General features: G+C 73.7%; 93 protein-coding genes (1 of these 93 cut by a window edge). 57 read left to right on the top strand and 36 right to left on the bottom strand.

The window, feature by feature from the left end:
- Positions 1-82: 82 nt before the first annotated feature.
- Positions 83-8812 (top strand): DUF7927 domain-containing protein, encoded by an 8730-nt coding sequence (locus ACQFYA_RS20220; RefSeq protein ID WP_499127188.1) that lies wholly within the window; start codon positions 83-85, stop codon positions 8810-8812.
- Positions 8813-8819: 7 nt separating this feature from the next.
- On the opposite strand, the gene ACQFYA_RS20215 is transcribed toward ACQFYA_RS20220, so the two are convergent.
- Positions 8820-9251, bottom strand: a complete 432-nt coding sequence (locus ACQFYA_RS20215) for a hypothetical protein (protein WP_499127184.1) — start codon at positions 9249-9251, stop codon at positions 8820-8822.
- A gap of 280 nt (positions 9252-9531) precedes the next feature.
- On the opposite strand from ACQFYA_RS20215, the gene ACQFYA_RS20210 reads away from it, so the two are divergent.
- Together ACQFYA_RS20210 and ACQFYA_RS20205 are read left to right on the top strand one after the other, a co-directional pair.
- Positions 9532-17451 (top strand): DUF5979 domain-containing protein, encoded by a 7920-nt coding sequence (locus ACQFYA_RS20210; protein WP_499127178.1) that lies wholly within the window; start codon positions 9532-9534, stop codon positions 17449-17451.
- 130 nt (positions 17452-17581) lie between these two features.
- Positions 17582-17857, top strand: a complete 276-nt coding sequence (locus ACQFYA_RS20205) for a GlsB/YeaQ/YmgE family stress response membrane protein (RefSeq protein WP_499127176.1) — start codon at positions 17582-17584, stop codon at positions 17855-17857.
- 4 nt (positions 17858-17861) lie between these two features.
- Here ACQFYA_RS20205 and ACQFYA_RS20200 read toward each other — a convergent pair whose 3' ends face one another.
- Positions 17862-18281 (bottom strand): transferase, encoded by a 420-nt coding sequence (locus ACQFYA_RS20200; protein ID WP_499127173.1) that lies wholly within the window; start codon positions 18279-18281, stop codon positions 17862-17864.
- A 200-nt stretch (positions 18282-18481) separates the two neighbouring features.
- Between ACQFYA_RS20200 and ACQFYA_RS20195 the strand changes: the two genes are divergently transcribed.
- A complete protein-coding gene (locus tag ACQFYA_RS20195; protein WP_499127169.1) occupies positions 18482-19459 on the top strand; it encodes a LacI family DNA-binding transcriptional regulator in 978 nt (325 codons plus the stop codon).
- A gap of 137 nt (positions 19460-19596) precedes the next feature.
- Positions 19597-22572, top strand: coding sequence for a fibronectin type III domain-containing protein (locus ACQFYA_RS20190; protein WP_499127166.1), 2976 nt, complete (start codon positions 19597-19599; stop codon positions 22570-22572).
- 67 nt (positions 22573-22639) lie between these two features.
- Here the strand turns inward: ACQFYA_RS20190 and ACQFYA_RS20185 are convergent, their stop codons facing one another.
- The 3 genes from ACQFYA_RS20185 to ACQFYA_RS20175 are packed head-to-tail and all read right to left on the bottom strand — an operon-like array spanning position 22640 to position 28089.
- A complete protein-coding gene (locus tag ACQFYA_RS20185; protein WP_499127163.1) occupies positions 22640-24781 on the bottom strand; it encodes a hypothetical protein in 2142 nt (713 codons plus the stop codon).
- 12 nt (positions 24782-24793) lie between these two features.
- On the bottom strand, positions 24794-26794 hold the full coding sequence (locus ACQFYA_RS20180; protein ID WP_499127160.1) for a DUF6807 family protein: 2001 nt from the start codon (positions 26792-26794) through the stop codon (positions 24794-24796).
- Positions 26791-28089 carry an ABC transporter substrate-binding protein gene (locus tag ACQFYA_RS20175; protein WP_499127157.1) on the bottom strand — a complete coding sequence of 433 codons (1299 nt, stop codon included), beginning with the start codon at positions 28087-28089 and terminating at the stop codon, positions 26791-26793. Before ACQFYA_RS20175 ends, ACQFYA_RS20180 begins: the two co-directional genes overlap by 4 nt.
- 233 nt (positions 28090-28322) lie before the next feature.
- On the opposite strand from ACQFYA_RS20175, the gene ACQFYA_RS20170 reads away from it, so the two are divergent.
- From ACQFYA_RS20170 to ACQFYA_RS20150, 5 genes are all read left to right on the top strand, one after another.
- Positions 28323-29267, top strand: a complete 945-nt coding sequence (locus ACQFYA_RS20170) for a carbohydrate ABC transporter permease (RefSeq protein ID WP_499127154.1) — start codon at positions 28323-28325, stop codon at positions 29265-29267.
- Positions 29268-29403: 136 nt separating this feature from the next.
- Positions 29404-30174, top strand: a complete 771-nt coding sequence (locus tag ACQFYA_RS20165) for a carbohydrate ABC transporter permease (RefSeq protein ID WP_499127632.1) — start codon at positions 29404-29406, stop codon at positions 30172-30174.
- Between the two features lie 111 nt (positions 30175-30285).
- Positions 30286-30972 (top strand): TetR/AcrR family transcriptional regulator, encoded by a 687-nt coding sequence (locus tag ACQFYA_RS20160; RefSeq protein ID WP_499127151.1) that lies wholly within the window; start codon positions 30286-30288, stop codon positions 30970-30972.
- Positions 30965-33667: an MMPL family transporter gene (locus tag ACQFYA_RS20155; RefSeq protein WP_499127148.1), complete on the top strand. Its 2703-nt coding sequence runs from the start codon at positions 30965-30967 to the stop codon at positions 33665-33667. The genes ACQFYA_RS20160 and ACQFYA_RS20155 overlap by 8 nt, the downstream gene beginning before the upstream one ends.
- Positions 33664-34677, top strand: coding sequence for an alpha/beta hydrolase (locus tag ACQFYA_RS20150; RefSeq protein WP_499127145.1), 1014 nt, complete (start codon positions 33664-33666; stop codon positions 34675-34677). Before ACQFYA_RS20155 ends, ACQFYA_RS20150 begins: the two co-directional genes overlap by 4 nt.
- Positions 34678-34724: 47 nt before the next feature.
- Here ACQFYA_RS20150 and ACQFYA_RS20145 read toward each other — a convergent pair whose 3' ends face one another.
- Entirely contained in the window at positions 34725-36857 is a 2133-nt protein-coding gene (locus ACQFYA_RS20145; RefSeq protein ID WP_499127142.1) for a bifunctional lysylphosphatidylglycerol flippase/synthetase MprF, read from the bottom strand.
- 122 nt (positions 36858-36979) lie between these two features.
- Here ACQFYA_RS20145 and ACQFYA_RS20140 point away from each other — a divergent pair, with 122 nt between their 5' ends.
- The 3 genes from ACQFYA_RS20140 (at position 36980) to ACQFYA_RS20130 (ending at position 39769) form a co-directional block, all read left to right on the top strand.
- Positions 36980-37735 carry a GH25 family lysozyme gene (locus tag ACQFYA_RS20140; RefSeq protein WP_499127140.1) on the top strand — a complete coding sequence of 252 codons (756 nt, stop codon included), beginning with the start codon at positions 36980-36982 and terminating at the stop codon, positions 37733-37735.
- Positions 37736-37777: 42 nt separating this feature from the next.
- On the top strand, positions 37778-38188 hold the full coding sequence (locus ACQFYA_RS20135) for a nitroreductase/quinone reductase family protein (protein ID WP_499127137.1): 411 nt from the start codon (positions 37778-37780) through the stop codon (positions 38186-38188).
- A 96-nt stretch (positions 38189-38284) separates the two neighbouring features.
- Positions 38285-39769, top strand: a complete 1485-nt coding sequence (locus ACQFYA_RS20130; protein ID WP_499127134.1) for a mannitol dehydrogenase family protein — start codon at positions 38285-38287, stop codon at positions 39767-39769.
- A gap of 208 nt (positions 39770-39977) precedes the next feature.
- Here ACQFYA_RS20130 and ACQFYA_RS20125 read toward each other — a convergent pair whose 3' ends face one another.
- Together ACQFYA_RS20125 and ACQFYA_RS20120 are read right to left on the bottom strand one after the other, a co-directional pair.
- The gene (locus tag ACQFYA_RS20125; protein ID WP_499127132.1) at positions 39978-41039 is read right to left on the bottom strand and encodes a YihY/virulence factor BrkB family protein; all 1062 of its coding nucleotides are present in this window, start codon (positions 41037-41039) and stop codon (positions 39978-39980) included.
- Between the two features lie 94 nt (positions 41040-41133).
- Positions 41134-42081, bottom strand: coding sequence for a sugar-binding transcriptional regulator (locus tag ACQFYA_RS20120; protein WP_499127130.1), 948 nt, complete (start codon positions 42079-42081; stop codon positions 41134-41136).
- Between the two features lie 257 nt (positions 42082-42338).
- Between ACQFYA_RS20120 and ACQFYA_RS20115 the strand changes: the two genes are divergently transcribed.
- From ACQFYA_RS20115 to ACQFYA_RS20105, 3 genes are all read left to right on the top strand, one after another.
- Positions 42339-43772: an ABC transporter substrate-binding protein gene (locus tag ACQFYA_RS20115; protein ID WP_499127129.1), complete on the top strand. Its 1434-nt coding sequence runs from the start codon at positions 42339-42341 to the stop codon at positions 43770-43772.
- Positions 43769-44722: a carbohydrate ABC transporter permease gene (locus ACQFYA_RS20110; RefSeq protein WP_499127127.1), complete on the top strand. Its 954-nt coding sequence runs from the start codon at positions 43769-43771 to the stop codon at positions 44720-44722. The genes ACQFYA_RS20115 and ACQFYA_RS20110 overlap by 4 nt, the downstream gene beginning before the upstream one ends.
- 164 nt (positions 44723-44886) lie before the next feature.
- Positions 44887-45618 carry a carbohydrate ABC transporter permease gene (locus ACQFYA_RS20105; RefSeq protein ID WP_499127125.1) on the top strand — a complete coding sequence of 244 codons (732 nt, stop codon included), beginning with the start codon at positions 44887-44889 and terminating at the stop codon, positions 45616-45618.
- Positions 45619-45621: 3 nt separating this feature from the next.
- Here the strand turns inward: ACQFYA_RS20105 and ACQFYA_RS20100 are convergent, their stop codons facing one another.
- A complete protein-coding gene (locus tag ACQFYA_RS20100; protein WP_499127121.1) occupies positions 45622-46341 on the bottom strand; it encodes a GbsR/MarR family transcriptional regulator in 720 nt (239 codons plus the stop codon).
- Positions 46342-46572: 231 nt separating this feature from the next.
- Between ACQFYA_RS20100 and ACQFYA_RS20095 the strand changes: the two genes are divergently transcribed.
- Together ACQFYA_RS20095 and ACQFYA_RS20090 are read left to right on the top strand one after the other, a co-directional pair.
- On the top strand, positions 46573-47238 hold the full coding sequence (locus ACQFYA_RS20095) for a DUF4097 family beta strand repeat-containing protein (RefSeq protein WP_499127119.1): 666 nt from the start codon (positions 46573-46575) through the stop codon (positions 47236-47238).
- A gap of 70 nt (positions 47239-47308) precedes the next feature.
- Positions 47309-47803 carry a pyridoxamine 5'-phosphate oxidase family protein gene (locus tag ACQFYA_RS20090; protein WP_499127116.1) on the top strand — a complete coding sequence of 165 codons (495 nt, stop codon included), beginning with the start codon at positions 47309-47311 and terminating at the stop codon, positions 47801-47803.
- Between the two features lie 19 nt (positions 47804-47822).
- Here the strand turns inward: ACQFYA_RS20090 and ACQFYA_RS20085 are convergent, their stop codons facing one another.
- From ACQFYA_RS20085 to ACQFYA_RS20075, 3 genes are read right to left on the bottom strand one after another with little or no spacing between them, the layout of a single operon-like run.
- Positions 47823-48518 carry a DUF4166 domain-containing protein gene (locus tag ACQFYA_RS20085; RefSeq protein ID WP_499127114.1) on the bottom strand — a complete coding sequence of 232 codons (696 nt, stop codon included), beginning with the start codon at positions 48516-48518 and terminating at the stop codon, positions 47823-47825.
- Positions 48515-49144: an SRPBCC family protein gene (locus ACQFYA_RS20080; protein ID WP_499127112.1), complete on the bottom strand. Its 630-nt coding sequence runs from the start codon at positions 49142-49144 to the stop codon at positions 48515-48517. Before ACQFYA_RS20080 ends, ACQFYA_RS20085 begins: the two co-directional genes overlap by 4 nt.
- A complete protein-coding gene (locus ACQFYA_RS20075) occupies positions 49141-50262 on the bottom strand; it encodes an RDD family protein (RefSeq protein WP_499127109.1) in 1122 nt (373 codons plus the stop codon). Before ACQFYA_RS20075 ends, ACQFYA_RS20080 begins: the two co-directional genes overlap by 4 nt.
- A 400-nt stretch (positions 50263-50662) precedes the next feature.
- On the opposite strand from ACQFYA_RS20075, the gene ACQFYA_RS20070 reads away from it, so the two are divergent.
- From ACQFYA_RS20070 to ACQFYA_RS20020, 11 genes are all read left to right on the top strand, one after another.
- Positions 50663-51610, top strand: coding sequence for an ABC transporter permease (locus tag ACQFYA_RS20070; protein WP_499127107.1), 948 nt, complete (start codon positions 50663-50665; stop codon positions 51608-51610).
- Between the two features lies 1 nt (position 51611).
- Positions 51612-52571 (top strand): ABC transporter permease, encoded by a 960-nt coding sequence (locus ACQFYA_RS20065; protein ID WP_499127105.1) that lies wholly within the window; start codon positions 51612-51614, stop codon positions 52569-52571.
- Positions 52568-54136 (top strand): ABC transporter substrate-binding protein, encoded by a 1569-nt coding sequence (locus ACQFYA_RS20060; RefSeq protein ID WP_499127103.1) that lies wholly within the window; start codon positions 52568-52570, stop codon positions 54134-54136. Before ACQFYA_RS20065 ends, ACQFYA_RS20060 begins: the two co-directional genes overlap by 4 nt.
- Positions 54133-55164, top strand: coding sequence for an ABC transporter ATP-binding protein (locus ACQFYA_RS20055; RefSeq protein WP_499127101.1), 1032 nt, complete (start codon positions 54133-54135; stop codon positions 55162-55164). Before ACQFYA_RS20060 ends, ACQFYA_RS20055 begins: the two co-directional genes overlap by 4 nt.
- Complete coding sequence (locus ACQFYA_RS20050) at positions 55161-56192, top strand: ABC transporter ATP-binding protein (protein WP_499127099.1); 1032 nt, start codon at positions 55161-55163, stop codon at positions 56190-56192. Before ACQFYA_RS20055 ends, ACQFYA_RS20050 begins: the two co-directional genes overlap by 4 nt.
- 11 nt (positions 56193-56203) lie before the next feature.
- Complete coding sequence (locus tag ACQFYA_RS20045) at positions 56204-57928, top strand: amidohydrolase (RefSeq protein ID WP_499127096.1); 1725 nt, start codon at positions 56204-56206, stop codon at positions 57926-57928.
- A 1-nt stretch (position 57929) separates the two neighbouring features.
- Entirely contained in the window at positions 57930-58898 is a 969-nt protein-coding gene (locus ACQFYA_RS20040; RefSeq protein WP_499127095.1) for a CobW family GTP-binding protein, read from the top strand.
- Between the two features lie 121 nt (positions 58899-59019).
- Positions 59020-60375 carry an aspartate aminotransferase family protein gene (locus ACQFYA_RS20035; RefSeq protein WP_499127092.1) on the top strand — a complete coding sequence of 452 codons (1356 nt, stop codon included), beginning with the start codon at positions 59020-59022 and terminating at the stop codon, positions 60373-60375.
- Between the two features lie 26 nt (positions 60376-60401).
- Positions 60402-61157 (top strand): SDR family NAD(P)-dependent oxidoreductase, encoded by a 756-nt coding sequence (locus ACQFYA_RS20030; protein WP_499127089.1) that lies wholly within the window; start codon positions 60402-60404, stop codon positions 61155-61157.
- Between the two features lie 8 nt (positions 61158-61165).
- Positions 61166-62713, top strand: coding sequence for a MocR-like pyridoxine biosynthesis transcription factor PdxR (gene pdxR, locus ACQFYA_RS20025; protein ID WP_499127086.1), 1548 nt, complete (start codon positions 61166-61168; stop codon positions 62711-62713).
- Positions 62710-63435 carry a TSUP family transporter gene (locus tag ACQFYA_RS20020; RefSeq protein ID WP_499127084.1) on the top strand — a complete coding sequence of 242 codons (726 nt, stop codon included), beginning with the start codon at positions 62710-62712 and terminating at the stop codon, positions 63433-63435. The genes pdxR and ACQFYA_RS20020 overlap by 4 nt, the downstream gene beginning before the upstream one ends.
- Before the next feature lie 10 nt (positions 63436-63445).
- On the opposite strand, the gene ACQFYA_RS20015 is transcribed toward ACQFYA_RS20020, so the two are convergent.
- Both ACQFYA_RS20015 and ACQFYA_RS20010 read right to left on the bottom strand, forming a co-directional pair.
- A complete protein-coding gene (locus ACQFYA_RS20015) occupies positions 63446-63811 on the bottom strand; it encodes a DMT family transporter (RefSeq protein WP_499127082.1) in 366 nt (121 codons plus the stop codon).
- A gap of 1 nt (position 63812) precedes the next feature.
- Entirely contained in the window at positions 63813-64127 is a 315-nt protein-coding gene (locus tag ACQFYA_RS20010; RefSeq protein ID WP_499127080.1) for a DMT family transporter, read from the bottom strand.
- Positions 64128-64214: 87 nt separating this feature from the next.
- Between ACQFYA_RS20010 and ACQFYA_RS20005 the strand changes: the two genes are divergently transcribed.
- The 3 genes from ACQFYA_RS20005 to ACQFYA_RS19995 all read left to right on the top strand — a co-directional run bounded on the left by ACQFYA_RS20005 (position 64215) and on the right by ACQFYA_RS19995 (position 66392).
- Positions 64215-64799 carry a TetR/AcrR family transcriptional regulator gene (locus ACQFYA_RS20005; protein ID WP_499127078.1) on the top strand — a complete coding sequence of 195 codons (585 nt, stop codon included), beginning with the start codon at positions 64215-64217 and terminating at the stop codon, positions 64797-64799.
- A 64-nt stretch (positions 64800-64863) separates the two neighbouring features.
- Positions 64864-65166 (top strand): helix-turn-helix domain-containing protein, encoded by a 303-nt coding sequence (locus tag ACQFYA_RS20000; RefSeq protein ID WP_499127076.1) that lies wholly within the window; start codon positions 64864-64866, stop codon positions 65164-65166.
- Positions 65163-66392, top strand: coding sequence for a type II toxin-antitoxin system HipA family toxin (locus tag ACQFYA_RS19995; protein ID WP_499127074.1), 1230 nt, complete (start codon positions 65163-65165; stop codon positions 66390-66392). The genes ACQFYA_RS20000 and ACQFYA_RS19995 overlap by 4 nt, the downstream gene beginning before the upstream one ends.
- 3 nt (positions 66393-66395) lie before the next feature.
- Here ACQFYA_RS19995 and ACQFYA_RS19990 read toward each other — a convergent pair whose 3' ends face one another.
- Positions 66396-67361, bottom strand: a complete 966-nt coding sequence (locus tag ACQFYA_RS19990) for an ArsR/SmtB family transcription factor (protein ID WP_499127631.1) — start codon at positions 67359-67361, stop codon at positions 66396-66398.
- Between the two features lie 80 nt (positions 67362-67441).
- Between ACQFYA_RS19990 and ACQFYA_RS19985 the strand changes: the two genes are divergently transcribed.
- Genes ACQFYA_RS19985 through ACQFYA_RS19960 form a run of 6 tightly spaced genes read left to right on the top strand, consistent with a single transcriptional unit; the run spans position 67442 to position 73702 of the window.
- On the top strand, positions 67442-68776 hold the full coding sequence (locus tag ACQFYA_RS19985; RefSeq protein WP_499127072.1) for an MFS transporter: 1335 nt from the start codon (positions 67442-67444) through the stop codon (positions 68774-68776).
- A 56-nt stretch (positions 68777-68832) separates the two neighbouring features.
- Positions 68833-69465, top strand: coding sequence for a sugar O-acetyltransferase (locus ACQFYA_RS19980; protein WP_499127070.1), 633 nt, complete (start codon positions 68833-68835; stop codon positions 69463-69465).
- A 36-nt stretch (positions 69466-69501) separates the two neighbouring features.
- Entirely contained in the window at positions 69502-70491 is a 990-nt protein-coding gene (locus tag ACQFYA_RS19975; RefSeq protein ID WP_499127068.1) for a CorA family divalent cation transporter, read from the top strand.
- Positions 70492-70550: 59 nt separating this feature from the next.
- Entirely contained in the window at positions 70551-71297 is a 747-nt protein-coding gene (locus ACQFYA_RS19970) for a response regulator transcription factor (protein ID WP_499127066.1), read from the top strand.
- Between the two features lie 6 nt (positions 71298-71303).
- A complete protein-coding gene (locus tag ACQFYA_RS19965) occupies positions 71304-72695 on the top strand; it encodes a sensor histidine kinase (RefSeq protein WP_499127064.1) in 1392 nt (463 codons plus the stop codon).
- On the top strand, positions 72692-73702 hold the full coding sequence (locus tag ACQFYA_RS19960; protein WP_499127062.1) for a TAXI family TRAP transporter solute-binding subunit: 1011 nt from the start codon (positions 72692-72694) through the stop codon (positions 73700-73702). Before ACQFYA_RS19965 ends, ACQFYA_RS19960 begins: the two co-directional genes overlap by 4 nt.
- A gap of 13 nt (positions 73703-73715) precedes the next feature.
- On the opposite strand, the gene galE is transcribed toward ACQFYA_RS19960, so the two are convergent.
- Both galE and ACQFYA_RS19950 read right to left on the bottom strand, forming a co-directional pair.
- Positions 73716-74819 (bottom strand): UDP-glucose 4-epimerase GalE, encoded by a 1104-nt coding sequence (gene galE, locus ACQFYA_RS19955; protein ID WP_499127060.1) that lies wholly within the window; start codon positions 74817-74819, stop codon positions 73716-73718.
- Positions 74820-74972: 153 nt separating this feature from the next.
- On the bottom strand, positions 74973-77159 hold the full coding sequence (locus ACQFYA_RS19950) for a HelD family protein (protein WP_499127058.1): 2187 nt from the start codon (positions 77157-77159) through the stop codon (positions 74973-74975).
- 304 nt (positions 77160-77463) lie between these two features.
- Between ACQFYA_RS19950 and ACQFYA_RS19945 the strand changes: the two genes are divergently transcribed.
- Positions 77464-79500 (top strand): heavy metal translocating P-type ATPase, encoded by a 2037-nt coding sequence (locus tag ACQFYA_RS19945; RefSeq protein ID WP_499127629.1) that lies wholly within the window; start codon positions 77464-77466, stop codon positions 79498-79500.
- Between the two features lie 44 nt (positions 79501-79544).
- Here the strand turns inward: ACQFYA_RS19945 and ACQFYA_RS19940 are convergent, their stop codons facing one another.
- The 4 genes from ACQFYA_RS19940 to ACQFYA_RS19925 form a co-directional block, all read right to left on the bottom strand.
- On the bottom strand, positions 79545-82064 hold the full coding sequence (locus tag ACQFYA_RS19940; protein WP_499127056.1) for a polysaccharide lyase family protein: 2520 nt from the start codon (positions 82062-82064) through the stop codon (positions 79545-79547).
- 233 nt (positions 82065-82297) lie between these two features.
- Positions 82298-82708, bottom strand: coding sequence for a RidA family protein (locus tag ACQFYA_RS19935; RefSeq protein ID WP_499127055.1), 411 nt, complete (start codon positions 82706-82708; stop codon positions 82298-82300).
- Positions 82705-83997: an MFS transporter gene (locus ACQFYA_RS19930; protein WP_499127053.1), complete on the bottom strand. Its 1293-nt coding sequence runs from the start codon at positions 83995-83997 to the stop codon at positions 82705-82707. The genes ACQFYA_RS19935 and ACQFYA_RS19930 overlap by 4 nt, the downstream gene beginning before the upstream one ends.
- Positions 83998-84123: 126 nt before the next feature.
- Positions 84124-85677, bottom strand: a complete 1554-nt coding sequence (locus ACQFYA_RS19925; RefSeq protein ID WP_499127052.1) for an alpha-N-arabinofuranosidase — start codon at positions 85675-85677, stop codon at positions 84124-84126.
- A 74-nt stretch (positions 85678-85751) separates the two neighbouring features.
- Between ACQFYA_RS19925 and ACQFYA_RS19920 the strand changes: the two genes are divergently transcribed.
- Positions 85752-86729 (top strand): alpha/beta hydrolase, encoded by a 978-nt coding sequence (locus ACQFYA_RS19920; RefSeq protein WP_499127050.1) that lies wholly within the window; start codon positions 85752-85754, stop codon positions 86727-86729.
- Between the two features lie 266 nt (positions 86730-86995).
- Here ACQFYA_RS19920 and ACQFYA_RS19915 read toward each other — a convergent pair whose 3' ends face one another.
- The 6 genes from ACQFYA_RS19915 to ACQFYA_RS19890 form a co-directional block, all read right to left on the bottom strand.
- Positions 86996-87286, bottom strand: coding sequence for a DUF1905 domain-containing protein (locus tag ACQFYA_RS19915; protein ID WP_499127048.1), 291 nt, complete (start codon positions 87284-87286; stop codon positions 86996-86998).
- Between the two features lie 55 nt (positions 87287-87341).
- Positions 87342-88592, bottom strand: a complete 1251-nt coding sequence (locus ACQFYA_RS19910; protein ID WP_499127047.1) for an MFS transporter — start codon at positions 88590-88592, stop codon at positions 87342-87344.
- Positions 88589-89161 carry a winged helix-turn-helix domain-containing protein gene (locus ACQFYA_RS19905; protein ID WP_499127045.1) on the bottom strand — a complete coding sequence of 191 codons (573 nt, stop codon included), beginning with the start codon at positions 89159-89161 and terminating at the stop codon, positions 88589-88591. Before ACQFYA_RS19905 ends, ACQFYA_RS19910 begins: the two co-directional genes overlap by 4 nt.
- A gap of 96 nt (positions 89162-89257) precedes the next feature.
- Positions 89258-90175, bottom strand: a complete 918-nt coding sequence (locus tag ACQFYA_RS19900) for a cation diffusion facilitator family transporter (protein ID WP_499127044.1) — start codon at positions 90173-90175, stop codon at positions 89258-89260.
- Positions 90172-90546 carry an ArsR/SmtB family transcription factor gene (locus ACQFYA_RS19895; protein WP_499127042.1) on the bottom strand — a complete coding sequence of 125 codons (375 nt, stop codon included), beginning with the start codon at positions 90544-90546 and terminating at the stop codon, positions 90172-90174. The genes ACQFYA_RS19900 and ACQFYA_RS19895 overlap by 4 nt, the downstream gene beginning before the upstream one ends.
- Positions 90547-90600: 54 nt before the next feature.
- Positions 90601-91536 (bottom strand): oxidoreductase, encoded by a 936-nt coding sequence (locus ACQFYA_RS19890; RefSeq protein ID WP_499127040.1) that lies wholly within the window; start codon positions 91534-91536, stop codon positions 90601-90603.
- Between the two features lie 96 nt (positions 91537-91632).
- Between ACQFYA_RS19890 and ACQFYA_RS19885 the strand changes: the two genes are divergently transcribed.
- A complete protein-coding gene (locus ACQFYA_RS19885; RefSeq protein WP_499127038.1) occupies positions 91633-92298 on the top strand; it encodes a DNA-binding response regulator in 666 nt (221 codons plus the stop codon).
- On the opposite strand, the gene ACQFYA_RS19880 is transcribed toward ACQFYA_RS19885, so the two are convergent.
- Positions 92295-94283 carry a glycoside hydrolase family 3 protein gene (locus tag ACQFYA_RS19880; protein WP_499127036.1) on the bottom strand — a complete coding sequence of 663 codons (1989 nt, stop codon included), beginning with the start codon at positions 94281-94283 and terminating at the stop codon, positions 92295-92297. The genes ACQFYA_RS19885 and ACQFYA_RS19880 overlap by 4 nt on opposite strands.
- A 179-nt stretch (positions 94284-94462) precedes the next feature.
- Between ACQFYA_RS19880 and ACQFYA_RS19875 the strand changes: the two genes are divergently transcribed.
- From ACQFYA_RS19875 to ACQFYA_RS19825, 11 genes are all read left to right on the top strand, one after another.
- Positions 94463-95056, top strand: a complete 594-nt coding sequence (locus ACQFYA_RS19875) for a GNAT family N-acetyltransferase (RefSeq protein WP_499127034.1) — start codon at positions 94463-94465, stop codon at positions 95054-95056.
- Between the two features lie 40 nt (positions 95057-95096).
- The gene (locus tag ACQFYA_RS19870) at positions 95097-95543 is read left to right on the top strand and encodes a helix-turn-helix transcriptional regulator (protein ID WP_499127032.1); all 447 of its coding nucleotides are present in this window, start codon (positions 95097-95099) and stop codon (positions 95541-95543) included.
- Positions 95544-95557: 14 nt separating this feature from the next.
- A complete protein-coding gene (locus ACQFYA_RS19865) occupies positions 95558-95968 on the top strand; it encodes a VOC family protein (RefSeq protein WP_499127627.1) in 411 nt (136 codons plus the stop codon).
- Between the two features lie 5 nt (positions 95969-95973).
- Complete coding sequence (locus ACQFYA_RS19860) at positions 95974-96441, top strand: nitroreductase family deazaflavin-dependent oxidoreductase (RefSeq protein WP_499127030.1); 468 nt, start codon at positions 95974-95976, stop codon at positions 96439-96441.
- Positions 96442-96526: 85 nt separating this feature from the next.
- Positions 96527-96961, top strand: a complete 435-nt coding sequence (locus ACQFYA_RS19855) for a YdeI/OmpD-associated family protein (protein ID WP_499127028.1) — start codon at positions 96527-96529, stop codon at positions 96959-96961.
- A 40-nt stretch (positions 96962-97001) separates the two neighbouring features.
- Positions 97002-97643: a hypothetical protein gene (locus tag ACQFYA_RS19850; protein ID WP_499127026.1), complete on the top strand. Its 642-nt coding sequence runs from the start codon at positions 97002-97004 to the stop codon at positions 97641-97643.
- A 43-nt stretch (positions 97644-97686) separates the two neighbouring features.
- The gene (locus ACQFYA_RS19845; RefSeq protein ID WP_499127025.1) at positions 97687-100083 is read left to right on the top strand and encodes an ATP-binding cassette domain-containing protein; all 2397 of its coding nucleotides are present in this window, start codon (positions 97687-97689) and stop codon (positions 100081-100083) included.
- Entirely contained in the window at positions 100083-100856 is a 774-nt protein-coding gene (locus ACQFYA_RS19840) for an SDR family NAD(P)-dependent oxidoreductase (RefSeq protein WP_499127625.1), read from the top strand. Before ACQFYA_RS19845 ends, ACQFYA_RS19840 begins: the two co-directional genes overlap by 1 nt.
- A gap of 57 nt (positions 100857-100913) precedes the next feature.
- Positions 100914-101597: a helix-turn-helix domain-containing protein gene (locus ACQFYA_RS19835; protein ID WP_499127023.1), complete on the top strand. Its 684-nt coding sequence runs from the start codon at positions 100914-100916 to the stop codon at positions 101595-101597.
- A gap of 63 nt (positions 101598-101660) precedes the next feature.
- Positions 101661-102176 (top strand): VOC family protein, encoded by a 516-nt coding sequence (locus ACQFYA_RS19830; protein WP_499127022.1) that lies wholly within the window; start codon positions 101661-101663, stop codon positions 102174-102176.
- A gap of 79 nt (positions 102177-102255) precedes the next feature.
- Positions 102256-103047, top strand: coding sequence for an SDR family oxidoreductase (locus tag ACQFYA_RS19825; RefSeq protein WP_499127020.1), 792 nt, complete (start codon positions 102256-102258; stop codon positions 103045-103047).
- Between the two features lie 83 nt (positions 103048-103130).
- Here ACQFYA_RS19825 and ACQFYA_RS19820 read toward each other — a convergent pair whose 3' ends face one another.
- From ACQFYA_RS19820 to ACQFYA_RS19810, 3 genes are all read right to left on the bottom strand, one after another.
- A complete protein-coding gene (locus tag ACQFYA_RS19820) occupies positions 103131-104666 on the bottom strand; it encodes a hypothetical protein (protein ID WP_499127019.1) in 1536 nt (511 codons plus the stop codon).
- A complete protein-coding gene (locus ACQFYA_RS19815) occupies positions 104663-105259 on the bottom strand; it encodes a SigE family RNA polymerase sigma factor (RefSeq protein ID WP_499127018.1) in 597 nt (198 codons plus the stop codon). The genes ACQFYA_RS19820 and ACQFYA_RS19815 overlap by 4 nt, the downstream gene beginning before the upstream one ends.
- Before the next feature lie 128 nt (positions 105260-105387).
- A complete protein-coding gene (locus ACQFYA_RS19810) occupies positions 105388-105939 on the bottom strand; it encodes a GNAT family N-acetyltransferase (RefSeq protein WP_499127016.1) in 552 nt (183 codons plus the stop codon).
- Between the two features lie 95 nt (positions 105940-106034).
- On the opposite strand from ACQFYA_RS19810, the gene ACQFYA_RS19805 reads away from it, so the two are divergent.
- Positions 106035-107177, top strand: a complete 1143-nt coding sequence (locus tag ACQFYA_RS19805) for a GNAT family N-acetyltransferase (protein ID WP_499127015.1) — start codon at positions 106035-106037, stop codon at positions 107175-107177.
- 69 nt (positions 107178-107246) lie between these two features.
- On the opposite strand, the gene ACQFYA_RS19800 is transcribed toward ACQFYA_RS19805, so the two are convergent.
- The 3 genes from ACQFYA_RS19800 to ACQFYA_RS19790 form a co-directional block, all read right to left on the bottom strand.
- Positions 107247-107921 carry an MBL fold metallo-hydrolase gene (locus tag ACQFYA_RS19800; protein WP_499127013.1) on the bottom strand — a complete coding sequence of 225 codons (675 nt, stop codon included), beginning with the start codon at positions 107919-107921 and terminating at the stop codon, positions 107247-107249.
- 18 nt (positions 107922-107939) lie between these two features.
- Positions 107940-108824 (bottom strand): alpha/beta fold hydrolase, encoded by an 885-nt coding sequence (locus ACQFYA_RS19795; RefSeq protein ID WP_499127011.1) that lies wholly within the window; start codon positions 108822-108824, stop codon positions 107940-107942.
- A 72-nt stretch (positions 108825-108896) separates the two neighbouring features.
- The gene (locus ACQFYA_RS19790; RefSeq protein ID WP_499127009.1) at positions 108897-109862 is read right to left on the bottom strand and encodes an endonuclease/exonuclease/phosphatase family protein; all 966 of its coding nucleotides are present in this window, start codon (positions 109860-109862) and stop codon (positions 108897-108899) included.
- A gap of 159 nt (positions 109863-110021) precedes the next feature.
- Between ACQFYA_RS19790 and ACQFYA_RS19785 the strand changes: the two genes are divergently transcribed.
- The 3 genes from ACQFYA_RS19785 to ACQFYA_RS19775 all read left to right on the top strand — a co-directional run bounded on the left by ACQFYA_RS19785 (position 110022) and on the right by ACQFYA_RS19775 (position 113525).
- Entirely contained in the window at positions 110022-110558 is a 537-nt protein-coding gene (locus tag ACQFYA_RS19785; protein WP_499127008.1) for a hemerythrin domain-containing protein, read from the top strand.
- Between the two features lie 170 nt (positions 110559-110728).
- Complete coding sequence (locus ACQFYA_RS19780) at positions 110729-111115, top strand: DUF3817 domain-containing protein (protein ID WP_499127006.1); 387 nt, start codon at positions 110729-110731, stop codon at positions 111113-111115.
- Positions 111116-111197: 82 nt separating this feature from the next.
- Positions 111198-113525 (top strand): bifunctional metallophosphatase/5'-nucleotidase, encoded by a 2328-nt coding sequence (locus ACQFYA_RS19775; RefSeq protein ID WP_499127004.1) that lies wholly within the window; start codon positions 111198-111200, stop codon positions 113523-113525.
- Positions 113526-113554: 29 nt separating this feature from the next.
- Here the strand turns inward: ACQFYA_RS19775 and ACQFYA_RS19770 are convergent, their stop codons facing one another.
- Complete coding sequence (locus ACQFYA_RS19770; protein WP_430582329.1) at positions 113555-113926, bottom strand: winged helix-turn-helix transcriptional regulator; 372 nt, start codon at positions 113924-113926, stop codon at positions 113555-113557.
- Positions 113927-114059: 133 nt separating this feature from the next.
- Between ACQFYA_RS19770 and ACQFYA_RS19765 the strand changes: the two genes are divergently transcribed.
- Positions 114060-114428 (top strand): DoxX family protein, encoded by a 369-nt coding sequence (locus ACQFYA_RS19765; protein ID WP_430582328.1) that lies wholly within the window; start codon positions 114060-114062, stop codon positions 114426-114428.
- Positions 114429-114431: 3 nt separating this feature from the next.
- On the opposite strand, the gene ACQFYA_RS19760 is transcribed toward ACQFYA_RS19765, so the two are convergent.
- On the bottom strand, positions 114432-115343 hold the 3' portion of the coding sequence (locus ACQFYA_RS19760) for a serine/threonine-protein kinase (protein ID WP_499127001.1). The gene runs 66 nt beyond the window's last position; the window shows 912 of its 978 coding nt (coding positions 67-978); its start codon lies off the right edge, out of view; its stop codon occupies positions 114432-114434.

The following is a 115343-nucleotide window of genomic DNA, read 5'->3' as shown; positions in this document are numbered from 1 at the left end:
TGATCTCTGCCACTCTCGGAACCGGTGCCCAGGGCGGCGACGATCCGCGAACGGGCCGATTGCCAAGGTGTGGGAGGCACTGATGGTCGATCGTCGCGGGCGGTCGGGACATGACGCTCGCCGCCCGGTCGTCGCGGCGGCGATGGCGGGAGTCCTGGCGCTGGGCGGAGCGGTCGTGGCCGTCGCGACGCCCGTGACGCCCGCCCGCGAGGCGGCCGCGGCCCCGGCGAGGAGCGCACCGCTGGCTGCGGCGCCGGGGAACCCCGGGACGCCGAGCGAGCCGGAGGTCCTGTACACCGAGGACTTCGAGAACACCCCGGACGGGTCGAACACGCTGCTCAGCGACTACACGGGCGCGACCGGCGTCACCTACACCGGCGACCCGGTGTGGGTGAGCCGTCCGGGCTGCAACGGGTTCGTCGTCGACTGGACGAGCACACGCAACGCCCAGGACTGCACCGCCGTGGCCAACGCTCCGCGCTGGTTCGGGAGCATGGCCGCGATCGCCCACGCCTTGGGCGAGCACGCCGGGAACGATCCCGAGACGAACGGCGTCGCCGCGTCGTACACCACCAGCGGCGGGGCGAACGATCTCGTGCAGTTCGAGACCGTCGACCCCGTCACCCTGCCGGCGGCCGACGGCCGTTTCGTCACGTTCGCGGTCGACGCCGGGGCCCAGAATTGCAACGTCTCGGCGCCTCTGCTGCGGTTCTACCTCGTCGACTCCACGGGCGCCGAGGTCCCCGTGTCGAGCTCCGCCATCAACGTGTGCACGGACCCGCGGGGGGAGACGATCTCCGACGCTCCGCTGCCGCAGGGCGGCACCGTGGCGACGCGGGTGGGGTCGTTCGTGGCGAACGGGTCGACGCTCGTCGACGGCCCGTCCCTCGGCATCCGGATGCGCAACGAGAACGGCAGCCCGAACGGCAACGACGGTGCGTACGACGTCGTCGGCGTCCTCGACGTCACGCCCCAGCTCGACAAGTCCTTCTCGCCCGCCGTCGCGCTGGTCGGCACCACGTCGACCCTCACCCTCACGGTCACGAACACCTCCGAGCTCGCCTCGAAGGACGGGTGGGCGTTCACGGACACGCTGCCCGACGGGCTCGTCGTCGCGGACACCCCCGACCTCGACAACCAGTGCACGGCCCAGGTCGACGCGTCGGCGGGCGGGTCGACGATCGCGGTGACCGGCGGCTCGCTCGCGGAGGAGGAGGTGTCCTGCACGATCAGCGTCGACGTGACGTCCGATGCTGCCGGCAGCTACACCAACGGTCCCGACGAGATCGGCGACGTGATCGGGATGAACCCGCCCGCCGACGCGACCGTGGAGTTCGTCCCCCTCGACCTCGGCGACGCCCCCGCGAGCTACGGCACCACGCTGGCCGACGACGGCGCGCGCCACGGCCTGGTGGACTACGACGCCGCGACGAACACCGCGCCCCTGATGCTCGGCGACGCGAACACCGTGGACGCCGAGGCGGACGGCACTCCCTCGGACGCCGCGGACTCCGACGACCTCGCGGGCGTCGACGACGAGGGCGCGGTCGAGGCGCCGGTGACGGTGACCTCCGGCGAGGAGACCGCCGTCCCCGTGACGGCGACCAACGACACCGCCGAGCCGGCCACCCTCGCCGCCTGGCTCGACGCCGATCGGAGCGGCACCTTTGACGACGGCGAGCTGGTCGCCACGCCGGTGCCCGCGTCGTCCGGCACGGACACCTACAACGTGACCCTGCCGGCCGCCGCCACGGGGGAGACGTTCCTGCGCCTACGCCTGTTCGCGGGCGACGTCGCCGAGCCGTCACCGACGGGCGTCGCCGTCGGGGGCGAGGTCGAGGACCACTCGGTGGTGGCCCAGGTGGATGTCGGCCCGCCGTTCGTCTGCAACGGAGACGCCTACCTGTTCCAGAGCGTGCCGAGCGAGTCGTGGGTCGGCGACCTCGTCACGGGCGAGTTCGCCCCGGAGGCCACCGACTTCTACGACTCGCACATCAACGGCATCGGTTTCAACGAGCTCGACGGATACGTCTACGGGTGGAGCAACAGCGCCAGCCCCGGGGGGACGTCGGCGCCTGCCGGGCTGGTGCGCATCGGCGCCGGCTACACCGTCGACAACCTGGGGCTGCCGGAGGGGACGAGCTCGTCGACGCTGTTCGGCGCCGGAGACGTCGACGCCGACGGCGTCTACTGGGGGGCCAATCCGACCGGCGGCCAGGGTTCGGCATGGTCCTGGGCGGCGATCGACGTCGATCCCGACTCTCCGACCTACGCGGAGACCTTGGACACCGGCACGCTCCAGCCGCCGTCCGGGCTCAGCCTCGACAACGACTGGGCGGCCAACCCCGTCGACGGGTCCCTGTACCAGGTGGCGACGGTCGTGGGCGGCACGGCGCGACACCTCGTGCGCGTCGACTACGACGGCGCCGACCTCACGGCCACCGACCTCGGGCTGCTCTCCGCCATCGCCGGCGAGACCAACCCGTTCGGCGCGGTGTACTTCGACGCGGACGGGAACCTCTACGCCGGCAACAACACGAGCGGGGCGATCTACCGCATCGACACCGCCGCCGTGTCGGCGATCTTCTTCGCTCAGGGACCGGGCGGGGTGTCCCAGAACGACGGCGCACGCTGCGCCTCGGCCCCGATCCTCGTCGACTACGGCGATGCACCTGACGCGGAGTACGGGACATCGCTGGAGGCAGACGGTGCGCGGCACGGCATCCAGGAGTACGACGAGGCCGCCGGGACCGCGCCGCTGATGCTGGGTGCCGCGGTGGACGCCGAGGACGACGGCGCGCCGGCCGATGCAGCCGACGGCGACGACGCCGCGGACCTGGCCGACGAGGACGGCGTCGCCGACGCCATCGAGCTCACCACCGGCGTCGAGGCGACGGTCACGGTCTCGGCGACGAACGACACCGACCAGGACGCGACGCTCGCGGGGTGGGTCGACCTGGACGGCAGCGGCGCGTTCGACGTCGGCGAGCGCGTCACGGTCGACGTGCCGGCCGGGTCGGGGACGACGGACCACGAGCTGACGTTCCCCGGCGCGACCGAGCCGGGTGACGCGTACGCGCGGTTCCGGCTCTTCGCCGGGACGGTCGACGATCCGTCCCCGACGGGGGCGGTCTCGAGCGGCGAGGTGGAGGACTACCCCGTCACCGTGCAGAGCGAGCCGCTGACCTGCGACGCGCTCTACGCGCTTCGGGGCACGTCCGCGCCCTACGACGTCCTCGCGGTGGACACGGCGACGGGCGAGCTCACCGCCGAGTACGAGTTCGAGGGCACCGCGGGGACCCCCAACGCGCTCGGCATCTCGGCCGACGGCCGATACGCGTTCAGCCACTTCGAGACGACGGTCTACGTGCTCGACACGCAGACCGACACCACGCAGGCGTTCACCACCGGGCAGAGCGTGTCGGCGACCCACGGCGCGGTGGACCGGGCCACCGGCGTCTACTACTACGGCAACGTCAGCGGCACCACGGCCCAGGTGTACGGCTTCGACCCTGCCACGGGGACGGACCTGGGCCAGGTCGCCGCGATCTCGGTCCCGGGCGCACCGGGGGCCAACGGGGACTGGGCGTTCGACACCGCCGGCAACCTGTACCTGTCCGCGGGAGCGGGGACCAACAACGTCTACGTGGCATCCGGACCGTTGCCGATCACCGTGCAGCCGTCGCCGGTCGCGATCACCGCGACGCTGTTGGGCGGCGTCGCGACGTCCACCCCGATCAACGGGCTCGCGGTGGACGTCCAGGGCTACATGTACCTCAGCAGCAGCACCACGCTGTACCAGGTCAACCCCAGCTCGGGATCGATCGTCGCGCAGCCGGCGTTCTCGCCGTCCGGCGTGAGCGTGGACCTCGCGTCGTGCGCCACACCCGCGACGATCGAGGTGCAGAAGGACGTGGTGGACCGTCGCAACTCCGACGACCAGTTCACGGTGTCCGTCACGGGCGGCGGCCTGGTCGACGGGCTGGGCAACACCGGCACGACGACGGGCACCGACCTCGGCGTGCAGGACGAGGAGGGCGAGGTCGGCGGCCCGGTGCTCGGCCTGGTCGGCGAGACGTACACGGTCACGGAGACCGCGGCCGGGACCGCGGACCTCGCGAACTACACCTCCACCTGGGAGTGCGTGAACCAGATCGACGACGAGGTGATCGCGTCGGGCGAGGGCATCACCGGCGAGTTCGTCATGCCCGCCGCCAGCGGTGAGGGCATCGGCGCGGCCGTGCTGTGCACGTTCACCAACGAGGACCTGCCGCAGCCGGGCCTGACGATCACCAAGACGGCGGACCCCGGCAGCGAGGTCGCGCCCGGCGACACGGTCGACTACACGGTCACGGTGGAGAACTCCGGCGAGACGCCGTACACGGCGGACGACCCGGCGACGTTCACCGACGACCTCACCGAGGTGCTGGACGACGCGGCGTACAACGACGACGCCGCGGCCGACGTCGGCGAGGCGACGTACGACGAGCCCGAGCTGTCGTGGAGCGGTGCGCTGGAGCCCGGGGACACCGCGACCCTCACCTACTCCGTGACGGTGAACGACCCGCTCACCGGCGACGGCACGCTCACCAACGCCGTCACCGGCCCTCCGGAGTCGAACTGCGCCGACGGCACGGAAGCGGACTGCTCGCCCGTGGTGCCGGTGCGGGCGCTTCAGGTCGAGAAGAGCGTCGACGCGTCGACCGAGGTGCACCCGGGGGACTCGGTCGAGTACACGGTGACGGTGACCAACACCGGTCAGGTCGAGTACACCGACGCCGACCCGGCCGTGATCACCGACGACCTCTCCGAGGTGCTGGACGACGCCACCTGGAACGACGACGCGTCGGCCGACGTCGGCACGTCGTCGTACGCCGAGCCGGAGCTGTCGTGGTCCGGCGCGCTGGCCCCGGGCGACGTCGCGACCATCACCTACTCGGTGACGGTGAACGACCCGCTGAGCGGGGACGGCGAGCTCGTCAACGCGGTCACCGGGCCGCCGGAGTCCACCTGCGTGGACGGCACGGAGGAGGGGTGCTCCATCGTGGTGCCGGTGTTCGCCCTGCAGATCAGCAAGGCCACGGACGTGGCGAGCGTCGAGCCCGGGGGCGTCGTCACCTACACGATCACGGTGGAGAACGTCGGGCAGGTGCCCGTGACCGAGGACCAGCCGGCCGTCATCATCGACGACCTGACGGAGGTGCTGGACGACGCCACGTACAACGAGGACGCGACGGCCGACGCCGGCGACATCATCGAGTTCGGCCCCCAGCTGTGGTGGACGCCCGCGGTGGACGTGGGCCAGACGGTCACGATGACCTACAGCGTCACGGTGAACGACCCGCTGACCGGCGACGGTGTGCTGACCAACAGCGTGACGGGCCCGCTGGGCGGCAACTGCGCAGACGGTACGGAGCCCGAGTGCACCACCGACGTGCCGGTCCGCGCGCTGGAGATCGTCAAGACGGCGGACCCGGCCGACGAGGTGCTGCCGGGCGGGGTGGTGACCTACACGGTGACGGTGACCAACCTGGGCCAGTACGCGTACACCGACGACGACCCGGCGACGTTCACCGACAACCTCGCCGAGGTGCTGGACGACGCGACGTGGAACGACGACGCGACGGCCGATGTCGGCGAGACGACGTACACCGCGCCGGAGCTGTCGTGGTCCGGCGCGCTTGCACCCGGCGACGTCGCAACCGTCACATACTCGGTGAGCGTGAACGACCCGTTGACCGGCGACGGCACGCTGAACAATGCCGTGGTCGGTCCACCGGAGTCGAGCTGCGTCGACGGCGCTGGGGGTGAAGAACCGGGGGAGGGCTGCTCTTCGGTGGTGCCGGTGCGCGCGCTGCACGTGGTGAAGTCGTCCGACGGCTCGGGCGAGTCGGTTCCGGGCGACGTGGTGACGTACACGATCACGGTGGAGAACACCGGCCAGGTGCCGTACACCGACGACGACCCGGCGTCGATCACCGACGACCTGAGCGAGGTGCTGGACGACGCCACGTTCGGCGAGGTGAGCGCCGACACCGGCACGGCCTCCTTCGACGACCCGACGCTGTCGTGGTCGGGAGCGCTGGAGCCGGGCGCGACGGCGACGATCACGTACACCGTGACGGTGAACGACCCGCCGACGGGCGACGGGTCGATGACCAACGTGGCGGTCGGGCCCCCGGAGTCGAACTGCACCGACCCCGGGTCGGACGACCCGGACTGCGTGGAGCCGAACCCGGTCCGGGACCTGACGATCACGAAGAGCGCGGAGCCGTCCGGCGAGGTGCTCCCGGGCGACACCGTCGCCTACACGATCACCGTGGAGAACACCGGCCAGGTGCCCTACACGGAGGGCGAGCCGGCCACCGTCGCCGACGACCTGACGGGCGTCCTCGACGACGCGACGTGGAACGGCGACGCTGCGGCCGACGGCGGAGCGACGTCGTACGCCGAGCCGGAGCTCTCGTGGAGCGGCGCGCTGGAGCCGGGGCAGACGGCGACGATCACGTACTCGGTTCAGGTGAACGACCCGGTGTCCGGGGACGGCGTGCTGGACAACGCCGTCGTGGGGCCGGAGGAGTCGAACTGCGACGACGGCAGCGAGGATGGCTGCCACGTGCCGGTGCCGGTGCGGGCGCTGGAGATCACGAAGTCGGCGGACCCGTCGGGCGAGGTGCTGCCGGGCGGCACCGTGGAGTACACGGTGACCGTGACGAACACCGGCGGCGCGGACTACACGGACGCCGACCCGGCGACGTTCACGGACGACCTGTCCGAGGTGCTCGACGACGCGACGTACGACGACGACGCGGCGGCCGACGCCGGCGAGGTCACGTACGCGGAGCCGACGCTGTCGTGGTCGGGCGCCCTCGCGTCGGGCGACGTCGCGACGATCACGTACTCGGTGACGGTGAACGACCCGCCGACCGGCGACGGCGTGCTGGACAACGCCGTCGTGGGGCCGGAGGAGTCCAACTGCGACGACGGCAGCGAGGATGGCTGCCACGTGCCCGTGCCGGTGAAGGCGCTGGAGATCACCAAGACGGCCGACCCGTCGGGCGCGGTGGACGCCGGGGCCACGGTCACCTACACGGTGACGGTGGAGAACACGGGCGGCGCGGACTACACGGACGCCGACCCGGCGTCCGTCACGGACGACCTGACCGAGGTGCTGGACGACGCGACGTGGAACGGCGACGCGACGGCGGACGTCGGGGCGGTGTCGTACGCGGAGCCCGAGATGTCCTGGTCGGGGGCGTTGCCCGCGGGGGAGACGGCGACGATCACCTACTCGGTGACGGTGCACAACCCGGTGTCCGGGGACGGCACGCTGACCAACGCCGTCGTCGGCCCGGACGAGTCGAACTGCACGGACGGCGCCGTCGACCCGGACTGCGGCGCCGACGTCCCGGTGCGCGCGCTGCGGCTGGAGAAGACGTCGGACGCTGCCGCCGGTGCGCGGCCCGGCGACACGATCGCCTACACGGTCACGGTGACCAACACGGGCCAGGTGGCCTACACCGACGACGACCCGGCGACGTTCGACGACGACCTCACGGACGTGCTGGACGACGCGACGTACGACGACGACGCGACGGCCGACGCCGGGGCGACGTCGTACGCGGAGCCGGTCCTGTCGTGGAGCGGGCCGCTCGCGCCCGGGGAGGCGGCGACCGTCACGTACTCGGTGACGCTCGACGACCCGCCGTCGGGCGACGAGGACCTGTTCAACGTCGTCGTCGGGCCGGACGAGTCCAACTGCACCGACCCGGACCCCGACCGCGAGACTGCCGACCCGGACTGCGTCGAGCCTGACGCGGTCAAGGACCTGGAGATCGTCAAGACCGCGGACCCCGACGGCGCGGTCACCGCCGGGGACACCGTGACCTACACGATCGTGGTGACCAACACCGGCACCGCGGACTACACGGAGGACGACCCGGCGTCGTTCACGGACGTCCTGAACGACGTCGTCGACGACTCCCGGTACAACGACGACGAGACCGCCAGCGCCGGAGAGGTGTCGTACGACGACGACCTCGAGTGGCTCACCTGGTCGGGCCCCCTGCCGGCGGGGGAGTCGGCCACCGTGACCTACTCGGTGAGCGTCGAGGACTCGCCGGGCGACTACGGCACCCACGAGCTCGCGAACGTCGTGCTCGGGCCGGAGGAGTCGAACTGCCCCGTGGAGATGCCGTCCGGCGGGGGCGGGGCGTCCGTGGGCGTCTCGACCGCCGTGCCGCAGATGCCGCCGGGCTGCCAGGTGATCATCCCGATCCGCTCGTTCGCGGTGACCAAGACGGTGGACGTCGAGCAGGCGGGTCCGGGGGACGTCGTGACCTACACCGTCACGGTGACGTCGACCGGCAAGGCGCCGTACACCGACGACGTGCCCGCCGGCTTCTCCGACGACCTGAGCGACGTGCTCGACGATGCGACGCCGGACGGCTTGCCGACCGCGAGCGCGGGGGAGCTGGGATACACGGAGCCGGTGCTGCAGTGGCGCGGTCCGCTCGAGGTGGACGGGACGGTGACCGTCACCTACTCGCTGCGGGTGGACGACCCCGACGCCGGGGACGGGACGCTCACGAACGTCGTGACCGTGGCCGACGGGTCGGGCGGTCGGTGCGTCGACGACGGCGCGTGCACCACCAGCACGCCCGTCTCCCCGTCGACCTCTGCGCCGGGGGCCGGGGACGGCGTCCTGCCGCGCACCGGTGCCGGGCTGATCGGGCTCCTGCTCGCGCTCGCCGCGCTGCTCACGCTCGGCGGCGGGCTGCTCTACCGCTCTCGGCCGGGCCGGGAGGGATAGCAGCGGGTCACGAGCAGTCCAGGTCCTCCGCGACCGACGCGGTCGCGTCCACGACGGCCTGGGCCTCGTCCTGCAGGCCGGCGGCGGCCTCCGCGAGGGTGGCGTCGGAGTCGACCGCGCCGAACGCCGTGACCAAGGAGTCCCAGGCGCGGGCGACGTCGTCGGTGCGGTCGTCGGTCACGTCGGCGATGCTCTCCTGCAGCGCCTGCTGCGTCTGCGCGGCCTGGTCGCGGGCGGCCTGCACCTCCGCGACGGTCGCGTCCGGCCCGAGGACCCGCACGAGGTCCTCCACGTCCTCGGTGTAGGCGGCGAGGGCCTCGCACGGGGCCGCGGTGTCATCCCCCATCGCGTCGGTGGTGTCGGCGCCGCACCCTGCGAGCGCCAGCCCCAGGACGCCGAGGAGGGCGAGCCGGGAGGGTCGTGCGGTCGGCTGGCTCATGGTCGGCTCCTTCGTCGTGACCTGACGCTCTCACCTCGACTGTCACTCTCCCGGGCCCCGCTCGCGCGGGGGGCCCGGGACCGGACGAGTTCACCGTTCGACGCGCCGTCCCGGGTGATTTCTGACACCTTCGTAGGTGGTGCTCGCGCACACGGTCGCGCGCGGGCGGTTTGCACCGATGTGTGGAGGGGCACTGATGGTGGTAGGTCGCAAGGCAACGGGTCCGGGGGCACGACACCGGAGGCGTCGCGACGGGAGACGGTTCGGCCGCGGCTGGGCCGTGCTCGGTGTGCTCGCGCTGGGGTTCGCCGGGGCGGTCATCCCGGCGACGTCGGCGTCGGCGGCGTCCTGGCAGGTCTCGAAGGTCGAGACGAGTACCGGTCCGTACCAGCCGGGCCAGACGATCACGTGGGTCGTGACCGTCTCGTGCTCGGACCCCAACCAGGACCCGTGCGTGCCGACCACCATGACGGACCCGCTGCCGGACTACGTCGAGCTCGTCAGCGCGTCGATCCAGAGCGCCGGGACAGGCACGGTCAACCCGGAGATCGACGCCGACACGGACACCGACACGGTGACCTACACGGCCGACAGCGTGAACAACGGGCAGCAGTCGCAGATCCTCATCACGGCTCAGATCGCCGACGACATCCCGTACAGCCAGGACGGCGTGCCGATCACCAACACGGCGACGGTGGACTCGGACAACGCCGAGCCCGCGACGGGCTCCGACGACATCGTCCCCGAGATCCCGCTGAGCCTCGACTCCGAGACCACCAAGTCCATCGACCCGGAGGGCGCGATCGCGAGCCCCGGCACCCCGGCGACGGTGACCCTCGGCAGCACCAACACGTCGAACGACCCGGTGGACTCCCTGGTCATCACCGAGCCGACGGCGGGTACCGACCCGAACCCGTTCACCTACCTCGGCTTCACGGGCTGGGGCGACGTCTCCTGGCCGGCCGGTGCGACGTCCGCGGACGTGACGTTCACCTGTGCGGACGGGACCACCCCGACCGACAGCACCACGACGCCGAACACGCTGCCCGATCCGCCGGCCGACTGCGAGGTCGAGGGCTTCACGGTCGAGTTCGACGGTGACATCGAGATCGGCGCCGAGGCGTCCGTCCCGTTCGACGTCGAGCAGACCGACGCGGTCACCGACCTCACGGACACCACCACCGTGACCGACACCACCTCGTCGAACGTGATCCACGGTGACGACGAGTCCGACCCGACGGACGCCAGCGACACGTACGTCATCACGCCGCCGAACAACGCGGTGACGCCGACCAAGTCGTTCGACCCGGCCGTCGTGAGCGCGGGGTCCCCGACGACGGTCACCCTCGGCGCGACCAACGACGGCGACCCGACCACGTCGATGACGATCACGGAGCCGTCCGAGGGCACGCCGAGCCCGTTCGAGGGCGACGACCCGCTCACCTTCACCGGCTGGGGCACCGACGGTGCCGGAGCCGGCGTGGTGTGGCCGAACGACGCCGACGCCGCGAGCGTGACGTTCACGTGCGCCGACGGGACGACGACGGACCCGATCCCCGCGGAGGCGGAGGACACGCTGCCGGACCCGCCCGCCGGCTGCGAGGTCGTCGGGTTCTCGATCGAGTACACCGGAGACATCGTCACCGGGGCCGAGGCGACGATCCCGTTCACCGCGGACACGGACCCGGACCAGGCCGAGGACAACGTCCTGCACCCGAACGAGATCACGGCCACCATCCCGAACGACTCGGAGACCGCGGACGCGACGCTCGAGACGCTCACGGACCGGCTCGCGACCGAGACGACCAAGTCGATCTCGCCGTCCACGATCCCCGCGCTGCCGGGCCAGACGGTCGTCGTCGGGCTCCCCACGCAGCTGCTGCCGTTCGGCGAGGACGGGTCCACCACCAACGCGGACCAGATCGTGGTCCAGGACCCGACCGACACGGGCGCCCCGGGCGAGTTCTGGGACAACTTCACCGCGTCGTCGGTGCGGTCCACGGACGTGCCCGCCGGCACCGAGCTGACGATCAACTACTGGAACGGCACCGAGTGGGTCGAGGCGCCCGACTGCGGCAGCCCGATCGAGGGCGCCGCGACGGTGAACTGCGACCTCCCCGACGACGCCCAGGGCGTGCAGTTCGTCTACGACGACACGACGGGCGACGGGATCCCGCCCGGCGAGAGCTTCTCCCCGAACTTCGTCGCCGCGTACGACGGCCCGGAGGACCGCGACGACCCGATCGCCAACTGCGGCGCGTCGAGCGCGTCGAACGACGCCGTCGCACCCACCGACCCGGCCGAGGGCTGCGACACCGTCGACCCGTTCCCCGTGCCGGTCGGCCCCGGCGACCTCAACTTCATCGAGAAGTCGTTCCTCGCGCCCGAGGGGCAGAGCGGTGAGCCGTACAGCCTGCGCGCACGCACGCAGGACGAGATCACGGCGCAGATCACCTGGTCCACCAACGGGTTCGAGGGCGTGGACCCGATGGTGATCAGCGACGTCGCCGACCCGGTGGCCGCCGACGACCCGGCGATCGCCGGCTCGTACTACGACGCCTTCAACCTCGTCGAGATCCAGGCCGACGACCCGCTGCTCCAGTACGACCAGATCGAGAGCGTCGAGCTGTTCATCAACGGTGCCTGGGTGGAGGCCTCGGGCGACCCGTGCCCGGAGGCCTGTGACGGCACCTTCCCGGGGTACACCCTCACGGTCGACGAGCAGGAGACCGCGACCTCGGCGCGGCTCACCTACACCGAGTCGCCGGGGCGCGACCCGTTCCCGAGCGACCCGACCGTGCCGGCCGCCGGCTCGGGCGTGGCCCGCTCCACCCAGTCGGACGGCAGGCACCTCGACCTGACGTTCCAGCTCCGCGACGACCGCCGCAGCGGCGGGCCCGCACTGGGCGAGCAGCAGGGCGAGATCTACAACAACCCGGACGACCCGGGCCTCGTCACCGACACCGCGCGCGGCACGGCGACCTTCCAGGGCGTCGACCGCACGGACACCGACGACGACGACGTGCTCATCCTCGACCAGCCCATCAACGTCGGGATCACCAAGGACTGGACCGGCGGCCCGCTCTCCGTGCCGCCCGAGGGCACCCCGTACGAGGACTTCCCCTCGACCGTCGCGACCATCACCGGGTCGAACAACTCCGTGGCCCGGGTGGACGAGCTGCGGCTCGCCGAGCCGTCGTACGCCAACAACGACCTCGTCGTCGAGCCGCAGGTCGGCGCGGGCACCAACCCGTTCGACGCGTTCACCCTGACCGACATCATCGACGTCGCGCCCCCGGACGGGACGGAGACGACCACGGTCACGCTGACCACGGTGGGCGGCGGCACCACGGACTACACCGACGTCGAGGCCGAGGCGTTGACCGCCGCGCAGCTCGAGAACGTGATCGGGGTGGAGGTCACCTTCGACGGCCGGATCGCGTCGACCGAGTCGGGCAACAACCAGGGCGTCCTGGAGATGAACCTCAAGCTCCGTGAGTTCGACCGGTACACCGGCGAGCGGGTCACGGTGGACCACGACCCCAACCCGGTGCCGAACAGCGCCGGCGCCGAGGTCTCGGACCCGGGCGGCACCACTGCCCAGACCCCGCAGGCCTGGGACACCGCCGAGATGGAGCTGCGCGACGCCGAGATCACGATGGAGGAGACGAAGTCGTTCAGCCCGGGCACGATCGTCGAGCCCGGCACGGACGCCGAGGAGAACCCGACGTCGACGCTGACCATCACCGGCCAGCCGACCGGACCGTCGCGCGCCGTGGAGATGACGCTCACCGACGTGGACGGCAGCTTCTGGAACCAGTACGACCTCGTCGGCTTCGACGGGTCGACGCTCACGGCGCCGATCGACCAGGTCCAGGTGGACGCCTACACGGGCGGCACCTACGACGAGGCGAGCGACACGTTCACCGGCGGCACGTGGACCGACGGCGAGCCCTCGGGCACGTTCGCGCTGCCCGACGGCGTGGACGCCGCCGACGTCGTCGGCCTGCGGTTCACGTTCACGAGGGCCGACGGGGCGATCTGGGAGAACCCCGCGAACCCGACGCAGGCGGTGAACCTCGACGTGCAGGTGCGGGACACGTTGCGCTCCGACCCGAGCACCCCGGTGCCGAGCGACCTGGAGCTCAACGAGCCGGCGCCGGGGGAGGACGCGCCGGGTGTCGCCACCAACGACGTCACGGCCACGGTCACGGGCGCGGACCTGGTGTTCAACCCGGACGACCCGGAGAACCCGACCCCGGTGTCCAGCGAGGCCGAGGCGTCCGGGACGATCAACTACGAGCACACCGAGAACGGCGTGAAGATCGTCAAGGACTTCGACACCGACATCACCGGTGGGACGAAGCCTCCGGGCGCTCCCTTCCCGATGAACATCACGGTGACGAACGTCGGGAACCGGCCGATCTACGACCCGGTCGTGATCGACGACCCGATGCCCACCGACGACGACGGGCCGCAGCTGACGCTGGCCGACGTCGACGAGCCGTTCAGCTACGCGCTCACCGAGCCCGGCACCGCGCCCCCCGGGCAGCCCAACGGGCCGCAGATGCCCACGGACCCGGGCGACGTGACCGTGGACCAGGACGGCGACATCGCTGGCCTGACCTGGACCTTCCCCGAGGGCACCGTGCTCGAGGTGGGCCAGGTGTACACCATCACCGTGCAGGTGGAGTTCCGCACCACCCTGCCCGCCAACACGGTGGTCGAGAACACGGCCGGCGTCACCGGCGACCGGCCCTGGGACGTCTGCCAGGCCCAGTCCGGGGACGACGGGAGCACCATCGACGGGCGGATCAACGAGGAGACCGGAGCCTGCGAGGCGGACTCGGACGTGACGCCGATCCCGTCCGGCGTCCTCGCCGAGTCGAAGACCGTCAAGGCGACGAACGACGAGTACCCGCTCGGCATCATGGTCGACCCCGACCAACCGGGCAGCGTCACGCCCGAGGACTGCGAGCCGGACGCGGACGGGTTCTACTCCTACCCCTGCACGCCGATCATCCCGCCGGGCCAGAACGAGACCTGGCGGGTGCAGGTCGACAACGTCGGCAACCTGCCCATGGACAAGGTCGTGATCTACGACCGGCTGCCGACCCCGGGTGACACCGCGTCGGACCCGACCAGCGACTCGGCCCGCAACTCGCAGTGGGCGCCGCTCCTCACCAAGGAGTACCCGCCCGAGGTGGTCAACGCGCCGGTCGGCAGCACGACGGCGTTCTACTACACGCTGGTCGACGACTACTGCGCGGACGACCTGACCGACCCGCTGAACGAGCCGACCTGCTCGGACGACCCCGAGGCGGGCGGCTGGACCGAGCTCACCGCGGACACGAGCGAGGCGACCTACCGGCAGATCACCGCCTTCAAGGCGGTCATCACCATGGCGGACGGGAACCTCTTCCGGCCGGGCAGCTCGCTCGCGCTGGAGGGCACCACCACCACGCCGCCGGAGACGCCGGAGGCGGGGGACCGGTCGATCGCGTTCAACTCCGCGGCCGCATCCGGCGTCGTCGTGACCCAGGGCGGCGACCGCATCAACTCGCTGTCCACGGAGGGCGTCAAGGTCGGCGTCGCCACGGCGTCCGGCCCGCTCCAGGTGGACAAGCTGGTCACCGGCGAAGGAGCGGCGAACGCGCCGGACTCGTTCGACCTCAACGTCGAGTGCACGTCCGCGGTGGGCACCTGGGTGGAGGAGGAGCTGGATCCGATACCCATCACCGTCACGCCCGGGACACCGGTCGTGGTGCCGGACCTCCCGTACGGCGCGGAGTGCACCATCACGGAGGACGGGGACGCCGGGCAGACCGAGCTCGTCGTCGGCACGGTGACGATCGACAGCGAGGACCCGGACGACCCGACGACCATCACGGCGATCAACCGGTACGACCTGTCGAGCATCGTCATCGACAAGGAGGTCGTCAGCGACGCCGTGGACCAGGACGGCAACCCGGTCGAGTTCGGGCCGTTCGACGGCACCGTGGAGTGCACGTTCCTCGGTGAGGACGTGTACGCCGAGGGCTTCGGTCCGGACGACCCGATGACGTTCCAGCTCGAGGACGGCGAGTCCGTCGAGTTCGAGGGGCTGCCCGTGGGTGCGGAGTGCACCGTCACGGAGACCGGTGCGGGCAACGCGTCGTCCACCACGATCACCGTCGACCAGGGCCTGCCCGGACACCCGGTGACGACGGACGGTCCGTCCACCGACCTCACGCTGGTCGGTGACGTGGTCGGCCTGCCGACCAACGACGTGACGCTGACCAACACCTACGACGTCGGCGCGATCGACCTGCAGAAGGTGGTCGACGGGGAGGGGGCGGACCAGTACGGCACCGGTCCGTTCGACATCGACGTGGTGTGCACGTTCGACGACGGCGACGGCACCGGACCCCAGACGGTCTACGACAGCACGGTGGTGCTGGGCGGCGCCGGGCCGCTCGACGCGGAGATCGCCAACCTGCCCGCAGGGGCGGAGTGCACCATCACCGAGACGGACGACGGCGACGCCACCGGCTCGGTCGTCGTCCCGGACACGGTGACCGTCGGTGCCGGGGAGACCGCCGAGGTGGTCATCACGAACACGTTCGACGTCGGCTCGATCGAGGTGAACAAGGACCTCGCCGGGCTCGGGGCGCTCTACGGGCCCGGGCCGTTCGACGTGGAGCTCATGTGCACCTACGGGGAGGACGAGAACGGCAACCCGGTGGACATCGCCATCCCGGGCGGCGCGGAGCGCGAGATCGACGGCGGCTCGACCGTCACGTACGACGGCCTGCCCGTCGGCGCCGAGTGCGCGCTCAACGAGACCGACGACTTCGGTGCGTCGTCCACCACCATCTCCGTCGACGGCGGCGACCCGGTGCCCGGCACCGAGGTGAACGGCATCGTCGTCCCGCCGGCGCAGGAGGACGGCTCGCCGACCACCATCACGGTGGACGTCACGAACACGTTCGACACGGCTCCGCTGGTGGTCCAGAAGACTGTGGACGGCGACGGCGCGGCCTTCGCCCCGGACATGCCGGACCTGCCCGAGCCGCCGGAGTCGATCGAGGACGTTCCGGACTACGTTGCGGCCGTTCAGGAGGCCTACGGCGACCTGCCGTACGCGGTCACCCTGGAGTGCACCAACCCCGAGACGGGTCCGGTCGGGACGATCCCCGGCGGCGCGGACCGGCGGTTCGGCCCCGGCGTCCCCGCGGTCTACTTCGGGCTGCAGGACGAGGACTCGTGCACCGTCACGGAGACGGACGCCGGGGGCGCGACGTCGTCGACCGTCGCCCCTGACCCGGTGACGATCGACGGCGACGCCACGATCCAGGACCCGATCACGGTCGACGTCACCAACACCTACGACACCGGGTCGATCGAGGTCGACAAGGTCGTGGACGGTGACGCGGCGGAGTTCGTCACGGCGCCGTTCGAGGTCTCGCTGGCCTGCACGTTCGAGGGCCAGGACATCGAGGTCCCGGACGGTGCCACGCGCACGGTGACGCCGGACGAGCCCGCCACCTACGACGGCCTGCCGATCGGCGCGGAGTGCGTCGTGACGGAGACGGACGCCGCGGGCGCCGCGTCGTCGACCGTCTCCACGACGGTCGAGGACGGTGACCCGGGCCAGGTGGTGGTGCCGGGCGCGGACGCCGACCCGGCGGTCATCACGGTGACCAACACGTTCGACGTCGGGGCGATCGCCGTGGACAAGGTGGTCGACTTCGAGGGCGACTCCTACGACGTCGGGCCGTTCGAGGTGACGCTGGCCTGCACCTTCCAGGGGCAGGACATCGAGATCCCGGGCGGGGCGGCGCAGGAGATCGCGGCCGGTGACACCGTCACCTACGAAGGCCTGCCGATCGGCGCGGAGTGCGTCGTGACGGAGACCGACGACGGGGGCGCGGCCTCCTCGACGGTCTCGACCGTCGCCGGGGGCGACCCCGGCGCGGTGACGGTCGCGTCCGACCCGGCGCAGGTCACCGTGACCAACACGTTCGACCCGCCCCCGCCTCCGGGCGGTGGCGACAACCCCGGTGGCGACACCGGTGGTGGTGACAACGGCGGCGGCAACACCGGCGGCGGCTGGCTGCCGACCACGGGTGCGGACATCGCCCTGTGGGTCGGTCTCGCGGTGCTGCTGGTCGCCGGCGGCGTGATCCTCGTCGGAGTGCGGCGCCGGAACCAGCACTGACGGACGCCGCGACGGCGCCGGCCCTGGTCACGGGGCCGGCGCCGTCGTCGTTCGGCGGGCGGAAGCTGCCCGGCGGTCCTACCGTCGAGACGGGCGCGACCCGCGCCGTCCTCCTGGAGGGAGCAGCACCGTGACCATCTCCGGCATCATCACCGCGATCATCATCGGCGCCATCATCGGGGTCCTCGGGCGGCTGTTCGCCCGCGGCCGGCAGAACATCTCGATCATCGCGACCATCCTCGTCGGGATCGTCGCGGCCCTGCTCGGGACGCTGGTCGCGAGCCTCTTCGACGTCAAGGACACCGGGGGCATCGACTGGCTGGAGCTGATCTTCCAGGTCGTGCTCGCCGTGATCGGCGTGACCCTCGTCGCCGGGATGGGGGGCCGCAAGCAGTCGCAGCCCTGACGCGCTACGCGGCGGTGCCGAAGTCCTTCCGGCGCCGCGAGCCGTGCGCGGTCTCGCCGTCGGGCACGATCGCGTCGGCGGGCACGACGATGCCGGCGGGGACGCGGCTGCCGGCGCCGAGTCTGGTGCCGGACCCGACGCGGGCGTCGTCGCCGACGACGCCGCGGACACCGACGTGCACGTTCTCCTCCACGCGGGCGCCCTGCCCGACGACGGCGTCGACGTCCACCCAGCTGAACCGGCCCACCGTGGCGTGCGCGCCCACGCGCGCGCCGGCCTCGACGTAGGCGCCGGGCCGGATGGTCGCGTCGGGGTGGACGGTCGCGTGCGGCGAGACGAAGCCCTCGCCGTTGTCGTGCCGGAGGTAGCGGGTGAACTTCCCCGGCTCGTGCTCGACCTCGACCTTTCGGGGGATGCGTCGCAAGAGTGCTCCTCTGTGGTGCGGGTGGATCTTGTGACATAACGCGCAAGCGGTGCCTGGTGTTCCCGGGGGCAGGCCCGTCGACAGCGCGGCCGTGACTTCCCGTGTGCAGTACGGTCGGGTCCTCAGCGAGAACGCCGCCGGGTGGCGCGTGGACGAAAGGGAGCGCTGGCGTGCGCAGACACCGTGCGAGGCTGGCGGACGTGGCCGAGGCCGCAGGCGTGTCGATGTCGACCGCGTCGAAGGCCATCAACGGGCGCGGACGGATCAGCGCCGCCACCCGCCGGCGGATCCTCGACAGCGCGCGCGAGCTCGGGTTCGTCGCCAGCAGCGGTCCGGGTCGGCAGCCGGTCACGTCCGTGGGCGTGCTCGCCGCCGACCTGGAGTCCCGGTTCTCGCTGCCGATCCTCGACGGGCTCGAGGACGGCCTGAGCTCGTCCTCGTCCTTCGTGCACCTCTGCAACGCCCGTGGCGACCGGCTGCGCGAGCGCCACCAGCTCAACGCCCTGCTGGATCGCCGGGTCGACGGGCTGATCGTGGTGGGCGGGCGCACGGAGGAGCGCGACCCGGTGGGCGAGGACCTGCCCGTCCCGGTCGTCTACGTGCACAGCCGGTCCCGGAACCCGCGGGACACGTCGTTGGTCGTGGACGACGCGCAGGGCGGTCGCCTCCAGGTCGAGCACCTCGCCACCCTCGGGCGCACCCGGGTCGCGCACATCAGCGGGCGGCCGCAGTACCGGGTGGCCGCCGACCGCAGGGGCGGCGTCCTCCAGAGCGCAGAGGCCCTGGGGGTGCGGCTCGTCGCCGACCTCGCCGACGGACCGCGGACCGCCCTGTGGGGCCGCTCGGCGATGCTGCGCATCCTCGACGACGTCGGGGCCGGCGCCGTCGACGCGGTCGTGTGCGACTCCGACGCCATCGCGCTCGGCGTCATCGACAGGCTCCGGCGCGAGTCGGTCCGCGTCCCCGAGGACGTCGCGGTCGTCGGGTACGAGAACTTCGGCCCGCTCGTCTGGAACGCCGACCCGAGCATCACGAGCGTGGACCTGAAGCTCGAGGAGATGGGGCGCGAGGCGGCGAGGCGCCTGCACGGCGCGCTCGCGGGCAGGGGCCTCGAGCCGGGGGTCGTCGCGATGCCGTGCGAGCTGGTGCCGCGCGGGTCGACGACGCCCGGCCTCTGACGCACGTCCCGACCGACCCCTCCTGTTGACGGTGCTCGCCACTCGCGCTACGTTCAGGAAACCGCATTCCCATAATGTTGCGCACGTACAGAGAGGTACGGACGATGAGTGCACGACGGTCAGCAGCACGATCCGCGGTGGCAGCCGCCGCCGGAGTGGCGGCGGCCCTGGCCGTCGCGGTCCCCGCGGCACCGGCCTCGGCGGGCTATGACGCCCTGCCGGCGTTCCCGGGGGCGGAGGGGTTCGGGTACGCCGCGACGGGAGGCCGCGGCGGCGAGGTCTACCACGTCACGAGCAAGGAGCTGACGGGGCCGGGCACCTTCCACGACGCACTGACCACCGCGGGCGACGTGCCACGGACGATCGTCTTCGAGATCGCGGGGGACGTGGCCATCCCGCAGATCGTCGTGCGTGACAAGCACGGGATCACGATCGCCGGCCAGACGGCGCCGGGGGACGGCGTGACCATCACGGGGAACACGATCCGGTTCGTCGAGAGCAGCGACATCGTCATCCGGAACATGCGGTTCCGGCTCGGCTCGGCGTCCACGGACGACGCGATGTACATCGAGGACTCGCAGGACGTCATCGTCGACCACTCGTCGTTCTCCTGGGCGGGTGACGAGGTCCTCTCGATCAAGAGCAAGGACTACGACGACCCGAGGTCGAAGAACATCACCGTGCAGTGGTCGATCATGTCGGAGGGCCGGCTGACGCACTCCATGGGCGGGCTCGTCGAGATGAACACGATCTCGATGCACCACAACCTCTACGCCCACAACAACGACCGGAACCCGAAGACCAAGGGCGTCATGGACTTCGTGAACAACGTCGTCTACAACTGGGGCGACTTCCCCTACGTGGCCGGCGGCGAGTCCGGGACCAAGGGGTACGGCAACGTGGTGGGCAACTACTTCGTCGCCGGCGTGAACTCCGCGAACCCCACCGCGGGGGTCGTGCGGGGCAACGAGAACTACCAGGTGTTCCTCGACGACAACCGGATCGACAGCAACCGCGACGGCGTGCTGAACGGCAGGAACACGGGCTCGGGGATGATCGAGGCCGCTCGTCCGGCCATCCGGGTCCCCGAGCGCTTCGAGTACCCGCCGGTGCACAGCCAGAGCCCTCGCCGCGCGCTCGACCTGACGCTCGACCACGCCGGCAGCTCTGTCGTGCGCGACGCCGTGGACGCGCGGGTCGTCGAGGAGGTGCGGCACCAGACCGGCGCGATCATCGGGGACGAGTCGGACGTCGGCGGCTACCCCGAGCTCGACGAGGGCACGCCGGCCCCCGACGCCGACCGCGACGGCATGGCCGACGACTGGGAACGCGCGCGGGGGCTCGACCCGGCGGACCCCGAGGACCGCAACGGCGACGACGACGGCGACCGGTACACGAACCTCGAGGAGTACCTCCACGAACTCGCCGCGCCGGGCTTCCCGAAGGGCTACCCCATGACGCCGGTGGACTGGTCGGGCGAGGCCTTCGAGCCCCCGGCGCCCGAGGCGCCGGAGGCGGCCCCGACGGCGCCCATGAACGGCGACGCGATCCGCAGCGCCGTCGTCACGGACTCCAGCAGCACGGGTGCGGAGAACGCCGCGCTGTGGTCGATCCAGCAGAACCTGCAGGTGGGGGACTACGCCGCCGGCGACCGGATGACGGGGAGCAAGGCCTACCGGTTCACCCAGGTCCCCGACGAGCTGCGCGGCACCGAGTGGGTGCGCTCGGCCGTCGCGTCGCGGGCCGCGCCCGACGACGACCTGCTCTCCTTCTACCTGCCCCTCGACGCCGACGTGTACGTCGCGCACGACACCCGGATCTCGCCGCGCCCCGCGTGGCTGACCGACACCTACGAGGCCACCGGCGGCACCGTCACCGACGACCACGGCGGCGAGTGGGACGTGTTCCGGGCGCACTTCCCTGCGGGGTCGCGCGTGGTCACGGGGGCCAACGGGGGCGGCACGGTGCTGAACTACTTCGTGGCCGTGGACCCGGTGCCGGGCGACAGCACGCCGGTGGCCGCCGCGCCCGGCGACGTCCGGGCGGAGGCCTCGGGGGACTCGTCGGTCGCCGTCACCTGGTCGGGTTCGGACGGCGCCACCGCCTACCTGGTGGAGCGCGCGTCGTCGTCCGACCCCGCGATGCGGGTCGTCGGGAGCACCGCGGACACCTCGTTCCGTGACGACGACGTCGAGGCCGGCGTGCCGTACCGGTACCGGGTGACGGCGGTCGGGCCGGGCGGGTCCTCGGACGCGTCGTCCGAGGTGAGCGCGCTGGTGACCGCGGGGACGACGACGGCGCCCGCGCCCGGCGACCTCGACGTCACCGCCGAGCGGAGCTACTCGGTCGACCTCGGCTGGGCGGAGGTGGACGGGGCCACCGCGTACGGCGTCTACCGGGCGCCGGCCGGCGGCGGCACGTTCGAGCTGCTCGCGCACGTGGCCGGGCCCGGCTACACGGACGAGACGGCGGAGCCGTCGTCGACCTACCGCTACGCCGTCACCACGGTGTCGCCGGGTGGCGAGTCGGAGCCTTCCTCCGACGTCGAGGCCGCGACGTCGGGCCCGCTGGACCCGGCCGTCGCCCCCGCGGGCGTGCGGGCGACGGAGGTGTCGGCCGCGGCGTTCACCCTCGACTGGGAGCCGGTGGACGGCGCCGAGACGTACCAGGTGTACCGACGGGACAGCGGGGGCGCGTTCGCCCCGGTCGGCACCACCACCGAGCCCGGGTTCACCGACGACACGATCAGCGCCTCCGTGGCCTCCTACGACTACGCCGTCGCGGCGGTGAACGAGCTGGGCGAGTCGGAGCAGAGCGAGAGCGTGACGGTCCCGCTACCGGTGCCTGCGCCGCCCACCGACCTGCGCGTGGGCCGTCAGGGCGCCACGTTCACGGGCCTGGTCTGGACCTCGGGCGGGGGCGCGACGGAGTACCGCGTGCTGCGGTCGGAGGCCGGCGGCGAGCCGCAGGAGGTCGGCGTCGCTAAGGTGCACACCACCTACGACCGGGACCTCGAGCCAGGAACGGAGTACACCTACCGGGTGGTCGCCGTGAACGCGGCCGGCACGTCGGAGCCCTCCGTGGCCCTGGAGGCCAGCACCCTGCCGCGGTAGCGCGTCCTCGACGTAGCGCCTGATGACGCTTCCGGCACCGGGACCGTCATCAGGCGCTACGTCGACGTCAGACGGTCGCGGGGAATCCCTCGGCCTGGACGTCCCAGTCGGAGGGGAACCCTGCCCCGCCAGCAGGTTCGTCCATGTGGGCGCGTGCCATCAGCGCGACGGCGGCGAGCAGGCCGCCGTTCCCGGGGAGGTACAGCGGCAGGGACTCCGTCTGGTGGTTGTGCCCGTTCGGCAGCACGACATTCTTGCCCGCGGGGTCCATGAGGGCGTCGACCGCCCACCCGGGCTCGCCGAGGCGCGTCGCGGTCATCGCCATCATGGGGTAGTCCCAGCCCCAGGTGGTCGTCCAGTCCCAGTCGCGCAGCACGTCCTGGTACGTGGCGCGCATGACGGCGGCGTCGATCAGCCCGACGTCCGGCACGATGCCCAGCGCCCCGAGCATCGAGGGGTGGTCGGTCCGGATCGTGTACGGCTCGACGTCGACGCCGGTATAGACGCCGCCGCGCACGTGCGGCGCCACCATGCCTTCGGCGACCTCCGCCCAGTGCTCCTCGACGGGCAGGCCGAGCCGTTCGCGCCACGCGTTGGCGGTGCGCAGGGTCCAGCGCCAGTACGCCAGCTCGAACGGCGGGTTCGACAGGCGGGCCCGCTCGCCCGCGTAGCTCTCCTGCGCGGGCACGAGCGGCGGGCCGAGCGTGAACCCGTCAGGCCCCTTCTGCGCGAAGGAGGCCATGAACTCTGCCGACGCGAAGACGACCTCGGCCTGCTCGCGCAGGAATTCGTCGTCACCGGTCACCCGGTGCACGAGCTCGGAGAGGTAGACGACGTGCGGCTGCTGCCACACGAGGTGGACGCCGATGGAGCTCGGGGTCTCGCGGAGCACGGATCCGAGCTGCTTGGGCCAGCGGGCCCCGGCGTAGCCCTGGGCGTGCGCCGTGTCCCTGGCCAGCGGCAGCGCGTGCCGGTACCAGCCCAGGCTCGGCCGCAGCAGCTCCGCGCGCCCCCACATCGGGAAGTGTGCGGCGTGCCACCAGTGCATCTCCAGGTGGAACTTGCCCCGCCACGAGCTGCACACCAGCCCCGTCTCCTGCGGTGGGAGGGAACCCGCACAGTTCACCGCGGTGACGTACTGCGACAGCACCACGCGCCGTTCGAGCTCCAGGGCGCGCGGGTCCGCGGTCCCCGCGAGCTGGAGGGCCGCGCCGGACTCCCAGAAGCGGTGCCAGTGCGCGGCGGCCGCCCGGAACACCTCCTGCGCGTCGCCCGCGGTCGCGGCGGTGTCCGCGTGGTCGGCACGGGTGGGCAGGAGGACCATGTCGCCCCGCCCGTCGGTGGTGAACTCGACGGTCACGTCCACGACGTCCGCGGTGGGCCGCAGCACCACGCGGTGCGGCTCGACGTGGGACAGCTCGGCGCCGGACGCCCCGACGTGAACGCGGTACGTCGAGTCGTCGAGCCGGCGCTCCACGAGCCACCCGCCGGCGACCGCCGTGACGTCGGTCGAGTGGGCGTCGGGGGAGTCCCAGTCGGCGGCGTTGTGCCAGTCCGACGAGCCGTACGGGAAGTCGACGGCGACGGCGAGGCCCGCCGCGAGGGCGGAGCGGACGGTGACGCCGACCCGGTCCCGGTCGGGGTGGACGGCGGTCCTCACCTGGACGGGGACGCCCTTGTGGGAGAACGCGCTGTCCACCGTCCCCGTCCACAGGTCGAGCCTCTGCCGGGTGTCCGTGAGGTCGCCCGGACGCAGCGCGGCGAGGCGCCCGCCGTCGCCGTCGCTGTCGTGGGCGGCGACGAATCCGACGCGGCCGAGGTCCAGGCGGTGCGGGTTGGCGCGGAACCACCGGTTGGCGTCGTACCCCGGGGTGCCGCGCCGGCTCTCCTCGACGTAAGGGACCAGCCGGCCGTCGACCTCGTACCGGCGGGTGGTCTCCTCGAGCGTGTACTCCCGCTCGCCGGCGATCGAGTGCCAGGCCCACTGCGACTGCGTGCCCAGGAGGGTGCCGGGGGCGTCCCGGTCGGGCTCGTGGCCGCGCTTGAGCACCGGGTACTCGCCCGGCAGGGACTGGAGGCCCGTGAGGTCCACGGTGAAGCCGAGCTCGCCGTTGCCGACCGTCACCGGGCTCCGCGGGTCCAGGGTGGTCTGCTCGACGTTGTGCCGGCGCACGAGCGCGCGCCGGTCGATGGGGTGTGAGGGATGCAAGGCGAGACTCTCTCAGGCGTGACGGGCGGCGAACGGTGCGGACGACGGCACGCCGTCCAGGGTGTCGGCGACGACACGCCGGACGTGCTCGTCGTCGAGGATGCCGTCGGCGACGAGCACGCGGACGCGTCGCCGCAGGGGCTCGTCCACCGGCGCGGTCGTGGGGCGGTCCCACGCGAGCGCGAGCCCGACGCCGGGGTAGCCGGCGGAGCGGACGAACCACGGGTCGGCGTCGTCGTCGTGCGCGGTGACGAAGACGAGCGTGGCCGGGCCCGACGCGAACCGGGCGGTCCAGGCGAGCCACGAGGAGGTGGTGCCGTGCACGGCCTGCTCGCCGACGTCGTGCGCGGTGCGCACGTGGACGTCCGTGCAGGGTGCGACCCGCCAGAAGAAGCCGCCGTAGCCGCCACCGGCCCGGCCGTTGCTGCCCGGGCCGCCGAGCGGGACGGGGGAGCCCGTGGCGCTGCGGAGCTCGGTCGACAGGTCCAGCCACCAGCCGTCGCCCGCGGGCGACGCGTCCCAGCGCCGGCGCTCCGTGAGCAGGGGAGCGCCCGTCGGGTCGCACCAGGTGAGGACCTGGTCGGCGACGCCGCCCTCGCGGGCGTGGTGGTCGAGCCGCACGTGGCCGTGGTCGTCGCGCCAGACGTACGCGCGGTCCTCGGCGGTGAACGTGCGGCCGCCCCAGAGGTTGGTGCCGTCCACGTCCTGGATCGCCAGTCCGGCGCCGAGGTGCCACGCGTGGTCGGCGGGCAGATGGTCGGTGACGACCACGCCGTCGAGGGTGGAGACCGGGTGCAGGTACGGCCGCGGGGACAGCGTCGTCGCCACGTCGGAGCCCTCGCGCAGCTCGGCCACGGGGACGCCGCCGACGTCCAGGACGTCGAGGGCGGGCCGTGTCCGCGCCCAGGGCACGCCGAGCTCGGCGAGCGTCGCCTGCGCGGTGACCGCCCGCGCCAGGACCGCGTCGACGTCGAGCACGACGGGTCGTCGGTCGCGCCCCGTGCCGGTCCACGTCACGGCCTCCGGGGGGATCTGTCGCGGCGGGTCCGCCACCCGCACGGCCTCGAGCACGCGCATGAACGCGCCGGAGTCGGCCAGGGGGCTGAGGAGGGCGGCGCCGGTCGCGCGGTGCGCGAGCAGGTCGTCGAGCAGATGGGCGCGGCCCGCGGTGAGGGTGCGCCGTCCGTCGACGCCGTCCACCGTGACCTCGTCGGTGGTGTAGCTCAGCACGATCGTGCCGCGGGTGCCGCGCACGCGGATCACGGGGGCGGTCTGCTCCGGCGCGCACAGCGTCAGCCCGAGCGTCACGGCGAGGCCGCTCGTCGTGCGGACGCGCACGACGGAGGTGTCGTCGGCGTCGATCGCGTGCGCGTGGTACAGGTCGGCGTCCACGTCGAGCACGTCCTCGGCACGGCGGGCCCCGGCGAGCCGCAGCGCGGTGACGACGGCGTGCGCGAGCGGGTTGGTCGCCACGCCGTCCACCACGTCGACGCCGTCGAGGACCCGCTTGCCCGCCCACGGGGACCGGTCGTAGTAGCCGACGGTGCGCGACCAGGTCCCGACGGCGCCCACGGACAGCACGTCGCCGATCTCGCCGGCACCGAGGCAGTCGTCGATGAGCCCGAGGGCCTCGGACCCCAGGCTCTGGAACCCGACCTGGACGACGCGGCCGGCGTCGTGCGCGGCGCGCTCGAGCTCGACGTACTGCGCCCACGACGCGACCGGCGGCTTCTCCACGTAGACGTCCGCCCCGGCCGCGATCGCCCGCAGCGCGAGCGGAGCGTGGGTGTGCGGCGGCGTCGAGATCACCACCACGTCGGGCTCGACGCCGGCGTCCAGCAGGTCGTCGAGCGAGTCGAACCAGGGGATGCCACCGGCGCCGTCCTCGGGCGGGCGAGGGTCCGCGACACCCAGCAGCCGGGCCTGCCCCGAGCGCTCGGCGCTCCGCAGGTGCTCCAGGTGGCGGGTCGCGTAGCCGTGGCCGCCGACGAGGGCGACGCCGGGGGCGGTCACTTCAGCGAGCCTTCGACCTCGGAGATGAACTGCTCGGCCGCGTCGTCCGGGGACGTCCGCTCGAACAGCACGTCCTGCATCAGGCGGGTGAAGATGTCCCCGGTGCTGCTGGCGCCCTCGGGGGCGGGCATCCGCGCGCCCGCGGCGGACGCGGTGACCTCGTCGATCAGGTCGACCTCCTTCTGCTGCACGGTGGTGAGGCCCCCGCGCAGGTGGTCGCGCACCTCCTCGTTCGCCGGGACGCCACGGTCCGTGCCCACCGCGTCGACCACGCGCGGGTCGTTGACGAGGTAGTCGAGCAGCATCGCCGCGGCCTCGGGATGCGCGGTCTTCGAGGTGATGGCGTACTCCATCGTGGAGCCCACGCGGTTGCCGCGCGCCTCGGCCTCCCCGGGCAGGTTCGCCTCGATGACGGAGTCGCCGAGCGCGTCGGCCTTGAAGTTGCTCCAGGCGAAGGTGATCCCGGACCTGCCGGTGCCGAACAGGGACTGCTCGGGCACGGCGGTCGAGTCCTCCACGAAGATGCTGGCCTCCGGGGCGGCGCCGTTCTTCTGGGCGTCCAGCCAGAGCTGGAACCAGGCGGAGACGGTCTCGGGGCTCACCCCCACGGAGCCGTCCTCGGCGAAGATGGCCTCGCCGTGCTGGTGCGCCCAGGCGTCCAGCAGCGAGGAGTTGGCGAACGGCACCGTGCCGTACGTGCCCTTCGGGCTCTTGTCCGACAGCTGTTGCGTGACCTCGGCGAAGTCGTCCCACGTCCACGTCGAGGTGTCCGGGAGCTCCACCCCGGCCTCCTCGAAGACGGCCGGGTTGAGGAAGGCCGCCAGCGCGTTGACGCCGGACGGGACGGTGTACTGCTTGCCCTCGATCTCGCCGATCGCCAGCGTGTCCGCCGGGATCGTGGAGGTGTCGAGGTGGTCGGACACCGTCGCCAGGTCCAGCAGCGCCCCGCGGCCGGCGTACTCGCTGGGGTAGGAGCCGCCCATCGTGATGAGGTCCGGGGCGTCGCCGCCCGCGACCTGCGTCGCGAGCATGTCCCAGTAGCTGCCGAAGTCGCTGCTCTGCGTCTCGACGGTGATGTTCGGGTGGTCCTCCTCGAACCCCTCGAGCGCCTTCTTCGTGATCTGGTTACGCTCCTCGCCGCCCCACCACGCGAAGGTGATCGTCACCTCCTCGTCGGGGTCGTAGGGGGCGGCGTCGGCACCCGGCTGATCGACGGCGCAGCCTGTGGTCGCCGTCAGCACGACGAGGCCGGCCGAGGCCAGCGTGGCGGCTGTCCGGAAATTGAGTCTGTGCATGGGTCCGTACCTCCCTGTACGAGCAGCCCGTCCCGCGGTAGTTCGCGACGATCGGTGTCGGCGAGCGGGAAGGCGCTTCCCAGAGTACGAAGAGTTCGATACAGTGGTCAACTGTTGCCCCAAAAGTTGCGCGAAGTTGCGTAGCACGCCGTGGCCGAGGAGGTCCGCGAGATGAATCGTTCCATTGCCCCGATGGGGGCGCGCTCGCCCCGCGCGAGAACGGTGCCGCGCGGATGAGCGCGATCACCGAGCTCTCGAAGTTGAAGACTGGCCGGCGCCCGCTGGACCAGCGCGAGCGGAAGGCGGCGCGGCGGGACAACAAGGCGGCGCTCGTCTTCCTGCTCCCGTGGCTCCTGGGGCTGCTGGTCATCACGGCGGGCCCGATGATCGCGTCGTTCTACCTGTCGTTCACGGACTACAACCTGCTCGAGGACCCCAGCTGGGTCGGCGCGGAGAACTACCTCCGCATGCTCAGCGACGAACGCCTCCACCAGTCGCTGCGGGTGACCCTCACCTATGTCGTGGTGGGCGTGCCGCTCCAGCTCGCGGTCGCCCTCTTCATCGCGGTGGCCCTCAACCGGGGGATGCGCGGGCTGTCGTTCTACCGCTCGGTCTTCTACCTCCCGTCGCTCCTGGGCGGGTCGGTGGCGATCGCCATCCTGTGGCGGCAGATCTTCGGCACCACCGGCCTCGTCAACCAGGTGCTCGGCCTCTTCGGCATCGAGGGGATGGGCTGGATCTCCAGCCCGGACACGGCGCTCGGCACCATCATCCTGCTGCACGTGTGGACGTTCGGCTCGCCCATGATCATCTTCCTGGCCGGCCTGCGGCAGATCCCGACGATGTACTACGAGGCCGCCGCGGTCGACGGCGCCAGCAAGGCCAAGCAGTTCTGGCGCATCACGATGCCGATGCTGACGCCGATCATCTTCTTCAACATCGTGCTGCAGACGATCGGCGCGTTCCAGTCCTTCACCCAGGCCTTCATCATCTCGGGAGGGATCGGCGGACCCTCCGACTCGACCCTCTTCTACACGATGTATCTCTACAACACGGGGTTCAAGGACTTCGAGATGGGATATGCGTCGGCGATGGCGTGGCTGCTCGTCCTCATCGTCGGTGCACTGACCGCCGTCAACTTCATCGCTTCCAAGTATTGGGTCTACTACGATGACTGAGACCATTCAGCGAGAGACGGACGCGGCACCGCTCGCGCCGGAGTCCGAGCCGCTCCCCGGCCCCCGTCGCCGCACCCCGCACCGCCCTGTGCGGAGCCTGGTCAAGCACCTCGTGCTGATCATCACGGGCGCCGTGATGATCTACCCGCTCCTGTGGATGGTCGTCTCCTCCCTGCGGCCCGACGACCTGATCTTCAGCCAGCCGGGCCTGTGGCTGGGCGACGTCGACCTCTCCCACTACCCCGACGGCTGGAACGCGCTCACGCACCCGTTCGGCCGCTACATGCTCAACTCGGCGGTCGTCGTCCTCGGGTCCGTGCTCGGCACGCTCGTCTCGTGCTCCATGGCGGCGTACGCGTTCGCGCGGATGCGCTTCTCGGGCAGGACGATCCTGTTCGCGATCATGCTCATCACGATCATGCTCCCGGGGCACGTCACGCTGGTGCCGCAGTACGTGCTGTTCTCCCAGCTCGGCATGGTGAACACGTTCTGGCCGCTGGTCGGCCCGAACATGCTGGCGACCGACTCCTTCTTCATCTTCCTCATGGTGCAGTTCATCCGAGGGCTCCCCAAGGAGCTCGACGAGGCGGCACGGATCGACGGCGCGGGCCATGCGCGGATCTTCCTCCGCATCATCCTTCCGCTCATGACCCCGGCGCTCGCGACGACGGCGATCTTCACGTTCATCGGCACCTGGAACCAGTTCTTCAGCGCACTGATCTATCTCACCGACACGGACATGATGACCGTGCCGGTGGCGCTCCGGCTCTTCGTCGACTCGCAGGGCGAGAGCAACTGGGGTGCCATGTTCGCGATGTCCATCGTCTCGTTGCTGCCCGTGTTCCTGGTGTTCCTCTTCGGGCAGCGCTTCCTGATCCGCGGCATCGCCACCACGGGGATCAAGTAAGGGGCGAGGGGGTACGGGCGGGCCTGGACAGGCCTGCCCGCACCGGCGGTGAGACAGGGATCACGGGCGCCTTCGTTGCACTCAGTGCACCCAATTGCCTACGGTCGCCGGGTGGCCCCTGACACCAGCCCGGACGACGCGACCCTCGGCACGCGTGCGCGCCTCAAGGCCCGCACCCGCCGGAGCATCGTCGACGCCGCCACCGACCTCATGCACGAGACCGCCGGCATCGCCTTCTCGGTCGACGAGCTCGCCGCCCGCGCGGGCGTCTCCCGGCGCACCGTCTTCAACCACTTCGCGTCGCTCGACGACGCGGTGGCCGCGGTGGGCGCGGGGATCTTCGGCGGCGTGCGCGACGCGCTGCTCGCCGTCGACCCGCCGCCCGCGGCCCCGGGCGGCGACCCGCGTGCCGCCGTGCTCACGGACCTCGTCGGGGCGCTGCACCGCGCGGACCTCGTGGGTCCGATGGCGTCCCTCACGCGCGGGCTCGGGCTGCACGGCGTGTCCGACGACGTCTCGGAGGTGCCCGCGCACCAGGCGATGCTCCTGCTGCGGTCGTTGTCGGACGTCAGCGAGGACCTCGCCGCCGACCTCGTGCGCCGCCACCCGGGGCTGGACCGCCTCGACGTCGACCTCCTGGTCGCGCAGGCCATGAGCAGCCTCGTCGTCCTGCACCGGCACTGGTTCGCCCGGACCGGGGCGGCCACCGACGCCGCCTCCCGCAGCCTCTGGACGGACCTGCTCGACCACATCGCCCCGGGCGCCTCCGCCCACCCCTCGGAAGGACACCATGGCTGAGCTCCTCTACCGTCTCGGACGGTTCGCGTCCCGGCGCGTCAAGACCGTCGTCGCCGCCTGGGTCGCCTTGCTGGCGATCGCCGGCGTCGGGTACGCCGCCGGGGCGGGGACGCTGGCCGACACCTTCTCCATCCCCGGCACGCCCACGCAGGAGGTCACGGACCAGCTCGCGACGGCCATGCCCGAGGCCGCGGGCGGCACCGGCACGGTCGTGCTCAGCACCACCGACGGGAAGGCGTTCACCGCCGACCAGGAGAAGGCGCTCGGCGGCGTGCTGGCCGACGTCGAGACGATCGACGGGGTCGAGACCGTCGTCGACCCCTTCGACAGCGAGGCCGAGCGCCAGAAGCAGGCGGACAAGCTCGCGGACGGCGAGAAGCAGCTCGCCGACGCTCGCGACCAGATCGCGGACGGCCAGGACCAGCTCGACGCCGGCCAGGAGCAGATCGACGACGCGCGCGCCGACCTCGAGGCGGGCCAGGCCCAGCTCGACGACGCCCGCGCGCAGGCGGAGGCCGCCGGGCAGGCGGAGCTCGCGGCCCCGCAGCTCGACGCCCAGCAGGACCAGCTCGACGCGGGCAAGGCGGAGCTGGACTCGCAGCAGGACACGCTCGACGAGAAGCAGGCCGACCTCGAGGACGGCACGAAGGAGCTCGACGAGCAGGCCACCCAGCTCCAGCAGGGCAAGGACCTCCTCGACCTCTCCTCGGGCATCCAGGTCGTCTCCGACGACGGCTCCGCCGCGGTCGCCACGGTGGTCTTCTCCGACGCCCAGATGGACATCTCCCAGGAGACCAAGGACGCCGTCATCGACACGGTCGACGACGGGGTCGCGGACGTCGCCGGGGTGCACGTGGACTTCGGCTCGGACATCTCGCAGGAGACCCCGTCCGTCGTCGGGCCGGGCGAGGTCGTCGGCCTGGTCGTGGCGGCCGTCGTGCTCGTCATCATGCTCGGCACCTTCATCGGCGCCGGGCTGCCGCTGCTCACCGCCCTGATCGGCGTCGGCATCGCCGCGCTGGGTGCGCTCGCGTTCTCCGGCGTCGTGCAGATGTCGTCCGTGACGCCGGTGCTCGGGCTCATGCTCGGCCTCGCCGTGGGCATCGACTACGCGCTGTTCATCGTGAACCGGCACCGCCACCAGCTCAAGGAGGGCTACGAGGTCCGCGAGTCGGTGGCCCTCGCCAACGGCACGTCGGGCAACGCCGTCGTCTTCGCCGGGGCGACGGTGGTCATCGCGCTGCTCGCGCTCAACGTCACCGGTATCCCGTTCCTCGGGCTCATGGGCACGGTCGGCGCGGCCTCGGTCGCCGTCGCGGTGCTGGTCTCGGTGACGCTCACCCCGGCGCTGCTGTCGGCCATCGGCCCGCGGATCCTCAGCCGCAAGGAGCGGGCACGCCTGGCGCCTGCCGGCACCGCCCACGGCGAGCACGCCGCGCACGGGCACGACGCGAAGCACGCCGGCGCCCGGCCCTCGGCACCGGTGAAGCCGATGCGGACGCTCGTGGCCGTGGGCCGCGTGGTGCTCGGCATCGCCGTCCTCGGCGTCGTCGCGATCCCGGCGCTGGACCTGCGGACCAACCTCCCCGACGGGTCCTCGGCCCCCGAGGACTCCACGTCGTTCGCGGCGTACACGACGGTCGCCGACGAGTTCGGGCCGGGGGTCAACGGGCCGCTGCTCGTGGTCGCGGACCTGCCGCAGGCGGTCACCGACGACGACGAGGTCGCGACCCAGCTCGCGATCGCGGACCAGCTCGCCGCGCAGGACGACGTGGTCGCCGTCGCGCCCGCCGGGACGTCGGACGACGGCACGGTGATCGCGTTCCAGGTGGTGCCCGCGGACGGTCCGACGAGCGCGTCGACCGAGCAGCTCGTGCACACGCTGCGCGACATGTCCCCGCTCACCGTCGACGCGCAGGGGACCGGCGACGCGGCCGTGACCGGCGACGTCGAGATCGGCGTCGCGGGCGCGGCGTCGGGCAACATCGACATCTCGGAGAAGCTGTCCGACGCGCTGCCGCTCTACCTGGGCGTCGTCATCGGCCTGTCCCTGATCATCCTGATCGTCGTCTTCCGGTCGCTGCTGGTGCCCGTGATCGCCACGCTCGGGTTCGTGCTGTCGTACTTCGCCGCCCTCGGCGGCGTCGTGGCGATCTACCAGTGGGGCTGGCTGGGAGGCGTCTTCGGCGTCCACCACCCCGGGCCGATCCTCAACTTCCTGCCCACGATCCTCGTCGGCATCCTGTTCGGCCTGGCCATGGACTACATGCTGTTCCTCGGCTCCGGCATGCGGGAGGCGTACGCGCACGGCGCCCCGGCGCGGCTCGCCGTCGTCCAGGGCTTCCGGGCCGGCCGCTCCGTGGTCACCGCCGCGGCGATCATCATGATCTCGGTGTTCGGCGGCTTCGTCTTCGCCGAGGACGCGATGATCCGGTCGATCGGGTTCGCCCTCGCCTTCGGCGTGCTGGTCGACGCGTTCGTGGTGCGCATGCTCGTCGTGCCGGCGCTCATGCACCTGCTCGGCGACGCGGCGTGGTGGCTGCCGCGCTGGCTGGACCGGATCCTGCCGAACGTCGACGTCGAGGGGTCGGCGCTCGAGCGCCAGCACCCGCACGTCGACGCGACCGAGGACGCCGACACCGCCGCCGAGCACGCCGAGGACGACCAGGCCGTCGCGGCCGGCACCGTGCGATGACCAGGCCGTGGGGCCGGGCGGCGGCGCTGGCGGCCGGCGTGGCCGTCGCCGCGCTCGCCGCCCGCCCCGTGGTCCGCGCCGCTCGGCGGCAGCGCACGGCCCTCGCGGCCGCGGACCGCAGGCTCCTCGGCCCGCTCGCCCTCGTGCCGATGGTCCTGCACCGGGCGCTGCTGCCGCTGCTGCGACAGTCGCCGCCCCGGGCCGTGCGCCCGGGCGTGCGCACCGAACGACGCACCGTGCCGGGCCTCGCCGGCGGCCCGGACGTGGACGTCGAGCTGTACCACCCGGCGGCGCGGGCGGCGCCGTCCGGCGTGCTGGTGTGGGTGCACGGCGGCGGGTACGTCCTCGGGTCGGTCGCGATCGGCGACCCGTTCTGCTCGGACGTCGCCGCGGAGGCGGGCGTGCTCGTCGTCAGCGTGGACTACCGCCTCGCGCCCGAGCACCCGTTCCCCGCACCTCTCGACGACGTCGCGGCCGCGCTGGCGTGGGTGCACGCCCACGCCGACGACCTCGGGATCGACCCGGCCCGGGTGGCCGTGGGCGGCGACAGCGCGGGCGGCGGCCTCGCGGCGGCGCTGGCCCAGCGCGCCCACGACGAAGGCCTGCCCGTGGCCTTCCAGCTGCTGGTGTACCCGATGCTCGACGACCGCACCGTGCTGCGGGCGGAGCGCGACGGCGAGTGGGCCCTCGTGTGGACGCCCCCGGCCAACCGCTTCGGCTGGACGGCGTACCTCGGCCACGAGCCCGGCGAGCGGACCCCGGCGCCGTACGCGGCGCCCGCCCGCCGCGCGGACCTGAGCGGGCTGCCGCCCGCCTGGGTCGGCGTCGGAGACATCGACCTGTTCCACGCCGAGGACGTCGAGTACGCGCGCCGGCTCCGGGAGGCCGGGGTCGCCGTCGACCTGGACGTCGTGCCCGGCATGTTCCACGGGGGCGACCGGTCCGCCGCCGCCCCGGCGACGGGGTTCCGCCGCCGCGCACGGGAGGCGCTCAGGGCCGCGATCGGCTGACGGGCGCGGCTCCCGACATCGCCGCGCTGCCGCGCCCGGGGCCCGACTCAGTCGCGGGACGAGCGGGACGACCGGGCCGCCGTCACCAACTCGCGCGCGTGCACGTCGGGCAGATAGCACCGCACGAGGGCGAGGCCCACCAGCGGGAGCGTCGCGGGCTCGGTCACCACGAGGTACAGCGGCACGTTCCGCGGCTGGAACTTCATCTTGAAGCGGTGCAGCGACTCGAACCCGTACAAGGGCTCGAGCCGCTCCGCGAGGCGGTCGAGGACGGCGTCGATGCCCCCGGGGGAGGGCTCGTCGCCGTGCGCGAGCGGGCTGCCCGACAGCGAGGCCTCCAGGGCGCCCTCGTCGCGGAACGCCGTGAGGGCGGATGCGATGAGCAGCTCCATCGTGTAGCGGAACGAGTCGGGCGCGCGCCGCATGACGTCGAGGGTCCAGCCCACGACCGCGCCGCCCGGGGCGTGCACCGGCAGCCAGCTCGTCACCCCGTGCACCCGGCCGTCGCCGTCGACAGCGAGGCCCACCCGCACCTCCGGGTCGAGGGCCTCGCGGACCCCGCCGAGCGTGAAGGCCATCTCCGGCAGGTCGCTGTCGCCGAGCCACGCCTCGGAGATGGCCCGCACCTGCGCGAGGATCTCGGGCGGCTCGTCGACCAGCCGCACCAGCCGGTGCTCCATGCCCTGCTTCGCGGCCTGGTTGAGCGCCGTGCGCACGTCCTGCCACTTCTTTCCCCGGAACTCCAGCCCGGGCAGGTCGATCACGGCCTCCTGCGCCACCGGCACGAGCGTCCAGCCCCGCTCGCGCCCGATGGCGGCGACCTCCTCGCTCGCGGAGAAGAAGCACGACCCGGCGCCCGCGGCGGAGGCCGCGTCGACGAAAGCGTCCACGAGCTCCGCGCGCCCCTCGGGCCCGTCGCCCACCGGGTCCGTGAGGACGACCGCGACGCCCGCGTGCGCCTGGTACGCGACGTAGCCGCCTCCCGCCGTGGTCTCGTCCTGCGGTGCCCAGCGCTCGCTGCCGTCCCACGTCGTCATCCACGCGAGCCGCTGGCCCGCGCCGAGGCGGCGGAGCTCGGCGCGGGCGGCGTCCTGGTCCAGGTGGCTCCCGGCGGCCGGGCGGGCGTGGCGGCGGGCGCGGAACGACGACCGACGCGCGAGCAGCAGGGCCAGCGCGCCCCCGTCGAGCAGCAGCATCAGCACGTACAGCGGCAGGTCGCCGCGACCCAGGCCTGCGGCGGCGGCGAGGGCGAGCACCGCCTCGGCGAGCACGCCCAGGCCGGTGAGCACGACGGCCACGCGCCACCAGGCGCGCCGGCCGCGCAGCAGGCCCACCGCCAGCACCAGGTCGACGGTCACCGCGATGATGCCGGTCGGCCAGTCGTCCCCCGTCGTGGTGCCGAGCGGTCCGGCCGCGGGACCGGCGGCGAAGCTCGTGAGCACCACGAGCAGTGCCGAGATCGCGAAGTACCCGGCGGCCGTCGCCCGGTCCCGCTGCACGCGCCCGGCACGGGTACCGCGGCCCAGCCTCGCGCCCAGCACGGGTCGGGCGATCACGAGCCCGGCGACCCAGCCGACCAGGTGCTCGACGTCCGCGATCCCTCCCCAGGCCACGAGGGCGACCAGGACGTAGATCGCGACCAGCGCGCTCACCCGGAACCGCCACGGCGGCACGAGGCTGAGCGCCGCCACGGTCACCGCCCCGACGACGCCCGCGCTGAAGCCGACGTCGAGCACCTGGGCCAGGCGCTCCGCCCAGTTCCAGCCGGTACGGGCGAGGAGGGCGAGCCCGCCGGCCGTCCCGACGACGCCGACGAGCTGGCAGGTGACGGCCGCGACGACCGCACGCCGGGTGCCGAGCCGATGCTCCGTCCAGCCGACGAGGAGGAGGAAGACCCCGGCGACGGGGAGGTACTCCCACGGCTCCAGGGCGAAGAGCGAGCCCGTGACGGGCGTCCACCAGCGGCCCTCGGCGAACGCCGGGGCGCCGAACGCGACGTTCTCGAACCACGGGTGGTCCTCGAACGGGGACCACAGCGCTCCCGTCACGACGCCGAGGACGAGCATCGCCCCGACGACGCCCAGCGTGAACGGGACGTGGCGCGCCGTCCGGAGCAGCCACGGGGTCGTGCTCGGGGCGTCCGGGAGAGACGCCGCTGGTGTGCTGGTGGTGTCGGGCACGTCGCTCCTCACGTCGGGTGGGTGCATCATCCCGTGGGCTGCGGCCCGGCGCGCGTCGTCCGCCCGGGGGCGCCGGCTGGTCGTGCTGGCCGGGCGGGGGGAAGTTCCGGGAGGATCAGGGCGTGGGTGACACGGGGACCGGCCGACGCCGGCTGAGGTGGGGCGTGGGGATCGCCGGCGCCGTGGTGGTGCTGCTCGCGGTGTCGGCCGTCCTGGTGTGGACCGGGGTGCTGTGGCCGAACCGGCTCACGGCGGAGCGGTACGCCGTGCGCGGCGTCGACGTGTCCGCCTACCAGGGGGAGATCGACTGGCCGCAGCTCGCGGCCCAGGACCTCGACTTCGCGTTCGTCAAGGCCACCGAGGGCTCCAGCCACGAGGACGAGCAGTTCGCCGCGAGCTGGGACGCCGCCCGGGAGACCGACCTGCTGGTGGGCGCGTACCACTTCCTCAGCTTCGAGAGCCCGGGCGCCGACCAGGCGGCCCACATGATCGACGTCGTGCCCGCCGAGAGCGGCACGCTGCCGCCCGTCGTGGACGTCGAGTACTACGGGGAGTTCGCCGCGAGCCCCCCGACCGTCGACGAGCTGCGCGGGATCCTCGACCCGATGCTCGACGCGCTCGAGGAGCACTACGGCGTGCCGCCGATCCTCTACACGACGCAGCAGATCCGCGCCGACTACCTGGGCGACGACTACGACCGGTACCCGCTGTGGATCCGGTCCGTGACCACGAGCCCCGACCTGCCGCGCCGCGACTGGGAGTTCTGGCAGTACTCCGACCGGGACACGCTGCCGGGGTACGAGGGCGCCGAGGAGCACATCGACATGAACGTCTTCGACGGCACCCTCGACGACCTCCGTGCGCTGACCCAGCCGTAGTCTCGTCACCCCGCGGACGATCGCCCGGGGCATACTGCGTCCATGACCGACTGGAACCAGCAGATCATCGACGAGTTCCGCACCCACGGCGGGACCGTCACGACGATGGGGTTCGGGCGCAGGCTGGTGCTGGTGCACCACCGGGGCGCGAAGACGGGGACCGAGCGGGTGGCGCCCCTCGCCTCGATCCGCGACGACGAGAAGACGTGGCTGATCGCGGCGTCCGCCGGCGGCGCCGACGCGAACCCGGCGTGGTACCACAACCTGCTCGCCCACCCCGAGGTGAGCATCGAGACCCCCGACGACGGCGTCGTCGAGGTCCGCGCGGAGGAGCTCCAGGACGAGGACCGCGACGCGGCGTGGGACCGGTTCAAGGCCATGTCCGAGGGGTTCGCGGGGTACGAGAAGAAGACGTCGCGCGTCATCCCGGTGCTCCGCCTGACCCGCCGCTGACGGCAGGATCCTCGTCCAAGGGCGCTCATCTGTGACGAGGGTGATGCTCGTTTGCTACGTTGGTGCTTCCCGCACCCGACGGAGCAAGGACGCACCATGACCGCACTCAGCGCCGAGACCGTGGACACCCTCGCCGGCGGCGACCTGCCGCTCGCGGTGCCCTCCTACGACCGCACCCGCCTGCGCGCCGGCATCGTGCACCTCGGCGTCGGCGGGTTCCACCGTGCCCACCAGGCGATGTACCTCGACCGGCTGATGAGCTCCGGCGAGGCGCTCGACTGGGCCGTCTGCGGCGTCGGGGTGCTGCCCCACGACGCCCGCATGCGCGACGCGCTCACGTCGCAGGACGGGCTGTACACGCTGGTGCTCAAGCACCCGGACGGCACGCTGGAGGGGCGGGTGATCGGGTCGATCGTCGAGTTCCTGCTCGCCCCCGACGATCCGGAGGCGGTCGTGGAGAAGATGGCGTCGCCGGAGATCCGGATCGTGTCGCTGACCGTCACCGAGGGCGGCTACAACGTCAACCCGGTGACCGGCGAGTTCGACGCCGCCGACCCGGCCGTGCGGGCCGACCTCGAGCCGGGCGCGGTCCCCGCGACCACGTTCGGGCTGGTCACCGAGGCGCTGCGCCGCCGCCGCGACCGCGGGATCGCGCCGTTCACCGTGCAGAGCTGCGACAACATCCAGGGCAACGGCGACGTCGCGCACCGCATGTTCTCGGCGTTCGCGCGCCTGAAGGACCCGGAGCTGGCGGCCTGGATCGAGGAGCACGTGCCGTTCCCCAACTCGATGGTGGACCGCATCACCCCGGTCACCACCGACGACGACCGCGCCATGGTGGCCGAGCGGTTCGGCGTCGACGACGCGTGGCCGGTCGTCGCGGAGCCGTTCACGCAGTGGGTGGTCGAGGACCGGTTCGCCGACGGCCGCCCGCCCTACGAGCAGGTCGGCGCGCAGCTCGTGGACGACGTCGAGCCATACGAGCTGATGAAGCTGCGCCTGCTCAACGCCAGCCACCAGGCCCTGTGCTACCTCGGCTACCTGGCGGGCTACCGCCACGCGCACGAGGTGTGCGCCGACGAGACGTTCGTGCGCTTCCTGCGCGACTACATGGCGCGCGAGGGCGCCCCGACGCTGCTGCCCGTGCCCGGCGTGGACCTCGAGGAGTACCAGGCCACCCTCATCGAGCGGTTCGCGAACCCGCACGTGCGCGACACGCTCGCCCGGCTGTGCGCCGAGTCGTCCGACCGCATCCCGAAGTGGCTGCTGCCGGTCGTGCGCGCGAACCTCGAAAGCGGGGGAGAGATCCACAGGTCGGCCGCCGTCGTGGCGGCGTGGGCCCGCTACGACGAGGCCGTCGACGAGGAGGGCGAGCCCATCGACATCGTCGACCGCCTCGCGGACCGGCTGAAGGCCGCCGCGGCGCGGAACCGCGACGAGCCGCTCGCGTTCGTGCGCGACGAGGAGCTCTTCGGCGACCTGGCGTCCGAGCCGCGGTTCGTGGAGGCGTACACCGCGGCCCTCGACTCCCTGCACACGCTCGGCGCGCGGGCCACGGTGGAGAACCTCGTCGCTGGTTGAGCCCTTTCGCTGGTTGAGCCTGTCGAGACCACCTCACCGGGTTCGTCGGTCGAGCCTGTCGAGACCACGTCACCGGGTTCGTCGGTCGAGCCTGTCGAGACCACCTCACCGGGTTTCGACAGGCTCAACCAGCGGGGCGGGTTTCGACAGGCTCAACCAGCGGGGCGGGTTTCGACAGGCTCAACCAGCGGGGCGGGTTTCGACAGGCTCAACCAGCGTTGCGGGCGGCGGCCTCGCGCACGGCCCGCGCCTCGGCGACGGCGTCGCGCCGCTTGCCCGCCTTCTTGTCGCTGGCCTTGGTGTCGCGCGGCGGGAGCTGGAGGTCCTCCTCGGCAGGAAGGCCGTCGTTGAGCTCGCGGGTGCGCTCCACCTCGGCGTCCAGCTCGGCGCCGAACAGCAGCACGAGGTTGACGATCCACAGCCACAGCAGCATCACGATGAAGGTGGCGAGGATGCCGTAGGAGCCGTAGTTGGACAGGCCGCTGCCGACGTACAGGCCGAACGCGGCGGAGGCGATGCCCGCGACCACGATCGCGACGACCGCGCCGACGCTCACCCAGCGGAACCGGGGGCGCTTCACGTTGGGCGTGAAGTGGAAGAGCATCGCCACCGCGACCACCACGAGCAGCAGCGCGACCGGCCACTTCGCGATGCTCCACACGGTGAGGGCCACGTCCCCGAGCCCGACGGCCTCGCCCACCGACCGGGCGATCGGGCCGGAGAGCACGAGGCTCGCGACCACCAGGGCGGCGATGACGACCACGACGAGCGTGACGGCGAACAGCGCCGGGCGGAGCTTCCAGATCGGGCGCCCCTCCTCGACGTCGTAGATCCGGTTCATCGCCCGGCCGAAGGCCCCCACGTACCCGGAGGCGGACCACAGCGCCAGCACCAGCCCGAGGACGAGGGCGAGCCCGGCGCCGGTGTTGCCGACGGCGTTCTCGACGAGCGGCTCGACGATCTTGAGCATGTCCTCCGGGAGGAACTCCGCGACGGTGCTCATCACGGAGTCGAGGGCCTTCTCGGCGTCCCCCACGAACCCGAGCAGGGACACGAGCGCCAGCAGCGCCGGCGCGGAGGCCAGCACGGCGTAGTAGGTGAGCGCGGCCGCGAGGTCGGTGCACTGGTCGGCGCCGAACTCGCGGAACGTGCCCTTGAGCGCGCGGCCCCACGACGGCGGCGGCGCGTCGGAGGGCGCCCGCGGCGTGTCGGGGACGTCGGTGTCGGGGGCGGGGTCCGGCCCCGTGCGCTGCTCGCCGGTCTCGGTCATGGAGCCTCCTCGGTCACCCCCCAGGGTCGGCCGGGGGCGTGGTCCCCGCAACGCGGAGCGGGCCCGCGGCGACGTCCCGGCCCTGGTCGGAGGGTCAGTCCGCGGCGGTCTGGAGCAGGCGTTCCATCTCGACGGCGGCCGCCTCGTCGCACACGAGGACGGTCGCGACGCCGCCCAGCACGGCGCCCCGCAGCCCGGCCCCCGCCTGGGCGCCGTAGCCCACCGCGACCACCTCGGGGGTGCGCACCAGCTGGCCCAGGCTGACGCCGACCACGCGGGCGTCGAGCGGCGTCACCACGCGCCGGCCCTCGGCGTCGAAGAGCCGGCCGGAGCACTCCGCGACCGCGCCGCCGGCGGCGGCCGCCCGCCGTTCGTCGCCCGTGACCTGCGGGTACACGGTGGAGCCGGTGTCCGTCCAGGCGCCGACGGCGACCACCGCCAGGTCGAGCGCGTCGGCCCGGTCCAGCGCGGCCGCGATCTCCGGCTGCCGCCGCATGCCGGCGGCGGTGGCCGGGTCGCCCACCAGGAGCGGCGACCAGACGGGCCACGTGCGCACGCCCGTCATGGCGCGGAACGTCTGGATCAGGGAGAGCGAGTCGCCGGAGCCGCTCACGGGCAGGGCGCCGACGAGCTGCACGACGTCGCACGGCGGCAGCGTGCCGAGATGGTGCACGGCCGCCTCGATGGTGCGCGACCAGGAGATGCCGATCGTCGACCCGGCGCGGGCGCGCTCCCCGAGCACCGTGGCGAGCGCCTGCGCGACCGCCGCCCGTCCGGCCTCGAGCCCGGACCCCGACGGCACCACGACGACCTGCTCCGCGCCGAGGCGCTCGGCGAGCCGCGCCGCGCGGTCGCCGTCCAGGTGCGCGGGCGGCGAGATCTCGATCCGCACGACGCCGGACTCCCGCGCCTCGGTGAGCAGGCGCGCCACCTGGAACCGCGAGATGGCGTGCTGCTGGGCGATCTCCACCTTGGAGCGGCCGTCGAGGTAGTAGTCGCGGCTCACCTCCACCAGGAGCCGTGCGTGCTCGGCGTCGGTCACGGAACCACCCTCGTTCTTGAGCCTGTCGGGACCTGATCGCTGGTTGAGCCTGTCGGGACCTGATCGCTGGGTGAGCCTGTCGAAACCCGGTCCGTGGTCTCGACACGCTCGACCGACGTGTGAGCGCCAAGCCCTTGCTCGTCTGAGCATAACGAACTACTGTCCTGACAGATGAGCGCGGCGCCGCATCTCATCTGTGCGCGCCGAGGCCCGTCGACAGGCCACCGATCGAACCGACCAGCGACGTGAGGACGACGATGTTCCGACCACGAACCCGGCGCCGGTCCCGGAGCGGGACCCGGCTCGCCGCCGCGGCGAGCGCCGCCGTCCTCGGGCTCTCCCTGGCCGCCTGTGCGGGGGCGGGCGCCGTCGGCGGGGGAGACGGCGAGCAGATCGTCGTCGCGATCGTCTCGAACCCGCAGATGCAGGACGCGATCTCCCTGCAGGACGAGTTCCGCGCCGAGCACCCCGGCATCGACGTGCGCTTCGTGTCGCTCCCGGAGAACGAGGCCCGCGCCAAGATCACCGCGTCCGTCGCCACCGGCGGCGGGGAGTTCGACGTCGTGATGATCTCCAACTACGAGACGCCGATGTGGGCCGAGAACGGGTGGATCGAGGACCTGCAGCCGTACGCCGACGCCACGGAGGGGTACGACCCGGACGACTTCGTGCCCAGCGTGCGCGAGGCCCTGTCGGTGGACGGCGACCTCTACTCGGTGCCGTTCTACGGCGAGTCCTCCTTCCTGGCCTACCGCAAGGACCTGTTCGAGCAGGCCGGACTCACCATGCCGGACCGCCCCACCTGGGAGGACGTGCAGAGGCTGGCCGCCGAGCTGAACGACCCGGCCGAGGACTTCGCGGGGATCTGCCTGCGCGGCCTGGCGGGCTGGGGCGAGGTGATGGCCCCGATGAGCACGGTGATGAACACCTTCGGCGGGCAGTGGTTCGACGAGGACTGGAACGCCCGGCTCGACTCGCCCGAGGTGCGCGAGGCCGTCCAGACCTACGTCGACACGGTGCAGCAGTACGGGCAGCCCGGCGCCGCGACGTCGGGCTTCGGCGACTGCCTCACCCGGTTCGCGCAGGGCCAGGCGGCCATGTGGTACGACGCGACGTCGATGGTCTCCTCCATCGAGGATCCCGCGTCGTCGACCGTCGCGGGCAAGACCGGCTACGTGCCGGCGCCGGTGAGCGAGACCGACGCGGCGGGCTGGCTGTACTCCTGGTCGCTGGCGATCCCGTCCACGAGCGAGCACAAGGACGCCGCCTGGGACTTCGTCTCCTGGATGACCGACAAGGACTACATCACGCTGGTCGGCGAGAAGCTGTCGTGGGAGCGGGTGCCGCCCGGCAGCCGGCTGTCCACCTACGAGATCCCGGAGTACGCGGAGGTCTCCGAGGCGTACGCCGACGCCACCCTCACCGCGATGGGCGAGGCCACCCAGGACGAGACGATGGTGCAGCCCGTGCCGTACCCGGGCATCCAGTTCGTCGGCATCCCGGAGTTCCAGGACCTCGGCACCCGCGTGGGCCAGCAGATGTCCGCCGCGATCGCCGGCCAGAAGTCCGTGGCCGACGCCCTCGAGCAGTCCCAGCGCTACGCCGACACCGTCGCGGAGACCTACCGCGAGCAGCAGGACGCCCGGGCCGACGCGCCCGCCGGAGGCACCCGGACCGGAGGCAAGCCATGACCGCCGTCACCGCGCAGGCGGGGAACCTCCGCCGCGCCCAGGCCCAGCGCGCCGCCCGCGCGGACAAGCACGCCTACCCGCGCGCCGAGCGCTGGCGCCGGCGGGGGCCGCTGCTGCCCGCGCTGATCTTCACGATCGTCGTCACGCAGATCCCGTTCCTCGTGACGATCTGGTACTCGCTGCACTCGCGGAACCTGCTGCGGCCGGAGTCCGACATCTTCGTCGGGCTGTCCAACTACGCGGACATCGCGCGCGACTCGGTGTTCCGGCAGACGGCGTGGAACTCCGTCGTCATCACGCTCGGGTGCGTGATCGTCGCGATGCTGCTGGGCATCGTGCTCGCGATCCTGCTCGACCGGCCGTTCCGCGGCCGCGGGGTGGCCCGCACGCTGCTCATCACGCCGTTCCTGATCATGCCGGTGGCCACGTCCGTGCTGTGGTCGATGGCGATGCTCAACCCCACGTACGGCCTGTTCAACTGGACGCTCGGGCTGGTGGGCATCGACCCGGTCGACTGGACCTCGACGTACCCGATCGTCGCGATCCTCATGGCCCTCGTGTGGCAGTGGACGCCGTTCATGATGCTGCTCGTGCTCGCCGGGCTCCAGGCCCAGCCGAAGGACGTGCTCGAGGCGGCCGCGATGGACGGCGCCGGGTGGTGGCGCACCTTCGGGTCGATCACGATGCCGCAGCTGCGCCGGTACATCGAGCTGGGCGTGCTGCTCGGGATCATCTACGTGGTGAACACGTTCGACCAGATCTACCTCATGACCGCCGGCGGCCCCGGGACGGCGAGCGCCAACCTGCCGTTCTACATCTACCAGCGCGCCTTCCTCGGCTTCGACGTCGGGCAGGCCGCGGCGATGGGCGTCGTCGTCGTCATCGCCACGATCATCGTCGCCTCCGCCGCCCTGCGGCTCATCTTCCGCAGCTTCGACGTGAAGGAGTGAGCAGGTCATGAGCTCTGCCACCGCCACCACCGCCCCGCCCGCCGGCGCCCCCGCGACCCGGTCCGCGCCCGCCCGCCAGGCCCCGCCGCGGCCGGGTCACCGGCTGACTGCTCACCACGCTGACCTGGATCCTCGCGCTCGGGTTCTTCTTCCCCGTCCTGTGGATGGCGATGACGGCCTTCAAGCAGGAGAACCAGGCGTCGTCGGACCCGCCTACGTGGTTCTTCAGCCCGACGCTCGACCAGTTCCGCGCGGTGGTCGGTGAGTCCGGCACGTACGTCGCGAACTCGGCGATCGCCACCGGCGTCTCGACGATCCTCGTGCTGCTGCTCGGCATCCCGGCCGCGTACGCGCTGTCGATCCGGCCGGTGGAGAAGGTCAGCGACGTGCTGTTCTTCTTCATCTCCACGAAGATGCTGCCGGTCGTGGCGGTCATCGTGCCGATCTACGTCATCGCCGGGCAGCTCAAGGTGCTCGACAACATCTGGACCCTCGTCGTCCTGTACACGGCGATGAACCTGCCGATCGCGGTGTGGATGATGCGGTCGTTCTTCCAGGAGATCCCGGCCGAGGTGCTCGAGGCCGCGGCCGTCGACGGCGCGGGGCTGATGAAGACGCTGCGCTCCGTGCTCATCCCGATGGTGGCGCCCGGCATCGCCGCGACGGCGCTGATCTGCGTGATCTTCGCGTGGAACGAGTTCTTCTTCGCGCTCAACCTCACGGCGTCGCGCGCCGCCACCGTGCCGATCTTCATCGTCTCGACGATGACGAGCGAGGGGCTGTTCCTCGCGCGGCTGTGCGCGGCGGCCCTGCTCGCGTCGCTGCCGGTGATCCTGGCCGGGTGGATCGCGCAGAAGCAGCTCGTGCGCGGCCTGTCGATGGGCGCGATCAAGTAGCGGTCAGGGGTCGGGCGTGCCCGGCCCGGTGTGCAGGAGCTCGCGCGCCTGCTCGGCCGCGCGGGCGATGCTCTCGCCGACGAAGTCCAGGAACCGGGCCATGTTCTCGAGGCGGGCGCCCGCCGGGGACTCGCGGCCCAGCACGCCGACCCCCTGGCGCGCGACCTCGGCCATCTGCGCGTTGGAGCGGGCGGCGGCGAGCATCGACTGGTACCAGGCGTCGCCGTCCGCGGCGTAGCGCTCCCGGCGGCCCTCTTCGCGCTCGCGGCGGATCAGCCCCAGGTTCTCCAGGAGCGCGACCGCCTTGGAGACCGACGCGGGGCTGACCTGCAGCCGCTCGACGAGCTCCGCCGCGGTGAGGCTGCCCGAGTCGGCGACGTACAGGAGGGTGAGCACGCCGGCCGCCATGCGGGGGAGCCCGGACTGCATGAGGAGCGTCGTGAAGGTCTCCTCGTACGCGCGGAGGGCCGCGTCGTCCGGGCCGTCGGCCTGCGGCGCCCGGGCGCTCCGCGCGGCGGGACGACGGCGGTGGGCGCGCTGCTGCGTGGCGCGGTGCGCGAGGTCGGCGCGGTACGCCCCGGGGCCCCCGTTGCGCATCACCTCGCGCGTGACGGTGGACGTCGGCCGGTCGATCCGGCGGGCGATCTCCGCGTAGGCGAGGTCGTCGGCAAGGCCGAGCGCGATCTGCTGGCGCTCGTGCGGGGTGAGCCGGCCTCCGGGCATGGTGGTCCTCCTCGGTCGTAAGGCGCCCACGTTACGTTCATCTTCCCCCCGATGCAACGACGCCAGAGGCGCCGATTGCGTTGATGTTCAACTTGGATGCAACAAATAATGGCATCTGACCTGCATCAACGTGTTCTGGATGCAACATTGCTCTTGCCATACTTCGTGAATGCAACGTAGCGTTTCTCCTGTCAGAAACACTCGCACCGATCACCGCAGGAGCTGAGCCCGATGCAGACCTTCGACACCCCCACCACCGTCACCGCCGTCGTCGACATCCCCGCCGGCCACGTCACCTTCATCGCCGCCGACCGGTCCGACACCACGGTCGACGTCCGGCCGCTCAACGCGTCGAAGGGGCGCGACGTCAAGGCCGCGGAGCAGACCACCGTCGCCTTCGCGGACGGCGTCCTGCGCGTCACCGGCGAGGTGACGAACCAGGCCTTCGGCGGCTCGGGGTCCGTCGAGGTGACGGTCCAGCTGCCCGCGGGCTCGCGGGTCGAGACCAAGGCCGCGAGCGCGCAGCTGCGCGGCGTCGGCCGCCTCGGCGACGTCGTCGTCGAGAGCGCGCACGGCGACGTCAAGCTCGACGAGGCGGCGAGCGCCCGCCTCGCCACCCAGGCCGGCGACATCACGGTCGGCCGGCTCACCGGCCCCGGACAGCTGCGCACCGCGAAGGGGAACCTCACCGTCGACGAGGCCACCCGGGGCGCCCTCGTGCTCGACACCCAGCTGGGCGACGTGACCGTGGGGGCCGCCGCGGGTGTTACGGCGTCGCTCGACGCCGGCACCACCCTCGGCCGGGTCCGCAACGCGCTCACCAGCACCGGCGGCGACGTCGCGCTGGAGATCCGTGCCACGACCGCGCTGGGCGACATCGCCGCCCACAGCCTCTGACCAGGCGGCGTCGGGCGGCCCGGGCCCGCCGGAGCGACGAGTTCCGTCGCTCCGGCGGGTCTGCCACGTCATGACCTTCACCGGAACCCTGGACGCCCGCTTCAGCGAGGCCACCGCGCCCACGCCGTGGGGGGAGGTCGCTTCCGCGCTGACGGGCGCGACTCTCTACCGCCTCACCACCGTGCGCGCCGACGGCCGTCCGCACGTCACGCCCCTCGTCGGCCTGTGGGTCGACGACGCCTTCGTGTTCTGCACCGGCCCCGACGAGCAGAAGGCCCGCAACCTCGCGCACGGCGCGCTGGTGGCGGTCACCATCGGGTCGGACGCCTGGGACGACGGGCTCGACGTCGTCGTCGAGGGCACGGCCGTCCGCGCCACGGGCGGGCCGGAGCTGCGTCGGCTCGCCGACGCCTACCGCGCCAAGTACGGCGGCGCGTGGGACTTCGAGAACGACGACGAGTCCTTCGACCCGCACGGGCAGCGGGCGCTCGTCTACCGCGTCGCCGTGGACAAGATCCTCGCGTTCGCCAAGTCCCCGCACGGGCAGACGAGGTTCCGCCCGTGACCCGGCGTGGGCGCCGCTCTCAGGTGCGGCGCTCGTGCCGGACGGGCTTGAGCCGGTCGGGCGCGTCGGTCGCGGGCTCCCAGGTGCACGTGAACCAGCCGCGGTAGCCGAACAGGAAGCCGAAGCGGTGGTTGGTCACGCGCAGGTCCACCTCGAACCGCTGGGTCGCGTCGTCGTACCGCTCGCGCAGCAGGGCGCGGCCGCTGAAGAGCATCGGGAAGCGGAACCCCACCGGGCCCGCGTAGAACCGCTGGGCGTCGGACGTGAGGACGAGCCCGCCGTCCTCGTCGACGTGCAGGTCGAGGTCGACGGCGAGGTGCTGGTGGGTGCCGAGGTAGTCCACGACCGAACCGCCGACGTCGATCATCGTCGCGTCGAAGCGGCGGCGTCGCCCGCGCACGTCGTAGGACCGCACGAACGTCACCGTCTCGCGGCCGAGCGGGTCGCGGTACGGGTAGTTCTCGATCGTGAACGGCACGTCGGTGCCGACGTCGGGCACGAGGATGTTGCGCAGCCGCCCCACCTGCAGGAACGGCACCGTCCACCACGGCCCGCGACGGATCTCCGTCATCACGCCGGTCCCGACGCACGCCTCGCCGCCGCCCAGCCCGACGTCGAACCGGCGCTGCAGCATCGGGTGCAGGCGCTCGAACTCGGCGCCCATCGTGCGGCGGAAGATCGACCGGGTGTCGGCGTCGGTCGTGGGGGAGCTCATGGACCGGCCTCCGGGGCGGGCAGGGTGTCGAGGGTCCTGGGGGCGTCGCGCAGGTGGTCGTCGCGACGGCGGCCGCGCGCGGGGGCGCGCCGGCAGCGGCCGGCGCGCGGCCGGTCGGAGCGCCACACCCACAGCACGCTCCACAGCGGCCAGCGCTCGGGCTCCTCCCCGCGCTCGGCCCACAGCCGCAGGCGGTCGAAGCTCCACGCCGTCGCCCAGCCGAGCACCGGCCGGGCGACGCGATCCAGCACGCGGCCCCAGCCGGGGTCGTAGTCGTAGCCAGTCACGAACCGGACGCCGTCGCCGTCCGGCGTGTACCGCCAGTAGCCCCGGCCCGCGCGGATCGGTGAGCGCCGGTCGGTGGTGGCGAACCGCAGCGCCGACGTGCGCGTGCCGTCCGGCCGGGCCGACTCGCCGATGCTCACGCCGTCGCCCGCGACCGTCCCGACCGGCGTGCGGCGCGTGTACGTGAACCGCGTCGCGCCTCCGGCGGTGGGCGTCGTCGGCACGATGCGCGAGAACCGGACGTCCCAGCGCACGTGCTGCGCCGGGTCCTGGGTCAGCGCCCAGACCGTCTCGAGCGGTGCGTCGATCCTCGTCTCGACGTAGATGCCGCGGCGGGTCACAGCCGGTCCGGGACGGGGTCCGCGTCGATGGTCGGCACCGTGGCCGAGCACTCGGCCACCACCGACCCGTGCTCGTCCATGAGCGCCGCGCGGGCGATCCAGCCGCCCGGGTCCTCGGGCACGGCGACGGTCGCGGACGCCACCTCGTCGGGCACCGACACCCCGAGGTCGCCGACGCCGTCGTCCCGCTCGACGGCTCCGCCGAACGGGACGCCCGAGGTGAAGTCACCCCTCTCGGGCGACGCCACCGCCACGGCGGCCGTGGTGGTGCCCACCTCGGGGTTGTCGCTCGCGTCGATGCCGAGGCCCGTGGACCAGGCCACCGAGACGTGCCAGCGCTGCTCGGTCGTGCGGGTGATCCCGAGCCGGGAGTCCCACGACGTGTCCCGCGAGCTGGCGAAGACCGCCGACGCGGCGAAGTCCCCGGTGCCGACGCACGACGTGTCGTGCTCGGACGCCTGGGTGCTCCCCCCGCTGCCGCTGGTGACGCTCATCGCCGCCGCCGCGGCGCACAGCACCAGCGCGACGGCGTAGGTGACGCGCCGCGGCCAGCGCAGCCACGGGGCCCGGGCGTCACGGGCCGCCCGGAGGCGGGCGACGAGGGGGTGCAGCTCGGGCGTGGTGGTGCGCACGGCGACGGTGCCGAGCAGGGAGTCGGCGAACGTGCGCCCGTCGCTGCGGAAGGCGGAGCGCAGGTAGCCGATGAGCAGGATCGTGTCGAGCACGTGGGCGAACCAGCGCAGCACCGTGCCGGGCAGCCCGATCGGGCGGCCGGAGCGGTCGTCGACCACCGCGATGCCCGCGACCCGCTTGCCCGGCGTCATGCCGGTGTACGCCTGGAGGGCTCCGAGCACCAGCAGCGTGCCCGCGATCCACGCCGCGGTGGGGGCGTCGGGGGCGTCGGCGTCCTGGCCCACGCCGGGGAGCGCGGCGAGCGCCGGGGCGTGGCCCGTGGCGAGGAACGCGACCGAGGCGATCAGGGCGGAGTCGAGCAGCGTCGCGAGGACCCGCAGGCCCCACGGGGCGCACGGCCTGTCGTCGGTGAAGGGCCCGAGCGCGTCGCCGACCGGGGGCACGACCGGGGGCGCCGGAGGGGCGGCCGGCGTCGTCGAGGTCATGGCGGGATGTTTCCACGGGCACCCTGGTCCGTCCATAGGGTGTCCAGCCCGCGCTCAGGCGACGATGCTGACAGGCGCCACCCCGTCGCTGTGGGTACGAGATTGGTCAGAATTCGGCCCCGGATTCCAGCCGAATTCGTACCCACAGCCGTGGGGCGGGTCGTCAGACCGCGGCGCCGGCGTGCAGCGACGCCGCGAGCGGGGCGATCTCCGGGATCTCGTCGGCACGAGAGAGGGCGCTCCGGGGGCCGTCGTCGTCGGCACCGCGTAACGGCGTCGTCACGACGGGGTTTCGCAGGTTACGTCTGGGCCGACCGGGAGCCGCAGGGTCTGGCCCTGTGCCCGGGAAGCCGTTCGGGAGACGGTCGTAACAGCTCGACCCCAGCCCCCGAGGAGCACCATGACGACGTTCCTGGCCCGAAGACTCGGCATCGCCGTTCTCGTCCTGTTCCTGCTGTCCCTGCTCGTGTTCGGGATGGTCAGGCTCATGCCCGGCGACCCCGCCGCGCAGTACCTGGACACCACCAACCCCGACCCCGCCCAGCTGGAGGCGATCCGCGCCCAGCTCGGCCTCGACGTCCCCTGGTACCAGCAGTACCTCGACTGGATCGGCGGGGTGCTGCACGGCAGCTTCGGCACCTCGCTGACCCGCCCGTTCGAGATCGGCGCGCAGATCGCCGACCGGCTCCCGGCGAGCCTGCAGCTCGCCGTCGTGGCCTCCGTGCTCGCGATCGCCGTCGGCGTCCCGGCCGGCGTGCTCGCGGCCGTGCGCACCGGCCGGCCCGCCGACACGACCGTCCGAGCGGCCTCGTTCCTCGCCCTGTCCGTCCCGGCGTTCGTCATCGGCACGATCGTGGTGATGGTCAACTCCCGCACCCTGCGGCTCGACCTCATCGGGTACACCCCGTTCGCCGAGGACCCCGCGGCCTCCGTGGCCCACATGCTGGTGCCGGCGCTGGTGCTGTCGCTGCCGATGGCGGGGACCCTCAGCCGCTACACGCGCAACATGGTGATCGACGTGCTCTCGCAGGACTTCGTGCGCACCGGCCGCGCGAAGGGTGCCTCGACGGGCTACCTCGTGCGGCGCCACGCCGTCCGGTCGGCGCTCGTGCCGGTGACGACGGTCGTCGGCATCCAGCTCGGCACCCTCGTCGGCGGCACGATCATCGTCGAGAACATCTTCGCGATCCCGGGCATGGGGTCGCTGCTCATCGAGGCGCTGAACTCCTCCGACTACCCCACGATCCAGGCCTGCGTCCTGGTGCTCGGGGCGGTGTACATCGCGATCAACCTCGTCGTGGACCTGCTGTACCCGGTCATCGACCCTCGGATCAGGACGGTGAGCTGACATGGCCGGCGCTGCGACCCTCGACCCCCGGGCCTTGCGGCGGCCCCTCGCGCTCCGGCTCCCGGGCCTGCGCCGCCTGACCGGGAGCTCCGCCCTCACGGCCGGGGCCGCGATCCTGCTCGGGCTGCTCCTCCTCGCGGTGCTCGTGCCGCTCGTGAGCCCGTGGACGATCACCCAGATCGGCGACGACCCGTTCGCCGGCCCGGGGAGCGGCCACCTGCTCGGCACCGACAACCTGGCCCGCGACAACCTCACGCGGCTCGCCGCCGCCGCCCGTACCGGCCTGCTGATCTCGACGGCGGCCACGGTGCTCGCCGCGGCCGCCGGCTCGGCGGCCGGCATCCTCGCCGGCTACCTCGGCGGGGCGGTGGACACCGTGATCATGCGGGCGGTCGACGTCATGCTGGCCATGCCGGCGATCCTGCTGGCCCTGGTCATCGGGGTCATCGTCGGCGACGGCACCTGGCCCCTGATCCTCTCCCTCGCGGTCATCTGCGCCCCCGGGTTCGCCCGCGTCATGCGCGCCCCGGTGATCGCGATGCGGGAGCGCGACTTCGTCGTCGCGGCGGAGATCGCCGGCGTCCGGCGCGGGCCGATCGCCCTGCACCACCTGCTGCCCAACGTGCTGACCCCGTTGTTCGTGCAGTTCGCGGCCACCGCCTCGATGGTCGTCCTGCTCGAGTCGATCCTGTCGTTCCTCGGCCAGGGGGTGGTCCCGCCCGACCCGTCGGCCGGCCGGATGATCTCCGACGCCACCCGGTTCATGGCGCGCGACCCGTGGCTGGTCGTCCTGCCCTCCGCGCTCATCGTGCTGCTGACGATCGGGTGGAACCTCGTCGCCGACGGCCTCCAGCAGGTGCTCTCCCCCCGCAAGGGCGACACGCACGTCGCCGTCGACCAGGCCCGCCCGCTCGTGGTGCGCGCCGACGACCCCTCCGACGAGAGCGAGGTGGCCCGATGAGCCGCAGCACCCGGGGAGCCGGCCTGCTGGCCGGCCTGGTGACGGTCGCGCTCCTGCTCGCGGGCTGCGCCGGCGCCGACGCCGTGGGCGAGGTGCCGGACGAGCCGGTGGCCGGCGGCGTGCTCCAGTACGGCACGGACGTGCAGCCCGTCGCGGGCGGCATCGACCCGTACGTGGCCGCGTCGTTCGCCGCGCAGAACGTGTACGTGCAGATCTACGAGTCGCTGCTCACCAAGGACGACGACGGGACGATCCAGCCGGGCCTGGCCGAGAGCTGGAAGGAGGTCGACCCGACGACGTACCGGTTCACCCTGCGCGACGGCGCGGCCTTCTCGGACGGCTCGCCGCTCACCGTCGACGACGTGATCTTCTCCTTCGACACGATGAAGGAGTCGGGCGCCGCGCAGGCCAGCATGCTCACCGCGCTCGACTCGGTCGTGGCCGTCGACGACCGCACGGTCGAGTTCCGGCTGTCGACGCCGAGCGGGGCGTTCCTCAACCTCGTCGCCGGCGAGGGGACGGGCGTGATCGTGAGCAAGGACTGGTACACCTCCACCCCGCCCGAGGAGCGCCAGCGCACCGCGCTGGGCACCGGCCCGTTCCGGCTGACCGCGTGGCAGGACAACGTGGTGCTCTCCCTGCGCCGCAACCCGCACTACTGGGACGCCCCGCACCCGTACCTCGACGGGATCGACTTCCGGATCATCCCCGACGACCAGGCGCGCCTCGCCGCCCTGCGGCAGGGCACGGTCGACGCGATCTGGATCGGCGACCAGCAGCTCTCCGAGCAGGTGGAGCAGGAGGGGTTCCAGGTCGGGCAGAACGCCAAGACCCGCGACCTCACCATCTACGTCGACACGACGAGCGGCCCGCTCGCCAGCACGGAGTTCCGGCAGGCCCTGTCCACCGGGCTGGACCGGGACCAGCTCGCGACGCTCGCGTCGTACGGGTACGGCGAGCCGTCGCTCGTGGTCCCGGTCGGCGACCCGGCGTCCGTCGGCCCCGACGCCGACACCCCGCACTACATGCACGACGCCGCGAAGGCGCGCGCGCTGCTCGCCGCGAGCGGCGTCGAGGACCCGACGGTCACCCTGACCTACCCGAGCGACGCCGCGTTCGCGCGCGACGTGGCCCTGTACGAGGTCATGCAGGAGCAGCTCAAGGACGTGGGCATCACCCTGAAGCTCCATCCCGCCCCGTGGGCCGACATCCTCGCGGGCTACGTCTCCGGCTCGTACACCGGCCTCACCGTGGTGCCCGGCACCGCCCAGCCCGACCCCTCGGGGTACTTCGCCCCGTTCCTCGCCCCCACCCCGATGAACAAGACGGGCGCCGCGGGCGAGGCGGCGTCGGCCCTGTTCGGGCAGTACGTCGCGACCGCGGACCCCGAGGCCCGCACCGCGATCCTCGAGCAGCTCGAGGACGAGGTGGCGGACCAGGTCCTCGTGCTCGTCCCCTACGTCGTGGCCCAGCGGCAGGAGATCTGGTCGCCCCGCCTCCAGGACTACGACGTCGACCCCTACTCGTTCCGCAAGCACCTCGAGGAAGCGTGGTTGGTCCCATGACGACGACCCTGACCGAGACCCCGACGGCCGCCACCATGACGCTCGCGCTCGACGTCGACGGCCTGTCCATCGGCTACACGGGCGGCCCCGACGCCGTCTCCGACGTCTCCCTGACCGTCGCGCCGGGCGAGATCCTCGGCATCATCGGGGAGTCCGGCTGCGGCAAGTCCAGCATCGGGCTCTCGCTGCTCGGCCTGCTCCCGTCGTCGGCATCCGTGCGGGCCCGCCGCATGGCGGTGGCGGGGCACGACCTCGTCGGCCGCAGCGACCGCGACCTGCAGGCCGTGCGCGGGAACGACGTGTCGATGATCTTCCAGGAGCCGATGAACGCCCTGAACCCCGTGATGCGGATCGGGGACCAGATCGTCGAGGTGCTGCGGCTGCACGGCCGGTCCACCGGCCGGCGCGCCGACCGCGTCGGCGAGCGGGCGCGCGCCCTCGAGCTGCTGCGCCTCGTGCAGGTGCCGGAGCCGGAGCTGCGCCTCAAGCAGTTCCCGCACCAGATGTCGGGCGGCATGCGCCAGCGCATCATGATCGCCATCGCGATGGCGGCCGAGCCCCGGCTGCTCGTCGCGGACGAGCCGACGACGGCGCTCGACGTCACCGTGCAGGCGCAGATCCTCGACCTCCTGCGCGACCTGCGGGACCGCACGGGCACCGCGGTGGTGCTCGTCTCCCACGACCTCGGCGTCATCGCCGAGACCTGCGACCGCGTCGTCGTCATGTACGCGGGCCAGGTGATCGAGGAGGGCACGCCGGCCGAGGTGCTGTCGGCGCCCGGCCACCCGTACACCGCCGGGCTGCTCGCGAGCATCCCGACGGTGGACCACGAGCCCGGCACGGACCTGCCGACCATCCGGGGCGGCATCACGGCCGACGACCGCGCCCGCGCGGGCTGCCGCTTCGCGCCCCGGTGCCCCGCCGCGCGGCCGGAGTGCGGGGCGCCGCAGGCCCTGCGCACCGTGCCCGGCGACGGCCGCCGGGTGCGCTGCGTGCTCGCCGACGTCACGGAAGGGGAGGACCGATGAACGACCCGCACGACTACCTGGTCTACGTCGAGGGGCTGCAGCAGGACTTCCCCGCCCGGGGCGGCGCCCCGGTCCGCGCGTTGGACGACGTGACGTTCTACGTGCGCCGCGGCGAGACCCTCGGGCTCGTCGGCGAGTCCGGCTGCGGCAAGTCCACGCTCGCCCGGGCCGCGCTGCTGCTGCGCGAGCCCACCCAGGGGCGCGTGGTCTTCGACGACACCGACACCTCGACCCTGCGGCGCGGCGCCCTGCGCTCGACCCGGCGACGCATGCAGATGGTCTTCCAGGACCCCAACGACTCGCTGGACCCGCGGTTCACCGTGCTGCGCTCGGTCGCGGAGCCCCTGGTCGCCGCCGGGACGGGACGGGCCGAGGCCCGCCGCCGGGCCGCGGAGACCCTCGAGCGGGTGGGCGTGCCCGCCGAGCAGCACGAGCGCCGCCCGCACGAGTTCTCCGGCGGGCAGCGGCAGCGCATCGCCATCGCGCGGGCGCTCGCGGGCGAGCCCGACTTCCTCGTCCTCGACGAGCCGACGTCGGCGCTCGACGTGTCGATCCAGGCGCAGATCCTCAACCTGCTCCAGGAGCTGCAGCGCGAGCGCGACCTCACCTACCTGTTCATCTCGCACAACCTGGGCGTCGTGCGGCACCTCGCCACGCGGGTCGCGGTCATGTACCTCGGCCGAGTGGTGGAGATCGGGCCGACGGAGCAGATCTTCCGCGACCCGCAGCACCCGTACACGCGGGCGCTGCTGTCGGCCGTCCCGGACCCGAGCGGCGCCGCCCGCGAGCGCATCGTGCTGAGCGGCGACCTGCCCAGCCCGCGCCACCGCTACCCCGGGTGCGCGTTCGCGTCCCGCTGCTGGCTCGCGACCGACGAGTGCCGCACCGAGCGTCCGCCGCTGCGCGACCACGTCGACTCGGCCGGCGAGCACGTCGCCGCCTGCCACCACGCGGGCTCGCCGCTGCTGCCCGCCGACATCCCCGTCGGTCCGCCGGCTGCCGCCCCGACCGACCCCGTCACCGCCTGAAGGAGCCCGCGATGCCCGAGATCCCCGCCGCCGGACCGATCACCGCCGAGACCGTCGTCTACCCCGCCCGCCTCGTGCGGACCATGGACCCCGCCCGGCCCACCGCCGACGCCGTCGCCGTGCGCGGCGACCGCGTCCTCGCCGTGGGCACCCTCGAGGAGCTGGCGGCGTACCACCCGGACCGCGTCGACGACCGGTACGCCGACGCCGTGCTGCTCCCGGGGTTCGTCGAGGCGCACAGCCACGCGTCGTCCGGCGGGTCGTGGGACAGCGTCTACGTGGGCCGGTTCGAGCGCACGGCGCCCGACGGCCGGGTGTGGCCCGGCTGCGACTCGATCGACGCCGTGATCGAGCGCCTCCGCGAGGCGGAGCGGCAGCTCGGCGACCCGGAGGAGCCGCTGCGCGCCTGGGGGTTCGACCCGCTGTTCTTCCCGGGCGAGACGTTCGGCGCGGCCGAGCTCGACCGGGTCACCACGACGCGGCCCGTCCACCTGCAGCACGCCAGCGGGCACATCTGCGTCGCGGGCTCGCGGCTGCTCGAGCTCGCGGGCATCTCCCGGGACACGCGCGTGGAGGGCGTGGTCATGGGCCCGGACGGCGAGCCCACGGGCGAGCTCCAGGAGTTCGCGGCGATGGGCCTCGTGTGGGCGGTGATCGGCGGCAACCTCATGGAGCTGTCGGCCGGCTCGCTGCGGGCCTTCGCCCAGGACGCGGTCAACCAGGGCGCCACCACGCTGACCGACCTCGGCTCGGTCGCGCTGGCGCGGCCGGGCGGGGAGCGCGTCTACCTGGACACCGCGACCGGCGACTTCCCCGCCCGGATCAGCGCGTTCCACTTCGGGTCTGCGGGCGCGTCGTCGGTGCGGGCCGAGGAGGCGGTGGCGCGGATCGTCGCCCTCGCGGAGGAGAGCACGGACCTCGTGCGGTTCGGCCACGTGAAGCTCATGCTGGACGGCTCCATCCAGGGGTTCACGGCCCGGCTGCTCGAGCCGGGGTACCTGGGCGGGCGGCCGAACGGCATCTGGGGCATGACCCCGGAGGAGTTCGAGGAGTCGCTGACGATCTTCCACCGCGCGGGCCTGCTGGTCCACGTGCACTGCAACGGCGACCAGGCCACCCAGCTCTTCATCGAGGTGATGGAGCGCGTGCTCACCGCGTTCCCGCGCCCGGACCACCGCCACACCGTCACGCACTCGCAGATGACCACGCCGGCCCAGTACCGGCGGATGGCCGCGCTCGGCATGGGCGCCAACATCTTCGCCAACCACATCTGGGCGTGGGGCGACCAGCACATGGACGTCACCGTGGGGCCCGACCGGGCGGCGCGCATGAACGCCGCGCGCTCCGCGCTCGACGCCGGGGTGCCGGTCTCGCTGCACTGCGACACGCCCGTCACCCCCCTCGGGCCGCTGAAGACGGTGCAGCACGCCGTCACCCGGCGCACGCCGTCCGGCCGCGTGATGGGCACCCACGAGCGGATCACCGTCGACGAGGCGCTGCGGGCCGTCACGCTCGGGGGCGCGTTCCTGCTGAAGATGGACCACGAGGTCGGGTCGATCGAGCCCGGCAAGCTCGCCGACCTCGCCGTGCTCGCCGACGACCCCTGCGCGGTGCCCGAGGACGAGATCGGCGCGATCCGGGTGCTCGGCACCGTCGTCGGGGGCCGGCACCACGCGTCGCGGGTCGGCCTGCCCGCCGCGGCCGCCGCCCCCGAGCCCGTCGGCGTCGGGGCCTGACGTGGACACCCCGGTCACCGTCCTCGGCGGCTACCTGGGAGCGGGCAAGACGACGCTGCTCAACGGCCTGCTCGACACCGCGGACGGACGCAGGATCGGCGTCGTCGTCAACGACTTCGGCACCGTGAACGTCGACCGCCGGCTCGTGCGGAGCGCCACGGCGGACACGATCGAGCTCGCCGACGGCTGCGTGTGCTGCTCGCTGCGCGGCGAGGTCGGGGAGGTCATGCGGCGGCTGGCCGCGCGGGACGACCTCGACCACGTCGTCGTCGAGGCCAGCGGCATCGCCGACCCGACGGGCCTGTCGACGTGGGGCGCCTTCCCCGGCCTCGCGCCGGGCCGCACCGTCGTGTGCGCGGACGTGACGACCGTCGTCCGCAAGGCCCGCGACCGGTACGTGGGCGACGTCGTGCGCACCCAGCTCTCCCGCGCCGACGTGCTCGTCCTCACCTGGTGCGACGTCGCGGCGCCCGAGGCCGTCGACGCCGCGGAGGCGGTGGCCCGCCGCCACGCCCCGGGCGCCCGGCTGCTGCGCTCGCGCGGCGGTGACCTGCGCGCGGCGGACCTGCTCGGGGGCCCGCCGGCCGCCGGGACGCGGGAGGACCAGGCGGTTCCGCCAGTCCCGCCGCCGTCCGACGACGGGCACGGGCACGTCACGCGGTTCGTGCCGCTGGCCGGCCCGGTCGACCCGGCGGCGCTGGCCGGCACGCTGCGCTCGCTGCCGTCCGCCGTCGTGCGCGCCAAGGGCGTGGTCCGCTCGGCGGCCGGCGGCAGCGTGGTCGTCCAGGCGGTCCCCGGGCAGGTGGAGGTCGCCGAGCGGACGTCCGCCGGCGCCGACGCCGCCCACGCCGAGCCCGGGGTCGTCCTCGTGGCCGTGGGCGGGGGAGCGGCCGAGGCCCTCGCGGCCGCCGCGTGCCGCCTGGCCGGGCTGCTCGGCGTGCCCGGACGGGACGACGTTTCCGCGGCGTAACGCGTGGACCCCGCCGGTACCACGGGGTCTGGCGCTGTCGGGAGGGGGCCCCGGCACGCACAGTGGAGGCAGCCCCATCAGCACCCTCATCAGCACCCCCATCGACATCGAGGAGGCATCTGTGCCTGCACCCCAGGACGCCGCCGGGCGTCTCACCTACGAGCTCGACCGCGCCCACGTCTTCCACTCCTGGTCGGCGCAGCAGGAGCTCGACCCGATGGTCGTCACCCGCTCCGAGGGCTCCTACCTCTGGGACGCCGACGGCCACCGCTACCTCGACTTCTCGGGCCAGCTCGTCTACACGAACGTCGGCCACCAGCACCCCCGGGTCGTCGCGGCGATCCAGGAGCAGGCCGCCACCCTGTGCACGATCGCCCCCGCGCACGCCAACGACAAGCGCGCGCTGGCCGCGAAGCTCATCACCGACCGGGCCCCGGACGGGATGACCATGGTGTTCTTCACCAACGGGGGAGCGGACGCCGTCGAGCACGCCGTGCGGATGGCGCGCCTGCACACCGGCCGCCGCAAGATCCTCACGCAGTACCGCGGCTACCACGGCGGCACCGACCTCACGATCAACATGTCGGGCGACCACCGCCGCTGGCCCAACGACGACGGCCGCTCCGGCGTCGTGCACTTCTGGGGCCCGTTCCTTTACCGGTCGGCGTTCCACGCCACCACTCAGGAGGAGGAGTGCGCCCGCGCGCTGGAGCACCTCGAGGAGACGATCCGGTTCGAGGGGCCCGACTCGTTCGCGGCCCTCGTCCTGGAGACCGTCGCCGGCACCTCCGGCGTCATGCCGCCGCCGCCCGGCTACCTGGCCGGGGTGCGGGAGATCTGCGACCGGTACGGGATCGTGTACGTCGCGGACGAGGTGATGGTGGGCTTCGGCCGCACCGGCACCTGGTTCGCCGTCGAGCAGTTCGACGTGACGCCCGACCTCATCACCTTCGCCAAGGGCGTGAACTCCGGCTACGTGCCGATGGGCGGCGTCGTCATCTCCGACGCGATCGCCGAGACGTTCGCCCACCGCGTCTACCCGGGCGGGCTCACCTACTCCGGGCACCCGCTGGCCGCCGCCGCGGCCGTCGCCACGATCGAGGCGATGACCGACGAGCGCATGGTGGAGAACGCGGCCGAGATCGGCCGCACCCTCCTGGGGCCCGGGCTGCACGACCTGGCCGAGCGGCACCCCAGCATCGGCGAGGTGCGCGGGCTGGGCGCGTTCTGGGGGCTGGACCTCGTCACCGACCGGGCGACGAAGGAGCCCCTGGCGCCGTACGGCGGCACGAGCCCGGCGGTCAAGGCCGTCCTGGCCACCGCGAAGCAGCACGGGCTGCTCGTCTTCAACAACTACCATCGGGTGCACCTGGCACCCCCGCTCAACGTCACGGAGCCGGAGGTCAAGGAGGCGCTGGGCGCCCTCGACGTCGCCCTCGGCGCGGCCGACGACGCCTACACCGGCGCCTCGCTCTGACGTCCGGAACGCAAGGAGGATCTCCCATGTCGATCACCCATCCCGCTGACGCCCCCGTCGCCGTCGTCACGGGCGCCAGCAGCGGCATCGGTGCCGCCACCGCCAAGGCGCTGTCCGCCGTCGGCTACGACGTCGTGCTCGGCGCCCGCCGGGTCGAGCGGCTCGAGAAGGTCGCCGCCGAGTGCGGCGGCACCGCGATCGCGCTCGACGTCACCGACGACGACTCCGTCGAGGCGTTCGCCGCGCAGGTCGAGCGCTGCGACCTGCTGGTCAACAACGCGGGGGGCGCGCTCGGGAGCGACTCCCTCGCCGAGGCCAACCTTGACGACTGGAAGTGGATGTACGACGTCAACGTGCTCGGCACGGTGCGGGTCACGAAGGCCCTGCTGCCCAAGCTCGTCGCGTCCGGGGACGGCCAGGTCATCACGATCGGCTCCATCGCGGCGCGGGAGCCGTACAAGGGCGGCGCGGGCTACAACGCCGCCAAGCACGCCGAGGCGGCGCTCACCCGGGTGCTGCGGCTGGAGCTGCTCGGCCAGCCCGTGCGGGTGTGCGAGATCGACCCCGGCATGGTGCACACCGACTTCTCGCTCGTGCGGTTCAAGGGCGACCAGGCGAAGGCGGACGCCGTCTACTCCGGGGTCGAGCCGCTCACGGCCGAGGACGTCGCGGACACGGTGAGCTGGGTGGCGACGCGGCCCGCCCACGTCAACATCGACCAGATCCTCATGCTGGCGCGCGACCAGACCTCGGCGCAGGTCGTGCACCGGCGCGAGTCCTGACGGCACGGGTGACGGACGGCGGCGCCCGCGCGTCCGGGCGCGGGTGGATCGACCGGCGCTCGGGCGAGCCGCTCTACCTGCAGGTGCGGGCGTACGTGGAGCGGGGCCTGGCGGGCGGCGCGTTCCCGGCCCGCCGCCCGCTGCCGTCGTCGCGTCACCTGGCCGCCGAGCTGGGCGTCTCGCGCAACACCATCAACGCCGCGTACGCCGAGCTCGTGAGCCTCGGCCTGCTCGAGGCGCGGCCGCGGTCGGGCCTGTACCCGAGCGCGACGGCGACCGCCGCCGCCCCGGCGTCGCAGGCTCCGCCGAGCGCGTCGCCCGCGGCGCCCGGGTCGTCTGGTGCACCCAGCGCACCCGAGGCGCCCGACTGGTCCGACCACGTGGTGCCCGTGCGCGACCCGTTCCCGCGGGACCGCGTCGTCGAGCCCGACTACCGGGACTTCCCGTACCCCTTCCTCCCCGGCCAGGTCGAGGAGCGGGCGTTCCCGTCGCGGGCGTGGCTGCGCGCGGTGACGACGGCGCTCGACGGGCCGCACCGCCGCTACACGCTGCGGGACTCGGCGGACCGCGACGACCCGCTCCTGGTCGAGGCGATCCGCACCATGCTGCTGCCCGCCAAGGGCATCGACGCCGCGCCCGACGAGATCCTCGTGACGAGCGGGTCGCAGCAGGCGCTGAGCGTCCTGGCGGCCGCGCTGCTCGACGCCGGCCGGTCGGTCGGCGTCGAGAACCCGGGCTACGTGGACGCGGCCCGGATCTTCCACCGGTCCGGCGCGCGGGTCACGCCGTTCCCGACGGACCGCGACGGGGTGGTGCTCCCCGCGGACCCGGACGTCGACCTCCTGTACGTCACGCCGAGCCACCACCACCCCACGAACGTCACGCTCAGCGCGGCCCGCCGCGACGCGTTGCTCCGGGCCGCGACCGCCCAGGACATGCTCGTGGTCGAGGACGACTTCGACTCCGAGGTGCGGTACGTGGGGTCGCCCACGCCGACCATCAAGTCGGGGGACGCGCACGGCCGGGTCGTCTACCTCGGCACGTTCTCCAAGTTCCTCGCGCCCGGGCTCCGGGTCGGGTTCGTCGTCGCCGACGCCGCGCTGATCCGCGCGCTCCGGGACCGGCGGTACTACCAGACCAAGCATCCCGGCGGCCACGTGCAGCGCGCGCTGGCGGTCTTCCTCACCTCCGGCGACTACCACCGCCAGCTGCGCCGCCACCGCGTCGACCTGCGGGCCAAGTGGCAGACGCTCGGCGACGCCCTCGCGGACGAGGTGCCGTGGGCCCTGCCCGAGCGGCCGACGGGCGGCCTCTCCTACTGGCTCACCGGGCCGGAGGGCTTCGACGGCACGCGGGCCGCGGCGCTCGCCCGCGAGCGCGGCGTCCTGGTGAGCCCGGGCGAGCTCTACCACCTCACCCCGGACCCGCCGCGGCGCCACCTGCGGGTCGGGTTCAACGCCATCCCGCAGGCCAGGATCGTGCCGGGCGTCCACCGGCTGGCGCAGGCCATGCGCACCGCCCTCGACCCGGCCGCGGCCCCGGCGGCGGACCGATGACGGTCGACGGCGGGCTCCTCGTGCTCGCCCTCGCCGCCGTCACGGTCTCGACCTTCGTGCAGTTCGCGACGGGCTCGGGGTTCGGCGTGCTCGGCGGCCCGCTGCTCCTGCTAATCGACCCCCGGCTCGTGCCGGGGCCGCTGCTGCTGCTCACGCTCGTCGTGATGCTCGCGGTGGTGTGGTCCGAGCGGCGCGGGCTGCGGCACCTCGACCTGGGGTGGGCGGCGGTCGGCGCGGTGCCGGCGGCCGTCGGCGCGCTCTGGCTCGTGGACCTCATGGACCAGCGGGTGACCGAGGTGGTCGTCGGCCTGGTCATCGCCGTGGGCGCCGTGGCCGGGCTCGCGGGCTGGACTGTGCGGCAGGGCCGGGCGACGCTGCTCGGTGCCGGCGTCCTCGGCGGGGCGCTGAGCACGATCGCCGCGACGCCCGGCCCGCCGGTCGTCGTCGTGTACCGGGCGGACGACCCGGTCCGCTACCGGGCGAACCTCTCGGCGTTCTTCGTGGCCACCACGGTCGTCTCGCTCGCCGCGTACGCCGTCTCGGGCGACCTGGGGCGGCAGGACGTCGTGGCGGCGGGGTGGCTCGCGCCCGGCGTCGCGCTGGGCTGGTGCGTGGCGCGGCTGCTGGTGCGGCGGATCCCCGCCGCGGCGGTGCGGCCGGCGGCGCTGTGGCTCTGTGTCGTGTCGGCCGCGAGCCTCGTGGTCTCCGCGCTCGCGGGGTGAGCGGGGCGGCTCACCCCGCGGCGTCGGCGCTCCGCGCGGGGCGCGGCTCGTCGCGCGGCTTGTCCTTGACGACCTTGAGCCCGATGGCGCACAGGATGATGCCCGCGAGGAACAGGACCTTGAGGAGCGTGACGGCCTCGGTGCCGGTGACCATCGCCCAGGAGACGGTCAGCGCCGCGCCGATGCCGGTCCAGATCGCGTAGGCCGTGCTGATCGGGATGTGGTTGGCCGCGTAGCCGAGGCCGAGCATGCTCAGGGTCAGGGCCACGACGAACACGACCGTGGGACCGGGGTTCGAGAAGCCGTCGGAGGCGCCGAGGGCGGTGGCCCACACGGCCTCCAGCACGGCGCTCACCAGCAGGATCGCCCACGCCATCTCAGCTCACCACCTTGAGTCCGACGACACATCCGACGAGGCCGATCAGCAGCAGGGCCCGGGCCACGGACAGCCGCTCCTCGCCGCGGGCGATCGCGACGACGACCGTGAGCACGGCGCCCACGCCGACCCAGACCGCGTAGGCCGTGCCGACGGGGATGGTCAGCATCGCGTGCGCCAGGCCCCACATGCTCAGGGCCATCGCGACGAGGAAGACGACGGTCGGCACCACGCGCTTGAAGCCTCGGGACGCGCTCAGGGCAGTGGCCCAGACGGCTTCGAGGACGCCGGCGCCGACGAGGATCAGCCAGTCCATGCTCGTCCGCTCCTCTCGGGAGGTCGGTCTTGGTTTCGCACGATCGTGCGAAGAAAGTTCTAGCACACTTCGCACGACTGTGCGAACATGAGGGCCGTGCCGCAACGACTCGACCGCGACGAACGCCAGCGCCAGGTCTCCGAGGCCGCGTGGCGCGTCCTCGTGCGGGACGGCCTCGAGGCCCTGTCCGTGCGCAACGTGGCCGCCGAGGCCGGCCTGCCGCAGAGCTCCCTGCGCTACACGTTCCCCACCGTGGCCAGCGTGCGCGAGCGGGCGGTGGCGCTGGTGGTCGAGCGGCTGCGGGAGCGGGTCGACGCCGTCGACGTCGCCGGCCCGGGCGGCGCGCGGGCCGTGCTCGCGCAGCTGCTGCCGCTCGACGCGGAGCGGCGCACCGAGATGGAGGTCTACCTCGCCCTCGGCACCGCGGCCATGACCGACCCCGGGCTGCGGGAGGGACACCACGCCGCGCAGGACGCCGTCCGCGCGGTGTGCGCGCGGGCGCTCGGGGCCCTGACCGGCCAGGACCCCGCCGACGTCGACGTGCGCGAGCTGCACGCACTCGTCGACGGGCTGGCGCTGCACGTCGTGCGGCAGGACCCGGACGCCGACCCCGGCTGGGCGCTCGACGTGCTCGACGCGCACCTGGCCCGTGCTTCCTGTGGGGCCACCTGAAGGGTTGACACGCTGCTCGTTAACCTTGATTGTGGTCAATATAGCGACCATTAAGGAGTCCGCCATGGTGTCGAGGCCCCCCTCGGTGCGGGTGCGCAGGGCCGCGACGGAGCTGGGCGAGCATGTCGTCACCTGGCGCAAGCTGCAGGGGCTGACTGCAGAACAGCTTGCGGAACGGGCCGGTATCTCGCGAGGCACGCTGCGGCGGGTGGAGCATGGTGACCCGGCGGTCGGGGCGGGCGCTCTCCTGTCGGTGCTGCGGGCTCTCGGTCAGCTCGACCGCGTCGTCGACGCGCTCGACCCGTACGACACCGATGTCGGGCGGGCACGGGCAGGAGAGTCCCTTCCGCGACGGGTGCGTCGATGACCACGACGGGGACGGTCGTGCTGGACGTCTACGTGGACCTTGCCGGGGAGACCGTTCGAGCGGGGACCGCCTACGTGTCCGAGCGTCGGAGGAGCACCTCGACGTCGTTCACCTACGCCGACGCGTTCCTCGCCCGCACTGACGCCTACGCCATCAGCCCGGACCTCCCTGTGACCGTCGCTCGCCACCAGGTGGACGGCTTGCCCGGGACGTTCGCCGACGCCGCGCCCGACCGCTGGGGGCGCAATCTGATCGAGAAGAAGGTCCGTCGTCGTGCCCGGGAGGGAGGGGCGCTCCCCGCCGTTCGTGAGGTCGACTATCTCGTCGGGGTCTCGGACCTGACCCGTCAGGGCGCCTTGCGGTACACCGGGGCCGGCGACGACCTCTTCCTTGCCCCAGACCCGGACGTCCCGCGGATCGTCGAGCTTCCGAGGTTGTTGCGCGCGGCGGACGCCGTGGCCTCGGGTGACGAGGACTACGCGGAGGTCAAGCTGCTTCTTGATGCCGGGACGGGTTCTCTCGGCGGGGCGCGCCCGAAGGCGTCGGTCCGGGACGGTGGCCGGCTCCTCATCGCGAAGTTCCCCCATCCCGGTGACCGGTGGGACGTCATGGCCTGGGAGAAGGTCGTGCTCGACCTGGCGGACGAGGCCGGGATCCGGGTGCCCAGGCGGCGCCTGGTGACCGTCGAGGGCCGATCCGTCCTCCTCCTCGAGCGATTCGACCGGTCCGACCGCGGGCGGGTCGGATACGCGAGCGCGCTCTCGCTCGTCGGGGGGCGCGACGGAGCGTCGTACGACTACCTCGAGGTCGCGGAGGCGCTCGCGACGCATGGCGCCGCGGTAGGCGCAGACCTGCGGGAGCTGTGGCTGCGTGTCCTGCTCTCGGTCGCGGTGAACAACACCGACGACCACCTCCGCAACCACGGTTTCCTGCGAGCCGGCGGGGGATGGCGGTTGGCGCCCGCGTTCGACGTCAACCCGGATCCCGATGCGCGTGCGGCGGCGACGTCGGTCGGGTTCGTGGCCGAGGATCGTGCCGCGCGGTTCGACGCACTGCTGGAGCTGGCGCCGGAGTTCGGGGTCACTGCGCAGCGTGCCGGAGACGAGGTCCGCGTCGTCGCGGACGTCGTCTCGCGCTGGCGGGACGTAGCCTCTGTCAACGGTATCGGCGAAGCGGAACAGCGGACGTTCGCGGACGTTCTTGACGGCGGGCCGCAGGCCCGCTGAGCGTCAGCGCGCCGGGCCGCCCACCAGGGCGTCGCCGACCTCCGAGCGCAGGTACAGCACGGACCGGCCGGCGCGGGCGGACGTCAGCAGGCCCGCGTCGCGCAGCACGCGCAGGTGCTGGTTCACGGCGCTGGTCGTGACGTGCAGGCGCCGGGCCAGCTCGGTGGACGACGCGGGGTGCTCGAGGGTCGTGAGCAGCCCCGCCCGCGCCTGCCCCAGCACCGCGACCAGCGCGGCGTCCGCCACCGGCCGCTCCGACTGCCACAGCGTGCCCGTGCCGCGCGCGCCGTACATGATCATCGGCGGCTCGTCGGCGGAGATGGGGGCGGACGCGGCGCGGGTGAACAGCGTGGGCACCAGCGTCAGGCCCTCGCCGGTCGTGGCCCGTCGAAGGTCCCTCGTCGAGCTCCCGAGCTGCACGCTCACCACGCCGTCGGCGAAGGACACCCGGTCGGCGAGGTCGGCGAACATCGCGCCCGCCCCGCGCGCGGAGATCACCGCGCCGCGGTGCACGACGTCGGCCTGGAGCACGGCGCGCATCCGTGGCCAGTGCGGCGCGAAGCACGAGTCCCAGTAGGCGGTCAGCGCGTCGAGCACGCGTCGCCGCACGCGCGGGAGCCCGCCGCGGAGCGGGGCGGGGCGGCCGCCCGGGTGCAGCGCGTCGAGCTCGCGGGCGACGACGTCGTCCCCGGTCGCGGCGACGGCGGCCAGCTCGTCGTCGATCCGGGTGAGCGGGCTGCGCGGGCGCGGGGTGAGGAAGTCCGGCGTCCACAGCACCTCGTTGGTCAGCGCGAGCAGCATCTCGCCGTCGAGGCGCGAGCGGGCCTCCTGGGTGTGGCGCAACCACGGCAGGTGGAGCGGGTAGCGGCCCGGTTCACGCCAGGTGCGCAGCGACAGGACCAGCTCGTTCAGCGGGGAGACGGCGAACCGGACGTCGGCGAGGTCCATGCCGGCCAGCTCGTAGCGCATCCATCCCACGGAGCGAGCATAGGTGTAGGGCAGCGCTACATCTCTTCGGCAACGGGCGCGGGCGCCGCCTACTGGTGCCCGTGATCCAGACCCTCCTCCCGCGGGACCCCGTGGCGCGCGCGCTCACCTACTCGACGATGGCGTTCGCGGCGTCGACCGGGATCTTCTACACCGTGTCGGTCCTGTACTTCACGCGGGTGGTCGGGCTGTCCGCGGCCACGGTCGGTCTGGGCCTGGGGATCGCCGGCGGCGCGGGCGTGCTCGGGTCGTACCTCGCGGGGCGCTGGTCGGACCGCTGCGGCGCGCACCGGGTGCAGGTGTGGGGCCTGCTCGCGCAGGCGCTGGCGCTGGCGGCGTACTCGTTCACCTCCGACGCGGTGAGCTTCACCGCCGTCGCGGTCGTCGTCAGCGCGGGCCGCGGGGTGCAGTCCACCGCGCGGCAGGCGCTGCTCGCTCGGTGGTTCACCGGCCCCGAGCGGGTCGACGTGCGCGCCCGGCTGCGTGTCGTGACCAACGTGCTGATCGGGCTGGGCACGCTCGCCGCCGCCGTCGCGCTGCTGCTCGACACGGCCGCCGCGTACCGCACCGCGATGGTCGCGACGGCGGTGCTGCTGCTCGGCGCCGTCGTGCCGCTCGTCCGGCTGCCGCGCCGCGTGCCGGGGCTGGCCGCGCGGATGCTCGAGGACGCGCCCACGGCGCCGGCCCCGCGTTCGGGCGACGCCGACGGCGCCGGCGCGGAGGTCGCCGACGAGGCCCCGGCCCCGCACCCCCTGCGCGATCGCACGTACGTGGCGAGCGTCGTGCTCAACGCCGTCGTGGCCATGCAGTTCGGCGTCATGACGGTGGGGGTGCCGCTCTGGGTCGCGAGCACCGACGCCCCCACCGCCGTCGTGTCCGCGCTGCTCGTGGTCAACACCGCGCTCGTGGCGCTGCTGCAGGTGCGCGCGTCGCGCGGCACGCACGACGTGCGGGGAGCGGGCCGTGCCGTGCGCCGCGGGTCCGTGCTGCTGGCCGCCGCGTGCGTGCTGTACGCGGGGGCCGGGTACGGCAGCCTCGTGGCCGCGACGGCGCTGCTGGTGCTCGCCGCCGTCGCGCACTCCCTCGGCGAGGTGCTGTCCGAGGCCGGCGGGTGGGGCATGGCCTTCGAGCTCGCCGACCCGCGCCGCGCGGGCGCCTACCAGGGCCTGTCGCAGACCGGGTACGCGCTCGCGGGCATGGCGGCCCCCGTCGTGGTGACGGCCCTGCCCATCCGGTTCGGCACGCCCGGGTGGCTCGTGCTGGGTGCGGTCTTCGTCGCGGCCGGCGCGGGGGCGGCCGCCGTCGCGCGGCGTGCCGCCGACCGGCCGGACGACGCCGCGTCGTCCTCGCCGTGGACGACGCAGCCGTCCACGGAGGAGTCCGTCCCGGCGTCCTGACCGGCCCCTGAGGGAGACTGCCCGGGCAGCAGACCCACGACCCTCGAAGGAGAGCGATGGACCCCCGCGAGCAGGAGGTGCGGCGCCGGATGGCGGCGCATGAGCTCTACACCGACGGTGCCCCCGGGCTGGAGGGCCTGGCGGCCGAACGGGCGCGCGCCAAGGAGCTGGAGCACGCGATCAACGTCGGCTCCCCGCGCGACCTCGCCCGCCGAGAGGAGCTGGTCCGCGAGCTGTTCGGCAGCGTGGGGGAGCGGGTCTGGGTGGAGCCGCCGCTGCACGTGTCGTACGGGCGCACCGTCCACCTGGGCGACGACGTCTTCGTCAACGTGGGGCTCACGCTCGTCGACGACGTCGAGGTGCACGTCGGGGACCGGGTGATGTTCGCCCCGCACGTCACGGTGACCACCACCGGCCATCCGGTGCACCCCGACCTGCGCCGCGACGGCGGCCAGTTCTCCGCGCCCGTGGTGATCGAGGACGACGTCTGGATCGGGGCGAACGTGGTGCTGCTCCCCGGCGTGACCGTGGGGGCCGGGTCCGTGGTCGGCGCCGGCTCCGTCGTCAGCTCGGACGTGCCGCCGGGGGTCGTCGTCGCGGGCACGCCCGCGCGCGTGCTGCGCGAGATCACCGACGCCGACCGCGAGTTCCGCTACCGGCCCCCGACGACGGCGCGCCGCGCGGGCTGACGGGCGCCCCGGGCCGCGCCACCAGAGAATGCGGGAGTGACGGACGACGAGAGCCGGGAACCCTCCGGCGGCGGGGAGTGGTTCGTCGGGACGCACGGCCCGCCGGTGGACGCGGCGGACGACGAGCACCCGGCGCGCTGGGCGCACGCGACGGACAAGCGGGAGTTCCTCGCTGCGGCGGCCGAGATCGACCCGGCGCTGCGCGATCGGCTCGAGGGCCTGCACGCGGTCGCGAAGGACGTGCCGAAGCGGCCGGTGGCCGCGGTGCGCTGGCTCGACGACGACTGGGTCGCCGTCGTCACGCCGACGGTCTGGTACACCGAGGGCGACCGCCAGGTGCACACCGGCGAGCTCGGCTGCCTCCTCGGCCCGGACGCGGTGCTGACGTTCGAGGCGGGCGACGCGCGGGTGTGCGCGCACGCGCTGGAGCGCCTGCGAGGACCCGGACCGACACACGGCGACGGGGCACAGCGGGTGGCGCTCGCCGTCGTGCTGGGACTGGTGGGGGTGGCGTCGGAGGTCGAGGTGGCGCTCGGGGACGCCGTCGCGGACACGGAGCGGGTCGTCTTCGACCGCACGGTGGGCGACCCGGTGCAGCGGCTCTACGACCTCAAGCGCGAGATCACCGAGGCCCGCCGCGCGCTGCTGCCGGTGGCGGCGGAGCTCCCCGAGCTCACGGAGACGACCGACGAGCGACGCGCCGTCGCGGACCGGCGCACGCTGGAGCGGGTGGCGTCCACGGTCGAGCGGATCGACCGGCACCTCGACGCCCACGACGACCTGCTGTCCGACATGCTGCAGGTGCACCTGTCGCAGGTGTCCGTGCGGCAGAACGAGGACATGCGCAAGATCTCGGCGTGGGCGGCGATCCTCGTGTACCCGACAGTGGTCGCGGGGGTCTACGGCATGAACTTCACGCACATGCCGGAGCTGCACTGGCTGCTCGGCTACCCGTTCGCGCTCGTGCTCATCGCGGTCGGCTGCGTGGTGCTCTACCGCGTCTTCCGGCGCGTGGGCTGGCTCTGACGACGGAGCGACGCTCCGCTACCCTGTGCGCTCCAGGCGCCCGACGGAGGGACGGTCCCGTGCAGCTGCTCGTGGTCGAGGACGACGACCATGTCGCCGGCGCGCTCGTGTCCGTGCTGGGCCGGCACGGGTACGAGGTCGTCCGGGCGCGCGACGGCGCGTCCGCGCTGCGGGAGCTGAGCCCGCGCACCGACATGGTGCTGCTCGACCTGACGCTGCCCGACATCGACGGCTTCGAGGTGTGCCGCCGCATCCGCCGCGTCTCGGACACCCCGATCATCATGGTGACGGCCCGCACCCGCCTCGACGCGCGCATCCGCGGGCTCGAGATGGGCGCGGACGACTACGTGACCAAGCCCTACGACGTGCGCGAGGTGCTCGCCCGGATCGACGCCGTCATGCGCCGGGGCCGCGGCCGCGAGTGGGACGGCGCCCGCGCCGAGACCGCCGAGGCCCGCGTGCGGGTGCGGGGCCTGGTGGTGGACCTGGCGCGGCGCGAGGTGCGCCGCACGACCGGCGCCGTCCCGGACGCCGCCGGAGCCGTCGTCGAGCTGACGCGCAAGGAGTTCGACCTGCTCGCGCTGCTGGTGCGTCAGCAGGGCTCGGTCCTCACGCGCGAGCGGATCCTGCGCGACGTGTGGGGGTCCAGCTGGAAGGGCCTGGGCCGCACCCTGGAGGTGCACGTCGCGTCGCTGCGCCGCAAGCTCGGCGAGCCCGACGTCGTGGAGACGGTGCGCGGCGTGGGCTACCGGGTGGCCGCCCTCGACGGCGGTGACGGGGCGCCGCCGAGCGGCGCGGGGGCCTAGTCGTCGATGCGGACCCGGCTGGCCATCATCCTCTTCGTGCCGTGCGTGCTGGTGCTCGCGCTGCTCGGCACGGCGTACGCGGGCAACGGGGCGCGCGCCGACCAGCAGGAGGTCTACCTCGACCGGCTCGCCGACGCCGGCTACCTCGTCATCACGGCCCGCCAGTCCCTCGCCGCGGACGACCCCACGATCGTCGAGGGCGACCTGGACCGCTACCGCGAGGTGTACGGCGTGGACGCGGCCGTGGTCGACCAGTCGGGGGCCGTGTGGGCGACCAACGGGCTCGACGTCGACGAGGTGGACGAGCGGCAGGCCGCCCTCGCCGGGCGGCGCGGCGAGGCGGTGCTCAGCTCGCTGCCGTGGAAGGCGGACCGGGTGGTGGTGGCCGAGCCGGTGTACGACGGCGGCGACCTGGTGGGGGCCGTCGTCACCGTCTCCGACGCGCGCGAGGTCTCGCGCAACATCTGGTCGAGCTGGGGCATCCTCGTCGCGGCCGGCGCGGTGATGTGCGTCCTCGCCGTCGTCATCGCGCACCGCACCGCGGGGTGGGTGCTGCGGCCGGTGCGGGCCGTCGACACCGCGATGGGCGAGATCGGGCGCGGGCGGCTCGACGCGCGCATCCCGCCGTCCACCGGCCCGCCCGAGCTGCGCGAGGTCGTCACCCGGTTCAACGCCATGGCGGCGCGGGTGGAGCACTCGATGCACCGGCAGCAGGAGTTCGTCTCCAACGCGTCGCACGAGCTGCGCAACCCGCTCAACGCGCTGATGCTCCGGGTCGAGGACCTGGCCCTGTCGACGCCGCCGGAGCACGCCACCGAGGTGGCGCACGTGCGGGCCGAGGCGGTGCGCATGGCGCACATCCTCGACGCGCTGCTGCTGCTGGCCGACGACGCGAACCTGGCCGCGGCCGCGCAGCCGGTCGACGTCGCGGCGCTGGTCGGCCGGCGGGTCGAGAGCTGGCGGCTCCTCGCCGTCGGGCGCGAGCTGCACCTGGCGGGCACGGTGCCCGACAGCGCGTGGGCGGAGGTCAACGAGATCGTGCTGGAGTGCGCCTTCGACGCCGTCATGGACAACGCGGTGAAGTTCTCCCCGGAGGGCGGCCGCGTCGACGTCTCGGTCACCCTCGCGGACGGCGACGCCGCGGGGCCGCGCGCGGTCCAGGTCACCGTGCGCGACCACGGCGCGGGCGTGCCGCCCGAGGAGCTGGAGCGCCTCGCCGAGCGGTTCTGGCGCTCGCCCGGGCACGGCACCGTGCGCGGGTCGGGGCTCGGCCTCGCGATCGCGTCGGAGCTGCTGGCCACCGGGGGCGGCGGGCTGCGCCTGGCCCTGCCCGAGGCCGGCGGCCTGGAGGTGCGGCTGCGGGTGCCCGCCCGCGGTGCGGGGGAGGGGGCGTCGTGAGCGCCGGACGGGACGGCGGCGCGGGGATGCGGCGGGCCCCGCGCCCCGCGCTGGCCGCGCTGGCCGCGGCGCTGCTCGCCCTGCCGCTGCTGGCCGGCTGCGTCGGGAGCGAGGGCGCGGGGGACCCGTGGGAGGGGCAGCGTCCCGACGCCCTCACGGTGGCCACCGGCGGCTCGACGGGCATCTACCACGCGTACGGCGTCGGGCTGGCCGAGGTGCTGGAGGAGCGCTACGACGTGCCCGTCGAGGTGGCCGAGACCGGCGGGTCGGTGGAGAACCTCGAGAGCCTGGAGGACGGGACGGCGCAGGTCGCGTTCAGCGCCGCCGACGCCGCGCGCGACGCCGTCGCCGGCGAGGGCGCGTTCGACGAGCCGCTCGACGTGCGGGCCCTGGCCCGCGTGTACGACGACTTCGTGCACCTCGTGGTGCCCGCGGACTCGACGATCCGGCAGCTCTCCGACCTGCGGGGCAAGCTCGTGTCGATCGGCGCGCCCCGCTCCGGCACCGCCCTCATCGCGCACCGCGTGCTCGCCGCCGCCGACGTGCCGGAGGACGACCTCACCGCCGTCAGCCTGGGCCTCGACGGGTCGATCGCGGGCCTCGCCGCGGGGGAGATCGACGCGTTCTTCTGGTCCGGCGGCCTGCGCACGCCCGGCCTGACGACGCTCGCGGACGACACGCCCCTGCGCCTCGTGCCGCTCGGCGACGTGGTCGAGGAGGTGCGCTCGATGTACGGCAGCGGGTACCGGCACGGCATCGTGCCCGAGGGCATGTACGGCTCGACGAGCGCCGTCGACACCCTCGCCGTGCCGAACTTCCTCATGGTGCGCGCGGACATGCCGGACGCCGAGGCGCGCACCCTGGTCTCCACCCTGTTCGACGCGCGGACGCAGATCTCCGCGCAGGTGCCGTCGGCGGCGAACCTCGACCGGGTGCGCGCGATCTTCACGGACCCGGTCGAGCTGCACGCCGGCGCGCTGCGGTACTACCGCGAGACGAAGGACTGACCGGCGCCGGCGGCTACCAGGACGAGGCGGCCCGCACGCTCGAGACCAGGCGCAAGCGGTGGCCGACGCCGCCTCGCCACGGGGTGGAGGGCGCGAGCGCCGCGGGGTAGCCCGTCGGGTTGCGCTGGTGCCAGCGCCAGAGGTCGAGGCAGATCTCCTCGACGGTCCGGGCGGCGCGCCAGCCGAGCTCGGCGTCCGCGCGCGCGGCGTCGGAGTACGAGACGGCGACGTCTCCCGGCCGCCGTGCCGTCACCCGGTACGGCACCGTGCGCCCCGTGGCGGCTTCGAACGCCCGGATCAGCTCGAGCACGCTGGTCGGGCGGCCGCTGCCGAGGTTCCAGGTGGACAGCTGCCGGTCGGCGTCGTCCAGCGCGGCAAGGGCGGCGACGTGCCCGGCGGCGAGGTCGTCCACGTGCACGTAGTCGCGCATCGCGGTGCCGTCGGGCGTGGGGTGGTCGCCGCCGCGCACCTCGAGGTGCGCGCGCAGCCCGGCCGCGGTCTCGGCGATCGCCGTGAGCAGCCCCGCCGACGCCCCCGTCCGGTCGGGGCCGAGCGTCCCCGAGGGGTGTGCGCCGGCCGTCGAGAAGTGCCGCACCACCCCGACGCGCAGGGCGGGCCCGGCGTCGGCCGCGACGTCGCGCAGGATCTGCTCGTTCATCGCGTGGCTGCGCCCGACCGGCCCGGTCGGCGACAGGGACGCGTCCTCGCCGTGCGGCAGGTCGCGACCCTCCCCGTAGACGGCGGCCGACGACGACACCACGAGCCGGTCCACGCCGTACCAGGCCATGCAGCGCAGCAGCGTGAACGTGGTGCCGAGGTTGGTCTCGTAGCTGTCGAGCGGGCGCACGCCCGGCGTGCCGGGGCTCTTGATGCCCGCGAGGTGCAGCACCGCGTCGAAGCCCTCGGCGTCGAAGAGCCGCTCGAGCGCGTCGATGTCGGCGGTGTCGAGCACGTGCACCGGGACGGGGCGGCCCGCCAGGGTCTCGACCCGCTCCAGCGCCGCGGGGGCGCCCCGGGAGAAGTCGTCGACCACGACGACGTCGTGGCCGGCCCCGAGCAGCCGGAGCACCGTGTGGGACCCGACGTACCCGGCGCCCCCGGTCACCAGGACGCGCATGGCAGTTCCTCACCTCACAGCACTCACGGCAGACGACGTCGCCTCGTCATCGTGGTGGCACGGCGCCCGTGGACACAGGCGATTTGAGGAAGGTCAGAGGCTCTCCCCGCGCTGGTTGAGCCTGTCGACACCGCTCACCGGGTTTCGACGAGCTCAACCGACGGACGTGGCGACCGCGACCTGTCCCAGCTCCTGCGTGCACCGGGTCAGCGCCACGTAGAGGCCGTTCCAGCCGCGGGGCTCGGCGGCGATCCCGTCCGGGTCGACGACGACGGCCGCGTCCCACTCCAGCCCCTTCGCGTCGGTGGCCGACAGCGCGGGGACGTCCGCGGGCAGCGCCGCGCGGAGCGCGTCGAGCCGGGACACGGGGGCGACCACGCCGACCGTGCCGCCGTCGTACCGCTCGCCGAGGCGGGCGGCGGCGTCGGCCACGACGCCGGGCCACCCGTCGCCGCCCACCTCGAGCACCCACGGGGGCACCGGGGCGGAGCGGACCGCGCGCGGCGGGTCGTTGCGGCTGCCGGCGCGCCGCAGCACGGGGGCGGTCAGCTCCATGACCTCGCGCGGGGTGCGGTAGCAGATGGTGAGGTCGGCCCGGCGCCAGCGGTCGCCGAGGGCGTCGCCCACGGCCTCGCCCCAGTCGGTCTGCCGGTGCGCGGACGACGCCTGGTCGATGTCGCCGACGGCCGTGACCGACCGGGTGGGGCACCGGCGCACCACCATGTGCCACTGCATGCCCGACAGCTCCTGCGCCTCGTCCACCACGACGTGCCCGTACGCCCAGTCGCGGTCGGCCGCCGCGCGCCCGGCGAGGAACGCGCCGTCGTCGGCATCGGTCGCGGGGGCCCGGGCGGCGCCGTCCGGGGACCCGAGGAGGTCGGCGAGGGCGTCGAGGAGCGGCACGTCGCTGCTCGCCCAGCCGGCCGCGGCGCCCGCCGGCTCGGCGGCGACCCGCGCCACCTCGGCGGCGTCCAGCCCGGTCGCGTGGGCGCGCAGGAGGTCGGGGTCGTGCAGCAGGCGGTCGAGCTCGGCCGCCGGGTCGCGGCGCGGCCACCAGGCGTCGAGGGCATCCGCGACGGCGGGGTCGACGGCGACCCGCTCGTGCAGGGCCTCGAGGTCGGCGTCGGAGAGCACGCCGTCGACGTCGGAGCCGGTCGCGCCGGAGGGCACGGCGCGGTCGTCCGCGCGGGTGAGCGCGGCGTCCAGGCGACCGAGCACGTCCTCGAACCCCTCCTCCGCGCGGGCGAGCAGCTCGGCCTGCCGGTCGGCGACGGCGTCCGTGAGCAGGTCGTGCACCCGGTCCACCACGCGGTCGCGGGCGCGGTGGTAGGAGCCCGCGCCCGCCGCGGCTCGGCGGGCGGCGGCGACCTGGGCCGCGGGCAGCACGTGCTCCTCGCCGTCGAGCACGAGGGCGAGCGCGCCGTCGTCGGGCTCGAGCGACGTCACGAACCGGCGCAGCGCGGGCAGCCACGACGAGCGGCCCTTGATCTCGGCGACGTCGCGCGCCTCGGCGCGGGTGGGCCGGACGCCCGGCACGAGGGTGTCGCACGTGGCGGACACGACGGCCGTCTCCCCGAGCGCGGGCAGCACCTGGGCGATGTAGTCGAGGAAGCGCGTCGACGGCCCGACCACGAGCACGCCGCGCTCCGCCAGGTGCGGGAGCGCGAACAGCAGGTACGCGACCCGGTGCAGCGCCACCACCGTCTTGCCCGTGCCCGGGCCGCCCTGCACCACCAGCGGGGTGCGGGCGTCGGCGCGCACCACGTCGTCCTGCTCCCTCTGCAGGGTCGCCACGGCGGTGCCCATCCGCCCCGTGCGGCGCTCGTCCAGCGCGGCGAGCAGGGCGCCCTCGCCCACGAGGCCGGAGTCGTCGAGGCCGCCGTCCAGCGGCTCGTCGTCCACGCCGACCACCTCGGGCCCTCGGGTGCGCACGTGCCGCCGCCGCCGCACGCCCTGCGGGTCCACGGGGGTGGCCGTGTAGAACGGCCGGGCGACGGCGGCGCGCCAGTCGACGACCAGCGGCTCGTCGTCCTCGGTCGCGCCGGGCAGTCCGACGCGGCCGAGGTGCCGCACCGTGCCGTCGTCGCCGTCGAGCCGCCCGAAGACCAGGCCCTGGTCCGCGTGCCGCAGCTCGGCCCGGCGCCCGCGCAGCCGGACGATCCGCGCGCGTGCCGCGGCGTCCTCCGGGCGGGCGGCGGCCAGCGTGGCGTCCAGGTCGTCGAGCAGCGCGGTGCGTCGTGACCAGGCGGCGTCGAGCGTGGCCTGCTCCTCCGCGACGGCGCTGCCGACGGCGGGGGTGTCCGCGGGCGTGGTGGTGGTCTGGGAGGTGGGCTGGGGCACGAGACCTCGTTTCGTACGGTGTACGGGAGACCCTGGCCCAACGACGGTCGCCGCGGGATTGTTCCCCGGGTCACACGCCGGGGCCGGCGGCGCCGTTCGCGGTGATGGCGGAATAGGGGGTGGGGGTATATCGTTGGCGGCATCAGATACCCCATGGGGGTATCGCTGGAGTCGCGAACCATCCGGACGAGGCAAGGATCGAGCTGTGGACCACACCTCTCACGACCAGCACGCCGGGCACCGCCGCCCCGAGGGCGGCGCGCCCGTGCTGGAGCACGACCAGCACGCGCACGCGGGCCACGACATGTCCGGCCACGACATGTCCGGTCACGGGGGCCACGGCGGCCACGGCGATCACGTGGGCCAGTTCCGGCGGCTGTTCTGGATCATGCTGGCGCTGGCGGTGCCCACCGTCGCGCTGTCGCCGATGTTCGCGATGGTGCTGGGCTACGACCTGCCCGACGCGGCGTGGGTCGCGTGGGTCTCGCCAGTGCTCGGCACGGTGATCTTCGCGTGGGGCGGGCGGCCGTTCCTCACCGGTGCGGTGTCGGAGCTCCGGGCGCGCGAGCCCGGGATGATGCTGCTCATCGGCCTGGCGATCACGGTCGCGTTCGTCGCGTCGCTCGGCGCGAGCCTCGGCCTGCTCGACCACCAGCTCGACTTCTGGTGGGAGCTCGCGCTGCTGGTCGTGATCATGCTGCTGGGCCACTGGATCGAGATGCGCTCGCTGGCCCAGACCACGTCCGCGCTCGACTCGCTGGCCGCGCTGCTGCCCGACGAGGCGGAGCGCGTGGACGGCGAGGGTGCGGACCAGCGCGTCGTCACGGTCGCGCCGTCCGACCTGCGCGTGGGCGACGTCGTCCTCGTCCGCCCGGGCGGCAGCGTCCCCGCCGACGGCCGCGTCGTGGACGGCCGCGCGGAGATGGACGAGTCGATGGTGACGGGCGAGTCCCGCACCGTCGCGCGCACCGTGGGCGACGCCGTCACCGCCGGCACCGTCGCGACGGACTCCGGCCTGCGGGTCGAGGTGACCGCCACCGGCGACGACACCGCGCTCGCCGGCATCCAGCGGCTGGTCGCGGAGGCGCAGGCGTCGTCGTCGCGGGCCCAGCGCCTCGCGGACCGCGCGGCCGGCTGGCTGTTCTGGTTCGCCCTCGGCTCCGCGGTGGTCACCGCGATCGCGTGGACGGCGCTCGGCCTGCCGGACGACGCCGTCGTGCGCACCGTCACCGTGCTCGTCATCGCCTGCCCCCACGCCCTCGGGCTGGCCATCCCGCTCGTCGTCTCCATCGCGACCGAGCGCGCCGCCCGCGGCGGCGTCCTCATCAAGGACCGCCTGGCGCTCGAGAGCATGCGCACCGTGGACACCGTCCTCTTCGACAAGACCGGCACCCTCACCAAGGGCCAGCCCACCGTGGCCGAGGTCGTCACCGCGGGCGACGGGGCGGGGGCGCTGGACGGCGACGCCGTGCTGGCGCTCGCCGCCGCGGCCGAGGCGGACAGCGAGCACCCCCTCGCCCGGGCGATCGTCCGGGCCGCGGAGGCTCGCGGCCTCGACGTCCCGCGCGCGGCCGACTTCGCGTCGTCGCCCGCCGTCGGCGTGGTCGCCACGGTCGACGGGCACGAGGTCCGCGTCGGCGGCCCGCGGCTGCTGGAGTCGTCGTCGGTCGAGGCCCTGGTCGAGCCGGCGGACGACGGCGCGATCGTCCTGCACGTGCTGCGCGACGGCGTCGTCGTCGGCGGGCTGAAGCTCGCGGACGAGGTGCGGCCGGAGTCCGCGGAGGCGGTCGAGGCGCTGCACCGGCGCGGCGTGCAGGTCGTGATGATCACCGGCGACGCCGAGGCCGTGGCCCGGTCCGTGGCGGGCGAGCTCGGCGTCGACCGGTACTTCGCGGGCGTGCGGCCGGAGGACAAGTCGGCGCGCGTGGCGGGGCTGCAGGCCGAGGGCCGCACGGTGGCGATGGTCGGCGACGGCGTCAACGACGCCCCGGCGCTCGCGCAGGCCGACGTCGGCATCGCGATCGGCGCGGGCACGGACGTCGCGATCGCGTCGGCGGGCGTCATCCTCGCCAGCGACGACCCCCGGTCGGTGCTGTCCGTGATCGAGCTGTCGCGGGCCGGCTACCGCAAGATGAAGCAGAACCTCTGGTGGGCCGCGGGGTACAACCTGCTGTCCGTGCCGCTGGCGGCGGGCGTCCTCGCGCCGGTCGGGTTCGTGCTGCCGATGTCCGTCGGGGCCCTGCTCATGTCGCTGTCCACCGTGGTGGTGGCGCTCAACGCGCAGCTGCTGCGCCGGCTCGACCTGCGGCCCGACGTGGTGTCGTCGGACCTCGCTGGTTGAGCTTGTCGAAACCCGGGTTTCGACAAGCTCAACCAGCGGGCCGCTCAGCCGATCTCGAGGCGGATCGCGTCGTACGCCGCCTCGTTCCAGAGGTGCTCCACCCCGTCGTTGATCTGCAGGGTGATCTCGTTGCCCCGCCGCGTCAGCAGCGAGGCGTCGAAGGTGAGCTCCCGACGGTAGTTCCGGCCGCTGCACCCGCTGCGGTAGGTGGCGCCCTTCGCGTCGTCGGGCTGGAAGGTCCAGACGAACGGCTCGCCGTTCACCCGGACGGTCAGGTTGCTCTCCTCCGGCGGCACCGGCAGGGCCGACCCCATGGCCCAGGCCGCGAGCCACACCGAGAGGGTGGCGCGGGACCCGGCGGGGGGAGCGTCGTCGAGGTCGAAGAGGATCCGCCACGGGCTCTCCTGCCGGGTGACGTGCAGCCGGTACGTCGTGGCCGCGCCGTCGTCCCCGGTCACGACGATCTCGAGGACCGTGCGCTGCGCGGACAGCGGCACCGCGAGCCCCGCCGCGGGGACGGCGTCGCCCCCGATCGTCACCCGCGCGCCGCCCCGGCCCGTCGCCCGGACGGTCACGGTCTCCTGGCCCCACGGCAGGTCGGCGGCGACGTCGGAGCGGAACGTGCTGAAGCCCGGCACCAGGTCCGCGCCGTCGACCTCGAGGCTCTCGAGCACCGGGAGGGCCGCGTCCGCCGCGAGGATCTCGACGGCGTTGATGCGGCCGTCGCCGCCGGCGAGCAGGTCGAGCCGGCCCCCGGTGACGGTCACCGTGGCGGTGTGCACGGCGTACTCGCCCCGGCCCGAGTCGAGGGCCACCGGCTCGCCGCCGCCGAACGAGACCTGGGTCTTGTTGGCCGCGATGTCGTCGCCGGAGAGCACGGTGACCTCGTACTCCCCGTCCGGCAGGTCCACCGAGAACGTGTACCCGGAGCCGACGAGGAAGTCGCGCTGCAGGTCGCCGTCCGACCCGCGGTCCCGGGAGTCGACCACCCGGTCGAGGCCGAAGCCCCCGCCGGCGGCGTAGAGCGTGTTCGGGGCGACCCGCTCGTACCCTGCGGCGACGGGGCTGGAGGCGGTCCCGAGGTCGAAGAGCCGGATCCCGTCGGCGTCCTCCGGCAGCACCGTGCCCTCGGGGGCCTGGACGGGGTACGACCGCTGGTACTGGATGTAGTTCCAGTCGCGCGCCGTGCTCTTCCCCACCCGGTAGGTCACCCCGTCGGGGAAGTCGTCGTGGAAGGTCTGGAAGAGCCCGTAGCGCCGGAAGTCCCGGCCGTTGCGGAACTCCTCCGACGTGCGGGTGGGCCTGCCGATCGCGAACACGGTGCGGCCGTGGTCCACCGGCTCCCACAGCATGCGGCCGAGGGTGACCTCCTGGCCGGCGCCCACCTCGACGTCGTCGATCACGTGCTCGCCCCAGACGTCGCCGCCGTAGACGGTGAGCCGGTACGTGCCCGGGCGCACGTGGTCGAGGACGAACTGTCCGCCCCGACCGAGGTCGGCCCAGTAGTTGTGCCCGAGCACGGTGTCCTGCATGGGGGTGCGGTTGTCGGACAGCACGACGACGGCGCCGTCGAGGTTCGGGACGCCCGGGACCCGGACGGTGCCGCGCACGCGGGAGCGCTGAGCGGTCGGGGTCCAGCCCTCCACCGCGAGCCGGTCGTAGAACTCCGCGTGCGTCTCGAACCGGGCCTGACGGGCGGCGTCGCGGCGCAGGGCCTTCGGGTCGTCGCCCTTGTTGAGGTAGACGAAGTACGGGCCGTAGGTCTTCTGCCACGCCTGCCCGGCGGCGACGCGCACCGGCGGCGCGCCGTAGTGGGTGGCCTGCGGCTCGACGAGCAGCACCGGCGTGCTGCCGGTCTGGTGCAGGATCAGGTCCTGCCGCACCGGCCCGCCGGTGAACGCCTCGAGGTTCGGGAGCGCGGCCCACATGCCGTAGCCGCTGCCGTACAGCCCGTGCAGGCTGTGGTCCTTCATGAACACGGCCCAGTCGTACTTCGTGTAGTAGCGCCGGGCGTACGCCGAGCCCGTGCCCTCCAGGTCGTAGGTCGCGTCCATGACCATCTCGGCCTTCGAGATCTCGGCCCCGGTGGGCATGCGGGCCGCGGCCTCGCGCCACCGCGTGGCGCCGGCGTCGTCGGGCACCGAGGCGTGCGTGAAGACGCCGCCGGCCGTGTAGAAGACGTACCGGTGCTGGTCGGTGCGGAAGCCGTGCAGCTCGGCCGGGTGGTCGTAGCTGTAGGCCAGGTGGATGCCCGCCTCGCCGGAGCGCACGATGTGGTGCCGCACCAGCCAGCAGGGCATGTCGCCCGACGGGCTGTGGTGGTAGGCGATGTCGACGAAGTCCTGCTCGACGCGCACGGTCAGGTGGTTGTCCGCCGGGGGCAGCGGCAGGCCGGCGCCCTCGCGAACGGTGTTCATGTCGTAGTTCCCTCGGCCCACCATGTTCACGCCGTCGTAGACGAGCGAAGTGGTCCGACCATTGGACTTGTCGACCGTGAGCCGGACCAGCCCGTTGTCGACGACGACCTCGGTGTCGGTCTCCTGGACGGTCGGGGCGGGGCCCACGGCCGCGGACGCGCGAGGCGCCTGTGCCCAGGGGAGCAGTGTGGTCGCGGTGATCCCTGCCAGCTTCCCGAAAGTTCGCCGCGTCATTGCGGCCGATGTGGTCATGCCATGGGAAATTAGCACGATTCAATCGGCGATTTGGAAGGATTCATCTGACGACTGGCATGGCGAGATCGGTCATCTGCTGCGAGATCGGTCAGGATTCCGACCGATCTCGCAACAGATGACCGATCTCAGGCGGTGGGCGGGAGCGCGGCGGTCAGGTCCACCTCGACGAACTGGCCCGGGAAACCGAGCTGGGCCACCCCGAGCAGCGTGCTGGCGCTGGTGAACGCCGGGGCCAGGGGCGAGTCGAGCAGGCGCTGCCAGGTGGCCGCGAGGTCCGCCCGATCGTCGCTGCGGACGTAGACGACGGACCGCACGACGTCGTCCGGCGCGGCGGACGCGCCGTCGAGCGCGCGGAGCGCGTTGGCGACGACCTGGTCGACCTGGGCCGCCAGGTCGCCGGACCCCACCAGCCGGCCGTCGGCGTCGAGCGGGCACTGGCCCGCCAGGTACGCGGTCCTCCCCGCCTCGACGAGGGTGACGTGGTGGTAGCCCGGGGTGGCGTGGAGGCCGTCGGGGTCGAGCCTCGTGATCCTCATGACCCGAGTGTCACGGGCTCCGGCGCGTCGGTCGACGGATTTCGCGCGCCGCCACGGCGCAGCACCACGAGGTTGAGCGCCGCTGCGGCGAGCAGGACGACGGCGGTGGCCACGAAGACGGCGCGCAGGCCGGCCTGCGCGGCGACCAGGCCGCCGAGCACGGGCCCCGCCACCTGGCCCACGTACTGCGCGGAGACGCCGAGCCCGAGCACGCGGCCGACGGCGTCTGGCGGCGCGAGGTGCCGGACCGCCGCCGTGATCGCCGGGAGCAGGCCGCCGAGGCTCAGGCCGAGCAGCACGCGCAGCACGCCGAGCTGCCAGACGTTCGTCACGAGCGCCTGCGCGAGCGCCAGCACGCCCGCCGCCGCGAGGCAGGCCACCACCACCCGGGTGTGCCCGACCCGGTCCGCGAGCCGGCCGACGCGTGGAGCGGCGACGACGCTGCCCACGGCCGTCAGTGCGACGAGGATGCCCGCGACGCCGGCCGCGTGCGAGAGCTGGCCCAGGTCCTCCACGTACACGGTGACGATCGGCTCGATCGACATCGTCGAGAACAGCAGCAGGCTGGACGTCGCGAGCAGCACGAGCACGGCGCCCACCTGTCCCGCCGGTCGAGCCCGTCGAGACCCGGTGCTCGTGGTGTCGACAGGCTCAACCGGCGACCGTGCCGGGCGGGGCGGCTCGCGGAGCAGGAAGGTCGTGGCGAGGAACGCCAGGAAGATCACGGCGCCGCAGACGACGAACGTCGAGCGGATGCCGACCCACGCGGGCACGAAGCCGCCCACCAAGGGGCCGACGACGTTGCCCGCCAGGATGCCCGACGACAGCACGCCGAGCGCCCACGCGCTGCGGTCCTTCGGCGTCTGGGCAGCCACGAGGATGGTGGCGCCGGACGAGTAGCCGCCGAGCAGCCCCACCAGCAGGCGGGCCGCGACGAGCTGCTCGACGCTCTGCACGAAGCCGAGCAGCGTCATCGCGACCGCCATGCCCAGGCTCGCGCGCACCAGCATCGACTTGCGCCCGAACCGGTCGCCCAGCGCGCCCCACAGCGGCGCGGTGAGCGCCGCCGTGAGGAAGGTGGCCCCGTACGCGACGCCCGACCACCGCACGACGGCGCCCGGGTCGTCGACGCCGAGCTGCCGCACGTACTCCGGCAGGAACGGCACCAACAGCGTCATCGCGACGAGCGTGGTGAACGAGCCGGCCGTGCCGACGGCGAGGTTGCGCCGCCAGTACGGGTGCTCGAGGTCGGCGTCCGGGGTGCGGTGGTCGACCGCGGGGCTGGTCATGCCCCTGGTCTACACCCGCCGTCCGCACAATGGGACATGACGTCTCGCATCATGGTCGCTGGTCGAGCCTGTCGAGACCCGGTTCCGACCGGGCTCGACCAGCGACGCGTGAGGGTTTCGACAGGCTCAACCGACGAGGGTGAGGCGCGCCGTCGCGAACGCCGCCGGCGGCAGCTGCACGGTGAGCACGCCGCCGTCCAGCGTCACGCCGTCGAGCGGCCGCGGCGCGACGGCGTCGGGCGCGTCGAACGTGTTGTGCGCGGCCGGGTCGTCGGCCGCCAGCACCGTCGCGACCGGGTCGCCGACCGCGCGGCCGCGCAGGTCGACGCGCACCGTCGCGGGGGAGTCGGGGTCGAGGTTGGTCAGCGACACCAGCACCGCGCCGTCCTTCGTGGACGCCGACGCCGACACGGTGCCCACGGCCGTGCCGTCGACGTCGTGCGTGGCGCGGGCCGCGCGCTCGCGGACCGGCAGGCTGGCGGCGTCGTGGTGGCCGGCGCTCATCGCGAAGGCGTGGAACGTGGGCGTCTTGATCATCTTCGCGCCATCCGTGAGCAGCATGGACTGCAGCACGTTGACCGTCTGCGCGATGTTCGCCAGCCGCAGGCGGCGGGCGTGGTCGTGGAAGGCGTCGAAGTGCACGGCCGCGACCAGGGCGTCGCGCATCGCGTTCTGCTGGTACAGGAAGCCGGGGTTGGTGCCGGGCTCCACGTTCCACCACGTGCCCCACTCGTCGAGCGCCAGCCCGAGCTTGGCCTCCGGGTCGTAGGCGTCCATCACGGCCGAGTGGCCGGCGATGATGCGGCGCACGTCGAGCGCCTTGCGCATGGTGGCCCAGTACTCGTCGCGCGTGAACTCGGTGGCGGCGCCCTTGTCGCCCCACGTCCCGGCGAACGTGTAGAAGTGGAACGAGACCATCTGGAACAGGTCGCGCGGGTCGGCGTCGCCGAGCTTCGCCACCTGCTGCATGAGGGTCTCGGTCCACGCGTAGTCGTCGTCCGACGCACCCGCCGCCACCCGCACCAGGCGGTTGTCGCCGTGGTCGCGCGCGTACGTCGCGTGCTGGCGCGCGAGCGCCGCGAACTGGTCGGCGCGCAGGTTGCCGCCGCAGCCCCACGGCTCGTTGCCGATGCCGAACAGCGCCACGCTCCACGGCTCGTCCCGGCCGTGCTCGCGCCGCAGCCGCGCCATCGGGGCGTCGTCGGCCCGCGTCAGGTACTCGACCCAGTCGGCGGTCTCCTGCACGGTTCCGGAGCCGACGTTCGCGGAGACGTACGGCGCCGTGCCCAGCAGCTCGCACAGGGCCATGAACTCGTGGGTGCCGAAGGCGTTGTCCTCCACGACGTCGCCCCAGTGGGTGTTGACGATGCGCGGGCGGCCGGCCGCCGGGCCGATGCCGTCGCGCCAGTGGTAGGTGTCGGCGAAGCAGCCGCCCGGCCAGCGCAGGTTCGGGATGCTCAGCTCCCGCAACGCCTCCACGACGTCGGTGCGGATGCCGCCGACGTTCGGGATGTCGGAGTCCTCGCCCACCCAGAAGCCCTCGTAGACGCACCGGCCGAGGTGCTCGGCGAAGTGGCCGTACAGGTGGCGGCTGATCGTGGGGCCGGGGACGTCGAGGTCGACGACGGCGTCGAGGGCGAAGGTCGCGTCGGGCGTGGTCGAGGACAGGTCGGGCAGCACGGGGTTTCCTCCAACGTTGCAGGTGGCGGTCAGACCATACCCGCGGCGGGTCGGCGGGATGCCAGACTCGTCGCGTGCCGGACGACCTCGAGACACCCGCCCCGACCGCCCCCGCATGGCTCCGCACGGCGACGCTCGTCGTCGCGGCCGCGGCCGTCCTCGTCGTCGCCTGGGCGTGCGTCACCGCCTGGGGCGCCGTGGTGCACGGGCACCCGGCGTACGCGGTGCTGCTCGCCCTGACGCTCGCGGGCGGCGCGGTGGCGGGCGGGCGCGCGCTGCGCCGTCGCCCCGCGCGCGGCGGGTGGCGGCGCGGGGTGCGGGTGGCGCTGCTCGTGCTCGGGGCGGTCTGGGTGGTCGCGATCGCCTGGCTGCGTCCGTTCGTCGCCGTCGAGCCGGCGCTCGCGGCGATGCGCTCGGACGACGCCGTCACCGTGACCGAGACCGCGACCCGCTACGTGCTCGCGCCGGCCGGCGACGCGGCGTCGACGACGACGGCGGTGTTCTTCCAGCCCGGCGCCCGGGTCGACGCCCGCGCGTACGCGGCCGTGCTGCGCCCGCTCGCGGAGGCGGGGCACACCGTGGTCGTCGCCAAGCAGCCGCTCGGGATCGCGTTCCTCGCCGTCGGGGCGTTCGACGACGCCCGCGGGGCCGTACCCGCCGAACGGTGGGTGGTGGGCGGGCACTCGCTCGGCGGCACCGTCGCGGCGATGGAGGCCGACGCGGCCGACGACCCTGCCGACGCCGAGGCGCCGGCGGCGGGGCTGCTGCTGTTCGCGTCGTACCCCGCGGGCGACGTCAGCGGGTCGCTCACCGCCGCCGTCGAGTCCGTGTCCGGGAGCGAGGACGGCCTGGCGACCCCCGCGAAGATCGACGCGTCGCGGGCCGACCTGCCCGCCGGCAGCGACTTCACCGTCATCGACGGAGGCGCGCACGCGTACTTCGGCGACTACGGCGTGCAGCCCGGCGACGGCACCCCGACGATCTCGCACGACGACGCCCGCGCGCAGATCTCCGCGGCGAGCGTCGCGTTCGTCGACGGGGTCGCTGGTTGAGCGTGTTGAAGCCCGGAACGTGGTCTCGATGGGCTCGACCGACGTGTGTCGTTGGTTGAGCGTGTCGAAACCCGGCTCGTGGTCTCGACAGGCTCGACCGACGAGTGTCGCTGGTTGAGCGTGTCGAAACCCGGTTCGTGGTCTCGACGGGCTCGACCGACGGGGTGGTCTCGACAGGCTCGACCGACGGGGTGGTCTCGACGGGCTCGACCGACGGGGTGGTCTCGACGGGCTCGACCGACGGGGTGGTCTCGACGGGCGGGTGGTCACACCCCGTCGAGGGTGAGGCGCACGACCACCTCGTCGCCGTCGGCCACGTTCTCGGGCCGGCGCACGGCGTCCTTGAGCGGCACGAGGTAGCCGCCGTCCTTGGGGAACAGGGAGGTGGTGAACGTCGTCGCGCCGAGGCGGCCGGTCACGGGGATGACGCCCCAGCCGTACGTGACCAGCGGCGCGACGGCCGCGATCTGCTCCGCCTCCGCGTCCGGCACCGCCACGTAGTAGTAGGGCGCGGGGCCGCGCCACTGGAACACCTCACCGCGCACCTCGAGCTCCATGCGCCCAGGGTGCCAGGTGAGCATGAGCACGAGGGCTGCCCGCGCGGGCGGCGCCTCACCGTCGGGACCTGAGCGAGAGCTCCCGGAACAGCGGGTTCCGCAGCGGCACCGTCATCAGCAGGGCCATTCCCGCGCCGAAGACGGCGAACGGCACCCAGAGCGCGGTGGCTGAGGCGAGTGCCCCGAACGCCGCCATCGCGAGCGGCATGAAGACGTCGTCGCCCAGCCGGGTGATCGACGCCATCCGCCCCAGGTACGACGGGTCGACGGTGCCGGCGAACGTGGCGCCGAGCAGCGCGGAGGCATACCCGGCCGTGAGGCCGACGACGAGGCACGCGGCCCCGGCGACGCCGACCGGTCCGGTACCGAGCGCGACGATGGCGGCGCCCTGCACGGTCAGCGCGACGAACCCTGCGCGGGCCTCGTGCGTGGGCCGCCAGCGGGCGACCGAGAGTGCGCCGAGCGCGGCGCCCAGCCCGATGCAGGCCTCCAGGATCCCCACGGCGCGGGCGCCCCAGCCTGCGTCGTGGGCGCGGAGCGCGATCCCGATGCCGACGGCGGGCCCGACGGCGAGGTTGAGGCCCGAGAGCGCGATCACGAGCGTGCGGGTGGTCGGCACCTCGCGCAGGTGGCCGAAGCCGCGGCGGATCCCGCGAAACGCGGACTCCTGCTCGGCCCGGGGCAGGGCGAACCGCGGGCGCAGCCAGATCGCGATGAACGCGACGACCACGGCGAAGGTGACCGCGTTGGCGCTCGCGCTCCCGAGGAGCCCCGACCGGGCGACCAGGAAGCCGCCCACCGCCGAGCCGACCATGGTCGCCAGCCGGGACGCCGTCTGGGCGACCGCCGTGTACGAGGGGAGGTCTTCGGTGCGGACCAGCTGCCGTGCGATCGTGCTGGCGGACGGCTCGTAGAACGCGTCGCACACGCCGAACGCGACGGCGGCGAGCGTGAGCAGGAGCACCGTCGGCGGCGTGGCCAGCACCCACAGCGCCGCCCCGACGAGCACGGCCACCCGCAGCAGGTTGCAGACGATCATGACGCGCCGCGCATCGACCCGGTCGGCGAGGACACCGCCGAACAGCAGCACCACGGCCCGCGGCGCGGTGCCCGCGGCCACGACCAGCCCGGCGACGGCGGGGGTGGCGACCTGTACGGCCGTCCAGGCCAGGGCGATGGACCAGATCGCGTCGCCGGCGTCGGACAGCGCCTTGACGCCGATCCACGCGTGCACGGCGCGGTCGCGGGAGAACGCCGGCGGCTCGCGCAGCAGCACGGGCTGCGGGGCGCTCGTGGTCCCGGTCATGGCGCCGTGGGGAAGCCGTGGGCGAAGACGAACACGGGCGTCCGACCGGCACGTGCGCCGGTGCCGTCGTCGGTGCCGTCGTCGGTGCCGAGGCCCGACTGCCAGGCGGCGAACGTCTCCCGCATCGCGGCGGAGAGCGCCTCCAGCTCGTCGGGAGTGGCCCAGGCGACGGTGTCGATGCTGAACGCGGCGCGTGACCACTCCGGCAGCGGGGCGGTGCGGCGGTGCCAGGCGCGCAGCCGGCCGACGTGCGCCTCGACGTTCGCGCGCTCGGCCTCCCGGGCGAGCAGCGCGTCGGCGGGGGAGCCGGAGAAGTCGTCGGCCGACCAGGTCAGGCCCTGCTTCGCCGGCTGCCACCAGCTCGTGCGGCGGTCCCCGGTGCGGTCCGGGGCCTGCTCGACGACGCCGGCCCGCTTCAGCATCCGCAGGTGGTGGCTGACGCTGCCCACCTGGAGGCCGAGCTCGCGCGCCAGCGTGGTCACCTGGGTGCTGCCGTGCAGGCTCAGGTAGTCGTAGATGCGCCGCCGCACCGGGTGGTGCACCGCGGTGATCGCCTCGATCTGTTCCATGCCGACGACGCTAGGCGCGCTTCGGCGGGAGTACAAGACTTCTTGTATACCGCGACATCGTGCGGATCACGGCTCGTTCTCCGGCCAGGGCGGGGCCTAGGCGTGAGTCGGGTGCTCGTGCTCCGGGTGGGTGTCGGGCTCGACCTGGAAGGTGGAGTGCTCCACGGCCACGTCGAAGTGGGTGGCCACGCACTCCTGCAGCTCGTCGAGGATGCGGCCGGCGTGCCCGTCGGTGAAGCAGCCGGACTCCACCACGACGTGGGCGGACAGGATGGGCAGGCCGGTGGCGATCAGCGAGGCGTGCACGTCGTGCACGTCGCGCACGTGCTCGACCCGCAGCAGGTGTGCGCGCACATCGTCGAGGTCGAGCCCGGGCGGGGTGGACTCCAGCAGCACGGAACCGGCGGCCCGCAGCAGGCGCACCGCCCGCGGCAGGATGAGCGCCCCGATGAGGAGGGCGGCGACGGAGTCCGCGCGCTGCCAGCCCGTGGTGGCGATGACGATCGCGGCGACGATGACGCCCACGGACCCGAGGGCGTCGTTGACCACCTCGAGGAACGCGGCCCGCAGGTTGAGGTTCGCGTCCCGGCGCCCGGCGAGCACCGCCATCGACGCGAGGTTGCCCACGAGCCCGACGACGCCGAACACGACGAGCTGGGTGGACGGGATCTCCGGCGGGTCGGCGAGCCGCAGCACGGCCTCCACCAGCACGTACACGCCGACGACGAGCAGCACCGCCGCCTGCGCGAGCGCGGCCAGCACCTCGGCGCGGCGGTATCCCCAGGTGCGCTGCGCCGACGCCGGCCGCAGCGACAGGTGGGCGGCGAACAGGGCGAGCGCCAGCCCGCCCGCGTCGGTGAGCATGTGGGCGGTGTCCACCAGCAGCGCGAGGCTGCCGGTGAGGAGCGCGCCCACGGCCTGCGCCACGAGGATCGCGGCGGTGATGCCGAACGCGACCGCCAGCCGGCCGCGGTGGTCGGCGGCGGCGTGCGCGTGGTCGTGGTCGTGGGTCATGCGGCGTCCGCCGGCTCGGCCGCCGGGTGCTCGCCGCCGGAGGTCGCGCAGGTGCAGTCGGGGCCGCAGCAGTCCGGGTCGACGACGAGCGCGAGGCGCAGCATGTCGCCGAGGGCGTGCGCGAGGTGCGGGTCGGCCAGCCGGTACTCGGTGCGCCGCCCCGCCTGCTCCCCGACGACGAGCCCGCACCCGCGCAGGCACGCGAGCTGGTTGGACATCACCTGCTTGGAGACGCCGAGGGACTCGGCCAGGTCGGACGGGTACGCGGGCGCGTCGCGCAGCGCGAGCAGGATGCGCGTGCGGGTGCCGTCCGACAGGGCGTGCCCGAGCCGCGCGAGCGCGGCCGTGTGCGTGAGCGTCACGGTCTCCATGGGCGCGACGGTACACGAGGCCCTGTACTCATGACAGGGCCGCGTGCGTCCCCGTCAGGCGGGCGGAGCGATGCCGTCGAGCGTGGCGAGCTCCGCGTCGTCGAGCCGCAGGGCCGCCGCCGCGACGTTCTCCTCCAGGTGCGCGACGCTGCCCGTGCCGGGAATGGCGAGCACGTGCGGCCCGCGGTGCAGCGTCCAGGCCAGCCGCACCTGCGCCGGCGTCGCGCCGTGGGCCGCGGAGATCTCCGCGACCTCCGCCTCGCCCGCGTCGTGGCGGGTGCCGCCGGGGATCGCGCCCTCGACGGACGCCCCGACGGAGAAGAACGGCACGAACGCGATGCCGAGCTCGCCGCACCGCTCCAGCAGGCCGTCGTCGGCACGTTCCGTGAGCCCGTACCGGTTCTGCACGCAGACGACGGGCGTGATCGCGAGGGCCTCGTCGAGCTGCTCGGGCAGGACGTTCGAGACGCCGATGTTCCGCACCAGGCCCGCGTCGCGCAGGTCCGCCAGGGCGCCCACGTGCTCGGCGACCGACCCGGGCTCGCGCTCCAGGCCGGCGCCCCAGCGCAGGTTCACGACGTCGAGCTGGTCGAGGCCGAGCTGCCGGATGTTCTCCTCGACGTGGCTGCGGAGCTGGTCGGGGCGGGCGTACGGCTCGAACCGGCCGTCCCGGGACTGGGCCGCGCCGATCTTCGTGGTGATCACCAGGTTGTCGGCGTACGGCTGGAGCGTCGTGCTGATGAGCTCGTTCGCCGAGCGGGTGGGGAAGAAGTAGAACGCCGCGGTGTCGATGTGGTTCACGCCGAGCTCGACGGCGCGCCGCAGCACGGCCGCGGAGGTCTCGCGGGGCTGGGCGACGGGGTTGCCGAACGCGCCGATCAGCCGCATCGCGCCGAAGCCGAGCCGGTTGACCGTGCGGTCGCCGAGCTGCCAGGTGCCGGCCGCGCCGGCGTCGGGGGTGGTGGTCGTGGGGGAGGTGGTCGTCGTCATGCAGCCAGCATCGATCCGCTCGCGCCGGGCCCCACGGCGATGGCAGCTTGTTGCCGATCCTGGCAGGACCTTGCCACCGGGAGCAGAATCGACGGCATGCAGACCGGAGAGCCCGTCACGATCGTGCAGGGTGAAGAGGAGCTCCTCGCCCGCACGCAGCACCTCTTCGCCACGGCGACCGACGTCGCGTGCGCGGCCAACGACCTCTTCACCTGGCAGGCCGCCCACCGGGCCGAGGACGCCGCGAAGCTCTGCCCGGCGCAGGCGCCGGTGGCGCGGGTGCGCAAGGTGTACCGGGCAGGTGTCCTGCTCGACCCGGTCGCGGCGCACCAGCTGGAGACGCTCCGCGACCTGCACGGCGCGCAGGTCCGCATCACGGCCGACGAGATCAACGAGACGATCATCCTCGACCGCCGGCTCGCGATCCTCGCGGGCGACATCCGCACCGGTCGACGGAGCTACAGCGTGATCACCCAGCCGGAGGTGGTGCAGGGCGTCATGTCGCTCTTCGACGCCGCGTGGCGTTCGGCCACCGACCTGGACGTGTACGACGCCCGGATCGCGGAGATCCGTGCGCTCGCGCCGCAGGTGCTCGACCTGCTCGGGCGCGGGACCAAGGACGAGACGGCGGCCCGGCGCCTCGGCCTCGGCGTGCGCACCTACCGCCGCCGCGTCGCCGAGCTGATGGACGCCCTCGGTGCCGAGTCGCGGTTCCAGGCGGGCGTGCGGGCGCGGGAGCTCGGCCTGGTCGGGAGGGTCTAGCGGTGGCCGCCCCGGTACGACAGCCCGAAGCCGGCCTCGAACAGCGGGTGCGCGGTGTCGTCGGGGACGTCGCCGAGCTGGGCCTCGACCTCCGCCATGCTGGACGGGAGCTCGAACGGCAGGCTGCCGCGGGGCTGCGTCCGGCCGAGCACCGTGCGCAGCAGCACGTCGTCACTGACGCCGTAGTTGGCGAGCACCGCGTCGGAGTGCGCCAGCACGTTCCCCAGGACCAGCGGCCGGGAGAGCTGCGGCGACGCGATCGTGGTGGCGCCGGCCTCGTCCGCGGCCACCAGGGCCTGGTAGTCCGCCTCCTGGCCCGTGAAGTCGAGCCCGGTGAGGTCGTCGCCCCCCTTCGGGTCCGACAGGCGCACGACGGCGACGTCGGCGTCCGCCGGGTCGTCGACGACGCGCAGGCCGAGGTCCTCGGCCGCCTCGGGCGCGACGCCGTACAGGTACACGGTGCGCGCGCCGTGCCTGCCGGTCGTCAGCGGCAGGGTGCGGTGCTCGTTCTCCAGCAGGGTGAGCGACCGCGCCTGCACGACGTCGCCGAGGCGCTGGTGCGCGGCGCTGCCGACGGTGCGCACGGCCGCGCGCACGTCGACGTACGGGTCCTCGAAGAGCCCGAGCTCGAACTTCTGCGCCAGCACGCGGGTCGCGGCCTCGTCGACGCGGGCCTCGCCGAGGATGCCGTCGTCCACCGCCTGCACGACGTACTCCGGGTGGTCGTCGCCGCCGACGATGTCCACCCCCGCGTTGATGGCGCTGGCGAACCGCTCGGCCCGCGTGAGGTCCTCGACGCCCCACGACATCCCGGCGCCCCACGGCCCGACGAAGAAGCTCGGCGGGCGGTTGTCCTTGCAGGCCTGCGGGCAGTCGCCCGTGATGCCCCAGTCGCTGGTGATCACGCCGTCGAACCCGTAGTCGTCGCGCAGCAGGCCGAGCATGTCCTCGCTGTGCCCGGCGCCGACCTGCTCCACGACCTTCCCGTCGATCGTGAGGTTCTGCAGGATCGAGTACGTCGGCATGACGCCGGCCGCGCCCGCGTCGAACGCCGCCTCGTACGGGGTGAGGTGCTCGGCGAAGTTCCCGCCCGGGAACGCGGCGAACCGGCCGTAGTAGTAGTGGCTGTCGTAGCCGTTCACCTGGGCGCCGTACCCGGCCCAGTGCTTCACGACGGTGCTCACGCTGTCGCCGTCGAGGCCGTCGTCGCCGCCCTGCAGGCCCTCGACGTACGCGCCGACGTGGCGCTTCGCGAGCTCGCCCGTGGAGCCGAACGTGCCGTTGATGCGCGACCAGCGCGGCTCGGTGGCGATGTCCGCCTGCGGCGACAGCGCCTCGGTGAAGCCGACGGCGCGGTACTCGCTGCGGATGACCTCGCCCATCGCCCGGGTGAGGCCGGTCGAGTCGGCGGCGCCGACGCCGATCGCGTCGGGGAAGGCCGCGAAGTCGCCGCCGGCGACGGTCTGCCCCGCGGTGACGGTGAACCCGCTGCGGGGGTCGGTGCTGATCTTCAGCGGGATGCCGAAGGGCTGCGCCTCGGCGGCCTGCTGCAGGGAGTTGTGCTCGGACGCCAGCGTGCCGGCGTCGGCGCCCAGGCGGGAGATGTAGGTGGTGACGTGCTTGTCGAGCAGGGCGCCGAACGCGGCGCGGTCGTACGTGCCGCTGCCCGAGAGGCTGCCGTGGACGAGCTGGCCCGCCTTCTGCTCCAGGTCGAGGCGGGAGACCAGGTCGGCCGCCCGGTCCTCCGGGTCGAGCCGCCAGTCCTCGTACGGCGTGAGCCGGCCGTCGCCGTCGAGGTCGCGGAAGCGCCGGCCGTCCACCCGGATGATGTCGGCCGAGCGGCTCTCGAGGTGCGGCTGCCGCTGATGGTCGCCGCCGCGGCCGGTCGCGTCGGCGGGGGTCGTGGCGAGCAGACCGGCCGCGACCACCGCGCAGGCGAGGCCCGCGGTGGTGAGGCGCCGGAGGCGCGCTGACGTCGTCGTCATGCGTACTCCTTCGTGGAGCTGGACCCCCGGCGGGCCGGGGGCGGGCCGCGTCGTTGCTGCCCAAAAACCTTCCGATCGGTAGGTCTCTGGAGGGAGCCAACCACCCCCGGCCGCGGACGGCAAGCGTGCCGCGGCCCGTGCTCACCCTGACGACGGCCGGGCCGTGCCAGGATCCCGGTATGCCCACCCTCCTGCCCGTCACGTTCGCGCCGTTCATCGCCCCCGAGCAGCCGGTGCTCGACGTGCCCGCCGCGGGGGCGCGGCTGCGTCCGTGGCGCCTCGACGACGCCCCGTCCGTGCGGGCGGTCTACGCCGACGCCGCGATCCAGCGGTGGCACGTGCGCACCCTCGACTCCGACGACGAGGCCCGCGAGGTCGTCGAGGGCTGGCGCGGCGCCTGGTCGACGGGCGGCGAGTCGAGCTGGGCGGTGGCCGACGCGGCCGACGACGCCGTGCTCCTGGGCCGGATGGTCGTCAAGACGTTCGACCCGCACGGCGTCGGCGTCCTGGCCTACTGGACGGCCCCCGAGGCGCGGGGCCGCGGCGTGGCGCCGGCCGCGGTCGACGTCGCGGCGGCATGGGCGTTCGCCGCCGGCTTCCACCGCCTCGAGCTGGTGCACTCCACCGCCAACACGGCGTCGTGCCGCGTGGCCGAGAAGGCCGGGTTCGCCGCCGAGGGCGTGCTGCGGCAGTCCGTGCGCCACGTCGACGGCTGGCACGACATGCACCTGCACGCGCGGGTCGCGGGCGCCGACGGGTCCGGGCGGGGCTGACCGCCGCGCGGGTGTCGGCGGGTCGTGGAAACATTCCCCCGTGCCCAGCAGCGACGCCGACCGCCTGCGCGACCTCGCGCTGCTGCGACGCGTGCGCGACCGGATGGACCGGGAGTTCGCGCAGCCGCTTGACGTGGAGGCGCTGGCCCGGGGCGTGCACATGTCGGCGGGTCACCTGAGCCGGCAGTTCAAGCAGGCGTTCGGCGAGTCGCCGTACAGCTACCTCATGACCCGGCGCATCGAGCGCGCGATGGCGCTGCTGCGCCGCGGCGACCTGAGCGTCACGGAGGTGTGCTTCGAGGTGGGGTCGTCGTCGCTCGGCACGTTCAGCACCCGCTTCACGGAGCTGGTGGGGATGTCGCCCAGCGAGTACGCCCGCCGGGCCCGGACGGCGGGCGCGGGGGAGCTCCCGTCGTGCGTCGCCAAGCAGGTGACCCGACCGGTCAGGAATCGAGAAGCGCCGGCCGTGGGCGTGCCCCTAGCGTGAATTCCATGAGCGACATCGACATCACCATCCACACCACGTTCCTCCCGCACACCGACCCGGAGGCCTCGCTGGCCTTCTACCGCGACCTGCTGGGCTTCGAACTCGCCATGGACGTGGGCCAGGGCGACATGCGCTGGCTGACGTTCGTCTCGCCGGCCCAGCCCGAGACCCGACTCGTCCTGAACCCGCCCGCCGCCGACCCCGGCATCACCGAGGACGAGCAGCGCACCATCCGCGAGCTGATGGCCAAGGGCAGCTACCAGTCGATCATCCTGGGCACCAAGGACCTCGACGGCGTCTTCGCGAAGCTGCAGGCCGCCGACGCCGAGGTCGTGTCCGAGCCCACCGAGCAGCCGTGGGGCGTGCGCGACTGCGCGTTCCGCGACCCCGCGGGCAACATGGTCCGCATCGACCAGGTCGGGTGAGCGCCATGACCTCCACGCAGACCACGAAGCGCCCGAAGGGCACCCCGGGGCGGCTGTCCCTGTGGATCCAGCGGCAGGCCAACGCGAGCACGGCGAAGAAGGTCCGCCGCAAGGGCGGCCAGATGATGGGCATGGACCTGCTGGTCCTGCACACCGTCGGGCGCCGCACGGGCGAGGCGCGGGAGAACCCGCTCGCCTGGTTCGACGACGGCGAGGGCGGGCGGCTGGTCGTCGCGTCGGGCGGCGGCAGCCGCCACCCCGGCTGGTTCGCGAACCTCGCCGCCCACCCCGAGCGCGTCGCCGTCGAGCTGCACGGCAGCGGCACCATCCCGGTCACGCCCCACGTGCTCGACGACGCGGAGCGGGCCAGGGCGTGGCCGGCCATCGCCGCCGCGGCCCCGACCATCGACAAGCACCAGCGCAAGAGCGACCGGCAGTACCCCGTGGTCCGGCTCGTCCCGGTCGAGGGCTGAGCCCGTGTGTGTCCCGGGGCTCCCGCGCCTCACCAGGCTCACGAGGCGCACCACCGGCGAGAACGGCAGCGAAGGAGTGGTCGTCATGAGGTTCCGGTCCGTCGTCGAGCCCGCCGAAAAGATGAAAGGACTCGAGGTCCCGCCGGAGGTCGTCGAGGCGCTCGGCGGGGGCGCGCGCCCGCCGGTGACGATCACCGTCCACGGCCACACGTGGCGCAGCCGGGTCGCGATCATGCGGGGCCGCCACCTCCTCGGCCTCAGCCGGGCGAACCGGGAGGCCGCGGGCCTCGAGGTCGGCGCGGAGGTGGAGGTCGAGCTGGAGCTCGACACCGAGCCCCGCGAGATCGTCGAGCCGGACGACCTTGCCCGGGCGCTCGACGCCGACCCCGCGGCCCGCGCCGCGTTCGACGCGCTGCCGCCCGGGCGCCGGCGCCGGCACGTGCTCGACGTCGAGGGCGCCAAGCAGCCCGCGACGCGCGCCCGCCGGATCGACAAGGCCCTCGCCGAGCTGCACGCCTGACGTGCTCTCCCGGCGCGACGACCGCTGACAGGATGGGCCCGTGACCAGTTCCGACGAGCTCGAGCAGCACCCCGCCGACACCCCGTTCCACCGTCGCCTCCCGATCGGCGAGAGGCCGGACGGCTCCTGGGTGACCCAGGGCCCGGCCCACGCGTACGAGTCGGTGGTGATGCGGCCGTTGGAGCCCATGCTCGTTCCCGAGAAGCCGCGCGGCGGCGAGCTGGACCCCGAGAGCTGCGGCTCCTGCACGCCCGACGAGCACACCATCTGGCACGACGAGCACTGGCAGGTGCGTGCGGGGTTCGAACCGGGCGGCCTGCCGTTCATCGGTGCCATCTCGCCCCGCGAGCACTGGCTGCTGGAGGACGCGCCGCTGGAGGTGCTTGCCGGGCTCGGACCGCTGATGCAGCGCATCTCCGAGGCCGTCAAGAGCATCCCCGGCGTCGCCCGCTGCCATTTCACCCGCTGGAACGACGGCTCGGCGCACCTCCACCTGTGGGCGTTCGCGCGCCCGGCGGGGATGATGCAGGGCCGGGGCGCGGTCCTGTCGTACTACGACGGCATGCTGCCGGAGATGCCGGTGGAGATGATGGACGAGTTCATCGACATCGTCGCCCGCTCCCTCGCCGCCGGCGGCGGGGAGGCGTTCCCGGAACGCCGGAGACAGCGGCCCCTGGCCTGATCGAGCACCGACCGCACCGCCATCGAAGGAGATTGAGATTCAGGTGACCGCCACGGATTCCCCCCGCACCGCCGCGACGTCGTCGCACGCCGCCGACGCGCACGACGTCATCCGCGTGCAGGGCGCTCGGGAGAACAACCTCCGCGACGTCGACGTCGAGATCCCCAAGCGGCGGCTCACCGTCTTCACCGGGGTGTCCGGTTCGGGCAAGAGCTCGCTGGTGTTCGCGACGATCGCCGCCGAGTCGCGGCGCCTCATCGACGAGACGTACTCGACGTTCGTGCAGGGCTTCATGCCGTCGCTGCCGCGCCCCGACGTGGACGTCCTCGAGGGCATCACCACCGCGATCCTGGTGGACCAGGAGCGGATGGGCGCCAACGTGCGGTCCACCGTCGGCACCGTCACCGACGCGAACGCGATGCTCCGCAACCTGTTCAGCCGGATCGGCGACCCGTACGTGGGCCCGCCGACGGCGTTCTCGTTCAACATCCCGACGTCGACCGCGAGCGGCGTCTTCAGCACCGGCAAGGCCGGGGGCGAGGTCGAGAAGAAGGTCGTGCGCAACCAGGTGTACCTGGGCGGCATGTGCCCCGAGTGCGAGGGCCGCGGCACGGTCTCCGACCTCGACCTGTCCGTCATCGTCGACGAGTCGCTGTCCCTGCGCGACGGCGCGATCCTGGTGCCCGGCTACAAGGCCGACGGCTGGATGGTGCGGGGCTTCTCCGAGTCCGGCTTCGTCGACGGCGACAAGGCCGTGCGCGACTACACGGAGGCCGAGCGCCACGACTTCCTCTACCGGGAGAAGGGCAAGGTCAAGGCGCTCGGGATGAACATGACCTACCAGGGCCTCATCCCCAAGCTGCGCGAGTCGATGTTCAGCAAGGCGCCCGAGTCCCTGCAGCCGCACCTCCGCGCGTTCGTCGAGCGGGCGGCCGTGTTCGTGCCGTGCCCGTCGTGCGACGGCACGCGGCTCAACGAGTCCGCCCGGTCGGCGAAGGTCAACGGCGCCGGCATCGCGGACGTGTGCCGCATGCAGATCACCGACGCCGCCGAGTGGGCGCGGGGTATCGACGACCCGGGCGTCGCGCCGCTCGTCGGCGCGCTGCTGCACCTGTTCGACAAGTTCGTCGAGATCGGGCTGGGCTACCTGTCGCTGGAGCGTCCGGCGGGCACCTTGTCGGGCGGGGAGGCGCAGCGCACCAAGATGATCCGGCACCTCGGGTCCGCGCTCACCGACGTCACGTACGTCTTCGACGAGCCGACCGTCGGCCTCCACCCGCACGACATCGAGCGGATGAACGGCCTGCTCCTGGAGCTGCGGGACAAGGGCAACACGGTGCTCGTCGTCGAGCACAAGCCGGAGGCGATCGCGATCGCCGACCACGTGATCGACCTCGGCCCCGGCGCCGGCACCGACGGTGGCACCATCTGCTTCGAGGGCACGCTGGAGGGGCTGCGCGCGAGCGGCACCCTCACCGGCCGCCACCTGGACGACCGGGTCAGCGTCAAGGAGTCGGTCCGCGAGCCGTCCGGCGCGCTGGAGATCCGCGGCGCGGCGCAGAACAACCTGCGCGACGTCGACGTCGACGTCCCGACCGGCGTCCTGACCGTGGTCACGGGCGTCGCCGGCTCCGGCAAGAGCTCCCTCATCCACGGCAACCTCGCCGGGCGCGAGGGCGTGGTCGTCGTCGACCAGGGCGCGATCAAGGGCTCGCGGCGCTCCAACCCGGCCACGTACACCGGGCTGCTGGAGCCGATCCGCAAGGCGTTCGCCAAGGCGAACGGCGTGAAGCCGGCCCTGTTCAGCGCGAACTCCGAGGGCGCGTGCCCCACCTGCAAGGGCAACGGGCGCATCTACACCGAGCTCGGCTTCATGGAGACGGTCGAGACGCCGTGCGAGGACTGCGGCGGCAAGCGGTTCATGGCGTCGGTGCTGGACTACACGCTCGGCGGCAAGAACATCGCCGACGTGCTCGACCTGTCCGTCGCGCACGCGCACGCGTTCTTCCGCGAGGGCGAGGCGAAGATCCCCGCCGCGCACAAGATCCTCGCCCACCTGGAGGACGTCGGGCTCGGCTACGTGAAGCTCGGCCAGCCCCTCAACACCCTGTCCGGCGGCGAGCGGCAGCGGCTCAAGCTCGCCATGCACATGGGCGAGAAGGGCGGCACGTACATCCTCGACGAGCCCACCACCGGACTGCACCTGGCCGACGTCGCCAACCTGCTCGGCCTCCTCGACCGGCTGGTCGACGCCGGCAAGACCGTGATCGTCATCGAGCACCACCAGGCCGTGATGGCCCACGCCGACTGGATCATCGACCTCGGCCCGGGCGCCGGGCACGACGGCGGCAAGGTGGTCTTCGAGGGCACGCCCGCCGACCTCGTGGCCGCCCGGTCGACCGTCACCGGCGAGCACCTGGCGGACTACGTGGGCGCGTGATGGAGCGCTTCGCGGGCCGGGTCGCGCTCGTGACGGGGGCGGCCCACGGCATCGGCGCCGCCACCGCCCGCCGGCTCTTCGCCGAGGGGGCGACGGTCGTGCTGGCCGACGTCGACACGTCCGCCGCCGGGCGGGCCGCCGAGGCGCTGGGCGGCGGCCGCCGCGCCCTGGCGGTGCCCTGCGACCTGACCGACCCGGCGTCGGTCGAGGCGGCCGTGGCGGAGGCCGTGCGGCGGTTCGACCGCCTCGACGTGCTGGTCAACGTGGCCGGCGGCGCCCGACCGCACCCGGACCTGCTCGACGGGATGACCGACGACGACTGGGCGGGCACGGTCGACCTCAACCTGACCGGCCCGGTGCGCGCTGTCCGCGCGGCGGCGCCGCACCTGTCGCGGCAGGGCGGTGCGATCGTCCTCGTCGGCTCCGTCAACGGCCTCCAGGCCTTCGGCGACGCGGCGTACAGCGCCGCCAAGGCCGGGCTGGGGCTGGTGGCCAAGAACCTGGCGGTGCGGCTCGGGCCGGCCGGCGTGCGGGTGAACGTCGTGGCGCCCGGCACCGTCCGCACCCGGGTCTGGGACACGCAGGGTGGGCCGGACCGGTTCGCGCCGATGTACCCGCTGGGCCGCGTGGGTGAGCCGGAGGACGTGGCTGCTGCCGTCGCGTTCCTGGCGTCCGACGACGCCGCGTGGATCACCGGGGTGACCCTGCCCGTGGAGGGCGGCGTGCTCGCCGGGCCGCTCGCGACGTTCGCCCGGCGCGCGGACGAGACCTGAGGGGGCGCTTCCCGCTCGACCCCGAGGGCGGCGTACGGCCGGCGATACCGTGACGCCATGTGGTTCGAGCGGCCGGGTTCGATCCCCGCGGTGCGTACGGTGTGGTCCGCGACCGTGGAGGAGCCGGGCGAGTACCTCGTGGCGGGCTCGGAGTTCTGGGGCATCTCCTTCATCCGCCGCGCCGACGGGAGCCTCGGCGGTGAGCTCGACGGGCCGAGCATGAGCGCCCGCAGCACGAAGAGCGTCGCGGGAGAGAGCTACTGGGGCGTGGAGCTGGCACCGTTCGTGGTGGTCACGGGCCTCGACAAGCAGCCGGTGCTCGGGGCCACCGTCGACCTGCCGGTGCGCTCCGGGCAGGTCCGGCTCGGGGAGCGGTGGACGACGCTGCCGGCCTTCGACGAGCTCGAGGACTGGGTGGACGAGATGGTGCGCCTCGGCCCGCTGGGCGTGGACGAGGGCGTGCGCGCGGCGCTGGACGGGCACCGGGACGGCGCGTCCCCGCGCACCTGGCAGCGCCGCTACCGGCGCACCGTCGGGCTGACGGCGGGGCAGGTGGAGCAGGTCAGGCGGGCCGAGAGGGCATACGCCCTCCTGCAGACCGGCGTCGCGCCGGCGGAGGCGGCGGCGCGGGCGGGGTTCGCCGACCAGGCGCACCTGACCCGCAGCCTGCGCCTCATCCGCGGGCGGACCCCGGCGGCGGTGCTCGCGGCCGCCGCCCGCCGACGGCCCGACGCCGGGTGACGTTCTCGTTCAAGACCGGGCCCCGGCCCGCGGGGTGTGATGGCGGGGACGAAAGGAGCCACCATGGCCGTCCCCCCAGGATTCTCGACGATCAACCCGTTCATCATCAGCCGCGACGTCGAGAACCTCATCCTCTTCCTCGTCGACGTGTTCGACGGCGTCGAGCATCCCGACGCGCGGACCGTCGACCACGACGGACTGCTGCTGCACGCCGAGCTCCAGATCGGCGGCACCACCGTCATGTTCGGCGAGCGCAAGCCCGGCTGGCCGTTCACCCCGTCCTTGCTGCAGGTCTATGTCGACGACGTGGACGCGGTGCTCAGGCGGGCGCGGGCCGGTGGCGCGGACGTCGTGACGGAGCCGACGGACTTCTTCGGCGAGGTCTTCTCCCGCTTCGTCGACCCCTGGAACAACCTGTGGTGGGTCTACAGCACCCCGCAGGACGACGCCGCAGGCGAGTGGGCGGAGGCCGGCGACGGTGACGAGACCGACGCCGAGTGGGAGCCGACGCCGGAGCTGACCTACATCCGCGACACCCTCGTCGCCACCCTGCCCCGGCTGCAGGACCCGGCCGTCTGAGCCGCGGTCACGTCCCCGCCCTCCGCCTCGTCGGGTGAGCAGGACGCGCGGTGGTCGCGCGACGACGGAGGAGGACGGCATGGCACGCATCCTGGTGACCGGCGGCACGGGGCACCTCGGCCGGCTGGTGGTGCCGCGGCTGATGCGCGCGGGCGCGGAGGTGCGGGTGGTCAGCCGCAGCCCGCACGCGGACGGGGAAGGCGTGCGGTACGTCGTCGCGGACTGGACGACGGGCGAGGGGCTGGCGCAGGCCGTGGGCGACGCGGAGGTGGTCGTGCACCTGGCCGGCGACCAGCTGCACAACGAGGAGACGGCGCAGGCGCTGGTGCGGGCGGTCCGGGACGCCGGGACGGAGCCCCACCTGGTGAACGTCTCGGTGGTGGGGGCGGAGAAGGTGCCGGTGAGGTCCGGCTTCGACCGGCGTGCCCTCGGCTACATGGCGAGCAAGCTGGCCCAGGAGCGGGTGCTGGAGGAGTCGGGGATCCCGTGGACCAACCTGCGTGCCACGCAGTTCCACGAGCTGGTGCTCATCGCCGCCCGCGCCCTCGCGAAGCTGCCCGTGGTGCCCACGCCGTCGGGCTGGCGGGCGCAGCCGATCGCGGGCGACGAGGTCGCGGCCCGGCTCGTGGAGCTCGCGCTCGGCGACCCGCAGGGCCGCGTGCCCGATGTGGCGGGGCCGGAGGTGCTCACGTTCCGCGGGATGGTGCGGGACTACCTCGACGCCGTCGGCTCCCGGCGACCGACGATGCCGGTCCGCGTGCCGGGTGCGGCGTCGCGGGCGTACGCGGCGGGCGGCAACCTCGCGCCCGACCGCGCGGTCGGCAAGCAGACGTGGGGCGAGTTCCTCGCGGAGCACGTCGAGCACCGCTGAGCGGCGGCCGTCGACGTAGCGCTTCCTTCCCGTCCTGCGCAGGGACGAGAAGGAGGCGCTACGTCGACGACCGGTCTGCCGCCTCAGCTGCCGGACAGCCGGAGCGACCGCACGATGCTGGCGAACCGCTCGCGGGAGGCCTCCCCGCGCGGCCCGTAGTACGACAGCACCACCGCGTCGTCGCCCCGGCGGAGCTCCACCGTTCCCAGGAAGCACGGCTGTCCGTTCTCCGTGGTGTCGTCGCCCACCTGGATCGCGACGGCATCCGCGCCCGGGACGTCATCCCGATACCCGGCAGCCGGGACGGTGTCGAGGACGTCGCCGGCCGCGGCCATGACCGTGACCGTCTCCTCGGGCCCGCTCGCCGCCCAGTCGACGCCGTCGGGCGTGGGGCCCTCCGACCAGCTGCCCGGCAGAGCCAGCCGCAGCTCGCCCCCGCCGACCCCGCCGACGGTCGCGGCCCGCCACCCGTCCGGGACGGCCGTCGTCGGGAACTCCGGCAGGTCCTCCGGCCCGGGCACCGTCGTCGCCTCGGCGGAGAAGCCCAGCGTGCCCAGGAGCTGCCGCGTCAGGGCGCGCCCGTCGGCGTCGCCGGGGGCCTCGAGCGTGACGATGTACCCGCGCCCGCCCTCGCGCCGCACGTGCGCGGTGGTGCTGTCGACGCCGTCCTCGGTCCGGGTCTCGACCTGGACCACGTCCGCGCCGTCCAGCGGGAACGTGGACGCCGGGTCGAGCGGCGACGACGCGATGGACTCCGGCCATCCCGCGAAGCCGTCGGACAGCGCCACCGTCAGGGCGGCCGAGCCGTCGGCGCTCGCGGACCGCGACCGCTCTCCGGCGGGGAACGCGTCGGCGACGCTCTCGTCGGTGGCCCAGCCACGCGGCAGGGCGTACTCCAGGCCGGCGAACGCCGTCTCCTCCCAGCCCGCCGGGACGCCCGCTGCGATCCCGTCCAGGGGCTGCAGCTCGGCCTCCCCGTCCGGGTCCGGCAGGGGGGCGGAGTCCTCGTCCGCCGACACGGACGCCACGAGGTCGGCGAACATCTCCTCGCCCTGGTCGGCGTCCACCCAGACCAGGCTCACCTGCACCACGTCGCCGGACTCCAGGTGGACCTGGAGCTTCCCGACGAAGTCCTGCACCATGCTGGGGATGTCCGAGTGGTCCTCGGTGACGTACTCCGCCGACACCGCGCCGGGGATCCGGACGTCGGTCGGTGTGAGGGCGGACCCCGGTGGCACGAGCGGCACGTCCTCACCCGCCGGCTCGACCTGGACGAAGCTCTTTTCTCCCTCGTCCTGGTCGTCCTCCCAGACGCCGTCGGCGCTCGCCTCCAGGCCCGACGGCACCGCGAGCCGCACGCCTCCGACGGCGACGGGGGTCCATCCCTCCGGCACGTCGGGGGAGGCCGGGCTCACGACCCCGTCCGTCACCGTCACCTGCCACACCCCCGCGACCGCGCCCACGGCGGCCAGCGCGCCGACGCCGGTCAGGGCGGCGCGGCGCGCCCGACCGCGCCGCACGGCGCGGCGACCCATCGCCGTGCCGTCGAGCCCGGCGACCGGGCCGACCCGCTCGGCCGCGTGCTGAAGCTCTGCCACGAAGTCGTCCTGGATGGTCATCGGGCCGTCCCCTTCCTCGTCGGTGTCGAGTCGCTCGTGCCGTCCGCTCCCAGCAGCTGGCGCAGCCTCGCCAGGCCGCGGGACCCGCCCGACTTCACCGCGCCCACCGAGATCCCCAGCTCGTCGGCGGTCTGCGCCTCCGAGCAGTCGAGCAGGTAGCGCAGGACGACGACGCGGCGCTGCGCCTCGGGCAGCATCCGCAGCGCCCGGACGAGCTGGTCGCGGTCCACGACCGTGCGTGTCCCGTCGGCCACCGGCGCCGGGCGCAGGTCCGCCGGGTCGGAGAGCACGTCGCGGCTCGTGCGCCGCCACCCGTCGATGCGCGCCGTCGCGATGACGCGCCGTGCGTACGCGAAGGGGTCGCCGGTGCCGACCCGCCCCCACGCGCGATAGGTCCGTTCCAGCGCGAGCTGGACGAGGTCACCCGCACGGTGCTCGTCGCCGCACAGGAGATAGGCGATCCGGGAGAGTGCGGGAGTGCTCGCCGCGGCGAACGCCGTGAAGCGCTCCACCGGTGTCTCGCCCGCCGCCACGACCCGGAACCGCTCGTCGCTCATGTCGCCCAGGAGCACTGGAGCGCCGTCGCTCGTCATGTGTACCGCCCATGTCGTGTCTTCACGGAACATAGACGCGGCCGACGGGCGGAAGGTTGCCTGGCGGGCCGGTCGGGTGGCTTTCGCCCGGGACGCTCAGGCGTCCACGGGGTCGGCGGCCGGGGAGGTCAGGCCCCCCGGTCCTCCTTGAGCACGCCGTAGACCAGCGTGTCGGTCCACTCGCCCTTGGACCACCAGTCCCGGCGCAGGTGCCCCTCCTGCCGCATCCCGACGCGCTCGCACAGGCGGGCGGAGGCCTCGTTGCGGGCGTCGAGCTGCGCCACCACGCGGTGCATGCGGTAGAAGCCGAACGCGAGGTCGAGGACGGCGCGCACCGCCTCCGTCGCGAAGCCCTGGCCGGTGTGGTCGGGGTGGAACACCCAGCCGATCTCGCCGCGGGACACGGTGTCGCCCGTCGTCCACAGGGCGACGTCGCCGACGACCTGCCCGTCGTGCTCGACGACGAGCGCGAGGGCGGACCCCGGCTCGTCGATCCGGGCGCGGGCGATCCGCTTCGCGAGCTGGGCCTCGGCGACGTCCGGCGTCCAGGGCTCCTCGAGGAGGTAGCGCGCCACCTCGGGGTCGGCGTAGTAGGAGAGCAGGGGCCCGAGGTCCTCCGCGCGGTGCGCGCGCAGGACCAGGCGGCCCGTGGTCACCGGAAGCGGGGTCTCGGTCGTCACGGGGAGGCACCCTACGCGCCGCGACGCCCGGCGCGCGAAGGGAAGGCCGCCGAAAAGCCGTGACGTGGCGCACCTCGGCGGCGCACCGTGGGGGGATGAGCATCCCCGCGACCACGCCGACGTGGCGCCTCCTCGAACCGCCCCGCGCCGACCGCCTCGACGCCCCCGACGCGTGGGCGTACCACGGCGTCGCCGCGCTCGAGCGCTCGGTCGCGCTGGCCGACCTCGGCCACGACGACCTCCCGCCCCGCGCCGTCGACCTGCTCGTGGGCGACCTCCATCAGGAGCACCTGCGGCGGCACCGCCTCGTCGCGGTGGAGGACGCCGGCGCCGGCGATCCGCCGCGCGTCGTGGGGCACGGCGTGCTGACCCTGCCCGTCACGGACAACCGGCACCTCGCGGTCGTGCGGATCGCCGTGCTGCCCTCCCACCGGGGCCAGGGCATCGGGTCCGCGATCGCCGACCGCCTGCGGCGCATCGCGCTCACGGAGGGCCGCACCACCGTCTTCGCGGAGGTCGAGTTCGCCGTCGAGCCGGCCGCGGACGATCCGGGAGCGGTCGTGCCCCGGGAGGGCGACGGCCGCGTCTCCGCGGACCTGCCGGGCATGCGGCTCGCGCGGCGGGCGGGCCTCGGCCTGGAGATCGTCGCGCGCCGCTCCGTGCTCGACGTGCCGCTGCCCGACGAGGTCGTCGACAGGTTCGTGGCCGACGCCGCGGCGCGCGCCGGCGACGCCTATCGCGTCCACACCTGGCAGGACCCGGCGCCCGAGGAGTGGGTGGACCAGCTCGCCGCGCTGGAGCAGCGACTGTCCGAGGACGAGCCGAACGGCGGCCTCGCGCTGGAGGCGGAGCGCTGGGACGGCGCCCGGGTCCGCACGGAGGAGGCCAAGCGCGCCGAGCGCGGGCAGGGCGCCCTCGTCACGGTGGCGGAGCACGTGGCCACGGGCGCGCTGGCCGGGATGACCCTGCTCGTCTGGGACCGGCCCGAGCTCACCGAGCAGGAGAGCACCGTGGTGCTGCCCGAGCACCGCGGGCACCGGCTGGGCATGCTGATCAAGGCCGTCAACCTGCGTGAGCACACGCGGCTGCGGCCCGCCGCGCGCCGGGTCTCGACCTGGAACAACGAGACGAACGCTCCGATGGTGGCGATCAACGTCGCCCTCGGCTTCCGGCCCGCCGGTGGCTCGGCGGAGCTGCAGGCGCCGCTCGCGGACGTCACCCCGCTGAGCCACGCCTGAGCACCCTTCGACCACGGGATCCGTATCGCCATCGGCCGGATGGCGATACGGATCCCGTGGTCGAAGGGGTCAGGCGGTCGGGACCTCGAGGGCCTCGCCCGGGGCCAGGCGCCGGTAGTCCGTCCCGCCGAGGCCGCCGACGATCCGGTCGGCCAGTGCCCGGCCGGCGTCGTTGAGGATGGCGTCGTGGATGGGGACCGCGACCCGCGGCGCCACCTGCCGCACGTAGTCCACCGACTCGGCCAGCTTCAGCCAGGGCGCGGCCACCGGCAGGGCGAGCACCTGCACGGACGTCCCCTCGGGGGCGGGCGTGAACGAGTCGCCGGGGTGCAGCACCGCGCCGTCCACGAGGTAGGCGACGTTCTCCGGCCGCGGCATGTCCGGGTGGATCGTCTCGTGCGGGCCGGCGAGCGCCTGCAGGGCGAACCCGGCCGCGGTGAACGTGTCGCCGCCGGCGACGGCGTGCAGGCGGGCGGCGGGGGAGCCCGCCCCCTCGAGGTGCTCGGCGAGCTGGTCGACGACGGGCTGCGGGGCCCACAGCTCCAGGCCGGGGTCGGCGGCGAGGGCCGCGGCCACGCGGGGCACGTCCAGGTGGTCGACGTGCTCGTGGGTGATCAGCACCGCGTCGGCGCCCTCGAGGATGCGGGGGTCGGTGAACGTGCCGGGGTCGACGACGAGCGCGCGCCCGTCGCGCTCCAGGCGGACGCCGGCGTGGCCCCAGGTGGTCAGCGTGAGAGAGGACATGACGCCATCCTCACCCCGCTACCTGCGAGTGTGCTCCACGAGCTCCGGCAGCAGCACGTCCCACGACGACGGCGGCGGCGCCTGGTGCCCCATGTGGTCCAGCAGCAGCAGCCGCGCGCCGGGGATCGCCGCCGCCAGCGCCGCCCCGTGGCCCGGGAAGAGCGGGTCCTCGGTGCCGTGCACGACGAGCGTCGGCACGCGGACGTCGGCGAGCGTGCCCGCGAACGGGGCGCCCGGCGCGGCGGCGAAGTGGTTGGTCCCCGCCGTCGGGTCGATCGAGCGCATGACGGCGCGGGCGGCGACGGCGCGGGTGCGGGCCTCGTCGAAGTCGCCGCGGCCGGTGAGCGCGCGGTCCTCCGCGACGGCGGCCTCGACCAGCGCGGCCGTGTCCGACGGGTCGGGGGCGGGGCCGTCCCAGAGCCCGCGCAGCTCCGGGGCCGACGGCGCCAGGTCCGCGTCGTCGGGGCCGCGCACGGCGCGGGTCGTCGCGACGAGGGTGGCCGACGCGACGCGCTCCGGGTGCTCGAGGGCGAGTTCCTGCGCCATGGCCCCGCCCGCCGAGAGCCCGACCAGGTGCGCCCTCCGGACGCCGACGGCGTCGAGCACGCGCAGCGCGTCCTCGGTGAGGTCCCGGCCCGTGTAGTCCGGCGCGCCGGGCGGGCAGGTGGTGGACCGGCCGGTGTCGCGGTGGTCGTACCGCACGACGTGCCGGCCCCGCGCGGCGAGCGCCGCGCACAGGTCCGCCGGCCACCAGTCCATCGACGACGCGACCCCGCCGACCAGCAGGACGACGGGGTCGCCGGGGTCGCCGACGGACTGGAAGCACAGCAGCACGCCGCCGTCCTCGGTGAACCGCTCCGGCCCGAGGGCGTCGCCGTCGGCGGGCCCGATGCGTCCTGTCATGGCCGGTAGGACGGCGGCGACCGGCCGGACTCATCGGTGGTCGGCCGGGTCGGGCGGCGGGTCAGGCGAGTGTCAGGCCAGGCGCAGCAGTGCCTGCACCGGGGTGTGGTCGCTGGGGTAGCGGCCGCCGGAGGTCCACGTGTTGATGGTCGCGGCGAGCACCTCGGTGCCGGGGGTGGCGAGCACCCAGTCGATGCGGTCGCCGCCCGGCACGGGCTCGCCGTAGTTGGGGAACGAGCCCACCTCCGGGGTGAGCTGCTCCGCCGCGGCCCGCCAGGTGTCGAGCAGGCCGCCGTCGGTGACGAGGACGTCGTACGGGGCGGACCGCTCCGCGGCGGCGTTGCAGTCGGCGGTGAAGACGACGGGCAGGCCGAAGCCGGCCGCGAGGTCGCGCACCACCTCGGCGCTGCGCACCCGCGCGTTCTCCGACTCGTGGTCGAAGTGCGAGTTCACGTGCACGAACTCGGCGCCGGTGCGCTCGTCGCGGAAGCGCGCCCAGGTGACGATGCGGGTCACGGAGTTGCCCCACGTGGCGGAGCCGATGACGTCCGGGGTGTCGGAGAGCCAGAACTGGTCCCACCACAGCAGCGTGAGGCGGCGCGCGTCGTAGAAGATCGCCGAGTACTCGCCGTCCGCGCCGCCCGAGCGGCCGTAGCCCACCGTGCGGTAGTGCTTGCCCAGGCCGTTCTCGACGGCGGCGAGCTGCTGGAACTCGGCCTCCTGCACCCCCAGGATCGTGGGCTGCTCGAGGGCGAGGAACGCGGTGACGAGCGGCGCGCGGTCGGGCCAGTGGTCGGGCTCGCCGGGCTGCGTCGCGTCCTCGCGGTCCAGGCGGATGTTGAAGCTCATCGCGTGCAGGGCGGAGCCCTTGGCCGGGCCGATGAGCGCACGCCGTCCCGGGCGGCCGGCGGTCGTGGCCGCCGACGCCGCGGGGGCGGCGAGGGCGCCGGCGACGCCCAGGGCGCCGAGGGCGCCGGCGGCGGTCAGGGCGCCGCGGCGGGTGATGCCGGCGGGGGCGGCGGAGCTGCGGTGGTCCATGTGTCGTCCTCCAGGAGACGGCTGGCGAGGTTCGTTGCCCGACCATCCCATCGGGGCGACGTGACCGCCCGGCGGACGGCAGGTGGCCGGCGGGCGACGAGGCCGTGACCAGGGCCTCGACCGCCGCGCGTCGTCGGTCCGGGCTAGGGTCGGCGCATCGTGCCCCATCCCGACCAGAACCAGAACCCCGTCCCCACCACCGCCCGCCTCGTCGCCTGGGGCCAGGAGCTTCGCTCCGTGCACGCCCGCCTGCGCGACGCGCTGGAGGTCGCCCGCGAGGCCGCCTCCGACGCCGAGGACCACGCCGACGGCGCTCCCGGTGCGCCGCCGGACCCGCGCCGCCGGCTCGGCCTGTACTGCCACGGCTTCTGCCAGGCCCTGGAGGGCCACCACCGCGGCGAGGACTCGAGCGTCTTCACCGCGCTGCTCGACCTGCGCCCCGACCTCGCCGACGTCGTCGCCGAGCTGCAGCGCGACCACCGGATGCTCGACCACCTGCTCGGAGAGCTGTCCCGCGCGGTCGGCGCCGACGCGGACGCGGCCACGCTCGACCGGCACCTGGACGGCATCGACGCCGTCATGGAGACGCACTTCCGGTACGAGGAGAAGCGGCTGGTCGACGCCCTCGACGAGCCCGCCGTCGCGGCGGCGCTCGCGGGCACCGACCGGCGCGCGGTGCTCGGCCCGCTCGCCTGAGCCGCGACCCGATCACGTCGGCAGTTCGGGATCAGGGCGGCAGTTCGAACTGCCGCGCAGATCCCGAAGTGCCGCGCTGATCGGTACGGACGGGCTGTCATCTCCTCGGGGCCGGGTGCGGCCGCCGTCGTGCAGACTGGCCGCACCGCCCGCCCGACGAGAGGTCCGCCATGCCCGTCACGCCCGTCACGCCCCCCGCCCGCCGGCCCCTGTCCGGGGTGGGCCGCGCCTTCGCCGTCGTCGCCGTGGTCGAGGCGTTCACCTGGGCCGGCCTGCTCGTCGGGATGTTCCTCAAGTACGGCACGGAGACGACCGAGGCGGGGGTCTGGCTGTTCGGCCGCCTGCACGGCGCGGCGTTCGTGGCCTACGTGGTGATCGCGCTGGTCGCGGCGGTGCGTCTGCGCTGGGGCTGGTTCCGCACCCTGGTGGCGCTCGCGGCCGCGGTGCCGCCCCTGACGACGCTGCTCGCCGAGTGGTGGCTGCGCCGCACGGGACACCTCGGCGCCCCCGCGCCGGTCGAGGACGCGTCCCCGGAGGAGCCGGCGACGGTTTCCTGATCGTTACACCGCGCGACACGCGGCTGTCGCCGGGCGCCGCTAGCGTGGCCCCGGTCACAACCGCATACCCAGGAGCGCACCCATGTCTCTCGCCCGTCCCCTCGCACGACGGCGGACCGCCGGCGTCGCGTGCCTGACCCTCGCTTTCGCGGGTCTGGCGACCACCGGTGCCGTGTCGGCCAGCGCCGACCCGATCGTCGACGTGCAGATCCTCGCGACCAACGACTTCCACGGGCGCATCCAGTCGAGCGGCGCCGAGGCCGGCGCGGCGGTGCTGTCCGGCGCGGTGCAGCAGCTGCGCGGCGAGAACCCGAACACGGTGTTCGCGGCGGCGGGCGACCTCATCGGCGCGTCGACCTTCGAGTCGTTCATCCAGCACGACAAGCCCACGATCGACGCCCTCAACGCCGCGGGCCTCGACGTGTCGGCGGTCGGCAACCACGAGCTCGACCAGGGTTACGACGACCTGCTGAACCGCGTGATGGCGCCCTACGACGCCGACACCAACCCGTACGGCGGCGCCCAGTGGCAGTACGTGGCGGCGAACCTCAAGGTGAAGGCGACCGGCGACGACGCCGTCCCCGCCACGTGGATCAAGGACTTCGGCGACGTGCAGGTGGGCTTCGTCGGCGCGGTGACGGAGGAGCTGCCCGCGCTCGTCAGCCCGGCCGGCATCGCCGACCTCGAGGTGCAGAGCATCGTCGACACGACGAACGAGGAGGCCGACGCGCTCAAGGCCGAGGGCGCCGACGTCGTCGTCATGCTGGTGCACGAGGGGGCGGAGTCCACCGACTGCGCGGCGATGCCGACGGCGGACAACGCGTTCGCGAGCATCGTCAACGACGTGAGCCCCGAGGTGGACGCGATCGTCTCCGGGCACACGCACCTCGCGTACGACTGCGCGTTCCCCGTCGACGAGTGGGCCGGCCAGGCCGTGACGGAGCGCCCGGTCGTCTCCGCCGGCCAGTACGGCTACAACCTCAACCAGCTCGTCTGGTCGGTGGACGCCGCGACCGGCGAGGTGGCCGGCGTGCAGACCGCCGTCCTGCCGCTCGCCGGCAACTACCCGGCCGACCCGGAGGTCACGACGCTCGTCGCCGACGCGGTCAAGGAGGCCGACGTGCTCGGCGCGGAGCCGCTGGGCGAGATCGGCGGGGCGTTCAACCGCGCCAAGCTCTCCTCCGGCGCCGAGAACCGCGGCGGGGAGTCCACGCTCGGCAACCTCGTGGCCGAGGTGCAGCGGTGGGCCACGGAGGCCCCCGAGTCGGGCGAGGCGCAGATCGCGTTCATGAACCCGGGCGGCCTGCGCGCCGACATGGTGGGCTCCGGCACGGACGCCTTCCCGCGCACGCTGACCTACAAGCAGGCTGCGGCCGTGCAGCCGTTCGCCAACACGCTGGTCAACATGGACCTCACGGGCGAGCAGATCAAGACCGTCCTCGAGCAGCAGTGGCAGCGCGACGCCGACGGGAACGTCCCGTCGCGGCCGTTCCTGCGCCTCGGTGTCTCCGACGGGTTCTCGTACACGTTCGACGCGAACCGCGAGGAGGGCGACCGCGTCACCGGCATGTGGCTCGACGGGGAGGCGGTCGACCCGGCCGCGTCGTACTCCGTCACGGTGAACTCGTTCCTCGCCTCCGGCGGCGACAACTTCCGCGCCTTCGCGGACGGGGCGAACGCCCGCGACACCGGCAAGGCCGACCTGGCGGCGTTCGTGGACTACATGGCGACGTTCGCGGCCGACGAGCCGCTGGCCGTCGACCCGAGCCAGCGCGCCGTCGGCGTCTCGTTCCCGGCCGACGCCCCCGAGGCGTACGAGCCCGGCGCGACGGTCGCCTTCGACGTCTCGTCGTGGTCGATGTCGGCGCCCGGCGACGTCACCGACCCGGAACTCACCGTGTCGCTCGGCGACCAGGCGCTGGGCACGGCCGCCGTCACGACCGCCGCCGGCACCACCCCGGACGACGCGATCGGCACGGCGTCGGTCTCCGTCGCGCTGCCGGCCGACGCCCCCGCGGGCGCCACGACGCTCACCCTGGCAGGCGCCGCCACCGGCACCGAGGTGACCGTGCCGATCGAGGTGACCGAGCCCGCCAAGGCCACCCCGACACTCACGGTCGACGCGCCGGAGACCGTGGTCGCGTGGCTCCAGCCGGCGCGCATCGACGTGTCGGTCGAGACGCCCGACGGCACGCCCACCGGCAAGGTCACGGCCACGATCAAGGGCACGAAGGTGGACGCCGACACGCTGAACACGAAGGGCGACGCCCGCCTGTGGGCGGGGCCGTTCAAGCCCGGCACCGTGGAGGTGGAGCTGCGCTACTCCGGCGACGACGCCACCGAGGCCGCCACGACCACGACCACCATCCGCGTGAAGAGCCTGTGGGAGGTCATCTTCGGCAGCCTCTGACGGCGGCCGAGGGCGTGACGCCGGCCGGCTCAGCGGGCGTCGAAGGTCTCGCGGTTCGCCTCGATCGCGGGGTTGTTCGCGATGGCCCAGTCGGCGAGCGCGAGCGCGGGGCCGATGAGCGTCGCCCCGACCTCGGTGAGCTCGTACTCGACGCGCGGCGGCACCTCGGCGTAGGCGGTCCGTGTGACGAGGCCGTCCCGCTCGAGGTGCCGCAGGGTGAGGGTGAGCATGCGCTGGGAGATGCCGGGGATGCGCCGCTGGAGGTCGGTGAAGCGCAGGCGCTCGTCGTCGAGCGTCGTCACGACCAGGAGCGTCCACTTGTCGGCCACCCGGTCGAGGATCCCGCGGATCGCCTGGCCCTGGTCGCCGCGGATCCTGCACGTGTCCTCGTAGTGCGACATGACCGTCTCCTGTGCGTCACGAACACCGGTGTGCCTTTTGTAGGCCCTCCGATGGTCACGGATGATGCGGCTACGCACAAGACGTCACCATTGCGCCGCGCCGTCGTCCGGCGCCCGAGAGTCGGAGAACACCATGACCGTCGCCTACTGGATCGTCGCCGCGCTGCTCGCCGTCTTCTACGGGTACGCGGGCGGCAAGAAGGTGCTGCAGGGCAAGGAACAGCTGCGGCCGATGATGGGCTGGGTCGACACGATCCCGATGCCTGCCGTCCGGGCGATCGGGACGCTCGAGATCCTCGGGGCGATCGGCCTCGTGCTGCCCCCGCTCACCGGCGTCGCCCCGTGGCTCGCGCTCGTCGCGGCGGCCGGGTTCGGCGTGCTGCAGGTCGGGGCCACCGCGCTGCACCTCTCCCGCGGCGAGAAGAACGTCATCGGGCTCAACCTCGTCCTGGTGGTGCTGGCCGCGGCCGCGGCCTGGCTCGCCACGGTCTGGGTCGGCTGACCCCTACCAGCCGCAGGCGTCGCGCACGAGGTCGTAGGTCGCGGCGCGCTGCTCGTCGGTCATCGGGACGTAGACGACGGGCTGCGGGGCGCCGTCGACCTCGGCGTGCACGGGCAGGAACGTGCCGCGCTTGTCCTCGGCCACCACGTGCGGGTCGCAGCGCGCCGGCACGAGGTCGAGCACGACCTGGCCGTCGGCCTGGCCGGCGAGGTCGTCGCCCGTCCACGCGTCGCCGGCGGCGGGGGTGAGCAGGGTGGTGCCGGCGACCTCGACGAGGCGCACCGCCGGGCCGCCGGGCACGGGGTCGACGGCGAGGGTCACCCGACCGCCGGGCGCCGCACCGTCCGCGGTGCGGACCGTGGCGGCCTCGACGCCCGTGACGCGGAGCGTGACCCCGGACGCGACGAGGCGCTCGGCGCACGCCTCCGCGTGCACGGCGGCGAGGCGGCCGAGCGGGTCGGTGACGTCCACCTGGACGGCGGTCCCGGCGTCGGCGTCGGGCGGCGGGTCGTCCGGCTCCGCCGTCCACGCACCCGGCGCGAGGCGGACGGTCGCGGTCGCGACCGGCGTCGTCTGCGCCGCCGCGCCGGTGAGCGGCTCCGGGGCGTCGGCGTCGCAGTCGACCTCCCCGAGCCGCAGCCGCACGTCGCGGCCCGCCCCCGGCGCGAGCGTGCGGGCGCGCGGGTCGCCGTCCGGGGTGCTCGGCTCGAAGCCGGGGGCGTCCAGGGTGCCGCCGAGCAGCGTCACCGTGCGGCCCGACCCGTTGACCACCCGCAGCGCGGCCGTGCGGTCGGCGTACTGCGTGCGGTCCTGGCGCAGCGCGGCGGTCAGGGCCGGCGCGACGTCGGCCGGGAGGGGCCCGGACGCGTCGGACGCGTCGGGCGCGGGGCCGGTGCAGGCGGCCAGCACCGTGAC

The sequence above is a fragment of the Promicromonospora sp. Marseille-Q5078 genome (assembly GCF_050315395.1).
Taxonomy (GTDB): Bacteria; Actinomycetota; Actinomycetes; order Actinomycetales; family Cellulomonadaceae; genus Isoptericola.
The sequence above is the reverse complement of the archived record's forward strand: the minus strand, read 5'-3'. Positions and strand labels throughout refer to the sequence as shown.

Excerpts from the sequence above, each read along its gene's own strand:
- ACQFYA_RS19795 (WP_499127011.1), bottom strand. The coding sequence starts at position 108,824 with ATGACAGGACGCATCGGGCCCGCCGACGGCGACGCCCTCGGGCCGGAG.
- ACQFYA_RS20085 (WP_499127114.1), bottom strand. The coding sequence starts at position 48,518 with ATGAGCTCCCCCACGACCGACGCCGACACCCGGTCGATCTTCCGCCGC.
- ACQFYA_RS20215 (WP_499127184.1), bottom strand. The coding sequence starts at position 9,251 with ATGAGCCAGCCGACCGCACGACCCTCCCGGCTCGCCCTCCTCGGCGTC.
- ACQFYA_RS19910 (WP_499127047.1), bottom strand. The coding sequence starts at position 88,592 with ATGACCGGGACCACGAGCGCCCCGCAGCCCGTGCTGCTGCGCGAGCCG.
- ACQFYA_RS19905 (WP_499127045.1), bottom strand. The coding sequence starts at position 89,161 with ATGGAACAGATCGAGGCGATCACCGCGGTGCACCACCCGGTGCGGCGG.
- ACQFYA_RS19930 (WP_499127053.1), bottom strand. The coding sequence starts at position 83,997 with ATGACCAGCCCCGCGGTCGACCACCGCACCCCGGACGCCGACCTCGAG.
- ACQFYA_RS20150 (WP_499127145.1), top strand. The coding sequence starts at position 33,664 with ATGACCAGGCCGTGGGGCCGGGCGGCGGCGCTGGCGGCCGGCGTGGCC.
- ACQFYA_RS19965 (WP_499127064.1), top strand. The coding sequence starts at position 71,304 with ATGCGGACCCGGCTGGCCATCATCCTCTTCGTGCCGTGCGTGCTGGTG.
- ACQFYA_RS19945 (WP_499127629.1), top strand. The coding sequence starts at position 77,464 with ATGTCCGGCCACGACATGTCCGGTCACGGGGGCCACGGCGGCCACGGC.
- ACQFYA_RS19800 (WP_499127013.1), bottom strand. The coding sequence starts at position 107,921 with ATGTCCTCTCTCACGCTGACCACCTGGGGCCACGCCGGCGTCCGCCTG.
- ACQFYA_RS19775 (WP_499127004.1), top strand. The coding sequence starts at position 111,198 with ATGTCTCTCGCCCGTCCCCTCGCACGACGGCGGACCGCCGGCGTCGCG.
- ACQFYA_RS20005 (WP_499127078.1), top strand. The coding sequence starts at position 64,215 with ATGAGGGCCGTGCCGCAACGACTCGACCGCGACGAACGCCAGCGCCAG.
- ACQFYA_RS20090 (WP_499127116.1), top strand. The coding sequence starts at position 47,309 with ATGACCTTCACCGGAACCCTGGACGCCCGCTTCAGCGAGGCCACCGCG.
- ACQFYA_RS20045 (WP_499127096.1), top strand. The coding sequence starts at position 56,204 with ATGCCCGAGATCCCCGCCGCCGGACCGATCACCGCCGAGACCGTCGTC.
- ACQFYA_RS20070 (WP_499127107.1), top strand. The coding sequence starts at position 50,663 with ATGACGACGTTCCTGGCCCGAAGACTCGGCATCGCCGTTCTCGTCCTG.
- ACQFYA_RS19840 (WP_499127625.1), top strand. The coding sequence starts at position 100,083 with ATGGAGCGCTTCGCGGGCCGGGTCGCGCTCGTGACGGGGGCGGCCCAC.
- ACQFYA_RS19830 (WP_499127022.1), top strand. The coding sequence starts at position 101,661 with ATGGCCGTCCCCCCAGGATTCTCGACGATCAACCCGTTCATCATCAGC.
- ACQFYA_RS20075 (WP_499127109.1), bottom strand. The coding sequence starts at position 50,262 with ATGACCTCGACGACGCCGGCCGCCCCTCCGGCGCCCCCGGTCGTGCCC.
- ACQFYA_RS20155 (WP_499127148.1), top strand. The coding sequence starts at position 30,965 with ATGGCTGAGCTCCTCTACCGTCTCGGACGGTTCGCGTCCCGGCGCGTC.
- ACQFYA_RS19890 (WP_499127040.1), bottom strand. The coding sequence starts at position 91,536 with ATGACGACGACCACCTCCCCCACGACCACCACCCCCGACGCCGGCGCG.
- ACQFYA_RS19765 (WP_430582328.1), top strand. The coding sequence starts at position 114,060 with ATGACCGTCGCCTACTGGATCGTCGCCGCGCTGCTCGCCGTCTTCTAC.
- ACQFYA_RS19790 (WP_499127009.1), bottom strand. The coding sequence starts at position 109,862 with ATGGACCACCGCAGCTCCGCCGCCCCCGCCGGCATCACCCGCCGCGGC.
- ACQFYA_RS19880 (WP_499127036.1), bottom strand. The coding sequence starts at position 94,283 with ATGACGACGACGTCAGCGCGCCTCCGGCGCCTCACCACCGCGGGCCTC.
- ACQFYA_RS19780 (WP_499127006.1), top strand. The coding sequence starts at position 110,729 with ATGCCCGTCACGCCCGTCACGCCCCCCGCCCGCCGGCCCCTGTCCGGG.
- ACQFYA_RS20170 (WP_499127154.1), top strand. The coding sequence starts at position 28,323 with ATGAGCGCGATCACCGAGCTCTCGAAGTTGAAGACTGGCCGGCGCCCG.
- ACQFYA_RS20015 (WP_499127082.1), bottom strand. The coding sequence starts at position 63,811 with ATGGCGTGGGCGATCCTGCTGGTGAGCGCCGTGCTGGAGGCCGTGTGG.
- ACQFYA_RS19935 (WP_499127055.1), bottom strand. The coding sequence starts at position 82,708 with ATGAGGATCACGAGGCTCGACCCCGACGGCCTCCACGCCACCCCGGGC.
- ACQFYA_RS20175 (WP_499127157.1), bottom strand. The coding sequence starts at position 28,089 with ATGCACAGACTCAATTTCCGGACAGCCGCCACGCTGGCCTCGGCCGGC.
- ACQFYA_RS19860 (WP_499127030.1), top strand. The coding sequence starts at position 95,974 with ATGACCTCCACGCAGACCACGAAGCGCCCGAAGGGCACCCCGGGGCGG.
- ACQFYA_RS19825 (WP_499127020.1), top strand. The coding sequence starts at position 102,256 with ATGGCACGCATCCTGGTGACCGGCGGCACGGGGCACCTCGGCCGGCTG.
- ACQFYA_RS19815 (WP_499127018.1), bottom strand. The coding sequence starts at position 105,259 with ATGACGAGCGACGGCGCTCCAGTGCTCCTGGGCGACATGAGCGACGAG.
- ACQFYA_RS19915 (WP_499127048.1), bottom strand. The coding sequence starts at position 87,286 with ATGGAGCTCGAGGTGCGCGGTGAGGTGTTCCAGTGGCGCGGCCCCGCG.
- ACQFYA_RS19990 (WP_499127631.1), bottom strand. The coding sequence starts at position 67,361 with ATGCGCTACGAGCTGGCCGGCATGGACCTCGCCGACGTCCGGTTCGCC.
- ACQFYA_RS19835 (WP_499127023.1), top strand. The coding sequence starts at position 100,914 with ATGTGGTTCGAGCGGCCGGGTTCGATCCCCGCGGTGCGTACGGTGTGG.
- ACQFYA_RS20125 (WP_499127132.1), bottom strand. The coding sequence starts at position 41,039 with ATGACCGAGACCGGCGAGCAGCGCACGGGGCCGGACCCCGCCCCCGAC.
- ACQFYA_RS20115 (WP_499127129.1), top strand. The coding sequence starts at position 42,339 with ATGTTCCGACCACGAACCCGGCGCCGGTCCCGGAGCGGGACCCGGCTC.
- ACQFYA_RS20110 (WP_499127127.1), top strand. The coding sequence starts at position 43,769 with ATGACCGCCGTCACCGCGCAGGCGGGGAACCTCCGCCGCGCCCAGGCC.
- ACQFYA_RS20055 (WP_499127101.1), top strand. The coding sequence starts at position 54,133 with ATGACGACGACCCTGACCGAGACCCCGACGGCCGCCACCATGACGCTC.
- ACQFYA_RS20095 (WP_499127119.1), top strand. The coding sequence starts at position 46,573 with ATGCAGACCTTCGACACCCCCACCACCGTCACCGCCGTCGTCGACATC.
- ACQFYA_RS20130 (WP_499127134.1), top strand. The coding sequence starts at position 38,285 with ATGACCGCACTCAGCGCCGAGACCGTGGACACCCTCGCCGGCGGCGAC.
- ACQFYA_RS20065 (WP_499127105.1), top strand. The coding sequence starts at position 51,612 with ATGGCCGGCGCTGCGACCCTCGACCCCCGGGCCTTGCGGCGGCCCCTC.
- ACQFYA_RS20050 (WP_499127099.1), top strand. The coding sequence starts at position 55,161 with ATGAACGACCCGCACGACTACCTGGTCTACGTCGAGGGGCTGCAGCAG.
- ACQFYA_RS20100 (WP_499127121.1), bottom strand. The coding sequence starts at position 46,341 with ATGCCCGGAGGCCGGCTCACCCCGCACGAGCGCCAGCAGATCGCGCTC.
- ACQFYA_RS19895 (WP_499127042.1), bottom strand. The coding sequence starts at position 90,546 with ATGGAGACCGTGACGCTCACGCACACGGCCGCGCTCGCGCGGCTCGGG.
- ACQFYA_RS20165 (WP_499127632.1), top strand. The coding sequence starts at position 29,404 with ATGATCTACCCGCTCCTGTGGATGGTCGTCTCCTCCCTGCGGCCCGAC.
- ACQFYA_RS19995 (WP_499127074.1), top strand. The coding sequence starts at position 65,163 with ATGACCACGACGGGGACGGTCGTGCTGGACGTCTACGTGGACCTTGCC.
- ACQFYA_RS19770 (WP_430582329.1), bottom strand. The coding sequence starts at position 113,926 with ATGTCGCACTACGAGGACACGTGCAGGATCCGCGGCGACCAGGGCCAG.
- ACQFYA_RS20000 (WP_499127076.1), top strand. The coding sequence starts at position 64,864 with ATGGTGTCGAGGCCCCCCTCGGTGCGGGTGCGCAGGGCCGCGACGGAG.
- ACQFYA_RS19820 (WP_499127019.1), bottom strand. The coding sequence starts at position 104,666 with ATGACCATCCAGGACGACTTCGTGGCAGAGCTTCAGCACGCGGCCGAG.
- ACQFYA_RS20020 (WP_499127084.1), top strand. The coding sequence starts at position 62,710 with ATGACGGTCGACGGCGGGCTCCTCGTGCTCGCCCTCGCCGCCGTCACG.
- ACQFYA_RS19875 (WP_499127034.1), top strand. The coding sequence starts at position 94,463 with ATGCCCACCCTCCTGCCCGTCACGTTCGCGCCGTTCATCGCCCCCGAG.
- ACQFYA_RS20105 (WP_499127125.1), top strand. The coding sequence starts at position 44,887 with ATGGCGATGACGGCCTTCAAGCAGGAGAACCAGGCGTCGTCGGACCCG.
- ACQFYA_RS20220 (WP_499127188.1), top strand. The coding sequence starts at position 83 with ATGGTCGATCGTCGCGGGCGGTCGGGACATGACGCTCGCCGCCCGGTC.
- ACQFYA_RS20030 (WP_499127089.1), top strand. The coding sequence starts at position 60,402 with ATGTCGATCACCCATCCCGCTGACGCCCCCGTCGCCGTCGTCACGGGC.
- ACQFYA_RS19855 (WP_499127028.1), top strand. The coding sequence starts at position 96,527 with ATGAGGTTCCGGTCCGTCGTCGAGCCCGCCGAAAAGATGAAAGGACTC.
- ACQFYA_RS19885 (WP_499127038.1), top strand. The coding sequence starts at position 91,633 with ATGCAGACCGGAGAGCCCGTCACGATCGTGCAGGGTGAAGAGGAGCTC.
- ACQFYA_RS19980 (WP_499127070.1), top strand. The coding sequence starts at position 68,833 with ATGGACCCCCGCGAGCAGGAGGTGCGGCGCCGGATGGCGGCGCATGAG.
- ACQFYA_RS20060 (WP_499127103.1), top strand. The coding sequence starts at position 52,568 with ATGAGCCGCAGCACCCGGGGAGCCGGCCTGCTGGCCGGCCTGGTGACG.
- ACQFYA_RS20010 (WP_499127080.1), bottom strand. The coding sequence starts at position 64,127 with ATGGACTGGCTGATCCTCGTCGGCGCCGGCGTCCTCGAAGCCGTCTGG.
- ACQFYA_RS20135 (WP_499127137.1), top strand. The coding sequence starts at position 37,778 with ATGACCGACTGGAACCAGCAGATCATCGACGAGTTCCGCACCCACGGC.
- ACQFYA_RS19805 (WP_499127015.1), top strand. The coding sequence starts at position 106,035 with ATGAGCATCCCCGCGACCACGCCGACGTGGCGCCTCCTCGAACCGCCC.
- ACQFYA_RS19900 (WP_499127044.1), bottom strand. The coding sequence starts at position 90,175 with ATGACCCACGACCACGACCACGCGCACGCCGCCGCCGACCACCGCGGC.
- galE (WP_499127060.1), bottom strand. The coding sequence starts at position 74,819 with ATGCGCGTCCTGGTGACCGGGGGCGCCGGGTACGTCGGGTCCCACACG.